The organism is Pseudomonas sp. B424 (assembly GCF_055408345.1).
Genome location: NZ_JBUZTL010000008.1, coordinates 54307 through 167179, shown reverse-complemented (window position 1 = coordinate 167179; position 112873 = coordinate 54307). Strand labels below are relative to the sequence as shown.

Sequence of the window (112873 nt, the reverse complement as noted above, 5' to 3'; positions counted from 1 at the left end):
CAGCCATGGTGCCGTGGTAGAACACCGTGGGTTTGCCATCGGCCCCGACGGTGCTTGATTGCCGCATCCACTGACTAAGCGCGTTGCTGTCACCTACTGTCGCGTTCTTTGTTGCTGGCGCTTGTCGTGCTTCCCAGAATGCTTTGGCGCTGGATGAGGTGTTGGCAAGCGAAGGCACCAGCTTCTTACCTGTAAGGCTCTCAATCGCGTTGTAGGCCGTACTTGCAACACCTTGGCGGCGGAAGTCAGGGTGAACCATTGCCGCTGTATTAAGGTGCTGACCAGCCCCTTCAGGTGCGGGGCCATATAGGAAGCTGCCTATGACCGAATCATCCAGTGCTACAGCGAAGATCTCGCCGTGATACGTCCTGGAAGCCGCATCAGTTTTAACCGCGAACAGATTCATCGCTTTGCCTGCGTGAAGCAGTTGCGCGTTATCGTTCAAACCAGTGCGCCAGCCTTGGGTTTTGATTGCCCATTCAAAAGCACTGTCAGCACGGCCATATGCTGTCGTTTCGGGTGTTATGGTCGAGTCAGCGAAGACGCGAAACTTGCGACTTACCCTGATTAGGGATGACTCAACATCGATTGTGTCCAACGGGAACGTTACCGCACGCTGCTCTTCGGTCATGCCGATACGATGCTGAGTGTTGCGCGCCTCGACTTCCCCCGCCTCATGAAAATAGAGTTCGAAGGGCGACATGACACTGCGGCGAAATGAGGCGACATTGCTGTCCCAGTTCCCTTGCTGGCGCCATGTACCAACACGCTCGATGATCTGCTGTGAGTATCCGGACAGCTCCGCAAACTTCTCAGGTGAACAACCAAGTGATTTGGATTGGTCATGGATTTCTATGTAGGCCAGCATGCTCGACTTCAGTTCATCACTGGTGGTCTGGTCACTTTCAAAATCGCTGACCATAGCGCCCGGTCCAAAGCCCTCTATGTGCTGGATGCAATGTTGGGTTTCGTGGGCAAGTACCTCTTCAAATGTCGGCCCATCGGACCTCAGGGTATAAGGCGCTGCCACATACAGAGTTGACTGGGCAAAGGATCGATGAAAACCAAACGATCCCAATGTCTCATCACCAGGTTTGCGCTCAACAGCGACCACATTAAGGTGTGCCAGCTGTGGGTACGCGGCATACAGCTCAGGGTGATCATAGAACTGGCCAAGAGGGACGCCACTGCGACGGTGGATAGACTCCTCTACCCAATCGACGAACCGATCTGGCTCAGTCGTGGTTACTTCTGCTTCGTCCTTCTCGTGGTCGTACCCACGAATTCGCGCTTTACTGTCATCGATCTCAAAACGCCAATCGCCGTCAGCACCGAACATCCATCCTGTGCTCTTCCATATGTCGTCTGCTGAGACATCTTGCTCAGCCAGTAGCTTTGCTTGTTTGAGGCGGGACAAGTCACTGGTTGCCGCGCTGGAGCCAGCGAATGCAAAGCGAATGTCTGGATTTGCTGAGTAAAGGCCAGTGTTGCCACTGGCAGACTTCACCTGTGCGGCGGAGAAAACCCCGAATGTAAGGTGGTCGTTCTCAGTCAACTTGATACTGTCGAACCCGCAATGAGTGAACAGCTGTTGAAGTGCAGCTGCCCCGGCGCCACCAAAGTGGCTTGTTCGGTTCATCCAGAAGTCATGTCGCCTGTAGTAAGGGCCGCTCTCCTCCACGCGGGCAGCTTTGGTGATCGTCTTCACCAAGCTCGCCACGAGCATTACGTCAATGTGCCGACCAGCTGCCTCCGTCTGGCGTACTAGTTCATCGCGCAGCTCTCCAACCTTCAAAGAACTAATGGATAGCTTGTCGCCATCAAACGGTGATTTGACGTTCAGGTAAACAGGCATCACTAGAGCACGGTCAGCCTCAAGCGCTGGCTGCGAATAGCGGGCCATGTCTTGCCGCAACTCGGCGTACTCATCCGCCAATGTTGAACCCTTGAGGGCTTTGTTGAGCCCCACATGCGTATCCGCGAGACTGATGTCTGCGGTGGCTCCAGCAATAACCGCCGAAGCTGATGCCGTATCGAACTGACCAAAGAATGTCGCCAACGCTTCGGCCTTAGACTGGGTCCCTTCATCACTAAGTGGTGCAAAGCTGGCGTCCAAAGCTGTGACTTGCCAAGCACCAGGTTGTTTCGCGGACTGAGTAATCGCGGTGAATCCGAAAGCGACGGGCAGTACCATCCCTATAAACTGCTCATTTCCCGCCAGTTGCTCGATCAACTGGTCAGTGATGCGTTCGCGTTTTTCATACTGATCAAACTGGTACTCATCGCTCTGGGTGTAGAAGTCAGCAAGAGCATCCATCTGCGTCCGGATGCCATTGTCACTGTAGGCAAAGCGCAGCTTGGCGCTGGGGGTGGGAAGTACTGGGGAGTCAGCGCTCTGCGCACGGATCAAACTCGCAAGGCGTACTTCATCCTCGTGCCAATCGTAGACAGACTGTTCAGGCGCGTCTTGGGTGTCTTGGGGGGATCTGGCCATACGCTCTGCAGCACTGAAATGCAGGCGAGCCTGCACATTGCGGGCCTCTACTTCACCCGCCAATAGACGATAGCTAAGCATGCGGCTGTCGGCGCCCTGCATTGGCCCCTCCAGCTTCACCAACCTATCGAATATGGAAAGCCTCTCTTCCTCCAGTGGTTCGATGAAGAAGTTGTAGGCGGATTCATTGGCGACTTTCTGGCCGTGGTCGTACTCGCCTCGGGCACCTTGGCGCATTCGCTCGCCAGGTGGGATCGCGGACAATACTTGCGCGATGTGCTCGGCATACTCAGCGCTCTGCTCCAGCGCCTGTTTACGTTCTCTGTATGTTTCATTGAGGGTTTTTAGTACTACTCGGCTTGTGGGCAATGCTTCGTCCGATGCCGAGCCTCCATGGGAAAACCGCTCAATCTCTTGGATGCCATGCTGCAGCTCATGCGCGAGCGCAGACAACTGCTGCATCGAAAGTGTCAGAAGCCCTTCTTCTGGCTCCGCGCCAAGTGAAATGCTGCTGTCGAGCGGAAAGAATACGGCTGTGTCAGGCGCGAGCCCAGGCTCTACTGTTACCTTTAAGTAGCGCAGTTGTGGGTAGGCATCGAATAGGGGCCAGTGATCGATTAGGTCATGGGCGCGGAAAGTCGTTGAGGTTTTATTCTGCCCCCAAAGATTCCAGCTCTCACGGGCTTTGAGCTGATTGTCATCCAGCTCGAAGCGCCACTTGCTATCGCTACCTTGGAACCAGCCAGTTTCGTGACGTACTTGCTCAGCATCGGCGCCAGCTTCGATTGCTACCTTGGCACTGGCCAGCAGCTGGCGCTCAGCGGTTTGGGCAGCAGCGCCAGCAAAGGCAAAGCGTACGTCTGGGCTATCTTTGTCAAATGTCCCTACATTGCCATAGGCTGATTTAATCTGCTCCGGGTCGAAGGCAATGTAGCTGTCAGTCTGCTCGCCACGTAGGTTCTCGACGGTGTTGAGGTACACAATACCGTCATAGCCGTGCTCTTTGATTTCGTCGACGATCTCCTCGAATGTCGTTGCGTCAGAGCCCCAAGGTAATTCCATCGCCACGGTGTCAGGTGTACCCCAGTCACCAACATCCGGAAGGCGCAGCGGGCGCTGCAGGGAGAGGTAGAACGAGTTGATGTGGCTCCCTTCGCCGTACTTGTGGGAGATAACGTTCGCCTCTTTGAAGCGGTCCTCAAGCTCCTTGAGTTGCGCCCGCTCTATTGGGTTAGGCTGGTAGGTGTAGTCGCCAATCACCTCCCATAACTCTTTGCCTTGCCGAGCAGCGTCCGCGATGATCATCTCTGTAGAAGGTTTTGCGGACTTCTCTTCCAGTGACTTTCTGAACGCTTGCATGTCCATCCAAAACTTGGTTGCACGTTCATGCAGGCGAATAAATTCAGCGTTGTCGAAGTGCTTTTCAGCTGTGTCATCCAGGCGCGTATTTGCCGCCTGCGCGTTACCAAAATGGAAACCAAAGTGAGCACTTTCTTGCTGCTCGAACACAGTGAAGTCTTTGTGGCTCCCGTGGTAAACGACCAGTGGAGCGCCAGCCGCGTCAACAACCATGGATCGTACGAACCAGTCCTTGAAGGTAGGCAGGCTGGTCAGCGGGGCTGAGTGCTGTAACTTGAACCGAATGTCATTGCTGGCGCGATCAAAGCTGCCAGCATTGCCAATAGCAGATTTAATCTGGTTTGGATTGAAGACGATGACGTTGAGCCCGTCGTATTCATCGCCACGCTCGCGTTTGATGATTACTGAGTCGTAGGGTTGGCCAGCGGCCCGCGCTTCTTCGAGCTGGGTAACGATCTCGGCGCGATTGATGTCTGCTTCGATTGAGGCCGACAGCTGATCAGTTTTGATGATCAGTGGGTTCTCTGCCCGGATGAATACGGGCATAACGTTCCCGCCCTCCATGGAAGGTTTCACATATGGCGAGTCAGGATTGAAGCCAGCTGCGGCATTGGTAATGCTGTCCGCGTAGGTACTGGCCTCATTGCGTTGATCAGTGAAGTGGAAGCCGAACGAGTACGGAAAACGACTTTGAACAGAGTTGGTGTTGAACACGCTGAAGTCCATGTTCGTCCCGTGGTACACCACCATAGGCTCGCCACTGGGCGCCACCAGCTTGGATTCGCCAAACCACTGTTGGAATTCAGGGGTAGAAGTCTGAACTGCATGCTTTTGCTTGAATCGGATGTCATTGCTGGCGTGATCAAAGCTGCCAACATTCCCGATGGCCGACTTGATTTGATTCGGATAGAACGTGACTATCTGCGGTAGATCGTTGCCCCACCCAGAGGCCCCTTTCATCATATTGCCAGGTGCTGACCAGAGCATCCCGTCGTACCCCAACCCCTTCAGTTCTTCATAGCGTTCAGGGTTAGAGCGGATGGATTCGATCTCATGCTGACTTTCCGGTCGGTATGGATTCTTGATGTTCAAATATACGGGCATGACTACATCGCAATTTCGGATGTAGCTGTAATCCGTCCGAGTCGTGAAGTAGTTGGGACCGGCTTTGAATGACGTAAAGTCAGCATCAGTGCCATGGTAGACAACCAGCGGTTGCCCCTGTTGGTCAGTGATCGAGGAGCCGTCGAACCAATTCTTGAATGCGACTGTTTCGGTCGGCGAGCCGTGCTGTGGCATGTCACGGAAGCGAATGTCTGGGTTCGATCGATCGTACATACCGTTGTTCTGACTGGCCGACTTCAGCTGCTCAGGCTGGAAGGCAACCACGTAGTCAAACCGACCTGTGGCATCAGTTGTTGCGACTCCGTCGTATCCCAGACCGATCAATCGTTCAGTGAACTTTTCGGAGGTCTCATTCGCATACTGCATGGCGCGGACTTCAGCGAATGTACCGATCAGCGGGTTAACCAGGTTGGCGTGCAGATCAACCAATCGATCTCCGTAGATTTGCGCGTCGCCAGCATTCGGTGTCGTGTATACCCCGGCACCGATTGCGCCGTAGAGGCTAACCTTGAATGCATTGAAGCTGGCCGAGGTGCCGTGATAAAGCGTGAGTGGCTTCCCGCCCTCATCCACTATCTTCGAGGCACCAAACCACTGGTCAAATGGTGTTTCCACCTTCTGTAATTCAACTATCGGCGCCGGTGCTGGCGCTGGGCGTTGCTCGGCAGGTGTTGGTGCGCTTGCCCAGAAAATACCGTTGGCCTTAGAAAAATTCTTAGCGGTACCGTGGTAGAGCACCATCGGGGTACCGTCGCTGTAACGCGTCACACTTCCTGCAAACCAGCGCTTGAACGCTTGGCTGTCGAGCTGACGGTGTTCAGCTGCGATTGCAGAGCCCCATCGAGCGATGACGCTGTCCAACTCTTTCGACTGAACGGGGAAATGGTGCTGGCCCAGGATTTGGACAGCGGCCTCTTTGGTGTCGAAATCTTCTAGCAGCGTCAGTCCAAGCCCATTTTGGTAATGCTCGGCGACCCACTTACCATTCGGCGCCGAGCGTATCAGCGTTAATACTGAAGCTGATGGCGTATCGGTACCGCTTATGGCTGCAAACAACCCTTGTGTGTCGAGATGACGACTGGCTCTGGACTGAGTGCTCAGTCGCAGAGTTAGAGCGCTCACTTCGCTTGCCAGCAGGCGTGTCACCTCGTCAGCGCTATTGCTGGCCTCGGCTACTGCGCCAGCCATGCGCACAAGTGTCTCGGCGCCATCAGTGGCCTGCATTGTTCCAAGGGCGTAGACGTACGCTATCTGTTGCTCAAGCGGCAGGTGCTGCAGCGCATCAACACGCTCGCTTACCGTCTGCTTGTGCAGGACAGAAACAAAATCGCTATCGAGCTTCGAGTCCCACTGATTTAGCTCCGTGGTGCTGTGTTGAATGTCCGCGACGTGGAAGTCGACCGCTTCACGCGCCAGGGTAGCGATGTCATGGGCATCGAGCTTGAAATCCTCCAGCTCGCCTTGGCGTTCCAGTTCGCGCATCAGTGGTGTGCGATACAACCAGGTGCGCAAATCCCTGATACAGCGTTGGCCCAAGTCGAAACCACCCTCACCCCCTTCTTTGGCCTCGATGTCAGCCGCTGCCAGTTGAATCAGGTGAGCAAGATGTTCGCTATCGAGATTGGAGGGAGCGGTGGAGTTCGGCACTTGCATAGAGGCCTGAACCGCGTAGGTATCACCCTCGCTAAGGAGATGATTGAAGCGTTGGACGATACGGCCATAATCGCGCCCGAGCATGGATCGCAGAGCGGCGTGCTCGCCGACCTCATGCAAGAAAACGCTGCACACCTCTTCAGGGGCAGTATTGGCACCAATGAGGTATACAGCCCCTTCAAAGGTGATTCCCGAGACTCTGTCACGCCCGCCAATTAGGTAAACCTCATCCTGCAGGCTGGAAGGCAGATCATCAACGGTGCTCACCAGGTGCAGCTTGTCCGCCAGTTCGAGTGTCGCTATTGGCGCTTCACCGTAGTAGCTGGAGAGCAGCCCACGCATTGCCTCAGGAGATGATTTTATAGCAGGTGGAGTCTCGCCCACCCTCAGCCTCACCGTTTCGTCGGCGGAAGCGCGCAGGACTGAGTTAAGAATCGGGTTGTAGGCGCTGCGCCAAATCGCTGCGAGTGCGGTGTCGCTCAATTCAGCAAAATCGGAGTCTGCGTCACGCATAGCCGGGACAATGTGCTCAAGCACCTCTGAATCAGTGAGGTGCTCGACCATGTAAAGATCGATCAGGCGGTTCATGCCGCCTGCACTCCTCAGGGAGATCCCAGTTTCAGCGCTGGCGCTATCAAGCCATTGCGATGACGGGGAGTGACGAAAGCGTCTACGTAGATCATCGGTAGCGGTACCGAGGTATGCGGCGGTGCCCTGCTGAATGGCCCACAGGTGCTGGCTGTGACAGGCAGCATCGGCGCGCAGCGCGTTCACCTGAGTTGCAAAGGTTTGCGCTGAACAAGGGATTGCGCGTAGCAACTGTTCGTAGGCACTCCACTGGGCTGCAGTCCACTCGACGTTGGGTGCAAACAGCTCATCCATCGTTGGCGCGGAGGACAACATAGTGCGCCCGCTGGAACTGGCGACAAGTAAGAGCTGGTAACCCGTAAGCTCACTACCAGTGATCCGGCCCAATGACTCAGGGCCTTGGATGTAGGTTGGCCGATCCTGTCTTGGCGCCAGCGGATGGCTCGATTGAATAGCGATGTCCGCGCAGGCCTCACGTGTCCACTTGGCCAGTTCAGTGTTGCCAGTGGACCGACTGCGCCCAAGGAGCCAGCGCGCCATACGGCCACGATGCTCAACTTGCTGCGCTTCGATTAGTTTGGCCACGCTGTCAGGCGCCAGCAGCCGATCTAGTTCATCAGGATGCTGGCTCAGCAGTTCAGGGAATGTTCGCTGCAGTGCCGGCAACACGTTAAAGCTAGGCTCCAGGCTGGGCTCAGCGACGCTCCAGCCGTAGACGGCCAGCGCCCGTATGGTCTCGTCATCGGTGGCGAGTGCAATACGGGCGTCTGTGAGGGGATGTGAGAAGACTGTTTCGCTGTCTGTGGTGTAGCCGTGAGTAGTCGTAACAAACTTTTCAAGCAGGGACTGAAGACCGGGCATGCCGCGTCACTCCGTGGAATCACCCCAAGCGAGGGCTTCGAAATAGGTCAGGACTGGGCTCAGGTTCAGGCTCCAACGTCACAGAGGAACCGGGTGTCGCGGTTTCCAATGGCTGAGACGCGTGCTGCTGTGCTTCCAGGTCCGATAATGGTTTGGTGTCCATGCCTAGGCTTTCGCGCAGGATGTTGTCTTGATGGCGGGCGTCGATCAGGGCGCTCTGCAGCTGCTTTAGAATGCTCGCTGCGCGATCTGGATTTATGGCGTCCACATCGAGCGTGTGCAGCTCGCTGGTCATCTGCTCCAGCACTTGGTGCGCATTCATGAGTTGAGGCTTGATGCTGCTGTGGAAGGCCGTCATGAAGTCAGCCGCCGCCAGCGTCTGATGAGATTCGTTGTGCGTGATGATGATGGGGTTCGAAATCTCACGGTGGGCGGCATGCTGGAAAGCCTCAAGCATATGAGCGCTGGCTTGGTACTCCTCACGAGTGCCGATCCATTCCAGGGTATCGCTGACCGGTCCCATGCTCGAATTACCGTTGATGACCACGCCCACACGAACCAAGTCCCAATTCACGGCGTCTACGCCTTGATCCTCGGCACTAGCGCGAGAAAGTGAGATAGCGTCCTTGTCGGCGTCCACGCGAATCGGTAGCAGCAGACTTTGATTAATGAAGCGCTTATCAACCGCAAAGGTCAGAAACTTCTCAATTTCTCTAGCGTCGCGGAAAAGGTAGGCCGGAGCGTCAGCGTCAATGTCCGGATCTGAAGACCAGCGCAGCTCGATTTTTTCAGAGGCGGGGCTGGCTACAACCGGAATTCCGAGACCTTGAACCTGCAGGACGATTGGCTGACGCATGGGGATGAGATCCTATAAATTTGCAGCATTGTCGTGCGCCTGACTCGGTGGAGCGGCGTTGTAGCGCACGAATGAACAGAGGTTGACCAGAAGTGTATCGACCGATTCCTGCAGACCGAAATTCGACTCACTTTTGAGGACAAGCAGGCGATTGAATGGGAACCGCTGCTCTTCCGAGTAAAAGGAATGAATCCCATCAAGGGGGTAGCTTTTGCCGCTCAGAAGCCGGAACTCCGCGAGCAGCTCTTTAAGCTCCCGCTCACCCACAAAGACGGGTTTGATCAGCTGCTGGAAATCAGCGCGCTCGCTGAATTTGGCACTGACTTCAACCAGGTAACTTTTCGGGATTGCGACAGCGCTCATGCTTCGAGCGCCATCATTGAGACCATCGAATCCGGGGCCACGCACGGCACAGTGGCTCGGGTACGTGCGGCAAGCTCGCTGGCCACATCGTCGGTGTATGCCAAGCGCGCCAGCTCCAGCAGAAAGAGTGGTGTGGCCATCTGGTCAATCCAACGAGTGGCGTTATCGAAACCATCCAGCGCCAGAGGCTGGATCAACAGGCCATCGAGCAGGTGCTCACAGGCTGTTTTTTCAGCCAGTTTGATGACGATTTGTAGAGCATGGCGATTGCGGGAGTTCCCGACATCGAGGCCCAGGCAGGACAAACCTTTGATGACCTGTCCAATGTCGTCGTTCATGACCGTGCTCAACACGTTTTTGATCGAGAGCATCGCGATCTTGATGAGCGGGGTTGATGGCGCCAGCGCTAGGATCGAAGCGCGGTGGGCCACAAGTTGGCCAAGCTGACGCTGGCTTACGGCATAGGCTGGGTGCCACGAGGCCTCCTCATTGTGAGCAACCCATGCGCAATAGCCATTGATGGCAGCTTGCGCGGCGAAGGATTTGCGGTCGAGGGTAATCCAACGAAGGCCGTGGTTATCGGTGGCCACAGCATGGAATGCCGTGAAAACCCCGCTCTCCTCGCGGTCTACGCATACTTGGCCCTGCAGCAATGGTTGGAATTCGTAATTTTTGAGATTTGTCACGACCGGCTCCTGAATTTAGACCATCCTCCTTAAGTGACCCTCCTCACTCAAGAACGCCCCGCCCCCTTCGGGGGCTGACTGGGCAACGCGTACTTTTGAGGTACGCCTATACCTTTCACACCGCTGCTTTACCCCTTCCCCGCCGCAGGCGGCCTTTGGACGCCCTGTATCTCTCGCTGGGATATATCTGGAAAACCGTCTGGTCCAGTCAGGGTTCAGCTGCTCGGCTTCATCGTTAACGCTTTGAAGCTTTTAAAGCGTTGACTTAAAAGCGTTTCATGCGGTGACGCTATGAAGCTCTAGAGTTAGCGCCGGATTGTGTTGCCACAGGTTAGCGTGACCTCATAAAACGACATCGTCTTATGATATTGTACATTGCAAATACATGCTAACCGGAAAGTTTATGGCCAGCGATATGGACAGCGTTAACGAAAAAGCTTCAAGCGCTCGCTTCACCAGCGATCATTTGCGCAATCTTGTGCTGGACCATGTCCTCGACAACCCGACGATCTTTCTTGGGGATGGCCCAGGTGCAGTTGAAAAGCTGACAGCGATGTTGGATTCGATGACGGCACTGGCTGAAAAAGTAGCGCTGCAGTCCATTGCAAACCGAATGCATTTGGATGCATTGCCAACGTTCGATAGCCAGATTCACTCAGATCCTCATCACGATCTGAACGACGACTTACTTTATGAAATGCGTTTTAGGATCGTTGAGCAGATTGGAAACGAGCATCCTTTTAAAGATGAAGTCATGACCAAAGAGGAAGCCACTGAAGAATACGGTGAAGACTTCATCGAGCAGTATTGGGGTGGCATGGGTGAGCGTTGTCCAAATAGTGCGACCACTGCTGATCGCACTCTGTGGTTCTCAGTCGTTCGATACCCCGTTACAGGTCAATCTCAACGCACTGTCTTTGGGTCGACCCTATGAGCGTTAGCGAATGCTTTTATGCCAACGCTTGTATTGTGCTCACCCTGTACCAGGTCAACGCACCAATGCGTGGGCCCCACTGCTTTGAGTTAACGCTTGTAGCTCTTCAGCGAGAACACAGTGAGGCTTCTAGCGTTGACGCTTAAAAGCCTCATAGCGGGAACTGCGAAGCATCACACACAGCCCTCTCCCACAATCCTCCATTCCAGCCCAAGGGTGCCCCCCTTTGGGGTTGCGCTTGGCAGCGCAATGCGCTTGAGCGGTCGGGCCCGCTGGGAAGATCAAAAGCAATCAAGCTCTGCAGATGTTGATGAATGTATGCAGATGGTTGGGCAGTCCAGGCAGCCCCCGGAGGGGGCGGTACTGGTTTTTGATCTGAGGCGTCTACTGGGGAGGATGGTCTATTTATGGGTGCCTACATTAGGTACTCCCCTAAAAGGCGCGGTCATGGGCAATGGGGAATGTCGCGGGGGATCTACTGAAGTCGCCGCAATCGGTCTTCCTCTCGGCAAAACGCACCCCTCTCTATCCAATGGATTCACTGTCCATTCGCAATGTGATGGCGCTGGCGCTCACCCAGGTACCGGGCTGCATTTGATGTGCACGCACGTACGTGAAATGTGGATGTCTCGCGTGGGTATACGGCGTTGGTTTTCTCGTATGCGGAGGGGGGATGTGTAACCCAATCTTCAGAATCTTCCTTAAAAGGAATATTTGTGTGTCCGAAATATACCATAAAAGGTATATTGGTTATCTGGCTCAGCACCCACGGTAGACCCGCATGCAGACCTTATACAAAGCCAAAGTCATCGAAACCTTTACTCGCACCATCGTGATTGAGGTACGTGCAAATAGTGAGGAAGAAGCGAACGCGTTAGCGATTCGTCAGGCTCGGGATACTCGGGAAGCAGACTGGAATCACACGTGGCAGCCCATCACTTCCACCAGTCAATTAACGCCCTCCAACTAACCCTGGACGTTCGGTATACCGAGCTTCTCTGCACTAAGGATGTATGAATGTCTTTTACTTGGGATCTAGCATTTCACTCTGGCATGTCTGCCAAATCTGATCTTCGCGCTGCTGTAGATGAGCGCGTCCCGGTCGGGGTCGTTGCAACCCTGCTGGATCTCTCAAAGACTTTCTTGGTGCTCCCCCGCCACCTCGACAACGGCGGTACCGCTTTCGTGGATTCGGGCGCATTTGCGGCCTTTCAGAAAGGTGAAACTGTCGCTTGGGAGCGAGTGTTCAATGTATACGAAAGCATTCTGATGATGACCTCTCGCCCCGAGGGATTGAGTATCGTCGCACCGGATGTCATTGGCGATCAGGCTGCGACACTCCTCCTGTGGACCAAGCATGCCGCCCGAGTTGCTACTTGGGTTGCTGCAGGTGCTCGGGTAATCGTGCCTCTCCAGTGCGGTGATTTGAACGCTGGTCAGCTGCTCGATGAAGCAAAGAAAATCTTCGGGACGGCACGCTTGTGCGCCGGTATCCCAGCCAATTTGGCAGCTATGGGCGTGGAAGATGCGGCATCCCTTAAGCACTCAGATTTCCACATTCTTGGCCGCGTGATTCTGACCGCTGAGCTGATGAAAAAGATCTCAGCACTTTTGGCAAACAATCCCGGCGCCACCTACACCGCCGACGCTAACTGGATGCGCTCGCGCATTCGTGTCATCGCTCAAGCCCGAACAGTAGCGTCACCGGACCCGATGGGTAGACCTCAGGATTCCGCCCGTACCCGCGCCGTCAGAGCTGTCCTACGCCAAGACGCATATCAATACAAAAACCGCGTATAGCAAGCACCGTTAGATAGCTCTTCAGGCCCCTTTTGGGGCCTTAGTCCGTAATGACGTCTGGCTAAGCTGGCGCATGAACAATTCTCCCATCCAGCAGCATGCCAGGGGGTTTCTCTGGTAAGGGGTATTCCTCTGTGGGCTCTGGGTTAACGATTCAAAATCACCAACTTTTTAACTGAACAGTGCTGAGGTGTTCTTCATGAATTCACAACTATCGGGCGCATCTGTCGAGGTCGATAGCTACGCATTGGCCATTGGGTTCGACGCTGATAAAAAGCCTGTATGTCTCATCCTCAGCCAAGACTCGCTTGCTGAAGGTGGAACGCTGGCCATGTCCGCCACTAAAGCCTCCTTGAGTGGGTACGACCTTCACCTAAGCAGTGCGCAAGGGTCACTGGTGCTGAAGAAATTGGCCATGTCGGCGCTTGAGGCAGTGCACAGCGGATTGCCATTTGTAGTGCTCAATCCGAGCACAGAGGCAGAGCATTTCATTCCAGCCATCGGCCAGTAGAAGAGGTTCCGCATGAGCGAATCTAATATCTCTTCTGCATCAGTTCCATGGAAATCAAAGCTACTTGATAGCCTTGGTGTCACTTCCGCTGTCGTTGTAGAACAAGGTCCTGCAGGTAAGCGCTGCGGTCTTGCTCTCACTACTGCACTTGCGATGGCTGTCGGTGCTTTAGGCTCTGTAAATGCTGTAGCAGATTCTGATATGACCCAGTACCAGGATGCTTCAGCCGTGACTCAGACTGAGCAGAGTGAACCTGAAGGAAACTCCATTTTCTACGATGCTGGGGATGTAAGCCGGAACCCCAGAAATTTCCGTCACCCTAGTTGGGTGGGCTCAACACTCGTGTCACCAGCTACCTTCTGGAGAATCGAGCTCGGCCATCCCTCCCTGGACGGGCATCGCTCGACGATGTTCAACGGCTCCCTCACGGGGCCGTCGTTTTGTGGGGGCTATTCCATCCACAAGTCGTCGAGGTTCTTGAAGTTCCAGAGCGTCGGGTCTTCGGGGCCAGTGATACTGTCCTTGCAACTCGTGGCCGCCAGGTCGATGGTCTGCATCGGGATCGGCTCTCTCGAGCGTAGCGAGAAGAACACGCGAACCTTGGGAGTCAGCAGTGATTCCATTCCCGGCTCAACGACAACGGCCAGACGCTGAGAGGACAGGCGAACCAAGGAGCCGACGGGGTAGATGCCCACGGCCTTGACGAAGGCGTGGAAGATGCGTTTGTCGAAATGGCCCTCCCACTTGGCCATCTGCCGCATCGCCGCGGACGGGTCCCACGGCTTTTTGTAGGCTCGCTCCGACGTCACGGCATCATAGACGTCGCAGATTGCGCCCATGCGGGCCAGGAGTGAAATGGCGTCACCGGCCAAGCGATCCGGGTAGCCGGTTCCGTCGATCTTCTCGTGATGGTGCAGGGCAATGTCCACCACCCCGGGCTCGGCCCCGCCTGCGCGCAGCATCTTTGCGCCCTCCACAGGGTGGCGCTTCATGATGGCGAACTCGGCATCGGTGAGCTTGCCTGGTTTGTTAAGCACTTCCAGCGGCATCGCGGCCTTGCCTAGGTCGTGCATCAGTCCGCCGATGCCAGCCAGGCGCGTTTGCTCCTCGTCTAGATCGAGATGCCGGGCCAGCGATAGCATCAGGGCGCAGACGGCAACCGAGTGCAGGTAGGTGTAATCGTCGTGCGTTTTGATGCGTGCGACGCTGATGAGGGCATGAGGTTGGCGCAGCACCGAGGCAGCGATTTCTCCGACCAGCGGCAACGTCGTGCTTGGGTCGACGGCCTTGCCAAGCCGGGCTTCCTGGAACATGTCCATGACTTGGGACTTGGCCGCAAGACAGAGTTTCCGTGCATAACACATTTCGCTCTCCATTGAGGTTGCGCCGTCACTTTTCTTGCTTAGTGGACTAGACGGCAGAGATTGCTCCTCCGACAATTCTCTGGGCTCTGGGCTCTGGGCTCTGGGCTCTGGGCTCTGGGCTCTCTGGGCTCTCTGGGCTCTCTGGGCTCTCTGGGCTCTCTGGGTCGACTTGGCTTTTGGCCAAGTCGACCCAGACCTCCCCGACGCCACATTCTCGAATGGCAGAGAGATCCTGAGGCTCGGTCAGCAGGAAGCTGCCGCGCCAGAATGGGTGTCGAACCCAAGAGCCGGCGAGCTTGTGGATGTACATGCCGAGACGAAGCTCGGATACGGGAATGCGTTTTACCAACTTATTTTCCTTTCTGAGTTGGGTGGTTAGGCGTGCGCCGAGGCTGGCACCCAGCGGTAGAGCGGAGGTAAGGTCACGCCAAGATTCTTGGATCAGCCGGAACCGCCGAAATTTCCGTCAGCCGATCAACATGGCTTTGTCTCGCGCTCGGTCGATGCGTTCCTGCATCGCCTGCATGACTTCTTCGTGGGTGTACGACTTGGCGTTGGGGTCGTCGGCCTCTCGGAGAGCTTCCTCGACCTCGCGGGTCATCCGCGCATATTCTTCCGGCCACAGCGCTTGCTCCATGCGCAGCGACGCCTGCCCAAGCAGGTGCAGCAGGCCGAACAGCCGCATGTCATTGGTGGCGACGACGTGCTCTCGAATCCGCTCCTGGATCACCTCGCAGGCCCGATGCGCCTCTGGCGTCGCCGTGCCCTCGTAGCCGGCTGAAAGTTCTGCTTCTTCAGCGATTCGCGCCCAAGCGATAGCCAGCGCCTCGATGGTGGACAGGTTCATTTGCTCATCCACTTGCGCAGCAGACGCTTTTTCAGGGAGGCGCGCTCTTGCGGATTGCGTCCCTTGTGGTTGGCAATGCGATCCGCCGTGGCGGCCTGGCGCTTGATGGGCCAGTAGGAGCGGCCATCCTTACCCATCGACCAGACGTTGCTGACCTGGTTTTCCAGTAGAGGCAGATGGGCGCATAGAGCTTCCGGCGACGCGCTGGCCAGCGCGGTGCGCTCGTGGGTTCGCCAGCGCTGATGCCAGAGTTTCTTGTCCTCGCGCTCGCTACGGCAGGTCGTGTGCCCAACGATGGGCGTTTTGCGGCGGCTGCGGCTCATGATGTGGTTGTCTCCAAGAACATTCAGGACAGGCTTTCTGGGTAGAGCGCCGTCAACCGGGACAGGGTTTCTTGCACTTGTTCCAGCGAGGTCATCAGATGATCAACCTGATCCTGAAGATCCACGGCGAGATCAAATAGCTCAGCCACTCGGCTGCGTGATCCCTCGTTGAACGCGGCCATTGCCAGTTGATGCAGCTTCAACAGGTCGGTGCGCAGTTGCGGAGGTGCGCCGTCTGCGCTGTCATTCAAATCGCCGCGCAGCACGTCCACGGCATCGACTGCACGCAGCAGTGCCGTGGTATCGAAATTCTCGGGAGTCAGTTCGTCCCATTCGTCGTCGGTGATGCGGGCTGCCATCAGGAGAGCTCCGATTAAGCGGTTGCGAGCGTTAGATGCCCGATCGGCTCGGCTGCTGGCCGTACCTTGATTTCGATGTCGTAGCCGAGGCGATTCAGACAATCCATCAGCTTGCGTTCGGATAGATTGGTGAAGTCGCCGCGCATCATGCCCGACACCTTCGGTTGCGGGATGCCCATGCGTTTGGCCGCCGCTTGTTGAGTCAGCCCAAGGGCGCGCATGGCCCTCCTGATCTCGACCACCAGGCCGGTCTTGATCTTGAGCTTTTCAGCGTCAGGCAGTCCAAGGTCGGCAAAGACGTTGCCCGAGCTGCGCTGAACCTCGACGCCTTCAATGATTCGTTTTTGCATTTCGTAGCTCCTGTGCCAATACCTCGGCCACCTTCAGCCGAGCGCGGATGATGTCCATGTCGGCCTTTGGCGTGGCGATTCCGCTCTTGCTCTTCTTCTGGAAGCAGTGCAGGACGAACACCGCTTCCGCAAACTTGACCGTGTATACCGCTCGATAGGTGCCGCCGGCATCGTCTTCGACGACCTCCAGCACGCCGGCACCACCGAACCCCTTGAGCACCTTTGCTGCGTCATCCTGATCGCCTATCTGCGCCAACGAGAGCGCGTAACCGAAACGGCGACGCACGTCGGACGGCAACGCCATCAAATCCTTGTGGCTGCTCGCGATCCATTCGAGCGGTTTTTCTTTGTTTGTCATGACGGAATTTTATACCTGTTCAGGTAATGATGTAAACGCGGCAACCTCAAGGAGGTGTCGTAAAACATTTGTTTTGCGACAGGCTGTCAGCCGCCGCTGTGCTACCTGTGCAACACCCCCTCAAAAATGTACGGAAAACTCTATCGCTATTCACTATTATGCGGAAACCTGTTTTTGATGGTTATCCGCCTATGTTGGTTGGCTACATGCGCGTGTCGTCGGACTCCGACCGCCAGAGCACGGACTTGCAGCGCGACGCGCTGCTCGCCGCCGGCGTCGATCCGCGTCACCTGTTTGAGGATCGTGCCTCTGGCGCGAAGGATGACCGTGCCGGCTTGGCGCGGGCGCTTGAGTTCGTTCGAGCCGGCGATGTGCTGGTGGTGTGGAAACTCGACCGGCTCGGTCGCTCGCTGTCGCACCTGCTCGCCATTGTGACTTCGCTCAAGGACAAGCGGGTGGCGTTCCGCTCGCTGACAGAGAACCTGGACACTACGACGCCCTCGGGCGAATTCCTGTTCCAGGTGTTCGGTGCGCTCGCGCAGTACGAGCGCGCCTTGATTCAGGAGCGCGTCGTCGCGGGCTTGGCCGCCGCACGCAAACGCGGCCGGATCGGCGGCCGGCCGCAGGCGATCACTGGTGAGAAGCTGGACGCCATCGTCGCCGCGCTCGATGGCGGCATGTCTAAGGCGGCGGTGTGCCGCAACTTCAATGTCAAGCGCACTACGTTGATCGAAACATTGACGCGAGCAGGTTGGCGTGGTGCGGGAAGGACGGTCGATGAGCAACAAGAATAAGCTACTCACCGTCTTTTCTGACGCAGAGCAGGAAGCCTTGTACGGCCTACCGGACTTCGACGATGCTCAGCGGCTGGAATACCTGGCGTTGGCCGAATCTGAACTGGCGTTCGCCAGCAGCCGGCCTAGCCTGCAGGCCCAAGTCTATTGCGTCTTGCAGATCGGCTACTTCAAGGCCAAGCATGCTTTCTTCCGCTTCGATTGGCATGAGGTCGAGGACGATTGCGCCTTCGTGCTGAGTCGCTATTTCCACGGCGAAGCGTTCGAACGCAAGGCGATCACCAAGCATGAGCACTACAGCCAGAGGGGTCAGATCGCCGAACTGTTCGGCTACCGGTCGTGGGCGGCTAGCTTCCTGCCGCAACTGGCACAGCAGGCTGAACAGATCGTGCGGCGCGACGTAATGCCAGGATTCGTGGCCGCCGAACTGATCGTTTGGCTCAGCGAGCACAAAATCATCCGGCCCGGCCACACCACCTTACAAGAGCTGGTCAGTGAAGCCCTGTCCACCGAACGCAGGCGCTTGGGCGGCTTGCTGGCAGAAGTGTTGGACGAATCGGCCAAAGCTGCGCTGGGCCAGCTCCTGGTGCGTGACGACACCCTGTCTCAACTGGCAGCGCTCAAGCAGGACGCTAAAGATTTCGGCTGGCGTCAGATGGCAGGGGAGCGCGAGAAGCGCGCCACGCTGAAGTCCTTGCACGGGATCGCCAAGGCGCTGCTGCCCAAGCTCGGCATCTCGCAGCAGAACCTGCTGTACTACGCGAGCCTGGCGAACTTCTATACCGTCCATGACCTGCGCCACCTGAAGGCGGAGCAGACCCGGCTCTACCTGCTGTGCTATGCCTGGGTACGTTACCGGCAGCTCACCGACAACCTGGTCGACGCGATGGCCTTCCACATGAAAAAACTTGAGGACGAGAGCCGCACGGGTGCGAAACAGTCCTTTGTCGCCGAACAGCTGCGACGCCATCAGGAAACGCCGCAGGTTGGCCGCTTGCTGTCGCTGTACGTGGACGACAGCGTGGCCGATCCGACGCCGTTCGGCGAGGTGCGCCAACGCGCCTACAAAATCATGTCCAGGGAATTGCTGCAAAACACGGCGCAGCGCATGAGCGTCAAGCCACTGAACAAACTGGCGCTGCACTGGCAGGCGGTGGACGGCCTGGCCGAACGCATTCGACGCCATCTACGGCCGCTGTACGTCGCGCTCGACTTCGCCGGCACGGCCCCCGATAACCCATGGCTCGCGGCGCTGACTTGGGCCAAGAGCGTGTTCGCCAAGCAGCAGCGCCTATCACAACGGCCACTCGACGAATGTCCGGCGGCAACGCTGCCGAAACGCTTGCGTCCGTACCTGCTGATGTTCGATGCCGAAGGCACGCCGACAGGCCTGCATGCCGATCGTTACGAATTCTGGCTTTACCGTCAGGTCAGGAAACGCTTCCAGGCGGGCGAGCTCTACATTGACGATAGCTTGCAGCACCGGCATTTGTCCGACGAGTTGGTTTCGATGGACGAGAAAGCCGCCGTGCTCGCGCAGATGGACATCCCCTTCCTGCGGCAGCCGGTCAGTGCCCAGCTCGATGCACTGGCGACCGAGTTGCGTGCGCAATGGGTGGCGTTCAATCGCGAGCTGAAACAGGGCAAGCTGACGCACCTGGAATACGACAAGGACACGCAGAGACTGACCTGGCGCAAGCCCAAGGGGGAGAACCAGAAGGCGCGCGAGCAAGCTCTCTACGAGCAACTGCCATACTGCGATGTCGCCGACGTGTTTCGCTTCGTCAACGGCCAGTGCCAGTTCCTGTCGGCGCTGACACCATTGCAGCCACGCTATGCGAAGAAGGTAGCCGACGCCGACAGTCTGATGGCGGTGATCATTGCCCAAGCCATGAACCACGGCAACCAGGTTATGGCACGTACCAGCGACATCCCGTACCACGTCCTGGAGAGTACCTACCAGCAGTACCTGCGCCAGGCGACGCTACATGTGGCCAACGATTGCATCAGCAACGCCATCGCCGCACTGCCGATCTTCCCGCATTACTCGTTCGACCTCGATTCGTTGTACGGTGCCGTTGATGGGCAGAAATTCGGCGTCGAGCGACCAACTGTGAAGGCGCGCTACTCGCGCAAATATTTCGGCCGCGGCAAGGGCGTCGTCGCCTACACGCTGCTGTGCAATCACGTGCCGTTGAACGGCTACCTGATAGGCGCACACGAGTACGAGGCTCACCACGTGTTCGACATCTGGTACCGCAACACGTCGGACATCGTGCCGAGCGCGATCACCGGCGACATGCACAGCATCAACAAGGCCAACTTCGCCATCCTGCACTGGTTCGGACTTCGTTTCGAGCCGCGCTTCACCGACCTCGACGACCAGTTGCAGGAGCTGTATTGCGCCGATGATCTGGCATTGTACGAGAAATGCCTGATCCGGCCGGCTGGCCAGATCGACCGGCAACTCATCGTCGGTGAGAAGGCGAACATCGACCGAATCGTCGCCACACTGGGCCTGAAGGAAATGACGCAGGGCACGCTGATCCGCAAGCTGTGCACCTATACGGCGCCGAACCCGACGCGGCGCGCAATCTTCGAGTTCGACAAGCTCATCCGCAGTATCTACACACTGCGCTACCTGCGCGACCCGCAACTGGAGCGTAATGTTCACCGCTCGCAGAACCGCATTGAGTCCTATCACCAGCTACGCTCGACCATCGCCCAAGTCGGTGGGAAGAAGGAATTGACCGGCCGCACCGACATCGAAATCGAGATCAGCAACCAGTGCGCCAGGCTGATCGGCAACGCGATCATCTTCTACAACTCGGCGATCCTGTCCCTGCTGCTGACGAAGTACGAGGCAGCTGGCAATGCCAAGGCGCTGGCGTTGATCACGCAGATGTCGCCAGCGGCCTGGCGGCACATCCTGCTGAACGGGCATTACACCTTCCAGACTGACGGCAAGTTCATCGACCTGGATGCGCTCGTGGCGGGACTGGAGCTGGGCTGACGGAAATTTCTGGGATTCCGGCGTACAACCCCGTAAAATAGAAGAGTGAGCACTTGATTTGCTGGTGCTTTCAAACAACGGTGTTGTTTTTTTAACAGCCGAACTGGAAAGGGAGGCTGAGCTGCTCAGTGATCACTTTATCCGTTGGCTGATTTACGCCGGCATGTTCGCTACAGGCACTGAACGACAACGCAGATGGTATGGTCTGTGCGTTCTGACTCGTCAAGGATCGGCCAATGGATCGTTTGTCTAATTTGCTCTCGCGGTTCGGCGTGCGGGCCAATCTGTTCTATGACGGCGACCTATGCGGCTCTGCATCTTACGATGGCGCCGAGCGGCGAGGTTATATCCATCTGCTTCAGGCCGGCAGCGTGACGTTGCTTGGTCCCGATCGCAAGGATTTGCAGCTCACTCGCCCTAGCTTGATTTTTATGCCACGCCCCGCCAAGCATCAATTGTTTGCGGGTGAGTCCGATGGCGCAAAGTTGTTGTGTGCTTCCATGGAGTTTGAGGGCGGAATTGATAATCCTTTGTCGGCTTCATTACCGGACTGTTTGGTGCTCGCACTCGATGATCTGCCCATGCTGGCAGACACGTTGGAGTGGATGTTTGCCGAGGCGGCAAATGTGCATTGTGGAAGGGAAGCCGCGCTTGAGCGCTTATTTGAGCTCCTAATCATTCTGTTGCTCCGTTACCTGCTCGATCATCACCAGTTGCGCACCGGAATGATGGCTGGACTGGCCGACATGCGGCTTGCCCGATCGCTTTTACAGATGCACAACTCCCCGGAACATGCCTGGTCAATAGCAGAGCTGGCCAGTGAGTCAAATATGTCACGCGCTGCGTATGCCGTGCATTTCAAGAGTGTCATCGGACAGACGCCTGCTGATTATTTGTTGAGTTGGCGAGTTAGCCTGGCTCAGAAGCTGATGCGAGAAGGGCGCTCGATTACGCTGATTGCAGCTCAAGTCGGCTACGAAAGTCCTTCGGCGCTGTCTCGCGCATTTAGACGCAAGACGGGGTTGAGCCCTCGTGACTGGTTGAAAGATCTGGCGGGGGAAAATGATGGCAAAAAGGCCTAAGGCATTACTGCCTTAAGCCATTGAAAAAATTATGCATTAATTTTACGTTTTTCCAGTTCAACCAGCGAATGGCCTGCCACAAATATCGAAACAGCAAGCAACCCTAAGTCTTTAAGCAGAAACTGACCTGGCGCAACGGAAATCGCCGGAAACCCTAAACTAGGCTCAATGACGCCCGGAGTGGAAAACATAAAGCTAAGGGTTGTGAAGAACAGGCCTGCAGACAGAGCGCCTCCTACCACGGATAGTTTGGGCGACAGCATGCGGCCTGCGATCAGAGTGCCGATCGAAATCTCTAGTATGCCGAGCAGGCTGGAGAACATGTCGACCGAAAAAATGCTATACACCCATCCCAAAAGCGGGCTGTTGCTCACCAGTGGAACCAGGCCCTCGGCCTCGTAGTGGGTAAATTTCATGCCGCCGAACCAGAAGTAAATAATAGCGAGAGCCAAGTACGCGCCATAGATACCTAGCCCCATAGTTTTGGTTCCAAGCGTTAAGTGGGCCTGTACGCTGGACTTCGAGTTTTCAATGCCTATGGTTTTCATGTCTGAGCTTCCAGTAGTGAGTGAGAGTGTGTTGGCTGCCGAACGCCGTATGCGTTGGCGATGAGATGATTATGGCTGGCATCTCTAATCAAGAGGCATCAGAAAGTATTGATTTCAGTGCAGATCGTCTTGGGCGGTGCAATTCGCGATGAAGGGATCGCCGTGGAGAGCGATGAGTGCACTATTTCGATAAAGGAGTCGTTTTACATAGGTCGATGAAGCGCGTTGCGGCATCGCCTACTGTCATTTCTCAAATCTGACTATGGGGCTTGGGGCGAAGGGCGGCACTGACTAGGCTTAGAACAGCTACCAACTAGCCGCGCGGCCGCGATGCACAAAGAATGGTAACTGAGCCGTGAGTGCGGTGGGCGCCCGCATTTATTTCCAAACCCTACAGATACATCGATCTTCGACTTCAACCGGGCAGATAGCTGTTGCAGCAAGCCTATCAATCGACTTTGACGTGTTAAAGAGGATAGGTTTTCCAGGGTTGGGGAACAGCATGCCCTGCAGAACGACACACGTCACTTTTGTTAAATTAATAAGCTAGCTACCTATTGGGCATAACCTTGCAATTTGCTTCAATTTACGCACATGCACTTGCGACCTCAAAATGCAACGTAAGCCCCGAATATCTCCATTATTGTCGCCGCCAGCCTTAGTTACAGCTGCTATGATGAATGAGATCGAAAACTGAAATCCCCCACTAGAATTGTTGACTGGAGTCAAAATGAATAAAAAGCGGCCGGTTAATCTTGATATTCGAACCATTCAGCTTCCTCTCACGGCGCTTACATCGATTCTGCACCGGATTTCAGGAATTATGCTCTTTATTTTTCTGGGACTGATACTGTATATGCTGAGCAAATCGTTGGAGTCAGAAAAGGGTTTTAATGAAGTCAAGGAGATTTTTTCTTCACCTTTCGGCAAAGTTAGTTTCTGGTTGGTATACTCTTCATTTATTTATCATCTCGTAGCCGGAATTCGACACCTAGTTATGGATGTGGGTGTTGGTCATACTTTGAAAGGCAGCAATCGCGCCTCTACTATTGTTTTAGTAGTGTCGGGTGTTTTAATGGTTGCTGGCGCCGTATGGATTTGGTAGCTGTGGAGTCGTAATGCGTATTTACAAGGACTAAAAGCGTCCTTTAAAGCTAACTTACGAAAGTATTTATAATCGACGGTTCACGCTTAAACGGTTGAATCCTTTCGGGCTTCCGAATAGCTGTTAGCTGAAAGCTATCATGAGCTAAGTTTTCTGTGCATCATCAAATGTGTTAATGGGAGCGCCATAGTACTAGGTACAAATATGGCTCTAGGACAATGTTAGATGTTTTGGATTTTGAGGCGGATCGCTCTTATCGAAGATCGTCTAATTCGCTCTGAAGCGCAGGTTTTTTGAAACTATCACCTGGTTGGCACACTGTGCGAATCAACATCAGATATGAGAAAGCCAATCAGGTGAACACTACCCTCGAGGGCTCATCTGTCCAGTTAAAGCCTCGAGTCTTTCTGGGTGCGCAAAAGACAAGAAGGTTATATGGGAAAATTATGAGGCCTGGATACCATGCGTCATGGGCGTGCCGATGCTGTGAGTGACAGAGCGAGAAGCAAGTGAAAGTCCCTGAAGTAGGGGCGGGATGCGCCCGAGTGGCATTTTTTGTCTTAAGGTAGATCGCGTAGCTGTTCTTCAGAATAATCTTCAGAGCGTTGACGACAGCCATCGCTGTGCATTCCTCAAGAATAGAATGTGTCGGAAGGGTGGCGTCATTGGTGTTAGTCATCGCTTAGGATTTCTCAATCTGGCTTACACGGGCGCCTGTACCGATATCCCCGCGGATGGCGACGTATCGATGTTGAATTCCTCGCCAGACGAAGTGCAATGAGCTGCGGCTATAGGCTTGCGCAGCCTTAGATAGCCGGCCGTCGCAGGCGCGCCGGTTGGCCGGGATCTTCTTCTGCCCGTCAGGTGTCCGGTCGGAACTCCAGCACGAACGCTACGACCTTTTCGGCGGACATTTCGCACGGCTTCAACAATGTCCTATCTGATGTAACGCGGAAGAGGTTGAAGCTGACAATGTCAGTCCCGTCCAACTCCCTGGCGAACAGACTGTTGCGACGTCCGTCCCCAGATCGCCGGACGATCAAGCTGAAACGCCGGCCTTCATAAGTCCCTTCTCTGTATCCCTCCGCAAGCTTCGCGAAAGCGGCATCGAACTCGGAATGCTCCATGTCATCCATCCTTATTGATAGAACAGAGGCGCGGCGGGTGCGAGACCGCCAGTGCCGGGTCGCGCTAAGGTGCCGGGCAGATTCCTGCAGCCGACGAGGCCCGGGGTGGGCAGGATAATTGAGATGTCGGCGCCCGCATGGCTATCAGCGAAGTCGTCCGTCCAGTCTGCTAGGCAACGTCCACGCCTTTCCAGAAAGCGATGTAATCCCGGATACCCTCGGCATCCGGAGTGGGGGCGGGATAGGTCCAAGCGGCGTTCACGTTGAGCGCGTCACCCGCGCGAACATGAAAGAAGCGCGCGGCGCCTTTGATCGGACAGACAGATGTGTGCGGGCTCATCTCAAGCAGGCTCAGGTCGACTCCTGACGGTGGGAAGTAGTGATTTCCCTCGACGATGACTGTTTCGTCGCTTGTGGCGATAGTAGTGTCTTTCCAGATGGCTGAGACCAACGGACTCTCCTTTTGTATTCATCAACCGGCGAAGGCTCGCGGGCTGGCTGCCCCAAGCCGCACCTCCTCAGGTGGCAGGCGGGTTGCGCCCGAGAAGTTTGTCGAGCTCGCCTCTGACATCGAGCGCGAATAGCTCATCGGAGCCACCGATAAGGGTGCCATTGATGAAGATCTGCGGCACGGAGCTTCGCCCCGACGCTTCCGCCATGGCCTGCCGGTGAGCCGGATCCGCCTCAATATCGAGCTCCTTCCATCGCACGCCCTTTTCCTTGAGGAGCGCCTTCGCTCGGCGGCAGAACGGGCACCAATTCGTGGTGTACAGCAATACATCAGTTGTCATATTGCATCTCCGGCAGTTGCACGCGGATCGCTGTCATGGCGTTGATCTCCAATTCGCGGCGTTCAAAGATGGCGACTGCACCTTGGCCGACATCGGAGCAGATGCTGACGATTGGCCGCTATCCAGGCGACATGGCCCAAAGTGCTTTCACCGCCAGGCAGAGGCCGCACGCGCCTCCTGTAGCGCCGAGCCGATGCTCTAAGGTAACCGAGCCTCGATTGGGACGGAAGCGGTCCCGCTCGAATCGCCCATCATGCTGGTCGAGCATATCAGGACGACGGATAGTGCAGGAACTTTCAAATTGAGCTTGATGTCGAGCCAGGTATCGCGAGCGAAGGCGTTCTAGAGGCCGGGGGGTACGAAGACTGTGTTCGGCAAAACGGTTCACGTTGATCGCCAAAGCTTCCCAGGGCGCACGTCTACGATCGGCGCGACGTGAGATAGCTCGCGCCGCTAGCCCCCGTAGCGCTCCGTCTTGATGATGGAGGCGTCCAAGCCCGCCAGCAGCGCGCTATCGGTTGCGATGTTGACGAATCCGTTAGACCCGCAGACGAACACTTGCGTCGGCTTTCCCTGAAGCCTGGTTAGAATTTCTTGGACCATCATGCCGTCGATCCGTCGCGCAAAGTCCGATGCGCGAACCGGTTTCTCGCGCGTAATCGCGAGCGCCAGGACGAACGCCGGATCGCTGATTTCGATGCAATGAAGTTCTTCTGAGAAGAGAACGTCCTCGGCGGTTCGTGCGGACAGGAGCAACGCTGTCGGAACGGCTTGGGCCAATGCGCGGCGCTGCCGGATCATTGCCATCAACGGCACGAGGCCGGAGCCTCCCCCGATCAACAGAACCGGATCTATGGCAGGCTCAGGCCAAAGGAAATGGCCACCGAGCGGACCGCGAACTTCGATTTCGTCACCAATCGCCGCGATGTCGTGAAAAAACGGCGAAACTTCGGCATCCGGCATGCGCTCGATAGCTATCTCGACGATCGGGGTCGAAACTGCCGATGACGCGATCGAGTAGCTGCGCATTGCACTGTAGCCGTCGGGCGCGGTCAGCCGGATATCGACGTGCTGACCTGCGGTGTGCGCGAACGGCTTGCTCAACCGAAGGAAGAAGCTCTTGATACTCGGTGTTTGCTGGATGATGTCGTCGATCACGCATGATTGCCACGAACGGACTTGCGCTTCGTTTTCAGTCATGGGTGTATCGTTGTTCGCGCCACGGATCGCCGTAGATGTGATAGCCGTGCAGCTCCCAAAAGCCGGCCTCGTCACGCGTCGTGAATTGCAGCGCATTCACCCATTTGGCGGATTTCCAGAAGTAAAGGTGCGGCACTAGAAGACGCGCCGGCCCCCCATGATCGCGGGAAAGTGGCTTGCCCGCATAACTGAGGGCGACCATCGCTTTCCCGGAAAGCAGATCCGTCAGAGGGACGTTTGTCGAATAATTATCGTAGCAGTGCGCCAAGACGAAATCGGTAGGCCGATCAAGCTCTGCATCTGCAAGGATGTCTTCAATGAGTACACCCTCCCAAACGGTATCCAGTTTGGACCAAGAGGTGACGCAGTGAATATCCTTTGTCACCTGGGTCTTTGGTAGAGTGTTGAATTCGCCCCAATTCCACGTTTTGACGGGCTTCGGACCAATTTTGACTGTGAATTTCCAGTCGGAGGGCTCTACCCTCGGCGTAGGGCCGGCCGACAGAACAGGGAAATCCTCCACCAGATGCTGACCTGGCGGAATCCGATCGGACTGGTCGCCTGAACCGCGACCGGTGAAACCTCTGGTGACCATAGTGACCCCTCTTGCTCGATACGGCAGACCGAAGCCGGCCTTCATTTCAGTACTCTGCGTAAAGCATTTGCCCGCACATCCGCCGAATAAGCCAATCGACTAAAAATCAGATACAGATGCTCTATCATCGTAAAAAATCGCGTATCGAACATAGCGTCAGGCCAGCATGATTCCCAATACCCAATGGCTATAGGGTAGATAACCCCAAGGCTGCGTACGCTGATCTGCGGTATGCGGAGCGGAAGTTGCAGGTTCGCTCTCAAACGGATGGGCAGCGTGCAAAGCTCAAGGCTCACCAGCGCATGGTTGCCCAGTTCGCGCTCGCCGGCAGCTTGAGTATATTAAGGACGAAATGTCGATCTGATCTATTCTGGCTTCAGGAAATAGGGAAAATAAGGTCGGACGTTCGCGCACCGTCGCGACGCGCGATCATCCACTAAGCTTCTGTATCGGGGTTGGAGGATCAGATGAACGAGATCGAACGACAAGCGCCTGAGCTGCGGGTGCAAAAATGGATTGGCAAAGATGGGGAAAGTATCGCGCCGTTCAAACTGTCAGATATCGGGCCCGGCCCGAAAATCTTGTTTGCCTTCCAGCATTGGTGCCAAGGTTGCCATTTGCATGGGTTTCCGACGCTACAAAAGTTGCATGCAGCGTTGAGCTCAAAAGACGTGGGGTTCGCAGTGATCCAGACCGTCTTCGAAGGAACGCATGAGAATACCTTCGAGAAGTTGCGCGTGAACCAGCTCAAGTATGAGCTTCCTATCGTTTTCGGTCACGACGAGCAACCGACCGGCTCGCCGTTTCCAACCTTCATGGAAGACTACCGCACACGAGGAACTCCGTGGTTTACGGTTATCGACGCTGGCGGTAGCATTGTTTTCTCGGACTTCCATCTCGACGCGGAGCGACTAGTGAAGCAACTTGAGCAAGGTTAATCGTTGGAAGGTGGGCAATCATCCTGATTGCCACCCATCCCCTGATGCCCACTACAGGCGTTGCGCGCTGTAACTCTGTTGATCAGCGTGCGAAAACCCGGATCCGGATAGGAGGAGCGTCAACGATTGAATCAATCCGTTGGGAGAGGGCGGCTCCGCTCCGTCAGCTCGGCAATAGATAACCCATTCTCGCCGAGCAACTCTCTGATCCGATCGACGATATGAGCCCCTAGCGCCGCTGTCTTGGTCCCCCCCACAGATTCCCAAGATGCGAGTTCACACGCCGATACCTCGTGGTCAGCGCCGAAGTGCTTCTGTCGGTATGTCACCGCCGCCCTTCAATGATAAAGGCGCGGTAACGGGAACCGGCAAAGCGTTGAGCAGCGATGGTTTGGTAGGCGGGACTGTCATACCAGTCGCGAGCGGCCTGCATCGTCGGGAAACGCAAGATTACGGCCCCTTCGATGGGCGGCCCCTCCAAATGCTGGATCGCGCCATAAGCGGCGAGAAAGGTAACGTCGTGACCATCGAACGATGGTCCGACGCCTGCAGAATAGGTTGCGAGTGCATGTGGGTCGCTGGTTTCTTCCCGCGTAAAGACGACGAACGCTTCCATCATTAGGCCTCTCAAAGGTTGGATCTGTTGGCCATTACCACCGGTGATGGCCTCACAGTCGTCAGGCTGGCAACTGGAACCCGATTTTCATGAGTGCCTCGACGCACGCATCCTGATCCTGCTGATAGTTGCCTCCGGAGATGCCTATGCCGCCGATCAACTTCCCATCCTCCAGAATCGGATAACCGCCGCCGACAGCGACCATCCGAGGGCGATAGGCTAGCGGCGCCACTTTTGGATCGTTGGTCACATAGTCGTTCCAGACATGGGTCGGGAACCCAAACGAGGCGGAACTCCAGGCCTTGTCGATGGCAACATCGACGGTAAGGAACGGCGCATCGTCGGTGCGCTCGAACGCGCGCAGGTTACCGGTGGCGTCGACGACGGCGACGGCAGCCGGGATGCCGATGGCACGGGCCGCAGCGAGCGCCGCGTCGATGAGGGCGACTGCGGTTTCGCGGTTGATCGAGGCGGTGGCAATAGATTTGGTCATGGGATTCTCATCGCTGGGGCATAACCCGTTCGGCTTTTTGAGGTTGGACAAGATGTTTGGCGATCGCGGTCGTTAGAAGCCTTCGAGGACGATCTTGCCTTTAGCCGCGCCACTTTCGATCAGTGCATGCACCGTCTTCAGATTGGCGGCATTGATCGGCGACAGTCGCCGGGTCAGCGTCGTGCGGATTTTGCCGTCGTCAACCAGCGCTGCCATCGCATCCAGAATCTCGCCCTGCTCATTCATGTCGGGCGTGCCGTAGATCGACCGCGTGAACATCAGCTCGTGGTGGATCGACACCGCCTTGCGCTTGAAAACCATGATATCGAATGCCTTGGGATCGTCGATCAGTCCGAACCGTCCTTGTGGGGCGATCAGTTCGGCGATGTCGGCGACATGTTGCTCGGTATGTGTGGTCGAAAAGACGAAAGCGGGAGCACCGATGCCGAGTTCGGCGATCTGTGGCGCGAGCGGACGAGAATGGTCGATGACGTGGTGAGCTCCAAGCCCTCTTACCCACTCTTGGGTTTCCGGTCGAGAGGCTGTGGCGATGACGGTGAGGTCCGTGCGCTGTCGCGCGATCTGGACGGCGATCGACCCAACCCCGCCCGCGCCACCGATGATGAGGATCGCCTCCGCCGCACCGGGTACGGGCTTCGCCACGTCCAGGCGGTCGAACATCGCCTCCCAGGCCGTCAACGTCGTCAGCGGCAGCGCCGCCGCTTCCGCCCAGGAGAGCGACGCAGGTTTGTGACCGACAATCCGGGCGTCGACGAGATGGAACTCCGCATTGGTACCGGGCCGTGTGATCGATCCGGCATAATAGACCTCGTCGCCTAACTCGAACTGCGTGACGTCGGGGCCGACCTCGCGCACAATCCCGGCGGCATCCCATCCCAGCACCTTCCAATCGCCATCTGCCGGCGGCGTGCTGTTGCGGACCTTGTAGTCGACCGGGTTGACCGAGACGGCCTTCACCTCAACCAGGATATCGTATCCTGCAGCGACAGGCCGAGGCAGATTGATGTCGACCAGCGCGGCATCCGCGGCGATGGGTCCCGGAACCTTGTAACCAATGGCTTTCATAAATGTCTCCAGCTTGCTTGATCGGATGACGCGAATGCTCGTTAGTCAACTTCTTCTACATTGAGGTCCCGACTCTTGAACTGGGTCGCGGTAGCAGATTTCATCGAACACGTCGATCAACAGGCCCTTATGCTCGGTCGCCGGATCGGTGATCGCGTAGAGGGTGGAGGCGTTATCGCCATCATCACCGCTTCCGAGGCGAAACGCCGCGTCGACGCAGATGCCGCACGGACCGATGGTTGATCCTGGCTCGAGATCGACGAGATTGCTGTCCTTGACGCGCTATTCGCGGTCTTAGCCCTTGGCGATGAAGGACTGAACTGCTTGTAGAGCGTCGGTCAGCTGCTATGTCATGGACGCACCTTCATCTTGAGTTGGATTGGACAAGCTTCCGTATAAGGCCCGCTGTAACCGTCAGATGACGGCGAAGAAAACGATGGGCAGTATTCACAGCCACTTAGCCTTCTTGAAGCGCACAAATAGGAAAACGCACGATATCGCTATCACTCCGAGCACGACAAAGTATCCGTAGGCCGTGTCCAGCTCCGGCATGTGCTTAAAGTTCATGCCGTATATTCCAGCGATCGCCGTCGGGACTGCCAGTATTGCCGCCCAAGCCGCCAGCTGGCGGGTGATCACCCCCGTCCTTTGCGCTTCAAGAAGGCTGCTGGCCTCAAAGACCGTGGACAGGACAAGCAGGAGGCCGTCGACCATGGACTGCACGCGGTGGACATGGTCCGCGACGTCGTGGAAATATGGTGTCATTTCGGCGCTGATGCAGGGAAAGTGGCCGCGAACGAGCTTTCGCACCAGCTCGGCCATAGCCCCGAGCGTGCGCTGGAACCGCGTGAGTTCGGACCTTAGTTCGAAGATTCGCGCCACCTCTTCTGGCCCGAGGAAATCGTGCAGCGACCGTCGCTCCATCGCCAGGACGTCGTCCTCGATCATTTCGAAGATGGGCAGATACTGGTCGACCACGCGATGCAAGATCGCGTGCAGCACATAGTCGACACCCTTGCCGAACTGCGTCGGCGATGCCTCGAGTTGCTCCCGAAGTTTGCCCAGCGCTCCGGCATTGCCGTGCCGCACGGTGATAAGGTGATTGTGACCGGTGAAGATCGCCATCTTGCCGTAGCTGATCCGGTCGCCGACCAGCTCGGCGGTCTGCGCGACGACGTACAACTCATCGTTGTAGACCTCGAGCTTGGGCGGGCACAGCGGGTGCATCGCGTTGTCGATCGCCAACGGATGAAGATTATATGTCCTTTGGATCGCGAGTAGTTCCTCGGGGGTGGGTTCGCTAAGCGCGATCCAGCAGAAGCCCGAGCGACTCTCGCCCAACTTGACGTGCTCATCGAGCGCGATTTCGCGAACTCGCTTGCCTTCGTTGTAATAATAGGCGGCGATGATGCTCATGCTGGCCTCGCGGGAATGTGGAGGCCACGCTGGACGGCCGGTCGAGCCAGCCCGCGTCCAAGCCATGCGCGGACGTTCGAAAAGCTGCTGAGGCCAAGGATGTCACCCGCAGCGTAGAATTCCACCAGCGCATTCACCCAGCCGAGCGTCGCGATGTCCGCGATCGAATAGTCGTCGACGATCCAGTCGCGGCCTTCCAGCCGGCGATCCAGAATCCCCAGCAGACGCGTGGATTCGTCGATAAAGCGCTGTTGCGGCCGCTTGTCCTCATAGTCCTTGCCGCCAAATCGCAGGAAGAAGCCGAGCTGACCGAACATCGGCCCGATGGCCGACATCTGAAAGAACACCCACGCTAGGGTCTCGTAACGCTGGCCTGGTTCGGTGGAGATGAACTGACCCGTCTTGTCGGCCAGATAGAGGAGGATCGCACCGGATTCCCATAAGGCGATGGGTCTACCGTCAGGGCCAGCCGGATCGATGATCGCCGGTATGCGTCCGTTCGGGTTCAGCGACACGAACGCCGGATCCTTCGACTCGTTGTTCGAGATGTCGATCAGGTGGGGCTCGTACGCCAGGCCAGTCTCCTCAAGCATGATCGAGACCTTGACGCCATTGGGCGTAGGGGCTGCGTAGAGTTGCAGGCGATCGGGATGAGATGCCGGCCAGCGCTGCGTGATCGGAAAGGACGAGAGGTCTGGCATAAATCTGCGATCCTGGTGTTGCGATGGCGACTGACTGGAACGAGCCGTCACTCTGAAGTAGGGTTCGATGACCGCGTCGCTGAACGACGCGGTCACGAAGATTGCGGACCGGATCGGCGCAGTGGCAACGGCAGTGAAGCCTATTCCGCCGCGGTCCCGGCCGCTGGCTGTACGTCGTCAACCTTTTGGCGCTTCGGAAGCACCCAGCCGGGACGGACGAAGTGGCAGGTGTAGCCGCCCGGGCGCTTCTCCAGATAATCCTGGTGATCGGGCTCGGCCTCCCAGAACTCGCCGACCGGCTGGACCTCGGTCACCACTTTGCCATCCCACAGCCCCGAGGCATCCACATCGGCGATCGTATCCTCGGCGACGCGCTTCTGCTCCTCGTCGACATAATAGATGCCCGACCGGTAGGAGAGCCCACGATCATTGCCCTGGCGGTTCAGCGTCGTCGGATCGTGGATCTGGAAGAAGAATTCCAGGATGTTCCGGTAGCTCGTCACTGTCGGGTCGAAGACAATCTCGATCCCCTCGGCATGCGTGCCGTGATTACGATACGTGGCGTTCGGAATATCGCCGCCCGTGTAACCCACACGGGTCGAGATGATGCCGGGCCGCTTGCGGATCAGATCCTGCATGCCCCAGAAACATCCTCCTGCGAGAACAGCGCGCTGATGCATGTTAAGCCTCCTCTACTTGATCGAGATATTCACCGTATCCCTCGGACTCCATCTCGTCGCGCGGGATGAAGCGAAGGGACGCTGAGTTGATGCAGTACCGCAGACCGCCGCGGTCGGAAGGACCATCGGGGAACACATGGCCGAGATGACTGTCTGCGTGTACTGACCTGACCTCCGTCCGGACCATGCCGTGTGCGCTGTCCCGCACCTCGTTCACGTTTGCCGAAACGATCGGCTTGGTGAAGCTGGGCCAGCCAGTACCCGAATCGAACTTGTCCGTCGAAGCGAACAGTGGCTCTCCCGACACTATGTCGACGTAGATGCCAGGCTCCTTGTTGTCGTTGTACTCGCCCGTGAAGGGCCTTTCGGTGCCCGCCTCCTGGGTAATTCGGTGTTGCTCGGGAGTCAGGTGGTCGATTGCTGTCTGTGACTTTTCAAACTTCATTACAGTCTCCAATACTTATCTAGAGGGCCAGGCACGCTACCGCTAATTTTTTATGTCTCCTGATTTGCTCCTACAATGGTAGTGGGATGGCAAACGAGGTTTTACTAAGTGTTGGAAAATTAGAGATTTAAATTTCGCGTCTATTAGTTCTAGCGCAACTGAGTGGTTAAGCAAGTACGTAATCAGTAAATATTAAAAAAATAACACAAAAGCACGATTATATAATACAGTGTCAGTGTTTTATGATAATCAACAACGCCTGTCAAGGCAATCGCATGAAGCTCACCTGAGACCTAATAGTTCAGCCCGATAATCATCAGAGGTTGCAGCAATCAGCCTTCGTGCCTTGATGCCACCCTTGCGCTTGACCGGATCCAACCGGATCAAATTCAATGTAAGTTGCTTGAGAACGACCATGTTGTGGGCAGCATGCCCGGTTCGGATCCGCATCTGATCGTCACCAAAAATGACATCCATGCACCAGTGGACGCGGTTCTCCACGCCCCAGTGCGCCCTGATGGCATGTGCGATGCGCTCTGCATCCGGAGCAAGACTGCTGATGTAGTAACGGCGCTCCAGGCTGGTCTGGTTGCCCACAGTCCGCTCGGACTCCAGCATCACGAAAGTGCGCAGTCCTGGCCAGCGTTCTGGCTGTGGCAGGCACTGGAGTTGGTCGAAAACATGGCAGCGACGAACCTCCAGCCGGCCATGGTCCTTCTCGACATGCTCGAAGTGCGCATGGGGTACCCGGGCAGGGTCGCCGTCCAAAAAGGTGTCAGCGAAGTCATCGATCGCTTCGGCCAGCTTCGGCTGGTTTCCCTTGATGGCCAGCAGATAGTGCGCCCCGCGATCGAGAATGGCCTGTGCAATGTCCGGCTGGGTACCCATGGCATCGATCGTCACGGTGCAGCCCTCAAGCGCCAGTGTGGCCAGCAGCTCAGGAATGGCGGTCTTCTCGTTGGACTTCTGGGAGGTCGCCCTCTGCCCGAGAATCAGCCCTGAATCAGCCGCAAAAGCGCTGACCAGGTGCAACGGGGCCGTGTTTTTCTTGCCGGAGCGGCGACTGGTCTTGCCGTCTAGGGCAACCACTTGCGGAGAAAGGGCCGGTAGGATCGCCGCAACCCAACAGCGGAAGGCCTGCTCGAACTCCTCTGGATCGATCAGGCTGAATAGCCGTCCAAAGGTGTCGTGTGAGGGAATGCCGTGGGGTAGTTTCAGAATACGGCGGAACCAGTCCAGCCGCTGCTCAGCCCAGAGTTCGATTTCGATGAAGGTGTCAGCGCCGGCAAGCACGCCGCAGATAGCCACGACCAGTGTTTCGACCAGGTCGTGACGAATCTTGCCCTGCTGACGGGGATCATTGATGGCGACCAGAACATCGGAGATTGGTATGTGATGCGACATTGCAGGGCATCCTGAGTAGAGAGGCGCTCAGGATGCCCGCTGGGAAAGGACTCATTCAAATCGGCAGGCGTTCATGCGATTGCCCTGCAACGCCTGTTTAGATGCTGGTAGATGCGAATTTTTTGGCGTACAGTCAAAATTTTCTGATGGTTGCTTAGTGTGTTGGCGCTGATGGAAAATTGACCCACCCTGCCGATTGAAATTTGACCCAGGGCGGATTGCTGATTTTGTTACCAGCAACTGTGGATAAGTCTACCAGCGCAGCTGCTGTTGCCCCCACTCCTTCGCTAGCCCAGTTCAGTTGTTTAAGACCTGCCACACGCAGCCATGTAGCAGGCCGTCGTCGCCATGAAATCAGAACGGCTCATCGTCCTCCGGTTCCTGGCCGCCCTTACGCTTTCGCTCCCGTGATTTGATCTTGGCCTGGGCCGCCAAGCTACTGTGTTGCAGGCGATAGGACTCGTTACCGGTTTCGACGATGTGGCAGTGGTGGGTCAGCCGATCCAGCAGGGCGGTGGTCATCTTGGCGTCGCCGAACACGCTCGACCATTCGGCGAAGCTCAGGTTGGTGGTGATCACCACGCTGGTGTGTTCGTACAGCTTGGATAGCAGGTGAAACAGCAACGCACCGCCGGCCTGGCTGAAGGGCAGATAACCCAGTTCGTCGAGGATGACCAGATCCATGCGCAGCAGAGCTTGGGCGATCCGCCCGGCTTTGCCGTCGTGCTTTTCGCGCTCCAGCAGATTGACCAGATCGACCGTGGAGTAGAAGCGCACGCGCTTGCCGTGCCGGGTGATGCCGGACACGGCCAGCGCAGTGGCCAGGTGGGTTTTACCGGTGCCAGGCCCACCGATCAGCACCACGTTCTGCGCGGTGTCGGTAAAGGCCAGACTGGCCAGTTCGCTGATCAAACGAGCGTCTGCGCTGGAGGCGCTGAAGTCGAAGCCGGCCAGGTCGCGGTGCATCGGCAGCTTGGCCATGTTCATCTGGTGGCTCACCGAGCGCATGGCGCGATCTGTGTGCTCTTGTTCCAGCAGGTGTTCGAGCAGCCACTTGGACGAGGCTGTGTTCGACTCACCCTGCGCAGTCAACTCCGCCCAGGCCGTGGCCATGCCGTGCAGGCGCAGCTCCTTGAGTTCCGCCATCAAATCACGCATGACCGATCTCCTCGGTCTGGCCACGCAGGCGGTCGTAGCGCGCCGTGTTAGCGACGGGGGCTTCCTTGAGCGACAAGTGGGTTTCGACGCTGGGTGGTGGTTCGGTCGCGGCCAGGCGCGCCACGACATTGAGGATGTGTTCGGCGCTCAGGCTGCCGCTTTCCAGTACCAGCTCAACAGCCACCAGCACCGCATCGAGCCCGGCGACCGGTACGGCAGCCAGAACTTGCGCCATGATCCGGTCACCGCCGGCATGACGCCCCAGACCGTGCTTAAGCTGACGCAGCGGCGCCGGCAGATCAGCAAAGGGCGCGCCGTTGCGCAGCGCACCGGGCTTGCGTTCGATCAGCGGGAGGTAGTGCTGCCAGTCATAGCTGACCTGGTCGCGATCCAGCAAGCGGACATGGCTGGCGATCAGCGCGTCGTCAGCCACCACCTCGATTCGCGTCGGATACAAACGGCTGCTGACCCACTTACCCGCATACTCACACGGCACCGAGTAGCGGTTGCGCCCGACGCTGACCAGGCAGGTGCTGGAGACCCGCGCAGGCCGCTCGACGTAACCGTCGAATGGCGCTGGCACAGGCATCAGTTCAGCGCGCTCCAACTCCAGCACTTCGGCCACACTCAGCCCGCTGTATTGAGGGTGCGTCAGCTCGTTCCAAAGCGCGCGGCAGCGCTGGCCCAGCCAGGCATTGAGTTCCTCGAAGGAGTGAAACTGGCAGTCCTGGGCGTCTAGCCAGATACGCCTGCGGCTGTCTTGCACGTTCTTTTCAACGATGCCCTTTTCCCAACCAGCGGCGACGTTGCAGAAGTCCGGATCGAACAGGTAATGCGCGCACATCACCGCAAAGCGCGCATTCACCGCCCGGCCTTTGCCCTTATTGACCTTGTCGACGGCGGTCTTCATGTTGTCGTAGATGCCCCGGCGCGGCACGCCGCCCAAGGAGCCGAACGAGCGTGTATGGGCGTCAAATAACATCTCATGGCCCTGGCTCGGATACGCCACAAGCCAGAACGCACGGCTGGCACACAGCTTCAGATGTGCCACCTGCATACGCCGGTAAATGCCGCCGACCAGCAAGCCTTCCTCGCTCCAGTCAAACTGAAACGCCTCGCCAAGAGCAAAGGTCAGCGGCACAAAGGCCTGCGACGCCTTGCCCTGTCCCCCTCGCCAGGCACGGATAAACGCGGTGAGCTGGCTGTAGCCACCGTCATAACCTTCGGCTTTGATTTGCGCCAACAGCGCCTTGGCACTGCGCCGCTGTTGCTTGGGCCGCAGCGAATCGGCTTTTAGCGCCTGCTCCAGCGTGGCGTGAAAAGGGCTGAGTTTGTTGAAGATCGCGCGGCGTTGGTAGACCGGCGGCTTGGCCTCAGGTGCTCTGACCCACTTGCGAATCGTGTTGCGCGCCAACCCGGTGCGCTTGGCTATCTCATGCAGCGACAGCTTGTCGCGGAAATACATCCGGCGAATTTTGCCCATCATTTCCATACTGATCACCCTGTGTTCTCCTGCTCAAAAATTGAGCAGAAGCAGTTGAACACCTGGGTCAGTTTTCAGTCGGCAGAACAGCCTCTACTGGGTCAGTTTTCGGTCAGCGGCAACAATCAGGGGCGCGCATCACACATGCAGGCGGTGATAGGGCGTTTTACCGGCCATCAACCGACAGCATCACCATGCCCGAGCGCGGCCAGTTTCCCTCGGCCGACAACTACTACGCGACCGCACTGCATGAGCTGGGGCATTGGACTGGCCACCCTTCGCGGCTTGACCGTGACTTGTCCAACCCATTCGGGTCGGAGGGGTACGCCAAGGAAGAGTTGCGGGCAGAGATTTCCAGCATGATCCTGGGCAACGAGCTGGGTATTGGCCACGATCCTGGTCAGCACGTTGCGTATGTCGGGTCATGGATCAAGGTGCTGCAAGAAGATCCACTTGAGATCTTCCGGGCAGCCGCGGATGCCGAGAAAATCCAGGCTTTCGTCCTGGCGTTTGAACAGCAGCAAGTTCAAGACCACCAGGTGGACACCGCGCAGCTAGGCCAAGAGCAGGCCGAGGTATTGGCCCATATCCAGGAAGCCCACAAGAACGCCAATCCTGGATACAGCGCCCTGGAGTCGTGGCAGACCCTGGAGCGCACTGCCGAAGCTAACGGCCTCAAGGCAATGCTTCGCTGGTCGAATGCTGGCGAGTACGAGGCGGATATTCGCGTCGAGTACCAGGATACAGACGGAAAATTGATCCCAGTACATAGCGAGCTGCACAGCGGCGACGGTAAAGCTGTGAGCTGCATCGAGGGGCAGCGAGTTCCAGGCACTGGCATGACTTCGGATGATGAGTGGCAGACGAACGCCCTCAACTCTGCAATCGCCACAGCCCGGCATCGGCAGGAACAGCAGGAGGCCAAAATGGAGCAGGGACAGCAGTTGCCCCAACAGGAAATCACACAGCAGCAACTGACCGCCGAGCAATGGGTGCTGGACAAGCTGAGTAGCGACCTTCGCCCTGCCATTGGCCGGATGAACGAGCGGCAGCTAGACACTGTGCAGAGTGTTCTGGATTCGATGCACCCAATGGGCAACAACAACCCGTTCTGGCAGCGCCATGAGCCAGCCGCCGAAGCCATGTACCAGGATGTTGACCAGGTAGAGAAGCAGATATTCGATGCTACTGATGCGGTCAGCGACCGGCGCGAAGTGCTCCAGGGCCAGGGGCTGGTTCAGGCTGATGATATGCAGCAAGCAGTCGAGCAAGCACGACTGCGAGAAGCGCAGGTGCGACAAAACCCGAACAGCACTGACGAGGACATTTCTGCGGCCAAAGAAGAGCGAAAAAATGCCGAGGTGGCGCTTGCTCTAAATGATCCTGAAATGCAGCGGCGAATAGCCGAACTCGAAAAGAGCGAGGCCCGTAGCGAGCAGAGCAGTACCAGCGTGGCCAAGGAAAAGACCTGGTTGGCTGTTCCATACGAGCAGCGCGACGAGGCCAAACAGGTCGCTGGCAAGCTACAGAGCGGCCGTCCCGCCATCGGTTTCGATAAGCAGACTAAATGCTGGTACGCGCAGCCTGGCGCAGACCTGGAGAAGCTACAAAAGTGGCTGCCAGAGAACCAAGTTCGCCAGGCCCCCGCGATGGAGCCGCGAGAAGAGTTCGCCCAGGTCATGAAGGAAGCCGGCCTAGTGGTTGATGGAGAGCACCCCATCATGGACGGCAAATGGCACCGAGTCCCGGTCGAGGGGGGAAGCAAGGGCAACACCTCGGGAGCTTATCGGGGGTTCGAGCTGGAACCCGGCGAGAAAGGCGTTCCTGCAGGTACGATTCAGAACCACCGCACAGGCTTCCAATCAAACTGGAAAGCCAAGGGCTACGCGCTCAGCGAGGGCGACAAAGCATCTTTCAATGCCGAAGCTGCGCAGCGGCAAGCCCAGCGAGAGCAAGAGCGGCTGGTGAATCAAGCCCGCGCAGTTAAGGCGATCGGCGAACTGCTGGCGATCGCACCACAAGCAACAGCGGATCACACCTATCTCCAGAACAAGGAGGCCAGGCCCGGCGACCTCAAGGTTGTACCTGCGGACACAGCGGGCTTGCCTGCCGATTCGATCATCCTCATTGGGAAAAATGCTAGGGAGTCGAAGGCGCTGCGCGAGGCCAACCCGGATAATCTGGTCTTCACAGCCGGCGACTTGCTGCTGACCGCACAGGACAGCAATGGCAACCTCAAGGCTGCGCAGTCAATTCGCGCCAACGGCACGAAGATGTTTGCCAAGGGCACCGAGAAACACCAGAACTTCCATGTCGTCGGCGGCGCTGGCCTGGAGGCTCTGCAAGCAGCTCCTGCCATCGTGATCGGCGAAGGCTATGCCACGGCCGATACGCTGTCCCAAAGCCTTGGCTACGCAACCGTTGCGGCGTTTGACTCGGGCAACCTTCCCCATGTCGCCGCGCAGATGCGCGAGCAGTTCCCCGACAAGCCAATTCTGATTGCCGGGGACAACGATCTTCACCAGGAGCTGATTGACGGCAAGAACCCAGGCCGAACTAAGGCCCAGGAAGCGGCGAAGTCGGTAGAAGGCAAGGCCATCTTTCCGATCTTCGCACCAGGCGAGCAAGCCTATCCGGCTGGAGTGGAACCCATCGACCCGGAGAAGGCCCGCGCCAATAAGCTGACCCCTGAGCAACAAGAAGCTATCAACCAGATGAAGCGTTTCACGGACTTCAACGACCTGGCCACCAAAAGCAGCCTCGGCCGTGAGGCCCTGGATCGCCAGGTGCGGTCGGAGGTTGGCTTAGCCATCGAGAAGCACCAGGAGCGCATCGAGCAGAAACGCCTCGAGCAAGTTCAGACGCAGGCAGAGAAGCAACAACCGCGACGGGCAATGTCGCGCTAACAAGGAGAAGTTGAAGTGGTAATGAAAATTGCAAACCGCAATAACGGCGATGCCGGCGTTCTCATGAAGCCCGAAGGCAGCGTGAAAATCGTAGTGCTGAATGGCAGCCGTCAGATCGACCAGGTTGTACCTGGTGCGGGGAAAGATGGAGAACCGGGCTGGGTCACCATGAAGGTACAGCCAGAGGCAGGATTGCCTAAAGGCATCCACCAACTGAGCGACGCCACTAATCCAGCCAAGAACGTCCACCCGCAAACCTACGGTGGACAGGTGCTGCACGTTGACCAGAAGCATGTCTATCAGTTCGGCCCCAAGGGAATCGTCCAGCATGATCGCAAGCTGTTCGAGAAGGAGCCGGTAGTGGGCAAGTGCTACGAGGTGTCCTATAGCCGAGGTGTTGGCAAGGTCAAAGCAGAGCTGAGCCAGGAGGAAGGGGCCAAGCTGCAAGCGAAAAAGGCGCATACCCTGTGAAAGAGGCTGTCGGCCGGCGCTTAGCCCTGGAAGCGTCTCGACTCAACCTGACTGGCACCGAGACTGCTGCCAGGATTGGCTGTTCCCGGCGCACCTGGTGCTACTACGAAGCAGGGAAGAGCTGCCCGGATGCGGTGGCCTTGGCCAGTCTCGACCAGCTGGGTTTTGACGTGTTGTACGTCATTACCGGGCGCAGGGGTAAAGCGCTGTAGTAGAATCGCCGCCGCTGTACCTTTGGTCAGCGGCAGGCTGGAGTCGCAAGACTCGCCCAGGTGCTCACCCCCTCACGTCTACTTCTGTGGCACCGCGCTCGCTGATCGTCCTATTACAAAGCCCTCGCCTTGAGGGCTTTTTTTCGTCTTCGCGTCAGCAGGCGAAGGCCAGCGCCTCGATCCGTGGGAGTTGTTCATCACGTCCAGGAGCGCGCCAGTTTGTCGGTAGCCACCTCGATCCGTGCGCCCCCCTGACAAATTGTCACCCCTCTACACACGCGGTTTCAGGGGCGCATCACCTGATCCGTGGGAGTTGTTCATCACGTCCAGGAGCGCGCCAGTTTGTCGGTGGCCACCTCGATCCGTGCGTCCCCCCTGACAAATTGTCACCCCCTCTACACACGCGGTTTCAGGGGCGCATTACCTGACCCGTGGGAGTTGTTCATCACGTCCAGGTTCACGCCAGGTCGGCCGGAGGCCTATTCCCGATCCCGCGCCGGCAGGTGTCGATAGAGAGTTGGCAACGATACCCCGATGGACATGGCCACCTCCTTGGCGTCCATCCCGTTGCTCAGCAACGTTTGTGCTGCCTCGGTTTTTGCTGGGGTCATTACCGGACGCCGGCCACCGACCTTTCCGCTACGCCTAGCGGCTTCCAGGCCGGCCCTGGTTCGCTCCAGGATCAATTCCCGCTCCATTTCCGCCATAGCGGCAAGGACGTGGAAGAAAAAGCGTCCAGCGGTTCCTTTGGTGTCGATACCGTCAGTGAGCGAACGAAGATCGACCTTCCGCGCATCAAGTTCGGCAGCAAGGTCAACCAGCCCTTTCATTGAACGACCAAGGCGATCCAGCTTCCACACGACGAGCGTGTCACCCTCGCGGGCGAAAGCCAGTGCATCTATCAGGCCGGCGCGGTCTAGTTTCTTCCCGCTGGCCTTATCGGTGAAAACCTTGTCGCATCCAGCCGCTTGTAGTGCGTCGAGCTGGAGGCGTAAGTCTTGATCGACAGTTGAGACGCGAGCGTAGCCAATCAACATCAGGTGACCACCTGATTAGCGGTCTGGGTTCTGTGGGTCATGGCCTTCTTCTCAAATTTCGTTCTCCCGAGGGTATTTGAGAAAGTTTTTTTGAGAAAGCGTTTTGAGACAAAAAAAGCCCCGCGTTGCGGGGCCTTGGTGTCACTTTCAGAAGGCGACAGCACGAAATATCAAAAGTCGACCGCACGGTCTTTTCTGACGTTGGAGTCGCCTCAGAAAACGGAAAATAAAGCACGCTAAGGCGTAGTTCCCTCGGGCTACACCGCGTCCGCACTGCGCGGTTCTTTCTTCCCTTGCAGTGACGCAATCAGCGGGCAGGAAACGTTCCCCTTCCGCGCATGGCAGGCGCACACCAAATCAGACAGCACGGCCTCCATGCGCGCCAGGTCAGCCATCCTCTCGCGCACGTCCTTGAGCTTGTGCTCGGCCAGGCTGCTGGCTTCCTCGCAATGGGTGCCATCCTCCAGCCGCAGCAGCTCGGCGATCTCATCCAGGCTGAAGCCCAACCGCTGGGCTGATTTCACGAAGCGCACCCGCGTTACATCCGTCTCGCCATAGCGGCGAATGCTGCCGTAAGGCTTGTCCGGTTCCGGGAGCAAGCCCTTGCGCTGATAGAACCGGATGGTCTCCACATTGACCCCGGCCGTCCTGGCGAAAACGCCAATGGTCAGGTTCTCCAAATTGTTTTCCATATCGCTTGACTCCGTACATAACTACGGAAGTAAGCTTAAGCTATCCAATTCAGATTCGAAAGGACAAACGTATGTCTGAACCTCAAAACGGGCGCGGCGCGCTCTTCACTGGCGGGCTGGCCGCCATCCTCGCCTCGGCTTGCTGCCTCGGGCCGCTGGTTCTGATCGCCTTGGGGTTCAGCGGCGCTTGGATCGGCAACTTGACGGTGTTGGAACCCTATCGCCCCATCTTTATCGGCGTGGCGCTGGTGGCGTTGTTCTTCGCCTGGCGGCGCATCTACCGGCCGTCAGCCGCCTGCAAACCGGGTGAGGTTTGCGCGATTCCCCAAGTGCGAGCTACTTACAAGCTCATTTTCTGGGGCGTGGCCGTGCTGGTTTTGGTCGCGCTCGGATTTCCCTACGTCGTGCCATTTTTCTATTGATCACAGGAGTTCACCATGAAAAAGCTGCTTTCCGCCCTTGCCCTCGCTGCCGTTGTTGCCCCCGTGTGGGCCGCCACCCAGACCGTTACGCTGTCCGTACCGGGCATGACCTGCTCGGCCTGTCCGATCACTGTCAAGAAGGCGATTTCCAAGGTCGATGGCGTCAGTAAAGTTGACGTGACCTTCGAGACGCGCGAAGCGGTGGTCACCTTCGATGATGCCAAGACCAGCGTGCAGAAACTGACCAAGGCTACCGAGGATGCGGGCTACCCATCATCAGTCAAGAACTGATCATGAAAGACCCGAAGACACTGCTGCGGGTCAGCATCATTGGCACAACCCTCGTGGCGCTGTGTTGCTTCACCCCTGTTCTGGTCATTTTGCTCGGTGTGGTCGGCTTGTCCGCGCTGACCGGCTATCTGGACTATGTGCTGCTGCCTGCGCTGGCGATTTTCATCGGCTTGACCATCTACGCCATCCAACGAAAACGCCAAGCCGATGCCTGCTGCACCCCGAAATTCAATGGAGTAAAAAAATGACCGAAATCACCGTGAATGGCATGACCTGCACATCCTGCGCCACCCATGTCAAAGATGCTTTGGAAAAGATTCCCGGCGTGAATGCCGCTGTGGTGTCCTATCCAGAAAGCCGCGCGCAAGTCATGGCAGACACCGCCGTGAGCCACAACCAACTGCTGGCCGCCATCGCCGCATTGGGTTATCAAGGCTCGATCCGGGTTGGTGATTTCAAAGATGAACCAAAAATCCGTGATGCACTTGAGGGCGCCGGTTTGCATATCGCCATCATTGGCAGCGGCGGGGCCGCGATGGCGGCGGCGCTGAAGGCCGTCGAGCAAGGCGCGACGGTCACGCTGATCGAACGCGGCACCATCGGCGGCACCTGCGTCAATATCGGCTGTGTGCCGTCCAAGATCATGATCCGCGCTGCCCATATTGCCCATCTGCGCCGGGAAAGTCCGTTCGACGGCGGTATTGCGGCAACTGTGCCTGCGATTGACCGCAGCAAACTGCTGGCCCAGCAGCAGGCCCGTGTCGATGAACTGCGGCACGCCAAATACGAAGGCATCCTGGACGGCAATCCAGCCATCACCGTTTTGCACGGTGAAGCGCGTTTCAAGGACGACCAGAGCCTGGTCGTCCGTTTGAACGAGGGTGGCGAGCGCGAGGTAACGTTCGACCGCTGCCTGGTCGCCACCGGTGCCAGTCCGGCCGTGCCGCCGATTCCGGGCCTGAAAGAGTCACCCTACTGGACTTCCACCGAAGCGCTTGTCAGCGACACCATTCCCGCACGCCTGGCCGTGATCGGTTCGTCGGTGGTGGCGTTGGAACTGGCGCAAGCCTTTGCCCGGCTCGGCAGCCAGGTCACGATCCTGGCACGCAGCACCTTGTTCTTCCGGGAAGACCCGGCCATCGGCGAGGCCGTGACAGCCGCTTTCCGCGCCGAGGGCATCGAGGTGCTGGAGCACACGCAAGCCAGCCAGGTCGCCCATGTGAACGGCGAATTCGTGCTGACCACCGGACACGGTGAATTGCGCGCTGACAAGTTGCTGGTTGCCACCGGTCGGGCACCGAATACGCGCAGCCTCGCGCTGGACGCGGCGGGGGTCACTGTCAATGCGCAAGGGGCCATCGTTATCGACCAAGGCATGCGCACGAGCAACCCGAACATCTACGCGGCCGGCGACTGCACCGACCAGCCGCAGTTCGTCTACGTGGCAGCGGCCGCCGGCACCCGTGCCGCGATCAACATGACCGGCGGCGACGCAGCCCTCAATCTGACCGCGATGCCGGCAGTGGTGTTCACCGACCCGCAAGTCGCCACCGTGGGCTACAGCGAGGCGGAAGCGCACCACGATGGCATCGAGACCGACAGTCGCACGCTGACACTCGACAACGTTCCGCGAGCGCTTGCCAACTTCGACACACGCGGCTTCATCAAGCTGGTCATCGAGGAAGGTAGCGGACGGCTCATCGGCGTGCAGGCGGTGGCCCCGGAAGCGGGCGAACTGATCCAGACGGCGGTGCTCGCCATCCGCAACCGCATGACGGTGCAGGAACTGGCCGACCAGTTGTTCCCCTACCTGACAATGGTCGAGGGGTTGAAGCTTGCGGCGCAGACCTTCAACAAGGACGTGAAGCAGCTTTCCTGCTGCGCTGGATAAAAAAAGGAGGTTTTCAATGAGCGCCTACACCGTGTCCCGGCTGGCCCTTGATGCCGGGGTGAGCGTGCATATCGTGCGCGACTACCTGCTGCGCGGATTTCTGCGTCCGGTGGCGTGCACCCCGGGCGGCTATGGCCTGTTCGATGATGCCGCCTTGCAACGGCTGTGCTTCGTGCGGGCGGCCTTCGAGGCGGGCATCGGCCTGGACGCGCTGGCGCGGCTGTGCCGGGCGCTGGATGCTGCGGACGGCGATGAAGCGGCCGCGCAGCTTGCCGTTCTGCGCCAGTTCGTCGAGCGTCGGCGCGAAGCGTTGGCCGATCTGGAGGTGCAGTTGGCCACCATGCCGACCGAGCCGGCACAGCACGCGGAGAGTCTGCCATGAACAGCCCCGAGCGCTTGCCGTCCGAGACGCACAAACCGATCACCGGCTACCTGTGGGGCGCGCTGGCCGTGCTCACCTGTCCCTGCCATTTGCCGATTCTCGCCATTGTGCTGGCCGGCACGACGGCCGGCGCGTTCATCGGAGAGTACTGGGGTATCGCAGCCCTCACGCTGACCGGTTTGTTCGTCCTGTCTGTGACACGACTGCTGCGGGCCTTCAAAGATCGATCATGAGCGCTTCCCATTGAGACAAACCACGCTGTCGCTACGTTGCCTCATGCCGGCATCAAATTCGGCTGAGTAGCTTCTCGCCATCTGGACGTAGCTCACCCTTGGGTGAAACATGCCGATACAGGGTCTGCCGCGTGACGCCAAGTTCCTGGCACAGGTCGCCGACCTTGGTCTCTGGCTGACCCATTGCCGCCATCGCCAGCCGCAGCTTGGCGGCGGTCATCTTGAACGGCCGGCCGCCTTTCCGCCCGCGCGCGCGGGCCGAGGCTAGGCCGGCAATCGTGCGCTCCGCGATCAACTCGCGCTCGAACTCGGCCAGGGCGGCGAAGATGCCAAAGACCAGCTTGCCGGCGGCGGTCGTGGTGTCGATGGCCGCGCCGTGCCCGGTTAATACCTTCAAGCCGATGCCGCGCCCAGTCAGGTCGTGCACGGTGTTGATGAGATGTCGCAGGTCGCGTCCGAGCCGATCCAGTTTCCACACGACCAGTGTGTCGCCAGTTCGCAACGCCTTCAGGCAGCTCGTCAAGCCGGGCCGATCCTCGCGCATGCCGGATGCCTGGTCCTCGTAAAGATGTACTGGATCGACCCCGGCGGCAATCAGCGCGTCGCGCTGCAAATCGGTAGCCTGGGAGCCGTCCGCCTTCGATACCCGCATGTAGCCTATCAGCATGTCGTACCTGTCACATATACGTTCGTTTTGTCGAACCATTGCATCGCCCTTTGTGATTGGCGTATAAACACACAAACACCTATTAGCGGAGAACGCTATGAATACCATTCGCTGGAATGTCGCCGTCTCGGCCGACACCGACCAGTCGCTTCGGATGTTTCTGGCCAGCCAGGGCGGCGGCCGTAAGGGCGACCTGTCGCGCTTCATCGAAGAAGCGGTACGGGCACACATCCTGGAGCTGAGCGCTGAGCAGGCCAAGGCCGCTAACGCCCATCTGAGTGAGGCAGAATTGACCAACGCGGTTGACGAAGCGCTCGACTGGGCACGTAAGCGCTGATGCGGGTCGTGTTGGATACCAACATCCTGTTCAGCGCCCTGATCTCGCCACATGGCGCGCCCGATGCGATCTACCGTGCCTGGCGGGCGGCGCGTTTCGAGGTGGTGACCTCGCGGATGCAACTCGATGAAATTCGTCGAGCCAGCCGCTATCCCAAGCTTCAGGCCATCCTACAGCCCGCCAAGGTGGGCGCCATGATCAATAACCTGCAACGGGCTGTGGTACTGGAGCGCCTGACCATCGAGGTCGAAGCCGATGATCCGGATGACTCGTTTTTGCTGGCCATGGCCTTGGCGGGCGATGCGGACTACCTGATAACCGGTGATCGCCGCGCCGGCCTGCTGCAACGCGGGCACATCGAACGCACGCGGATCGTCACGCCCGCCGTGTTCTGCGTCGAGGTGCTGTGATCAATGCCGGTCGGTTTTCTGACTCAAGAGCAACGCGACGGTTTTGGCCGCTATGTTGATTCGCCCAGCCGTGAAGAGCTGGAACGTTACTTCCACCTGAGCGATGAAGACCGTGAAGCCATCCAGGTGCTGCGGGGTAACCATAACCGTCTGGGTTATGCCGTTCTGCTGACCACCGTCCGCTTCGTTGGCGTTCTGCCGGACAAGCCCGCCGCCGTGCCGGTGGAAGTCCTGCAGGTGCTTTGCCGACAACTGGCGATTCCAGACCCCGACTGCCTCCAGCGCTATAGCGATCATCGCCGCTGGATACATGCCACCGATATTCAGAACCGCTTTGGCTATCGTCATTTCACCGATCCGGGCATCGGCTTTCGCTTGAGCCGCTGGCTGTATGCCCTCTGCTGGACGGGCACCGACCGGCCGGGAGTGCTGTTTGAGCGAGCCACCTCGTGGCTGTTCACACAGAAAGTCCTCCTGCCTGGTGTGTCTCAACTAGAGCGCTTTATCGCCCAGTTGCGCAGTCGGGTCGAAGAACGCCTCTGGTTTACGCTGGGCCGCAGCGTGACTGAGGAACAGCGATTGCAACTGCAAGACTTGCTGACGGTGGCCGAAGGCAACCGCAGCTCCCGGCTGGATCAATTGCGCTCCGGCCCGGTCATGGTCAGTGGCCCCGCGTTGATTCGGGCACTGCGCCGGCTCGATGACGTGCGCGGCATCGGCATCACCTTGCCGGCGGCGGCGCACATCCCTCCCAGCCGTATCGCCGCCCTGGCCCGCTTCGCCAACACGGCCAAGGTCACCGCGATTAATCGGCTGCCGGCGTCGCGGCGGATGGCGACACTGGTGGCCTTCGCACTCTGCCTGGAGGCGACTGCGCACGACGACGCACTGGAAGTCCTGGAGGCCTTGCTGCGCGACCTGTTCAGCAACGCGGAGAAGGCCGACAAGAAAGCCCGCATGCGCAGCCTGAAAGACCTGGATCGGTCGGCCGCGACGCTCGCCGCCGCGTGCAAGGTCGTGCTGGACAGCTCGATCAGCGATGACAACGTGCGCGCCCGGCTGTTCAACGACCTGCCGAGGACCACCCTGGAAAAGGCCCTGGAAGAGGTCAACGCGCTGATCCGCCCGGTAGATGACGTCTATTTTCTTGCATTGGAAGCGCGCTACCGCAGCGTGCGCCGCTTCCTGCCCGACCTGCTCAAGCACATCCGCTTCGGCTTCAGCCCGGCCGGCAAGGGCGTGGCGGCTAGTCTGGAGTGGCTGCAACTGAACCTGCCGCGCCGGAAGCCAGAGGATGACGCGCCGCAGGAGATCGTGGCCAAGGCTTGGCAGAAGCACATCACCCGCGAAGATGGCTCCCTCGACATGGGTGCCTATGTGTTCTGCACGCTCGATGCGCTGCGCACGGCCCTGCGCCGCCGCGATGTCTTCGTCTCGCCCAGTTGGCGCTATGCCGACCCGCGCCTTGGCCTGCTCGACGGTGCCGAATGGCTGGCGGCGCGACCGATCATCTGCCGGTCACTGGGCCTGACCATCGACGCCAAAACCACCCTGGACGCCTTGTCCGTCGAGCTGGATGCAACCTGGCTGGCAGTAGCCGCGCGCCTGCCCGACAACCCGGCGATTCAACTGAGCGAGAACACCGAGGGCAAGACCGAACTGTCGCTCGGGGCGCTGGACAAGCTGGACGAGCCCTGCTCGTTGCTGCAACTGCGGGCGGCCGTGTCTGACCTGATGCCGCGTGTCGATCTGCCGGAAATCCTCTTGGAAATCGCCGCCCGCACTGGCTTTTCCGAGGCCTTCACCCATGTCTCCGAACGCAATGCACGCGCCGACAACCTGGTCACCAGCCTCTGCGCGGTGCTGTTGGGCGGGGCCTGCAACACCGGCCTGGAGCCCTTGATCCGCACCGACAACCCGGCGCTGCGCCGTGACCGGCTGTCCTGGGTCAGCCAGAATTATATCCGCGACGACACCCTGTCAGCGGCTAACGCCATCCTGGTCGGAGCGCAAAGCCAACTGGAACTGGCCCAAGTCTGGGGTGGCGGCGAGGTCGCCTCCGCCGATGGCATGCGCTTCGTCGTACCGGTGCGCACCGTGCATGCCGGCCCCAATCCGAAGTATTTCGGCACCGGCCGGGGTGTCACCTGGTACAACCTGATTTCCGACCAATTCTCCGGCCTCAACGCCATCACCGTGCCCGGCACGCTGCGCGACAGCCTGGTGTTGCTGGCGGTCGTGCTGGAACAGCAGACCGAGTTGCAGCCGACGCAAATCATGACCGACACCGGGGCCTACAGCGATGTGGTGTTCGGGCTCTTCCGCCTACTTGGCTACCACTTCAGTCCGCGGCTGGCCGATGTCGGCGGTACCCGCTTCTGGCGCACGCGCCCGGACGCGGACTACGGCAAGCTCAACGGGCTGGCCCGCCAGTCGGTCAAACTCGACCTGATCGCCGAGCACTGGGACGACCTGCTGCGCCTGGCCGGCTCGCTCAAACTCGGCCGGGTGCCGGCGACTGGCATCATGCGCACGCTGCAAACGGGAGATAGACCCACCCGGCTGGCCCAGGCGCTGGCCGAATTCGGGCGGATCGAAAAGACTCTGCACACGTTGACCTATATCGACGACGAGTCCAAGCGCCGCGCCACCCTGACCCAGTTGAACCGAGGCGAAGGCCGGCACAGCCTGGCCCGCGCCGTGTTCCACGGCAAACGCGGCGAGCTCCGCCAGCGCTACCGCGAAGGCCAGGAAGACCAGCTCGGTGCTCTGGGCCTGGTGGTGAACATCATCGTGCTGTGGAACACCCTCTACATGACGGCGGCCGTGGAACGGCTCAAGCAGCACGGCTATCCAGTGCTGGAAGAGGATTTGGCCCGGCTATCGCCGCTGATCTACGAGCACATCAACATGCTCGGGCGGTATTCCTTTGCGGTACCGGAAGAAGTTGCGCGCGGCGAGCTGCGGCCACTGCGTAATCCAGACGACGACCTGTGATCCCCCTAAACGCTATGAGCAACACCCAAGCTGCTGCTGGATCGGCGGGCACTTCACCGAGCCGAACGAACAGAAAACGCAGCAATCCCCTGGGTTGGGGCGCAGCAGCGCCTTGCAGTTGCTGCACTCGTAATAGAACTGGCAGGCGTCCGTGGGCATGGTTTCCGGCTTGGCGAAGCCGCAGCGCGGGCAAGTCAGCACGGACTCAAGGACAATGGCGCTCATCGTGACCTCACTTCTGCACTGTGGAGGGGTATCCCGCGTTCGCGGTCGCCTCAGTCAGTGCCTCGGGCTGGGCCTTATCGGGATCGTAGGTGACGGTCGCCGTCTTCTGGTCGAAATTGACCTGGACGTCACTCACGCCGGACACCTTCTCCAGCGACTTCTTGACCGTGATCGGACAGAGTCCGCACGTCATGTTCTGCACGTCGAGCGTGACGGTTTTCGGGGGAGCCGCCAGCGCCACAAAGGGCAAGGCGAAAAGCACGGCGATCAGCAGTTTGCGCATGGTTAATCTCCTTCAGTAGAACAGCGGGGCGAGCCACGGCACGGCCAATAGGCCGAGCAGCAGCACGCTGACGATCCAGAACACGAGTCGCTGTCGCACGAGCGTGCGCGGATCGGCGCAGGGTGTACCTGGCGTACAAACCTGTGGCACCAGGTAGAGCTTGCGGAATGCCAATCCCAGGAACAGTAGAGTCAACCCGATGAAGAGGGGGCGTAGTGGCTCCATCATGGTCAGAGCGCCCACCCACGTACCGCCGACACCGAGTGCCAACAGCACCAGTGGCCCGACACAGCACACCGACGCACCGATGGCGGTCAGCGAACTCGCGACCAGCGAGCCTTTCCCGGTGAGTTGCATCCCCATTCCCATCTCCTGAGCCTGATTGCCTAGGTGCTATTCTAAACTCCGTACCAAAGTACGGAATCAAGGAGAAAGTGATGGCCACAGAGCTGACCATTGGCAAGCTGGCAGACGCCGCCGGGGTGAACGTCGAGACGATCCGCTACTACCAGCGACGCGGGCTGCTGGATGAACCAGCCAAACCCTTGGGTGGCCATCGGCGCTATCCGGTGGACATGGTGAAGCGACTGCGTTTCATCAAGCGGGCTCAGGCGCTGGGTTTCACGCTCTCGGAAGTCGGTGGACTGCTGACGCTGGATGAGTCGTGCGCCTGTGCCGAAACGCGAGCACGGGCTGCACGCAAGCTCGCGTTGATCGAGCAGAAGATGGCCGACTTGGTCGTCATGCAGCAACTGTTAGGCGAACTGGTGCAGCAATGTGATGCGGGAGACGGCGGAACGATCTGCCCGATCATCGAGGCACTGATCAGAGAGTAATGCCTGGCGGGTGAGCTGGAGATCGGAAAGCCCCTTTACGGTGGGATTCAGAGCTTACGTTGGTTTTTGGTTCCATTGCTCCCCAAACCCCGTCAATGCGATTGCACCGGGTGAGATCGAGACGTCGATCCTGTCTGCCGGGACCGAACTGATCGTCGATCAGCAGATCCCCATGCACCGCTTGGGCAAGCCGGAAGAAGTCGCATCCCTGGTGCATTTCCTCTGCACCCGAGGCGCGTCGTACATCAACGGTTCGGAGATTCATGTCAACGGTGGTCAGCACGTCTGAAATAATCTGGAAATCCCGGCCGGAAACTTCCATCATTCGGGCCGGGCATCCGCCGCAGATGAGCGATCAATGAGCAACCCCTACCCTATTCAAACCCTCAATCACTCTTACCTGGGCAGTGGCATCTACGAGTTGCTGCGCGAGGCACTGATCACCGGGCGTTTCCAGCCCGATGACCGCCTGCGCATCCGCGACCTGGCCGAACAACTGGGCACCAGCGTCACACCGGTGCGCGACGCGATCCTGCAACTGGCCAAGGAACAGGCGCTGATCCTCAAGACCCCGCGTGACATCCGCGTACCCATCCTCACCGCCGCGCAATACGGCGAGATCCGCAGCATCCGCCTGGCGCTTGAAGGCCTGGCTGCGGAGACGGCCGCCGCGCTGGTGACCGACAGCGAACTCGCAGACCTGCAAGCCTGCATCGAAAACAACATCGCCGCGATCAACGCCCAGGACTTGCAAGCCGCTCTCAAGTGCAATCAGCAATTTCACTACGCGCTGACCACCATCGCGCGCATGCCGGTGCTGGCGGGTTTGCTCGATAGCCTGTGGATGCGCACCGGCCCACTGATCGCCCGTGCCTATGGCAACTTCAACGAGCGCATGGCCATCGACCATCACTGGGAAGTGCTCGACGCACTCAAGCGCCGCGATGGCGCGGCGGCACGGGCGGCCATCTGCCGTGACATTCTCGATGGCAACGAGAAGATGCTCGAGTACATCGAGATGGCGCAGGCGGACTGATTGGCAGTCAATTCGACTGTTGACGAAACATAGATGACCAGTTAGTTTATTAAAACTTTCTCATCACTGGATGTCTCTGTCATGGCTCGCCCGGTCAACCTCGAAGTCAGATCCCGTTTGCTGTCGATTGGCCGCCAGGTGGTTCACAACCGTGGCTTCAACGGCTGCGGCGTCCAGGACATCACCGCCGCTGCCGAGATTCCCAAGGGCTCTTTCTACAACTACTTCGCCAGCAAGGAAGACTTCGCGGCAGAGATCCTCGAGGAATACTGGACCTCGATCGAAACCCGCCACGGGCCGATCTTCTACGACGCCCGGGTCAAGCCGCTGGAGCGCATCGGCCAGTTCTTCCAGGCCCTGGTGCTCGAGCACGGCGAGCATGAATACAGCCTGGGTTGCCTGATTGGCAACCTGTCCCTGGAAATGTCCAATGGCAGCGAACAAACCCGCAAGCGTCTGGCCGATGTGCTGGCGCGCTGGGAAGGTTTGCTCGCGAGCTGCCTGCGTGAAGCGCAGCAGCGCCGCGAACTCTCTGAAACTCACGACGCCGAAGCGCTGGCCAGTGTCATCGTCGAAGGCTGGGAAGGTGCGGTCATGCGCGGCAAGGTCCTGCGCGACGGTGCACCTCTGCAGCGTTTCGTATCGATGGTCTTGCCTCGGCTATTGGAGTGAGTTTTTTTTCCTCATTAATAAGACGACTGGTCATTTATATAAAGCAACATTCACGTCTCATCCACGCAAGCACCCAAGAGGTAAATCGTCATGAGCCATCTGTACGCCGACCCCGCCGAACCCGCACTGCCTGCCACTGGTTTCAAGCTCGACCTGAGCAAAGCCGCCCTGGTGGTCATCGACCCACAGAACGACTTCCTCAGCCCTGCCGGCGCCAGTTGGGCGGTGTTCGGTGAGAGCATCGTCGAGAACAACACCGTCGAAAACCTGGAAAAACTGTTCAAGGCCTTCAAGGCTCACGACCTGCCCGTGGCCGTGTCGCCACACTATTACTACCCGCACGACCACGACTGGCATTTTGGCGGTCCGCTGGAAAAGGTCATGCACAGCATCTGCATGTTCGATCGCAAGGGACCGAACACCCTGGAAAACTTCGAAGGCTCCGGCGCCGATTTCCTCGAGATCTACAAGCCGTACATTCTCGACGGCGAGACCATCATCGCCTCGCCGCACAAGGTCTACGGCCCGGAAACCAACGACCTGGCGCTGCAATTGCGCAAGAAAGGCGTGTCGCAGATCATCCTCGCCGGCATGGCGGCCAACCTTTGCGTGGAATCACACCTGCGCGAACTGCTCGAACAGGGCTTTGAAATAGTCGTGGTACGCGACGCCACCGCCGGCCCGCGCCTGCCGGATGGCGACGGCTACCTGGCGGCCATCATCAATTACCGCTTCCTCGCCCACGGGCTGTGGACCACCGAAGAGACTATCGCGCAACTGCAACCGGCTTGATCGTGCCCGAGCGGCCGGGCATCGCGCCCCCCCGCTCTTTCTCGAGAACCCCCGATGAAAATCCCCGCCCGTTATGAGCATTTCGTTTTCGGCGTCGTTCAATCCGGCCTGACCTGCGCGGTCGCGGCCGCCATCGCCACCACACCCCATGCGCTCGACCTGGCCTTTGCCGGCCGCTGGTTGAACGCGTGGGCGCTGTCGTGGGTATCGATGTTGCCGGTGGTGGTGCTGGCGGCGCCGATGATTCGGCGCGTGGTGAGGCGGATGACGGTGGGCTGAATGACTTGGCTATGACTCACCCAACACACCGCCATCGCGAGCATGCTCGCTCCTACCGGGGGCTTCGGGGCTGCTCGCGACAGGCGCGCAAGCCCGCACCCGACGCACGAAATACTGTGCCCGTTCGCATTTTCGCAATAAACCACTTTTCATCCGCGCATTTGTAGCCGCTTCGTTCACGGACAAGCCGGTACATTAGACCTCCATGGTCCCGCAGAGCGACCGACAACAAAACCTACAGCTCGCCCAAGAAAATCTGCCAACCATTCGGAGTCTTTCCATGAGCACATTGCGCACTACAGCTTTCCAACTCGCGAGTCTGGCCCTGTTCATCGGTAGCGCCACCCAGGCCATGGCCGAGGACATCACGTTCGTATCCCAGGGCGGTGCTTATCAGGAAGCCCAGAGCAAGGCGATCCTGGAGCCTGCGGCGAAAAAGCTCGGTCTGACGCTCAAACAGGACAGCTCGCCCAAGGCCTACCCGATCATCAAGACCCAGGTCGAGAGCGGCAAGGTCACCTGGGACGTGGTGGACCTGCCCACTGGCGACTGCATCCGTGGCGAAGCCGAAGGGCTGTTCGAGAAGCTCGACCTTGCGCTGATTCCCAATGCCGCGCAAATACCCGACAGCCTCAAGGACGAATACAGCGTCGGCTACATCAGCTACTCCACGGTGCTGGCGTATCGCACGGACGCGTTCAAAGGCGCGGACGTACCCAAGACCTGGGCCGACTTCTGGGACACCAAAAAATACCCGGGCCAGCGCTCCCTACGTAACCTGCCACGTCCAACCCTGGAAATCGCGCTGCTGGCCGATGGCGTGCCGATGGACAAGCTCTATCCGCTGGACGTCGATCGCGCCTTCCGCAAGCTTGAGCAGATCAAGCCCGACATCGCCACCTGGTGGACGTCCGGCGGGCAGTCGGCGCAGCTGATCAGCGACGGCGAAGTGGACATGATCCAGGCCTGGAACGGCCGTATCACCGCCGTACAGGCCGCCGGCGCACCCGTGGCATTCGACTACAACCAGGGTGTGCTGGAAACCAACTCGTTGTGCGTCCTCAAAGGCTCGCCGCACAAGGTGGCCGCCATGAAATTCGTCAACGAGGCCATCGATGCCAAACTGCAAGCGGCGTTGCCGATGATCATCGACTACGGCCCGCTCAACCCCGAAGCCTTCAAGACCGGGGTAATCCCGGCCGAGCGCGAGGCCAAGCTGCCTTCCGCACCCGGCAACATCTCGCGCCAGGCCCTGCTCTCGGCGCAATGGTGGGCCTCCGAAGCCGGGGTCAAGGCCGAAGAACGCTGGTTGTCCTTCGTCCAGAAAAAATAGCCATCGGCCGTTGCTGCGCCGCAGGCCAGAGGCCTCGGCGCAGGACATGCCGTCTGCCCCCGCGATTTCGACATAAAGCGCTTGCGCACCGGTCAATTGCGTCCACTTCATTCGTTGGCATCCCGGTACATTAGGCCTGAGGGTCCCGCAGAGTGACCTGTGCAGACAACTCGCGCTCGCCTCAAGTACCTGCCCACCATTGGGAGTTCTTCACATGACATTACCCGAGCACCGCACCCTGCTGTCCGCCAGGACGACTGCCACCGCCAGCGCTACCCGTCAGTGCTGGATACCCTCCAGCACTGCGCAGTGACGAGAGGTCATCATGTCCAACGCCTATCTCGCCAAATCCATGCCCGACTCCAGCGACCAGCAGCACCAGCCGCCCATGACCAGCGAAGACGCCCTGGCCCGTGAAGAACGCAAGGAGCACACCTCCATGCTGTTGCTGCTCACCCCGGCGCTGGTCATGGTCGTGGTGCTGTTGATCATGCCGCTGTGCTGGCTGGCCTTTCAGTCGGTCCAGACCGAGGAAGGGTTTTCCCTGGCCAACTACATCCGGATTTTCCAGGAAAGCATTTACTGGGACACCTTCGCCCTGACCTTCAAGATCAGTTTCCTGGTGACGATCCTGTCGATCGTCATGGGCTTCCCCATTGCCTACGCCGCTTCGCGCCTGCAGGGTTTCTGGGCCAACCTGATTCTGATCTGCGTGATCCTGCCGTTCTGGACCAGCGTGCTGGTGCGGGCCTATGCCTGGCTGGTGCTCCTGCAACGCCGCGGACTGGTCAATCAGACGCTGATGGACCTTGGCATCATCGACCAACCCCTGACGCTGATGCACAACACCACTGGCACGGTAATCGGCACCCTGCACGTCATGCTGCCCTTTATGGTCCTGCCGCTGTATTCGGTGATGAAAAAAATCCCCCAGGACCTCATGCAAGCGTCCGAGAGCCTTGGCGCCAAACCCTTCTACACCTTCCGCCGGGTCTTCCTGCCGATGGCAGCGCCGGGGGTCATGGCCGGTTCCATCCTGGTGTTCGTCATCTGCCTAGGCTTCTTCATCACCCCGGAACTGCTCGGCGGTGGCCGCACGATCCTGGTGTCGATGCTGGTGCAACGCAACGTCGAGCTCTATCACGCCTGGGGCGCAGCCAGCGCAGTCGGCCTGGTGCTGCTGTTTGTGGTGTTCCTGATCTTCTGGGGCATCAATCGCTTCATCCCCATCGAACGCATCCTGGGAGCGCGCTAAATGAACCTGCTTGCCAACCTGCGTCACCTTCGCCTGTCCCACGTGCTGTTCACGGTGCTGGTCGCGGCGATCCTGCTGTACCTGATCATCCCGGTGCTGATCGTGGTACCCATGTCGTTCTCCGAGGCGCGCTTCCTGCAATTCCCTCCCAAGCAATGGTCCTTCCACTGGTACGAGGCGTTCTTCAACAGCGTGGAGTGGATGTCGGCGGCGCGGGTCAGTCTGATCACGGCATTTTTCACCATGGCCATCAGCCTGCCGATTGGTATGGCGGCCGCCTACGCCATCAACAACTCCAGCCTGAAGGTGGTGCGTACGCTGCAGATCATCCTGCTGCTGCCGATGATGGTGCCCATCATCCTGATCGCCGCCGGCGTGTTCTTCGTTTACGCCCGGGTCGGCCTGATCAGCACGCTGACCGGCCTGGTGCTGGCGCACATCATGCTCGCCTTGCCCTACGTGATCATCGCGCTGCTGGCCGGTCTGCGTAACTTCGACATGTCCCAGGAAATGGTGGCGCGCAGCCTGGGCATGAACCGCTTTCGCGCCTTCATGGCCGTGACCCTGCCGCAGATCAAGCCCAGTGTGGTCTCGGCGACACTGTTCGCCTTCATCACCTCGCTGGATGAAACTGTGGTGGCGCTGTTCATCTCCGGCGGCGACAACCAGACTCTGACCAAGCGCATGTTCACGGCGCTGCGCGACGAGATCGATCCGACCATTGCCGCTATCAGTTCGATCCTGATCCTGGCGTCGCTGATCCTGGTGGTGATTGCCGGTCGCAACAAACAATAACCAACAACGCACTCCCCCTCTGCAAACACACTTGCCCGCCATTGCGGGCAAGTGTGTTTTTGCGTCCTGACCACGCACGCCCATGCCGACGTGCAGCCCAGCACAGCCTGCCGTCACACGGCTTAATTCAGCATCTATCACCCGTGTCCAGGCCCATCTCGGGGGAACCGCAGAATTCGGAAAAAATCGTACGCTAAGCTAACGGTGTTCTCGTGACAGCTCTTTGACTAGGCTTTCTAAGGCCATTCTGATAGCCCTGACTTCCTGAAAAGCCATGGCTAAAATTTGTGCGGCTAAAAGGGATAACCGATGGTAAAGTAAGTTATCCCTGTCGAGATACTGAAAAGCGTTATCCTCGTTTTTCCCAAAACTGTTTTGCCAGTTCGCTCAGAGCGCTAGTTAACTGAGCGACAGATTTCGCACTTTGCAAATTATTCTGCCCGGTCTGTACATTGGTATCAGCAGCATCGCGTATATTGATAATACTGCGGTTTATGTCTTCACTTACTGCTCCCTGCTGCTCGACCGCAGTCGCTATTTGCGCGTTCATGTCGGTAATTTCGTTAACGCGTTGGCCAATTCCATCAAGAGCTGTAGCTGCTTCCTCTGCGTGAGCTACACTCGTGTGCGCTTGCCGACTACTTTGCTCCATGACTGTAACAGCGGATTGCGCTCGCTCTTGTAGAGCGCTGATCATGCTTTGAATATCCGTTGTCGATTGCTGTGTGCGAGCAGCAAGACTGCGAACCTCATCGGCGACAACAGCAAAACCACGCCCCTGCTCACCAGCACGCGCGGCCTCAATTGCTGCGTTGAGTGCCAACAAATTCGTTTGCTCGGCGATCCCTCGTATAACGTCAAGAACTTTTGATATCTCGTTACTTTGACCTTCAAGCTCATGAATAACCTGAGCGGCTTGCCTAATTTCACCTTCAAGGGCAGTGATTGACTGGCTTGTGTGGGCTACCAGACGCTGGCCAGATGCCGTCTCAGTGTCTGCTCTTCCGGCCGCATCTGCAGCATGCTGTGCATTGCTCGCAACCTCTTGAATGCTTGCCGCCATTTGGTTTACTGCCGTTGCTATTTGATCTGTCTCTGCCTGCTGCTCAACTGTAAGTACATTGCTTGACTCAATATCCTTTAGTAGGCCTCGGGTGTGTTCGCTAAGCCGATTTGATGCATCACCTATGCGACCTACTATGGCGCCTGTTTCAGCTTGCATCATTCGTAAAGCAAACTCTATTTGGCCAAACTCATCGGTGCGCCCAGTGTAGAGGGATTGACTTAATGGGTTATTGGAAATATTCCTGGCTCTTTCAACCAGTCTTCCAAGAGGAGAGAGAATAGCCAAAACACTAACAGAGCTTAAGCTTCCTGACATTAAAGTGGGCGGTTACAGGAGCTGAGTGCAACACGGTTATTGAATTGAAGCTGGAGCATCATGCCGCATAGCCATAGCTTCCTGCATCACCTCGTCCATAACCTCGATCGGACACTTGAAGTCGAAGCGCTTACGGGGGCGCATGTTCAGTTGCAGTGCGATGGCATCCAGTTCCTCCTGGCTATGCACCGACAAGTCCGTGCCCTTGGGCAGGTACTGGCGGATCAGGCCATTGATGTTTTCGTTACTGCCGCGCTGCCAAGGGCTGTGCGGGTCGCAGAAGTAAATCGCCACCCCGGTCTGCTGGGTGATTTCAGCATGCCGCGCCATTTCTCGGCCCTGGTCGTAGGTCATGCTCTTGCGCATCGCCAGCGGCATGCCATTGAGCGCTGCACTGAAGCCTTCCATCGCCGAGGTCGCCGTCGCGTCGTTCATCTTCACCAGCATCAGGTAGCCACTGGTGCGCTCCACCAGCGTACCTACAGACGAGGCGTTGGCCTTGCCCTTGATCAGGTCGCCTTCCCAATGCCCTGGCATCAGTCGGTCTTCGATCTCCGGCGGACGTACATGAATACTGACCATCTCAGGGATCTGACCGCGCCGATCCACGCCGCCAGAGCGCGGCCTGCGCATCGTCTTGCTTTGGCGCAGGCAGATGATCAGCTCTTTACGCAGCTCGCCGACTGGCAAGGCATAGATCGCGTTATAGATCGTCTCGCGACAGACGTAGGCATCTCTGAGGCTGGGAATATTCATGCTGCGCAGCTTGCCGGCAATCTGCTCGGGAGACAAACGCTCACGCAGCATATGCGCCACCAATTCGAAGCGCTCGCTACCCGGCAACAGCTTTTGCTTCGGTCGACACACCTGACGGCGGGCCTGCATCTGCTGCTGGGCCACGCGGGCCGAGTAGCCGCCACAGGCATCTCGATTGCGGCGCAGCTCCCGGCTGATGGTCGAAGGGGATCGGTTGATCAAGCAGGCAATCCCGCGCAGGCTGAAACCTTGGGCATGACCGATTTGAATGGTGGCGCGCTCTTCAACGCTGAGTTCGGAATAAGACATAGGGACAGCACCGTACCGGAAAGGTCAGGGGTTGCACTCAGTTTTCGCCGCCGCCCCCTTATTATCACTGCGAGGTGAATAGCTTTTCTGCCAATTGATTATGCCAATGCGATTCTCTTCGCCGAAGATTTCGTCCATGAGCATGCCAAGTCTAAATAGTTCCCTATGATCAATACAGATAGCCATAACCCCGCCTGGGGTTAGCATCTCACGCATCATCCAGATTCTGGGTGTCATGAAGCGCAACCATTTGCTGTGCTTGGACCCATCATCTTTAGGAACTACATCGCCGAGATCTGGATCGTTTGGATCCTTGTCCCACTTGTCGTTATAGCGGAAGTCCTCGCCGGTGTTGTACGGCGGGTCTGTTACTACAAGATCAACTTGACCACGATATTTATAGAGCGTGACCATCGCAGAAAGGTTTTCACCGTCCCAGATCTCATTCTCTGACTGGGCGGTTTCCTCTCCAAAGGATACTTTCTTGATAATACGATGCAGCTTCGGCTTGACCTGGCGGATGATCTGCCAGGGAGCAGCCCGCCCGGTGTAACTCATAACGATGCCATTCTTGCCAGCATCGGCAAGCGCCGCATCATGCTCCTGCAGCATACGGACCAAGGCGGCCCTCGGCAGTTGTTCGTAATCCATGCTTGCCCCTTGAATTCGTGCGGCGGCACCGAAAAGCTGAAAATTCTAGTACCGCTCGTGGATGCTTCACCATCCCTAGGGTGGCGAGTGTACTTGTGAACGTATTGATTTGGCTGTTAAACCGTTGAAAAAGACGGATCAACTGAGTTCCAAACGGGCTGCGTACTGGCTGGCAGATGCGAATCCGGCGCACGCCGCTCCCTTCTGGGCTCAAGCCCGCGAAGCGGGCATAAAGAACCCGGCCGAGGCCGGGATCCTTATGGGCTTATGGGCCGGCGTATTGGTCTGCCCAGTCCAAAGCCGGTGCCACGGGAGCTTGCACCTCCTGAGGCCAGGTTTTGGAGCCCACTGCAAATCGCCCGTAACCCATTAAAAGATAGCTGGGCATCCGACGAAAAGAGCACCAAGGCACCATTACCCTTGAGCTACAGCGCCGCTACGGGGCACCAGTTTGATTTCAACGCGGCGATTTTGGGCGCGACCCTCGGCGGTGTCGTTGGGGGCAATGGGCGAGCTGGAGCCTGCACCAAAGGTTTGCAGGCGCGAAGGATCGACGCCATTGCTGCGCAAAGAGAAAAAGGGGACTGATTTATGTGCGCCAGGCAAAGCTTGGTCGCCTGGGAATGACGGCGCAAGCCGTCACGAAATGGCGTAAGAAACCCAGCGGGTATGACCCCCGCCCGGTAAAGGTTAGCCACCGACCGGAAGCGAGTCTTGCGTGGTGACCGGGTAACCGGCGCTGCGAAGCGTAGACAGCAGAAAAGGGGATTTATTTTCCCTACTCTAAAACGGCCGCTGTTGGCCGATTGCTGCCTGTCGTGGACGACCGTTTAACTTCAAAGCCTGACTGGATTGCAAACTGCTGACACGCGTAGATTCTGTTTTCGACTCGTTTAATGCCGTCGATGCCAGGCCATAAACAGAGAGGAAACAACCGCTCGAAAATTCGAGCCATAGACTCTAGAGCCAGTGGGTAGTCGGAGTCATGTTCCTGCAACCATCAAATCCAGATTCTGCACCGCCGCTCCAGCGGCTCCCTTCCCAAGATTGTCAAACACCGCAGCCAACAAAACCTGCCCCGTCTCATCATTTTCACACACCACCAATCGCAAACTATCAGTCCCGTTAAGCGCCTGAGGATCAAGGCACGTCAACCCTTTGGCCTCCTGCATCGACATCACCTGTACATGGTCCGCATCGACGTAGTGCTGCATAAGACACGCATGCAACCGCACCGCATCCACGCCCGGCGCCAACAAGCGAAGTTGCAACGGTATGGTCAGCACGATCCCCTGCCGAAAAGCCCCATAAGCCGGCACAAACATCGGCCGCTCCATCAGACCGCTTTGCTGCTGAATCTCCGGAATATGTTTGTGTGCCAGCCCCAGACCATAAACCTGAAACGCGGGCGCCTGTGATGCGCCCTCTCCCTCATGCTCTTGCACGCCAACGCGCCCTTTTCCGGAATAGCCCGACACAGCATGAATGTTCGTCGGATAGTCCCTGGGCAGCAACCCGGCCTCCAGCAATGGGCGCAGCAGCCCTATCGCCCCCGTGGGATAGCAACCGGGATTGCTGACCCGCCGTGCCGTGGCGATGCGTTGGGCCTGCTGCGAGTTCATCTCCGCGAAACCATAGGTCCAGTCTGGATGGGTGCGGTGCGCCGAACTCGCATCGATCACCCGAACGGCGGGGTTTTCGATGCTCGCTACAGCGTCGCGTGCGGCTTGGTCGGGCAAGCAGAGAATCGCGATGTCGCAGGCGTTGATGATTTCGGCGCGACGTTGCGGATCCTTGCGATGTTCGGGGCTGAGCGTGATAAGCCGCAGATCGGTCCGGTCGCGTAGACGTTGATGGATTTGCAACCCGGTGGTGCCTTGGTCGCCGTCGATGAATATAAGAGGACTTGCCATGGAATGCTCTCGGACATAGGAAATCAGGAGTTCCAATCTTCAGTGAGGGGCTAAGATAGGAAAAGTTGAATTTCTAAACGATGAAATTCAGCTTTTCTGAACAAGGAGTGACTCATGCGCGAAATCAGCCTGGACCGTCTGCGCACGTTGGTGGCCATTGCCGACCTGGGTTCGTTTGCCGAGGCGGCCCGTGTGCTGCACCTCGCGCCACCCACGGTCAGTTTGCATATTGCCGACCTGGAGTCGCGGGTTGGCGGAAAGCTGTTGTCGCGCACACGTGGGCGCATTCAGCCTTCGGCGATTGGAGAAACGCTGGTGGAGCGCGCGCGGCGCCTGTTGGCGGATGCGGAGCAGGCGCTTGAGGACGTGGAGCGTCAGGTGCAGAGCTTGGCCGGGCGTGTGCGGCTGGGTGCCTCCACAGGGGCCATCGCACAGTTGATGCCGCAAGCTTTGGAGACGTTGGGCCAACGCCATCCCGCTATCGATGTGCAGGTCGCGGTGCTCACGTCGCAGGAAACTTTGAAGAAGCTTGCCGAGGGCTCTTTGGAGATCGGTCTGGTCGCGCTGCCACAGACCCCGGTGAAGGAATTGCGGATCGAGCCATGGCGGCGGGACCCGGTCATGGCCTTCTTGCCGGCTCGCTGGGAATGCCCGGATGTTGTGACCCCCGGTTGGCTGGCCGCCCAGCCATTAATTCTGAATGACAAAACTACTCGGCTTTCGCGCTTGACCTCGGAGTGGTTCGCCAGTGATGGACGGCAGCCCACGCCGCGTATTCAACTGAACTACAACGATGCGATCAAAAGCCTAGTGGCGGCCGGTTATGGTGCGACGTTGTTGCCGCATGAAGCCTCCACGCCATTGCCCGATACCAGGATCGTCATGCGGCCATTACAGCCCTTATTGTGGCGTCAACTTGGTATTGCCCACCGTGGTGGGGACGTCGAGCGGCCTACGCAACATGTGCTGGATGTGTTGTGGGGGTTGAGTGCGGGCTAGGGCGATGTTGTCAGAGAAAGGACCGCTTTCGACCCGGTCATACGGTGATTGAGGTCCCAGGCGTCAGCTACCGCACCTGAAGCCGTCGTTCATCGCTCCAAAGCCGGTGCCTGTCTCCGTTCGCCCAGGCCAGGGTGTCGTAGTACTTGTGCAGCAGCTCGGTAATGGCGGCGGTGTCGTCGGTCATGGGGTTTCCTTGGGGTTGGCGGTGAGGACTGCCTGGACGCGTGCTTGCAGCGCGGGCAGCACGTCTTGTTGGAACCAGGGGTTGCGCACCAGCCAGCGATTGTTGCGCGGGCTAGGGTGAGGCAGGGGGAACGCTTGCGGCCAGTGCTCGCGCCAGGCTTCGACCACCCGGGTGAGCGGCGTCTTGCCAGTACCGAGGTGGTAGTCCATGGCGTAGCTGCCCAGCACGATGACCAGCGACAGGCGCTCGAAACGCTGCATGAAGGCTTCGCGCCAGGCGGGGGGCGCACTCCGGGCGTAGCGGCAGGTCACCGCTTTTGCCGGTGCCCGGATAACAGAAGCCCATGGGCAGAATGGCGATGCGGGTAGGGTCGTAGAAGGTGTCGCGGTCCACGCCCAGCCAGGCGCGCAGACGCGCGCCGCTGGCGTCGTCGAAGGGCACGCCTGAGGCATGGACCCGGGCCCCCGGTGCTTGGCCGGCGATGAGGATGGGCGCACTCGGGTGAAACTGGAAGACCGGCTGCACGCCGTGTGGCAGATGCGGTGCGCAGCGCGTGCAGGCGCGGACGTCGGTCAGAAAGGCGTCGAGTGTCGGCATGGCGCGCTTCCGGAAAGGGTGGCTCGCGCAGGACGGAGGTGCCATCCTGCGCGAAGCGTAACCCGGCAGCAAGTCAGTGCTGGGTCAGTGTCGGATAGCCCTGGATGAATACGCGGTCGGTCTTGGCCGCCGGCACATGGCAGCCCATGCAGTCGGCTTCGTAGCTGACGGCGACATTCTTGGCGGGGGCGTCGGCCTTGAACAGCGCCCAGCCCCAGCCGTCGCCCCACAAGGGGTTGCTGGCGAAACGGCCTTTGGCGTCCTTGACCATCACGAACCACACGGCCGCATCGGAACCCCAGACCACAGGGTTGCCAGTGGTCATGGCGCTGGTTTCGAGCTTGCGGATCTCTTTCACCAGCGTGGCGCCGTCCAAGAACTTGCCGGTCTTGCGGTAGTGCTCGGCCGAGGCCTTTTCGGTGTACACATCGTGCAAGCCGCGAGAGGCGGATTTTTCGTCCAACACCGCATATGAGCCCAGGTGGACGAAGTTTGTGCGGAAGTCTGTGGGGCGGCTGATGCCGCCCTGGCTGTCCACATAGGGCGAAAAGTCGCCGGCCGTGACGGCCAGTGGCAGGACGAGGGCGCTGGCGAGCAGAGCGCCGGTGAGTGCGATTTTCATCGTGTTCTCCTTATATGCCTATGGAGATCAGACGGCGACCACGGGGAAATCCACCGTGGTGTCGGCGATGTGGTTGGTGTAGTTGGTGAGCGTGTTCAGCGCGACGTTGGCGATCACTTCCAGTATCAGGCCGTCGTCGAGCCCCGCGCGGCGGTAGTTGGCCATGGCGTCGGCCGACACCACGCCGCGTTGCTCGACCAGCGCGCGGGCAAAGCCGGCGATTGCATCGTCAAGTGCGTTGGCCGCCTGGCCGGTGCGGGCCGCGGCGATGGCCTCTGCCGACAGTCCGGCACCTTTGCCGATCAGGGTGTGTGCGCTCAGGCAATACTGGCAGCGATTGGCTTGACCGGCAGCGAGCGCAACGATCTCGCGCTGGGAGGCATTCAGGCGGCCGGTGCCCAGCGTTTCGGACAAGCCGAGGTAGCCATTGAGCGCCGCCGGCGCGTGGGCCAGCGTGGCGAACAGGTTCGGCACCATGCCAAGCTTGGCTTTGACGGCCTTGAGTGTGGCAGCGGTAGCGGCGTCAGCGGTGTCGATGGTCAGGGGGGCGATTTGGGTCATGTCTATCTCCGTAGTGGGTGAGGTGCAAGAGCACGTGGGCATGATCGCCCTTTGTTTGGTACGATATGGCACGTAAAGTATCAAATACGTAACCTATCGTCTTATATGGAGAGTGGAATGGCGGATCGACTGGCCGGCTTGCTCCGGCACTACTCGCTTTCGGCGCGCGTTTTTCACAGCGGCGCCTTCTGTGGGCAGCATCATTACGCGGCGCCGCATGGCTATATCCATCTGGTGCGGCGCGGCCCGATTACGGCGCGTTCGCCCGTGCATGAAGATCTGCTGGTTACCGAGCCGAGCCTGCTGTTTTATCCGCGCGTGGCGTCGCATCGTTTTGTCGCCGCCCCCGGCGATACCGCTGAGCGGTTGTGTGCGGAGGTCGACCTGGGCGCTTCGACGGGCAATCCGTTGGCCATGGCCTTGCCGTCGATGCTGCTGATTCCGTTGGCGGACTTGCCCGGCCTCGGGCCGACGCTAGAGTTGCTGTTTGCCGAAGCCGAGCGCGACCAGTGCGGTCGGCAGGCCGCCATCGACCGCTTGTGCGAGTTGCTACTGATCCAGTTGCTGCGTTATCTGATGGATGGGCGGCTTGGCGCCACCGGACTGCTGGCGGGCCTGGCCGACCCGAAACTCGCGCGCGCCATAACCGCCATGCACGATGCGCCGCAGACCGCGTGGTCGCTCGAGGCGCTGGCGGCGAAGGCGGGCATGTCACGCGCGCGCTTCGCCGCCGCGTTCAAGGACGCGGTGGGCGTCACGCCGGGCGACTATCTGGCCGACTGGCGGATGAACGTCAGTTGCACCCTGCTCAAGCAGGGGCGGCCGGTGGCGGTGGTGGCCGACCGCGTCGGCTACGGCAGCCCGAACGCTCTGGCGCGCGCCTTCCGCGTGCGCATGGGCTGCGCCCCGCGCGACTGGCTGGCGCAGCAGCGCGGTGACGCGGCGCTCAGCGGTTCGTGAGTTTGAGTTCGATTCGCCGGTTCTTGGCGTAGGCGGCGCCGGTGTTGCGCTCGTCGAGCGGGTGAAATTCGCATCACGCCGGAACAACTGGCGGAACTCCAGGTGGCGATCCGTCAACGGCTGGTCAGTCTGTTCGTGCGGCGCGGCCGGCTGGACAAGGCTGAGTCAGTGGCGCAGGTAGCTGGATGACGCTGTCCCGCCCTGAGCCGACGCTCACAGGCGGGGATTTCCAGTGTCGTCATTGTCGGCTATTGGCCGGCAGCAGCCCGTCGTTGCCTGATGGATCCAACCCCTCCGCTGCTATAGTGCAGTCGGCTTCTGACGTTCAGTGCAGCCGTCTTCTGAAAACGACAGGTTGAACGCCAAAGAGGGGGCGGGAGCGCTGCAACCGGAGCAGCGTCAGAGCCTCCAGAATCGCCCACACAACGCGGAAGCTGTCAGTCAGGGGGCAAGCCTACCTTGGCACCAGAAACGCGCCCAGGAGGCCGCAGGGGGCGATTTTGGCCGCTGCAACTGTCCAACCTTGGCCGGGCCTCGCCGGGCCGAGTGGGGCGGCCTTCGACCAGGGCGGGCCGGCGACCGTCCGTCGGGCATGGAGGGGACGATAGAGAAAACGGACAAAATCGTACGCTAAGCGTGCGGCCTGTCAGGTTGAGGCCCTAGAGGTTGCAGGCGAGTCGTCAGAAAATGCTGGAATCGGCCCTATTCTGACACTGCCCAAGGTTCCGGCCTGACGCCCAGTTAGGGCATAGCTCAATATGACACATGGCTGCAAATCGCTAATTTACCAACTATAAAGAGCTATGCTCTCAAGAAGCGGTTGCGCTAACCGATACAGTATAAATTAGGCCCCAAGTATTATTTTATTTGCACAAAGGTAATGATTATGTTTTTCAATAAAAACAAACAACTGCTGGACACAGAAAATAAGCTCTCAGAACTACAGTGGCAGCTTGATTCAATAAATCGAAATGTCGCGGAAATCAGATTCAGGCCAGACGGGAGCGTAATCTATGCGAGCAATATCTTTCTAGAGATGCTTGGTTACAAACTCGAAGAAATAGCAGGGCAGCACCACAGAATTTTCTGCGAAAAGAATTATGCTAACACAGCTGATTATTCGCGCTTCTGGCAGAAATTGGCTGACGGCCATCTTCAATCAGGTTTATTTAGGCGGCTGCGCAAAGACGGTAACTTAGTATTGATTGAGGCTACTTATATTCCAGTTCAAAATCAAGATGGAAAAGTTATTGAAATCATTAAGATTGGCTCAGATGTCACTCAGAGAGAAAACGAGTTACTCTCACTAAGAGCCGTCCATGCAGCCATCTCCCGCTCGATGGCGGAGATCGAGTTCACACCTAACGGTGACATCCTGCATGCAAATGAGAATTTCCTCCGTGCTATGGGTTATCGCCTCAGCGATATCAAGGGTCGACACCACCGAATGTTCTGTTTCGATAATTTTTATCAAGAAAATCCAAATTTTTGGCAGAGTTTAAAGGGAGGAACTTTTTTAAGCGGGCAATTTGAGCGCAAGACCGCATCGGGAGAGACCATCTATCTTGAGGCCACCTACAACCCCGTCATTGATGAAGCCGGCCAGGTTGTGAAAGTGTTAAAATTTGCCACCGACGTCAGCTCGCAGAAGCATAAGGCTGATGAAATCCGTCAGGCCGCAGAGCTTTCCTTCACCACCGCCGAGGAGACATCTCAAATTTCCGTGCGGGGCATGGAGTCCCTTGCTAGTTCAATTGAACTATCTCAGGGTACATTTAATTTAATAAACGGTGCGGTTATTTCGATTACACAGCTAAATGCTCAGGCTAAAGATATCGAGAAAATTGTTACCATCATCCAAGGCGTGGCAGAACAAACTAACTTACTAGCACTTAACGCCGCAATTGAAGCTGCCCGAGCGGGTGAAATGGGCCGAGGCTTTGCTGTAGTAGCCGACGAGGTTCGTCAGTTGGCAGCTCGAACTAGCAGTGCCACCGTGGAAATCCAGAATGTGGTAACTGCTAACGGAAAGCTTACTCAGCAACTGAATATAGATATGAACAGCATCGCTAGAAGCGCCGAAGAAAACAACGATCAGATCGCAACTGTAACAACTATTATGCGTGAAATCAGTGACGGTGCAGACCATGTTGCCCGTACCGTATCGACGTTGTTCAAAGACAATAGCTAGTGTCCAGTTTTAGGCAAAATCAGGATCGGAACTTCGAGCCGCAGCGCTACAGAGCCAGAAGCCCAAACTTGGTGACGGCCATCGTGCTATGGAACACGATGTATCTGGAGTGCATCACTTGGGGCTGGTCGAGGCTGGCAAGTCGGTGGGCGGCGAGCTGCTGCAATACCTATTGCCGCTGGGCTGGGAGCACATCAACCTGACTGGCGATTACGTCTGGCGGCAGAGCCGCAGGCTGGAGATCGGGAAGTTCAGGCCGCTACGATTGCCCGGAAAACCTTAGCGTACGATTTTTTCCGAATTCTGCGGGCTCCCCTATCACCAGCTACGCTCGACCATCGCCCAAGTCGGTGGGAAGAAGGAATTGACCGGCCGCACCGACATCGAAATCGAGATCAGCAACCAGTGCGCCAGGCTGATCGGCAACGCGATCATCTTCTACAACTCGGCGATCCTGTCCCTGCTGCTGACGAAGTACGAGGCAGCTGGCAATGCCAAGGCGCTGGCGTTGATCACGCAGATGTCGCCAGCGGCCTGGCGGCACATCCTGCTGAACGGGCATTACACCTTCCAGACTGACGGCAAGTTCATCGACCTGGATGCGCTCGTGGCGGGACTGGAGCTGGGCTGACGGAAATTTCTGGGATTCCGGCGTACAACCCCATGCTGCAAGGCTCTCAAGCACCCTGCTTGTCGGACGCTTACTGTACGCCGATGACGAACCGGAAACGGTAGTTCAACGCGCAGTTGGCATTACAGGTAGTGCTCTCCGCTTATCTTCAGCTGCACCGGTTGTTGGCGCATACATGGTTCTTGACGAGGCCTACGGAACATACCGTTTCGTCCAAGAGCGGGAGCAGCGATTGCTCGACGAGAAACTGGAGCAGGTTTCAGAGCGTGTTGCTCGTGTCCAGCGCGAGGAGGTTGTGCGTATTCGCATGGAGGAGCGCTCCACACGTGGAGCACTTCCTGAGTTGCTGCGGGATGCCGATGAGAAACGCATGATTGCGTTGGTGCTCGATGCTCAGGCCACTGGAGAGATCCTGCCTCAGCTGCAAGTACGCCTTGAGGTCGAAGAGGCTGTTGAGAAGGCGGGCAAACCCACTGAGGGCTGGTACGCGGTGTATAAAGCGCAGCAAACTCAAGACATGGTTGCTGCGAGCGAGCCCAGTTCTCGGGCTAAGTTTTTGGGTGGCATGAGTCGTATGAATACAGCTTTGGACAGCCAAAGTCTCGCATCACAATCAGCACCCGATGCTCGCCCCCCAGGATTACGCTAGCAAGTCACTTTGTGCAGACCCACCACTGATTTGGAGCGCCCCGCCAAACATTGCGGTGAACCAAATCAGTGGAATGTCCCCCACCTGCTCGTTCGCGCCATACACGGAGTTGGTATGAAACCGTTAAAAGCAGACATCGCCGCATTACGCGTTGATTTTGATGTGGATGTTTTCAAGTCAAATACGGGCGTGTACGTATTGGCCCAGGACCGTCCTCACCAAGGTGAATTTCTAAATTTCGTAAGTCCCGCGCATTCGACAAAAGGGGCTTTGCTGGGCTACTGCCAAACCAATTTTGATGACGTTCTGCAGTTCCTCTATCCAGATCGCCCGGTTGAATGGAGCGTGCAACTGCAGCGTCTATCAAGGCTAGAACTTGGCAAATGTCCCCTACACGGTGAGGCCATGGCTCATGTCGATTACGTCGATGCGGAAAAGACAGTGTATCTCGCTGAGTGCGTTGACCCTGGATGCCATGTAAAGGCCAGCACAGTGTGTGGTGCTGGTACACACCTGACGCTCACCGCACCTTTCCGGGACCTTCTTGAGCCCTAACATTCTGAGCCAATGTGGGGCATATCTGGGGTTTAGGCTCGTGGCACTTTGATTTGCTTGTATACCCCTACAGGTATACACTCGCATAATTGAACATTCATAAGGATCTGGCCATGGAAGCAAGCAACCGCAACAAAACGTTTCTTACTCTGATCGATAGCGAAACCAAAACAGTGATTCTCAAATCCATTTCCGCTCATATCGGTATCACGCCTGAGGATGTATATACCGAGGTAACTGCCGCTGAATCTGAGCATCTACTTGATTACATGGTTGAACCTTGCCGCACGGCCACATCGCTCTTGATGCAACGCCACAACATGCGCGGATGGTAAGCACCTCCTCTGCAGTCATTCAAGCCCCGGCCTCAAAAACCGGGGCAAAGTCAGTAAAGGGATACCGTTCTGGTGTCCACGTGAACAGGGGAATCATGTGATGCTCACTCACAGCACAACACTCACTGCATATCGTTCGCTTCTCAAGGGCAGGCTTGACGAAGCGCTGGTCATCATTCCAGGCCACGCCGCTGTGCTCGTTAGCGATGAGCTTTTCTGTTGCCCGATTCGTCACGGTCAAGCAGATATCGCAGAGCTTGAGTCGTTTGCTAGTGAAAGCTTTGACGCGGGCGGCTGGCACGGTGATAGGGAAGCGACCGAGCAGGGTATCGATTTGCCAGTTTTCATCGTGGCAAGCAGCACTAGCAGATCTGGCCTGATGGGACGTCGGTAACCATCCACTGCAAATCTCAACCAGGGCGGCTAATTTTCTACCCTGACCAGTACAGCGACGATGATTAGGAAAACAGATGGCCACACCGAAGCGGCAACCCTACCCCGCCAGTCGAATAAAAGTCGGTGCCGTGCTCTACCGCGCATTTTCACTGGTCGATGATGGGAAGGTAGAAACCGGGTTTGAGGAATGGGTTGTTCGGAATATTCGGGCGCGGCGGAACTCAAAAACCATTCGCGGTATCAGCCTTGCGGCGCGTGATATCGAAGTGGCGAAAGTGGTCAATCTTGCAATGAAAACTCATGGGACTTGGGGCAAGCTTTCAACCAAGACAGGTGACTTTGGTTGGTTGCCGAACATTTGGCGCGGATTTCGTCGGCAATTCCAAGTCGGTACAGACTTGCCGATAGGGATATACACCACAAAGCGCGCAGCACTCGCTTTTGAGCTTGCTAGCCAAATGGAAGATGCGGAGTGGTTAATCAGCGTAATAGCTGACGAAACTGATACGGTTCAACTGGCTTCACTCCAGGTCGAACAAACAGACGTAAAAGCTCAGATCGCCGCCTTGCAACGGCGCACTAAAGCACTCGCTAAGGTTTAGGGAAAATCAGACCAGTCCTACGGGGCTGCATTGGCAAAGCGTTCATAGGCCCAATCAAGCTGGCAGGGGACAGTCCTGTGAACGCTTTGCCAATGCAGCAACGACACGAAGAAAAAGTCCGCTGCACCCTCAAGGAGCAGGGCCACTTTCGGCCCTCATGATCGAGCAGGAACAAACATGAGTCGCGCAAAGCCAGATTATCAAGAGGTGTTCTCCAGCGTACTTCAATGGGCTGACTGGGAAGAGCGGGCCACAACAATCAAGGCATTTTCGGGTCTGATGTTTACCTGCTGCGGCACTGCAACGGTGAACTGGTACAGCACGCAAATAACATGTACCTGCCGTTGACCTCCGAAGAAATTGAGGCGGTGCTACCGTGCTTTGGCAATGTGACGCCCAGCGTCGAAGGTGAGAATCCGGTCTACGGTCTTGGCGACCCAAGCACCCGAACAGCCGGGTTTGTGATCGACCCGCCCGAAGGTTTTTAAATTGCGCGGTGGCGAGGGGGCACGGATGCGGATGACCACCATCGGCACCAATGGGAGCAGGACCCTCACTGACACCGTTTTTTTGTAGAAAAAGAACCATGAAAGGATCGAGAGTCTATGTCTCTGCCCAGGAACTGGAAGCGCTGCACGATGCTGCCAGTTACCTAAGCGCGATCCTTGAGGCTTCATCCGGTGACGCTGAAAATCTGATTGCGGCCAAAGCGGGCCTGCACAGCATCATCGAGAAGGCTCAAAAATCCAGCCGGTCTACTACCCGGAGCACCACCTTGAAGGCGGCATTACGAGCTGCTGAAAACAATTAGGGAAACGTACATGGATTTATTGAATATCGCCCGTTCCTTCCGCGAGGCGCTTGATGCGCAAAAGCGCGATGGCACGCTACCGCCTCATATGCAAAAGTTTCCTGCGTGGTGCTGTGGCGTTACTTCAGAGCTGCTAGGTCATTACTTAAACGCCTCAGGGGTTCGGGCTGAATACGTCTGTGGGACTGGTCATGCTTGGCTAGAGTGCGAAGGCGTTGTGATCGATATCACTAGCGATCAGTTCGAAGGCAGGCCAGCGGTATTCGTTGGTGCCAAAGATGATTGGTATCGGTCACTAGGTGAGTCATCGCGACGCATCGGAACTCGCTTAGATAATTATCATTTCGGCGCCGAAAGTGATGTCCTTCGTGAGGTGTTGCGCAGGGCCCAGCTACAGAATTCAGGCACATAGGAAAACGTAAAGGGGAATGCTCATGGCGACAATTTTTTTGGTGATGGCGACAGCCAGCGGTTTTAGAAGCGACGAAAGGAAGCCATTGCCATTAAGGGCTTTTGAGGACCACGCTCAAGCCGAGGAGTGGCAGAACGTTCTGATCGACTACCACTCTTATGCTGACAAAATATGTAAACAAACCTAGTTAGAAGCCGGGAAATAAGGCCCTTAAAGAGTCAAGATTCAAAAAAGCGGAAATAAATACTCGAAACTCGCCGAGTTGTTTACAAAACTCAAAAGCAATGGGATGGACTCCTCCTCAACTCCGGAATTTTGAGTGCCACACTGAAGGCGCACACCTATCTACGAGGCGATATGGTTCGCCTTTCGCTATGGGCCAAAATACTTACGTACATCCAGCCGTTGCGACACTACTACTCATGTCGGTTACTGAATTACGCCAGGAATAATGGCGGCATTAATATTGTCAAAGCAGATAGAAATTCGTGACTATTTAGATGATCATCGCACCACAACCTAGGGAGGTAGATGATTCATATGGCCGATGATCAAGAGCACCCATTGTCCAAGCTAATAGCCATTGCGACAAAAGCAGGTATTGGGTTGTTGCCTGGCGGAGGCTTACTCACGGCAGGATTTGAAGGAATTCAGCTATTGAGTGAAGAGGTGGCCAAACAGATGGAACGGCGCACTCAAGCGCGATTTGAGGAGTTCATCAAAAGCGTTTTCAATGGGAACGTCTGCCCTGAGGTAACAGAGCATCTTACTGCGGATGATTACAGTGCGCTACTATCAGGCTGTATGGACGATGTGGAAAATGAGAAGACCCAATACTATGGACGCTTGGCAGCAGCAATAGGCCGCGGCGACGTCACAGGCAGCAGTCGACGGTTCATGATCCTTACGCTTCGTGAGCTTTCCGCAGCACAGTTACAGATGCTTCGAAGATCTTTTATAGCCGTACAGTTCCAAATCCGACCAAGCCAGGGCGCAGGAAATTTGGATGTTAAGGGAATACTGCAAATCTCCGATACGATTGATGACTATCACTATAGAGATCTGGTCGCTCGGTCGTTCTACATCGACGACAAGCTTGCCAAAGTAGCTGGGGACCTTGTTCACGCTTGCTTTTCCTCAGAAGAACTGACGCCTGAGTCGATTGGGCATGTTGCGTGGCACCCTAGATATTTAGACATTCTATTCGATACAAATCAGACTGGACTTATCATCACACTAATTAACAAGTGCTGGAACAATGCCATCAAAAGTACTAATCGTTCTGTGACTGTTTTGGATCGAGGGCTACTCGTTCCGACAATCTCACCTCGAGTCATGATCATGGGAACAGATGCGGCACCTGATTACCTCCCAAATCTGAAGAAAAGGATAAGTGGAAGCGACGTACTTTTCGTCACCTATCACGATCATTCCCAGTTAATCCAAAAACATTTCCCAGGAAGTGTAACCATTGATGCAAGAGGATTGTGCGACTCGGAGATTGCTGAGCAAGTGATGATAAAAATTAATGTCGCGATAAGTGCATCACCCACATAATCGGACCCCTATTTCGAGCAGCGACTTGGAGTATCGATCGCTTACTATTATGGAAGGATCAATTAGCCGATTTAACTTTTACCACTCGCAGCTATGGGTGGTCAGCAACCTACCGTGAAGCACCTACCGATGCATAACTGTCAGTCTACAGAATCACTGGCAACTCAGAGAATGGCGTCATCGATAGCAATCTCACATCCGTATTAAAAATTAACGCACATACGCGACCGAGAGCGAGCGCAAAATTGCGCTCGGCTCCATGACAATTCTCACATTTACACCAGCTCACTGTGCTAAGCACTCTCAATTTATGCTAGTGCATTAAAGACCTTTTAGCCCATGATAGACAAAAGTCATAAATCGACCCGCTGTCTCTCTTTGGTCTTCAATATTATTTCCGGTCCAAAGGTGATGAGCTGGGTTTAAATCTTCTCGCCAAGCATGAAGCTCTTCCTTCACACCAGATGAAATACATCCATTGTCAAACAAACCGTCGATGCGCTCCCCCAGCGCCAGCGCACCAAGTTTGTATTGCGCCATCTGTTTAGCAAACCGGTGATCGATTTCATACTCCAAGAACACCCTCAGATCTCCTGAAGCACATCCTGGTGTAACTGCCTCAATGAATCCGAAAATCTCGTCACGCTTCTTCTGATGATCACTTTTAATAAAATCATCCATATCCCCCATACATATAGACGACACACTCCCAACATTATCAATCATACAAAAACTGAGCGGCTTATTTTTCTTGTGCTTAACTAATAAGTCCGCCACCCCCTGCTCATAGTGGCTCAAAATGATGACCTGCCGAACCTCTGCCGCCAAGTTAATAATCCCACGATGAACCGCCCCTACTCTATTGGAGTCAAATGAGGTAACAGGGTCATCGAACACTACGATAGACCCAGCGAGCTCAGCTTCTGTTTGACCGATTAAAGAAGCCCAAAAAACCGAAAGTGCGAGAGCCCTACGATCTGACTCACTAAAAACTCGATCAATGTTAGACTCAGCAATCACATTATCTTTAAACAAAACCTTGAGAAAATAGATAGGTGTATTACCCCTATCATCTATACCTTTCACCAACTTAAAGTCTTTACTACCAAAATCAACAAAGCATCTATTTACCCGATCAAAGAAAGAATCAATAAATTCGCTTTGTTCTTTCCTTAGTTGCTCAAGGAGTTTAGGGATTTCATCTGCCAAATCATTATTCTGCTTATCAAGCAGCAACCACTCTTCACATTGCACTACCCTTTCCAATCTTTTTATTTTCAAGTTAATGTCATCACCTGACGCTTTTAGCTTCGCCAGCTTCTCCGACAACAACTCATGACTTAAGCCCTCTTTAAACTGGCGAACAATCTCATGAACCAGCCTCACTGATGAATTGTATTTTTCAACAGCCGAGTCTAAAGATTCAAGAATCTCTTTCCACGCACCAAAATCAACCATTTCAAACGCTAACTGAGGAGCGGCCTTCTTTTGCTCAACAAGCCTACTAACCACTGAAAAAGTTTCTGCATAATCTTCCACCCAGCGCTCTACTATAGCACTTAAAGCTTCTTCCTCTTGAGCAACCGTTTTTGAATACTGTTGAAATAATGGCTGCTCAGCCAACTCCGGATACAACAGTATCACTTTGGCATTTTGCTCAAGTAGCAGCCTTACACCAGAAAGCTCAAACCTTGCAATTTTTTCGCCACTACTATCAAGTGCGCGCGAGACAGACTCTTGGTGTTGCTTGAACCCAGCATCAAAACTAAGCCTATAAAAATCCATTAAATCATTAGCAGAACTACCGAACGCCTGCCCACAGAACAAACAATCATTACCTTTCGCCCGACCTAAGCCCTCCCTTATCCAAGCCTCTGCCCCTCGCTCCTCTTTGAAGCATTTTTCGATGTGATTAGATACAGCTTTTTTTGCCTCCTCATGAATTCCCTCATGAGTTTTAACAAGCGCACTATTCAGCGCATCAAAACTAGCAACCAACGTATTATCATAACGCAGCGGCTTTAACATTTCCCTACCGAGAATCTGCTCCATCTGTTTCTTTTGTCTTGATATAGCAGACCACTCGTCCCGCAGTTGATCTCTGCTACTCTCGAGTTGCTCTTTATCGTCATCAACCTCTAGAGCAATAAACTTCGAAACATCCGAAACATCACCAAAAGCATCTTTTCCTAGTTTATTTCTAGTTCTAAGCGCTTCAGCTTTTGCTTTATTTTTTTCAGCTATCAGGTGCGCTTTCTCAACGCCCTCTGCACCGAGAACAAAGGAACTGAATTGCTCCTTGGTCTGACGTGTAAACTCCCTTGCCGCAAACAAATTTTGATGATAGAAGCCGTCATCAAAGACATGCATCCTTAAAGACGCCGGAAGCTCAGTTTGCCAGTTACCATTTTTGTATAAAACGGTAACCTCTTTCTGCCCCTCTTCTTGAAAGCTAAGCGCAACCTCTTGATCAGCCTGATCCAAAGGAATCGACAACCGTTTCTTTATTGATTCTGAGCGCCTAGCTTTCAAACTAGAAAATATATCGCTTAAAGTAGATTTACCGTAAGTATTCAGACCAAAAATTATTGCAATTTTATTAAACTCTATTCGACCGGGAGTGCAGTTGCGAAAGCGACCTACATTCTGAATTTTTGATACTCGTTTTAGCACGTCCCTGCTCCGAAAAATTCGACAACATTATTAGAATGCTCGTCCTCACGAACGCCAGAATACGACTGTTTTCTGGCATCCCCAAAATTTCCTTGCTTCCCTGTCAGGAAAACAGCCTTGGCTTTCTGACAGGCCGTCCCATTTTCGACACCGTATTCCTACAGGAGAAAATAGCAAATGGTCACTTTTGCATACGGACGCGTATCAACCGCCCTTCAAGACACAGAGAATCAGCGCCTGGAACTCGCCAGCGCCGGATGGGCCATTGGCTTGCTTAATTGCATGGACTTGACCACCCATTTGCATTCGACTTGACCAGTCGTTTGCATCGGATTTGACCAGCACGCTGGGTGGCCTTGACCGGCAAAAAACGGCCAAAAGCGGACTGTTCCGTAGTGTCTTAGCAGGCCTCCGTTGAGGCTTGGAGGTGTCTACGAAATCTGGGGCGATTCAAAGGGTGCTGTTCTGCTCTTAGCCCGACAGTACCCAAATGTACTTATTGGTGAACACGGCCTTGAGCATGCCGCTCACGCTGTGAGGGTGTTTCTGCGTAGTGCTTTCGCGTCCCGCCCGATCATTGGTCAACTGTCCGCTCAGTCAATCCTGCTCCTGTTAAGTCAGCCATTTGGCTTCGCTCGGCCGATTAGGCAACACCTTCAAAGCCAGCAATCCCAAAATGATCGCCGGGATTGCTTCAAGCATCAGCAGCCACTGCCAACCGGAAAAGTTTGCCACACCGTCCATGTTCAACAGCAGTGCCGACAAAGGCGAGCCGATGAAATTAGACAGTGGAATAGCCACCATGAATATCGCAATGATTCGAGCCATGTACGCTTTGGTCGAAAAATGGCGTTGGGGTTGGCCGAGTAACCGAGTCATAGGTATCGAGAATCACACCATCCGTCATGCAATCTCCACGACAGGCTTGGAACTTCGGGAACGCGCAACGCGTAGTAGTACCAGGCTATTACCCTCCCGCTGCGCGATACCGCCATGATCTGGAACATGGATCATCACCCTACCTGCAATCGCCCTTCAATCTCTCTGGAACCGGCTAATTGCCGTGTTTACACCTGAGCCGCCAAACGCCCGGTGTTCCAAGCAAAACGAGCGAAGATCGATACAACAATCACAAAAATGCAGGCCTGCTGACCAATGGACTTGTTTCCATTGAGATGAGTCATTGCCCTGCCCCACTTCGCCGGAGGATCTGTGAGCCTGCCTGTCAGATTTCGTGAAGCTGTAAATACAATAATTCCGCGTGCGCGGCGATTCGATGACGAGCTGTCCATCCTGGCTTTCGGCACGGATGCCAGCTTCTACCGACTCATCCCAAAACTGGTAATTCGAGTAGAGTCCGAAGATGAAGTCATTCAGCTCCTGAAATTGGCTGAAGCTGACGGTGTTGCTGTGACATTCAGGGCTGCTGGCACCAGCTTGTCCGGTCAGGCCATCAGCGATTCAGTGCTTATAGTGCTTGGGGATAACTGGAACGGGCGCGAGATCCGTGGCCAAGGCACGCAAATCCGCCTGCAATCGGGGGTAATCGGCGCACAAGCCAACGCCTGGCTGGCACCATTTGGGCGCAAGATCGGCCCGGACCCTGCGTCTATCAATGCGTGCAAGATCGGCGGCATTGTCGCCAACAACTCCAGCGGCATGTGTTGTGGCACCGCTCAGAATACTTACAACACACTTGCTGGAATTCGATTTGTTCTGGCTGACGGGACGCTTGTAGACACAGAAAATGCACTGAGTCGTACTGCATTTCATGAGAGCCATCGCGAACTGCTGGAGCGCCTGGCTCTTCTTGGGCAACAGACGCGTAACAACTCAGCCTTGGCCGCGAAAATTCGTCACAAGTACCGTCTGAAAAACACCACCGGCCTGTCACTCAACGCCCTGGTGGACTTCGATGATCCAGTGGACATTCTCAGTCATCTGCTCGTAGGTTCAGAGGGCACTCTCGGCTTCATAAGTTCAGTGACCTACGACACGGTGATCGATCACCCGAACAAGGCCTCGGCGCTGATCGTCTTCGCGGATGTGGAAACCTGCTGCAACGCCGTCACCGTGCTGAAAAGCCAACCGGTGTCAGCGGTAGAGTTGCTGGACCGGCGCAGCCTGCGCTCGGTACAGGACAAGCCCGGCATGCCCGTTTTCGTACAACAGCTGTCGAACAATGCCTGCGCCCTGCTGATCGAATCCCGCGCGGCGTCCTCCTCGTTGTTGCAGGAACAACTGGCGCGGATCATGGGGTCACTGTCCTCGTTCCCGGTAGAGAAACAAGTCGATTTCACCGAAAACCCGCTGGAAAACGCCCGACTCTGGGCGATCCGCAAGGACACCTTCCCCGCTGTCGGCGCGGTGCGTAAAACCGGGACCACGGTCATCATCGAAGACGTGACCTTCCCGGTGGAACAACTGGCCATCGGCGTGAACCGGCTGATCGAGTTGTTCGACAAACATCACTACGACGAAGCGATCCTTTTCGGACATGCACTGGAAGGCAATCTGCACTTCGTCTTCACCCAAGGCTTCAACAACCCGGAAGAAGTCGCCCGCTACCAGGCGTTCATGGACGACGTGGCGCAACTGGTGGCGGTCGAGTTCGGCGGTTCGCTCAAGGCCGAGCATGGCACCGGGCGCAATATGGCACCCTTCGTCGAACTGGAATGGGGCAGCGATGCCTACCAGTTGATGTGGCAACTCAAGCGGCTGCTCGATCCCAACGGCATCCTCAACCCCGACGTGGTGCTCAGCGAAGATCCACAGATCCACCTCAAGCACCTCAAGCCCTTGCCGGCCGCCGACGAGATTGTGGACAAGTGCATCGAATGCGGCTTCTGCGAGCCGGTCTGCCCGTCGAAAGGCCTGACCCTGAGTCCACGCCAACGCATCGTGATCTGGCGCGACATTCAGGCGAGAAAACGCGCCGGCATCGACACCACCGAACTCGAAGCCGCCTATGAATACCAGGGCATCGACACCTGCGCCGCCACCGGCCTTTGCGCGCAACGTTGCCCGGTCGGCATCAACACTGGCGATCTGGTGAAAAAACTGCGCAGCCGCAAGGCAACGCATGCGAAAACCGCCAACTGGCTTGAAGGCAATTTCGCCACGGCGCTGCAAGGGGCGCGTTTTACCCTGCATGTGGCCAATGGCGCACGGATGTTGCTGGGCGCGCCACGCCTGGCAAAACTCTCGGCGACGCTGACGAAGCTGTCCAAAGGTCAGGTCCCGCAGTGGACCAACGCCATGCCGCAACCGGAAAAAGCCATTCGCTTCAGCCCCTCGGTGAACGACGAACGCCCGCGCGTGGTGTACCTGGCCGCGTGCGTCTCACGCGCGATGGGGCCGGCCGCGGGCGACAAGGAACAAATATCGCTGTACGACAAGACCCGCGGCCTGCTGGAAAAAGCCGGTTATCAAGTGGTCTTCCCGGACAACCTGGACAACCTCTGCTGCGGCCAGCCGTTCGCCTCCAAGGGTTATGCCGAACAGGCCGAACACAAACGCCAGGAACTGATCGGCGCCCTGCTCCACGCCAGCCGTGGCGGACTCGACCCCATCTACTGCGACACCAGCCCCTGCACCTTGCGCCTGACCCAGGACCTGGGCGATGTACGCCTGGACCTGTACGACCCGGTGCGCTTCATTCGTACGCACTTGATGGATCGACTGCAGTTCACGCCGCAGGAAGCGCCCATCGCGGTGCATGTCACCTGCAGCACCCAGCACCTTGGCGAAAGCCAGGCGCTGATCGATCTGGCGCGCAAATGCAGCAACAACGTGGTCATCCCCGAAGGCATTCACTGCTGCGGGTTTGCCGGCGACAAGGGCTTCACCACACCCGAGCTGAACGCACATTCGCTGCGCACGTTGAAAGACGCCGTGCAGTATTGCAGCGAAGGGATTTCCACCAGCCGCACCTGTGAAATCGGCCTGAGCCAGCATGGCGGGATCGATTACCACAGTCTGGTGTATCTGGTGGATCGAGTGACCCGAAAAAAGACCGGAACAGCAGAGCAACCGGTCTCATCAACCCAACTGTGCGCGCAGGAATGACCCTTGAGTGATCTTCTGTTTCGTCGACAAAGGCTGCTGGCGCAACCGGCCCATTGCGACCTGTTGAGTCAATGCCTGAGAGGGATTGAGCGCGAATGTTTGCGCGTGAATTGCGAGGGACTCCTTGCATTGACACCGCACCCTGCCGCACTGGGTTCGGCACTTACCCATCCGCAGATAACCACCGACTACTCCGAATCCTTGCTGGAATTCATCACTCCAGCCATGCCGGGGGTAGTGGAATCCTTGACCTGCCTGGAGCAAATCCACCGATTCGCATGCAGCAAGCTTGAAGGGGAATATTTATGGAGCCTATCCATGCCATGCCCCCTCCCGGAAGAAGAAAATATACCGATCGCCTATTACGGCACGTCACATACAGGGCAGTTGAAATATCTTTACCGCAAAGGATTGGCCTTACGCTATGGCAAAAAAATGCACTGCATTGCCGGCATTCATTACAACTTCTCGATGCCCGAAGCGCTCTTCGCGCTTCTGCAACGGGAGGAAGGTGATACACAGGACCTGCAGGATTATCAGTCAGCTTGCTATATGGCCCTGATTCGTAATTTCAAACGCTACAGCTGGTTGCTGATGTATCTGTTCGGCGCCTCCCCAGCGGTGGAGTCCAGCTTTCTCAAGGGAAGCGCGCACGCACTCGAACATTTTGATGAGCACACCCTCTACCTGCCCTTTGCCACCAGCTTGCGCATGAGCGATCTGGGTTATCAAAGCCGAGCCCAATCCGACCTCAATCCGAGTTATGACACCCTTGGCAATTACATAGAAATGTTACGCCGCGCGGTCTCCACTCCCCATCCAGGCTATGAGGAAATGGGGACTCACCAAGCGGGCGAACGGGTGCAGCTGAGCACTCACACACTGCAAATTGAAAACGAGTTCTACGCCAGTATTCGCCCCAAACGTGTGACAGATATCGGCGAAAGACCGCTTCAGGCGTTGTTGTCACGGGGCATTCAATACGTGGAAGTGCGCTGCCTGGATATCAATCCATTTATGCCAGCGGGAATAGATCTTGTCCAAATGCGCTTTCTCGATGCGTTTCTGTTGTTTTGCGCGCTGCAGGACAGCCCGCGCCTGGGCAGTGATGAGCAACTGCATGCCGATCAAAATTTCCTCAAGGTCGCCAAAGAAGGTCGTCGACCCGGGCTGCAACTGCTGAGGGAAGGACAGAACATCGAATTGAAAACCTGGGCTTTCGATTTGTTCGAGAGCATTCAGCCTCTCGCCGCATTGCTGGATCGAAGCCAGGCTGTCGACCTCCATACCGAGGCCGTAAAATCACAAAGAGACAAGGTTGAAAACTGCACCCTGACACCTTCGGCACAGGTGCTGGAAGCGCTGCGAAAACGTAAATTGAGCCTGGCGCGGTTCGGCCTGCTTCAGAGCAAACAGCACGCCGAATACTTCAAGGGCCTGGCCGGCCACGAACAGTCGAATCTGGAGGCGCTGAGCGTCACCTCAAGGTTGCATCAGCAAGCGCTTGAGCGAGCCTCCATAGGCGAGCTCGACGCCTATGTCCAATCTTACATCAGCCGTATTTCCCAGCTCCACTCGTGATCATTTTCAATGGGCGCAGAATTCCGTACCCCTGTAAAAACGTAGTAACCCTCTATTACCCACCCGAGCCATGTTCGCCTCATCATGAAGTCAAATGTGCTTGACACAAAATCCAAGAATCACGAAAAAATGCAGGTAGATGGAATGGCAAAATTTATTCACACCATGATTCGCGTGGGCAACCTCGACCAATCCATGAAGTTCTATCAGGAAGTGTTTGGGCTCAAAGAAACTCATCGCCTGGAGTTCGACGATTTTTCCCTGGTCTACCTGCGAGATGTCGAGAGCGGCGCAGAAATCGAACTGACCTGGAACAAGGGACAAAGCGAATACACCCATGGCAGCGGCTACGGTCATGCCGCCTTTGTCGTCGAGGATCTGGACCAGCAATTCAATCGGCTGCTGGATCTGAATTTGTCACCGGCCCCTATCAAGGAATTTAAAAGAGACGGCGTTCTGCTCGCACGATTCTTTTTTATTCAGGATCCCGATGGTTACAAAATCGAAGTATTGCAACGGGGTGGTCACTACCAATAAAGAAGTGCGAGCACCGAAATCGATGGCCTGGGCACCTGCCAGCTCAGAACCCTCAAGATGGTTTTATTTTTTAATGCGAATCATTTCTGAAAGCAAACGCCCGATTGGATTGGTCTTATGTAGTAACACGTTCCTACCTCTCCCGTTAGACCTCACTCCATGATTCGACCGTGACGCCGTCACTCCTTATAAAAATAAAAAGGAGACATTTCATGCAAGACGTACAGATCAATCGTCGCCGTTTTCTGCAAGGAAGCGGTGGGTTGTTGTTGGGCACGCTTATATTCGGCTCCGGCCCCATCGCCCTGCTGGCTCCCAGCCGCTCATGGGCCATGGAGATGAATACCCTGAGCAGCGATGTTGCGGCGAAGGTACTGCTGGTGATCCGCCGTATCTACCCCCATGACCGTATGGAAGATGCTGTCTACGCCTTTGCCGTAAAGGCGCTCGACGAGCGAGCATCCACCGATCCCTCCGTGCTCCCCCTGCTTGATAAAGGTCTGTCCGACCTGGATCGACTGGCGGGTGGTCATTGGTCAAGTATCGATGAAAACAGACAAGTCGCCCTGCTTGAAGACATTCAACATTCCGACTTTTTCGTTTTGATCAGAAGCACCTCGGTCAATTCGCTATACAGCAACGAGCTGGCTTACCACCATTTCGGTTACGAAGGCGCCTCCTTTCCTAAAGGCGGATATCTGATGCGTGGCTTCAATGATCTGAAGTGGCTGCCTGCCGCTCCAGCAGAAGCCAGTCCCAGCGCTTTTTCTTGAGGAGTAACGAGCATGACAACCTACAGTTTTGACGACGATTCGGTGGTAGTAATCATAGGTTCCGGTGCGGGTGGCGGGACCCTCGCTAACGAGTTGTGCCAAAAGGGCGTACCGGTCGTTCTTCTCGAAGCGGGTGAGCGTCAATCCTCGGCGACCTTCATCAATGATGAATGGCCTTCGTTTCAACAGTTGTCCTGGGGCGATACCCGCACCACGTCGGGCTCTTGGCAGATTGCCAAGGACTTTCCCAATCTACCCGCGTGGATCTGCAAGACGGTGGGTGGCACCACTACTCACTGGGCCGGAGCCAGCATCCGCTTACAAGAGCACGAATTTAGGGCACGAGAGACTTACGGCGAAGTAAAAGGCGCCAACCTGCTGGATTGGCCACTGACCTTAGCTGAGCTGGAGCCCTATTACGCACGTGCTGAGGACAAGATGGGCGTCACCCGCACCAATGACATTCCTGGATTGCCCGGCAACAATAACTTCCAAGTGATGTACAACGGTGCAATGAAGCTCGGTTATAAACATTGCTCGACTGGACGCATGGCCATCAACAGCCGCGCCCGTGCAGGGCGCGCGCAATGCATGCAGCTCGGGTTCTGCTTTCAGGGCTGCAAAATGGGGGCGAAATGGTCAACGCTCTACACCGAGATTCCCGCCGCCGAAGCGACTGGTAAGCTTGAACTGCGAACGCAAGCCCATGCGGTTCGTATCGAACATGATGCAAAGGGACGTGCCAGCGCCGTTGTGTACGCCGATGCAAAGGGTCAACTGCACCGGCAGAAAGGCCGCATCATCGCGATAGCGGGCAACGCAATCGAAACGCCCAGATTGCTCTTGAACTCCTCCAGCACATTGTTTCCGCACGGACTGGCCAACGGATCAGGCATGGTCGGCAAACATTACATGCGGCACACCACCGGCTCTGTTTTCGCCGAATTCAGCGATCCTGTGCACTTCTACCGAGGCACGATCATGGCGGGCCTGATCAGTGACGAGGTGCATTTCAATCCTGACCGCGGCTTTGTCGGCGGCTACGAAATGGAAACCATCTCTCTTGGGCCATCTTTCATGGCGGCATTTTTCAAGCCTGGTGCCTGGGGCAAGGATTTCGCCCGAGTCATGGACAATTACACTCACCTTGCCGGCATGTGGCTGGTGGGCGAAGACATGCCTCGTGAGAGCAATCGCATCACATTGAGCGATAACACCAAGGATCGTTTCGGGATACCAGTGGCCAACGTTCACTACGATGACCATCCCAATGACATTGCCATGCGTGAACACGCCTTCAAACAAGGCAGCGCGGTGTACGAAGCAGTTGGCGCGCTCAAGACACACCGGGTTCCGCCTTACCCTTCCACCCATAACATGGGCACGTGTCGCATGAGTCTCAAAGAGGCGGATGGTGTCTGCAATAAACACGGACAGTGCCACGAGGTGCCAAACCTGTTCATCTCAGACGGGAGCCAGTTCACTACCAGTGGCGCGGAGAACCCGACGCTGACAATCGTGAGCCTGGCCATTCGCCAAGCCGACTATATTGCCGAAGCTCTCAAGGCCAAGGCAGCATGACGGCGCAAAAAACAGGCGGCATGGAAGTCCTCGAGTTGAGGGCTTTCACCGACAATTACATTTGGCTGCTGCTCAATCCGGATGAGAACCACTGCGCAGCCGTTGATCCTGGGGATGCTCAACCTGTCATCGACTGGTTGAACGAGCATCCGCAGTGGACGCTTAGCGACGTGTTAATCACCCATCATCATCATGACCATGTCGGCGGTATTGATGAGCTCAAGCAACAGTACAACGTCAGAGTGATAGGGCCGGCACAGGCGTCGATTCCAGGTCTGGACCTGGTCGTGGGCGACAGTGATGAGATCAAGGTGCTCGGACGTACTGTGCAGGTCATTGCCGTACCAGGACACACCTTGGATCATGTCGCCTTTTACCTGCCGGGTGACCAAATCCTCTTCAGTGGCGACACACTATTCGCTGCAGGATGCGGTCGACTGTTCGAGGGCACCGCCGGGCAGATGCTCGACTCCCTGGAGCGTCTGGCGGCATTGCCCGACGCCACGCGCGTCTATTGCGCGCATGAATATACCTTGGGGAACCTGCACTTCGCTCAGGCTGTAGAACCCGACAACAAGCAGATAGCCGATCGCTTGCTGGAGGTGGAGTCAACACTGGCTCGGGGGGCATGCACCCTGCCCTCGACGATTGGCCTGGAAAAGGCCACCAATCCGTTTCTACGAACGTCTGTCCCCGCAGTTCAGGCGGCATCGCAAAACCATGCGCCGGCGAGCATTACAACGCCAGCCGCCTGTTTGCAATCGTTGCGCGAATGGAAAAACGGCTTTTAGACCGTCGACAAGTATGCCTCTGCGGGCTCGTGACTACCCTGCGCACTCATGATTACGAATGGGTAGTGATGGTCCGAGAGGGTGTTTAGAAAATAAAAACAATTGATGAGATCAACGATGAAAAAGATTCTGGCAGCTGCCTTTTTACTCGTGATATCGAGTGCCCATGCGGCTCAAGAGCCGGAGGTAGTCTTCAATCGGTCATGTGCCATGTGTCACAACGGACAATTGCCTATTGCGCCCAAAAAGGGTGATCAAGCCGCCTGGAAACCTCGCCTGGACAAGGGCCCGGACGTACTGCTCAAGAACGTCACCGAGGGGCTAAACGTCATGCCGCCTAGGGGGCTGTGCATGGACTGCAGCCCGGAAGACCTGGCAGCGGTCATTGCCTGGATTTCGAAATGAGTCTGTTGGGCAGAGGCAACGGTGCAACCCTGACTGGTACGCCAAGTGTAGTATTGGCCTATTACCTCTCGTTGCCTGAAGAGGGAAATAATCCAGCTTTTACCGGGTAGGGCCTCAAAATGTGCGAGCTGTATATCAAAGCCGATCCAATACTGTACGAATCTCGGTCACGCTCGTTGCGTATACACGGCGTGATCACGACTCTGCGACTGGAAAACCAGTTTTGGGACATCCTCACAGAGATGGCCGCTGGGGAGAGCCTGACCACCAACCAGTTGATCACCAATCTCTATGAGGAGATCACCAAAGCTCGCGATGAGGTGGTGAACTTCTCCTCATTTCTACGGGTTTGTTGCACTCGATACCTGGCTCAACAGCGCAGTGCCGCACCTCTTAAGCTGGTAAACCGCAGCGCCTGATTTTGGGGTTTGGGGCGCAATGGAACCGAAAACCAACGTAAGCACGAATTAGAGTTCGCTTTTCCCATCAGAGGTTGTTGATTAGCGAACTTTGATTAGCAAAACGAGTTTATCGCACCACTTTTCGGGGTGTTATTGGCTTCCTTGGTACTCGCCGTAACGGTTTCATAAAACGGTGGTTTTATCGAACTTCCCAGACAAAACGCGGGCCTGCAGGCAGGCACTGGGCTTAAGTACACTTTCTGTTCCGTTGCTCCCCGAACCCCGAAAACCGTGGTTGGCGGTCTGTGTGGGGAACTCGGCGTCACTCGACAGACGTTGTACCGGCACGTCTCGCCAAAGGGCGAGTTGCGTCCAGATGGCCTGAAGTTGCTTTCACGGGGTTGATCTTGACCTGGAGGCGAATGGCTCACTACGGCCAAGAGCGGTCGTTGGTGACGGGGGCTACGAGCTCGGCTGCCGGTGCCGGGCATAGAGTATTGAACCACCCACTCCCGACGTTCCTCTAGTTTGCAGTTCAAACGTATCCGGATACCCCTTGATCAACTCACTGAGCTTTTTATAACCATGGGTGCGAGGGTCGAACTCAGGTCTCAATTTGCTGATATTGGTGCCCAGCGCACCCAAGTGAGCCCAGCCGTCCTCATCGGCAATGTCATCCAAGATCTTTGCGATGAAACTTACTGGTGCCTTGGGTAGCTTTTTTACTTCGGGCGTACTGGCGACTTTGACGGCCTCGATTTCAGCAGGTGGCTCAGGTTCGGGTCGACCATGTCCATTGCTTGCAGCAACAAGCACTTCACCGCGCAGCAATTCGGTATAGATGAACTTGTCACAGGCCGACACGAACGGTCTCGGGGTTTTTTCTTCACCAAACCCGTAGACCGTCAAACCTTCTTCTCGTAACCGCGAAGCGAGGCGGGTGAAGTCACTGTCGCTCGAAACCAGGCAGAAACCGTCGAAGCGTCGGGTGTACAGCAAGTCCATTGCGTCGATGATCAAGGCACTGTCTGTTGCGTTCTTACCTTTGGTGTACGCGAACTGTTGGATAGGCTGAATCGAATGGTCGAGTAGCACCTTTTTCCATCCACCCAACTGAGGGCCAGTCCAGTCGCCATAGATCCGCTTGACGTTGGCGACGCCGTACTTGGCGATTTCTTCGAATAAACCTTCGACAATTGCTGCGGGAGCATTGTCGGCGTCGATTAACACTGCCAAGTGTTTTTGCGTGGGGGTGGGTGCGTGGATGGCCATGGGTCGTCCTTGAGTTGAGGACTTCAACATACCGTTAAATCACGGATGAACAAAGGGATCACCGCTTCGCGCTAAAGAGTGTGTTTTGCCAACGGCTACGGGTTTGCGGTGATGTACAAAGCGGAACCGATTAGCCAATGACTTTTAATCGACCGATAGCAGCCGATGGTCAGAGGCTGCTTAGGGTCGGATAGCGACGGTCTGTCGTGGACCGTCGCAGTGGATAGTCAGACTTCCGTCTGCTCTGCCATTTCCAGGGCATCATCGACCTCGATGCCCAAGTACCTGACGGTGCTTTCAAGCTTCGTATGTCCCAGCAAGAGTTGAACTGCTCTCAGATTCTTTGTCCTGCGATAAATCAACGATGCCTTGGTTCGCCGTAGCGTGTGAGTGCCGTACATGGTTGGGTCAAGGCCAATGGCGGTCACCCACGCTTTGACTATTCGAGCGTACTGTCTGGTGGAGAGATGGTCTGAGTCGTGCAAACGGCTCGGGAACAAGAAATCCTCGCTGTGCAGGTGAGCTTGATGCATCCAAGCCTCCAGAACCGTTCGGGTTTGCTCAGTGATTTCAAATTGCACTGGGTGGTGGGTTTTCTGCTGCATCACGATGGCCCGTGACGACACATGTTCCCCATGGGCTATGTCTCGGACTCGCAGTTTGGTTAAGTCACAGGCACGCAGTTTGCTGTCGATAGCCAAGTTGAAGAGCGCCAGATCCCGTGTCTTCTCAGCAAGCTGAAGTCTTACGCGGATGGCCCAGATATCTCTGACTCGGAGCGGCGCCTTTTGCCCGACGAGCTTTCCCTTGTTCCAAGGCTGATGTTTGCATTTAGCAATAACGTTCATGGCTTGTCCTCCAGGTTGAGGGAGGACAAGGGTGGAACAGTCACGGTGCGTTGTGGTCGCTATTCGACCCGAAGCTGACAGTCGAAAAGGGCGAATTCCATCTGAACCGAACTTCAATTGCGGGGCGCACTCGATAAACCGCTGATTCGCCGAAGGCAAGTATCCATTGACGCGTCAGCTTTCACGCCATCGGCGCCACAGTACGCATCGAGCAGATGACGTTGCAGAAAGGTCTTATCAAACAACAGCATGTCCTCGTCCCGTAACTGGTGCGCTTCGAGCAAGGGTTGGCCGACCAGCGGATGCTGTCCGTTCATGCACGGCACCATTGCATCGGTGCCAAACAGTACTGAGTCCCAGGTGGTTTTGACGCGGCGGGTTTCAAGCAAGGCCACGTCGATTTCGCGATTTTGCAGACGCTGGCTGATGTCGTTAGCACTGCCTTCGAGCACTGTCATGACGATGCCCGGATACGGTCCTGACCGGCCACATTATTGAACGTGTTATTCCCTCCTGCCTGCTTCATGCGCGCGACACCTGCCGCGCCTGGTGCGACACCTGTCGCAGGCACAGGTGCTCCATTTGCCCCCCAATAAAACTATACAGGCCCCATGAATGCTGGTGTCTGGCCGATTTTGAGGCGCTGGCATGGCGGTTGCTCTATCCCTGATACCGGAGCGCGCTGACGCCGGTACCTAATAAGAATCGGGAGACCCCCATGACACAGATTGGCCTGACTTCGCACGTCGCCTCTCGGCTCACCCCCGCAGGCGTGCCGCTGAAACCCCTTTTGACCGCCCTGTTGCTCGGTGTGTTGGTAACCCCTGCCTGGGCTGCCGACGTGCCCGCCAATGTCGATGGCAAGCGCATCATCGCTGCCGACGACGAACCGGGTAACTGGATGAGCCACGGGCGCACTTACGACGAACAACGCTACAGCCCGTTGGAAAAGATCAACGACGGCAACGTCGGCCAGTTGGGCCTGGCCTGGAGCTACAAGCTCGACCTCGACCGCGGCGTGGAGGCCACGCCCATCGTTGTCGACGGCGTGATGTACACCACCGGGCCGTTTTCGGTGGTCTATGCGCTGGATGCACGCAATGGCAAACAGATCTGGAAGTACGACCCGCAGTCGGACCGCTCGCGGGCCGGCGAGGCCTGCTGTGACGCGGTCAACCGCGGCGTCGCGGTGTGGAACGGCAAGGTCTACGTCGGCGTGCTTGACGGCCGCCTGGAAGCCATCGACGCCAAAACCGGCAAGAAGGTCTGGTCGGTCGATACGCGCAACGACCACAAGCGCAGCTACACCATCACCGGCGCACCGCGCGTGGTAAACGGCAAGGTGATTATCGGCAACGGCGGCGCCGAGTTCGGCGTGCGTGGCTACGTCACCGCCTACGACGCTGAGAGCGGCAAACAGGCCTGGCGCTTCTTCACCGTACCCGGCGACCCCAAGCTGCCGCCAGAAGGCAAGGGCATGGAAATCGCCGCCAAGACCTGGTACGGCGACGCCTTCGTTGAGCAGGGCGGTGGCGGCACCGCCTGGGACTCTTTTGCCTTCGACCCGGAGCTGAACCTGCTCTACATCGGTGTCGGCAACGGTTCGCTGTGGGACCCGAAATGGCGCAGCCAGGCCAAGGGCGACAACCTGTTCCTTTCGTCCATCGTCGCAGTCAACGCCGACACCGGTGAATACGTCTGGCACTACCAGACCACGCCGGGCGATGCCTGGGACTTCACTGCCACCCAGCACATGATCCTCGCCGAACTGGAGATCAAGGGTAAGCAGCGCAAGGTGCTGATGCAGGCGCCGAAAAACGGCTTCTTCTACGTCATCGACCGCGCCACCGGCGAGCTGCTCTCGGCCAAGGGCATCGTCCCGCAGAACTGGACCAAGGGCATGGACATGAAGACCGGCCGGCCCATAGTCGACGAGGAAAACGCCGCTTACTGGAAGAACGGCAAGCGCAACCTGGTGACCCCGGCATTCTGGGGCGCTCACGACTGGCACCCGATGTCGTATAACCCGAAGACCGGCCTGGTTTACATCCCCGCGCACATCATGTCCGCTTACTACGAGCACATCCCGGATGCGCCCAAGCGCAACCCATTCAAGAGCGTGTACCAGCTCGGCCTGAAGACCGGGATGATGCCCGAAGGTCCGGACGGCCTGCTGGAAATGGCCAAGAGCTGGTCTGGCAAGCTGATTGCCTGGGACCCAGTGAAGCAGAAGCCGGCCTGGGAAGTGCCGTACGTGACCATCTTCAACGGAGGCACCCTGAGCACTGCTGGCAACCTGGTATTCGAGGGCAGTTCCGACGGTCGGGTGATCGCCTACGCGGCCGACACCGGCAAGAAACTCTGGGAGCAGCCGGCCGCCAGCGGTGTGATGGCCGCACCGATAACCTACTCGGTGGACGGTGAGCAATACGTGACCTTCATGGCCGGCTGGGGCGGCGCCTTCTCCACCTTCGCCGGGGCTCTGTCCCTGCGCGCCGGCGTGCAGCCGTTTTCTCAGGTACTGACCTACAAGCTCGGTGGCATCGCCAAGCTACAGGAACCGGCACCACCGGCGAACACCCCGGAACCGCCACCGCTGGTTGCCGATGCGGCCACTGTGGAAGCCGGCGCCAAGCTATACGACGGCCACTGCTCGCAATGCCACGGCATCCACGCGGTCAGCGGCGGCGTGCTGCCGGATCTGCGCAAGCTCACCACCGACAAGCACCAGATGTTCCTGGGCATCGTGTATGGCGGTCGCGTACCGGACGGCATGCCGTCGTTCGCCGAAGCCTTCGATGCCAAGGAGGTCGACCAGATCCATCAGTACCTGATCAAGCGTGCCCACGACCTTAAGACCGAAGGTGGCGCCTGGGACAAGTTCACCGCGCAGTAACTGTCAGTCGGGCGCGCCGCGGGGTGCGCTCGTCTGACCTGAATTTCCCCGAATTTCAGCAATAGCGAGACCGGATCATGAGCGAGATTACCTACCAGAATTATATCGACAACACCTTCGTCGGCAGCGATAGCCTGATCGAGGTGTACAACCCGGCCGATGCCGCGCTGCTGGCCCGGGTGCCGGACGCCAGCGGTGAGCAAGTCGGGCGGGCCATCGCCGCTGCGCGCAAGGCGCAACGCGGCTGGGCTGCCAAGCCGGCCATCGAGCGTGCCGGCTACCTGCGCCAGATCGCCAGAAAAGTGCGAGACAACGCAGAGCGCCTGGCGCGCATCATCACCCGCGAGCAGGGCAAAGTGCCGGCGCTGGCGCTGGTGGAAGTCAACTTCACCGCCGATTACCTCGACTACATGGCTGAGTGGGCGCGCCGTCTCGAAGGTGAAGTGCTGACCAGCGACCGGGTCAACGAACACATCTTCCTGCTGCGCAAGCCGCTGGGCGTGGTTGCTGGCATCTTGCCGTGGAACTTCCCGTTCTTCCTCATCGCCCGCAAGATGGCGCCGGCGCTGATCACCGGCAACACCATCGTCATCAAGCCAAGCGAAGAAACTCCGATCAACTGCTTCGAGTTCGCCAAACTGGTGGCCGAAACCGATCTGCCGCCGGGTGTATTCAACGTCGTCAGCGGCACCGGTGCGGGTGCCGGCAGTGTGCTGACCAGCCACGCCGGCATCGACCTGATCAGCTTCACCGGCAGTGTCGGCACAGGCTCGCGGATCATGGCCGCTGCCGCGCCGAACATCACCAAGCTGAATCTGGAGCTGGGTGGCAAGGCACCGGCCATCGTCCTCGCAGATGCCGACCTAGAGCTGGCCGTGACCGCCATCACCGCGTCGCGGGTGATCAACACCGGGCAGGTGTGCAACTGCGCCGAGCGTGTCTACGTCGAGCGCAAGGTCGCTGACCAGTTCATCGACAAGATCGCCTCGGCCATGGCCGCCACGCGCTACGGCGACCCGTCGGTGGACAATGACCTGGACATGGGCCCGCTGATCAACCAGGCCGGCCTGGACAAGGTCGCGCAGATGGTCAAGACCGCCATCGGCCACGGTGCCCAGGTCATCACCGGAGGCAGTGTTGCGGACAAGGGCAAGGGCTTCCACTACCAGCCGACAGTGCTCGCTGGCTGCAGCGCGGACATGGAGATCATGCGCAAGGAAATTTTCGGTCCGGTGCTGCCGATTCAGATTGTCGAAGATCTCGATGAGGCCATCGCCCTGGCCAACGACAGCGATTACGGCCTGACCTCGTCGATCTACACCCGCAGCCTGGGTGCGGCGCTCAAGGCCAGTCGCGAGCTCGACTTCGGCGAAACCTACGTCAACCGCGAAAACTTCGAGGCCATGCAGGGCTTCCACGCCGGCACGCGCAAATCTGGCATCGGCGGCGCGGATGGCAAGCACGGGTTGTACGAGTTTACTCATACTCATGTGGTGTACATGCAGGCGTGAAGGGAAGGGCCGTGCCTGCGCCGGCCCTAAGTGGAGGTGGGGCAGGAAGCCGAGATGCACGGATACATCGCGGTCTGCCGCGGGGACTCACTCATGATCCATGTGGCGTACGGGCAGGAACCAAAGGGCATGTGAATTGAGTGGAGAAAGGCTTCGGCCGGACTCCGCTCCTTTTGCCTGACGTTGCGTGCGACGTCAGGCAAAAGGAGCGGTTCGAATCGTAGGCTTGTGCCGCGCGCGCCGAGGGGCTGCGCGGATTTTCCGGTGCGGCCTGCCCGGTGTGCAAGGCGCACCCTGCGAATCAGCAAAGGAGGGCCGGCTAGAACAGCTCGTTGGGCTGGACGATGCCGTGCTTCTTCATCTTGCGGTACAGGGTCGAGCGCGAAATGCCGAACGAGTCGGCGGCCGCGCTAATGTTCCAGCGGTGCTGACGCAGCGCCGCGTACAGATGGCGCGCTTCGGCGTCGCCCAAGTGATCAGCTAGGCTGGCGACGCTGTCAGCAGTTGGACTCAGATCGGTGAGGTCAAGGTTATGCAGTTCGGCAGGCAGGCAATCGATATCGATACGACCGTCCTCGGCCAGTGCCACGGCGTAGCGCAGGGCATTGAGCAACTGGCGGATGTTGCCCGGCCAGGAGTAGGTATGCAGGCGCTGACGAGCTTGGGCATCCAGACGCAGGTTGCTGGTGCCCGGCTGGGCGGCGAGCAGGGCATCGATCAGCTCGCTGCGATCGCTGCGTTCGCGCAAAGCCGGCAGGGCCAGGGTCATGCCGCTGAGACGGTAGAACAGGTCTTCGCGGAACTGCTTGGCGTGGATCATCTGGCCGAGGTCCTGGTGCGTTGCCGATACCACCTGCACATCCAGCTCCACCGGCGCTTCGGCGCCAAGTGGGGAAATCTCGCGCTCGGCCAGCACGCGCAGCAGACGGGTCTGCAGATGCGCCGGCATATCGCCGATCTCATCAAGGAACAGGGTGCCGCCGTTGGCCAGTTCCAGCTTGCCCTTCATGCCCTTTTTGTTGGCGCCGGTGAAGCTACCGCTGCGGTATCCGAACAATTCGCTCTCGATCAGGGTTTCCGGGATCGCCGCGCAGTTCAGCGCCACGAACGGCCCGGCGCGACGACTGCTGGCCTGGTGGATGGCGCGTGCGAAAGCTTCCTTGCCAGTGCCGGTCTCGCCGGTGATGAGGATCGGGATGCCCTTGTCTATCACCTTGCGAATGCGCCGTACGCCCTGCTGCAGTTGCGCGTCGCTGCCTCCGAGCTGGTTGAGGTCCGGGTGGTTACCGACCGAAAGATGCTTGCGGCTTGCTGCCGGCGGAGCGGGGGGCAGGCGACCGGCCGGGATTCGAAGCCCGACATCCACCAGCGCCTGCTCGTCCAGCGTTCGCAGCAGTACGCCACGGGCGCCGCCACTGGTGAGGCTGAGGAGTTCATCCACGCCGACCGGCAGCAGGCTGTCAATGCGCCGGCCGAGCAGACTATGCCCTGTGTGATCATGGGCGACGAAGGCGGCGCGGTTGGCACCGATTACCCGGCCCTGGTCGTCGAGGGCCAGCAACTGTTCGTTGACCAGATCAGTGATGTCGTCGCGCGGCTTGATCGCCAGGGTCAGGCCGTCGCGGTAGCTCTGGCGAAAGTGCGCGTTTTCGATCAGCCGCGCGTACATGATCACCAGTTGCAGAGTCAGGTACTGCGCTTCCTTCGGACCGTCGCTGTTCAGGCAGGTAGCGTTGAGGCAACCGCGCAGTTGGCCTTGGGCGTCGAAGATCGGCGACACCGAGCAGCTCAGGCGGAAGTTCGAAGTGAGGAAGTGTTCCTCGCGGTGGATAGTCATCGCCTGAGCTGCGGCCAAGGTGGTACCGATGCCGTTGGTACCGGCCACCGATTCGTCCCAGCGCGCGCCGACGATCAGCCCGGACTCGGTGTACGGGTCACGTTTGCTGGGCAGGCGCGCATCGAGGGTAATGCCATGTTCGTCGCTGAGCAGCACGGCGAAACCGGCCTGTACCACACGTTTGGCCAGGCCGGTGACGCCCTGGCTGGCGACCTTCAGGTACTCCTCGTGCTGGGCCTGGTGCAGGCGAATTTCCTCGGCGGAGAGGATGTTCTTGATGCAGCGCCCGCGCGGGTTGAGGTTGTGCTGGGTAACGCTGCGGTACCACGACTGGGCGATCAGCCCCTCCGGGCGGATGCTGCGTTCGGGGAAGTGATCGCTGACGAAGGCAGCGAGTTCGCTGGGGCTGGTTTCCACGGCATGCAGGGGCATGGGCGCTCCATGTGGCCGGCGTGGCGAGTCGCGCACCGGCATCTTGTTGTTGTGGTCGGCCTTGGCCGCAGGCCTGGCGAATGTTGCAACCATAGCCTTGTACGACGGTGCGTGCAGTCATCCTTCCGTCGAACACTAGCCACCCAGCATAGTACATGCCGGCGTCGGGCCACACCGCTGCAGGGCCCGCGCTTGAGCGCCGCGCCCTTGATGAGCGGACTCGGCGGTGGTTTTCGTAGTCGTCGCAGAAATGCGACAGCTGTAGCGGGAGGGCGAGCAACTGTCGCGCGCCCGCTTCAAAATAAGGGCCGCAACTCCTCCGAAAGTATCATTCGGGGAGGGCGGGCCTGGTGATTAACTCGACCTGTCGGCATGTGCCGGCGCCAATAAAAAGAGGATCTACCCATGTGGACTAAACCCAACTTCACCGATATGCGCCTTGGTTTCGAAGTCACCCTGTATTTCGCCAACCGCTGATCATCCGAGCCCCGGTACGCCGGGTTTTCCAGTCCCAAAGCAGACCTCATGAATGAGCATGGCCTACGAACTGGAGCGCCCGCCGTATCACACGGTGACGGCCGAACGTGTTTGGCACCGTGGGATAGCCCAGTGAGCCGCGCGGATGAAGGACGCATTGGGTCACCGTGCGCACCCTACGCATCGAATAACTCAAATGGTGCAACGTTGTACGGCGCACCCGATGACGGAATTTTCAGTTTGAACCAATCCACCCAGTCTTGCGTGCCGCGCTTTCGCCGTGGCTTCCGCCTGCAGTATGAACCGATGCAGAACTGCCATGTGCTGCTCTACCCGGAAGGGATGATCAAACTCAACGACAGCGCCGGCGAGATTCTCAAGTGTGTTGACGGCGCCCGCGACGTGGCGAACATCATCGCCTCTCTGGCCGAACAATTCCCCGGCGTGCCGGATATCGATGAAGACATCCTGGCGTTTATTGAGGTGGCCCATGCCCAGTTCTGGATCGAATTCGCCTAACCCCACGCGGTCCCAGATCGGCCCGCCGCTGTGGTTGCTGGCCGAGCTGACATACCGCTGTCCGCTGCAGTGCCCATACTGCTCCAACCCGCTGGATTTCGCGAAGCAGGGCACCGAGCTGAGTACTGCACAGTGGATCGACGTATTCCGCCAGGCCCGTGCACTGGGCGCAGCGCAGTTGGGCTTTTCCGGTGGCGAGCCGTTGGTGCGCCAGGATCTCGCTGAGCTGATCAAGGCTGCCCGTGACCTGGGCTTCTACACCAACCTGATCACCTCAGGCATCGGACTTACCGAGCAACGAATCGCTGAGTTCAGCGCGGCTGGCCTGGATCATATCCAAGTCAGCTTCCAGGCTGCCGACGAGGAGGTGAACAACCTGCTGGCAGGCTCCAGCAAGGCCTTCGCCCACAAACTGGCAATGGCCCGCGCGGTCAAGGCGCACGGCTACCCGATGGTGCTCAACTTCGTCACCCATCGGCATAACATCGACCGCATCGACCGCATCATCGAGCTGTGCATCGAGCTGGAGGCCGATTACGTCGAGCTGGCCACCTGTCAGTTCTACGGTTGGGCCGAGCTGAACCGCGTCGGTTTACTGCCGACCCGCGAGCAGCTGCAGCGCGCCGAGCGCATCACTAACGAGTGGCGGACCAAGCTGACGGCGCAGAAGCACCCATGCAAGCTGATCTTCGTCACCCCGGACTATTACGAGGAGCGGCCGAAGGCGTGCATGAGCGGCTGGGGCAAGCTGTTTCTCGACATCACCCCGGACGGCACCGCGCTGCCGTGTCATAGCGCCCGGCAGTTGCCGGTGAAGTTCCCCAACGTGCGTGAGCACAGCCTGGAGCACATCTGGTTCGAGTCGTTCGGATTCAACCGCTACCGCGGCGACGCCTGGATGCCCGAGCCGTGCCGCTCCTGTGACGAGAAGGACCGTGACTTCGGTGGCTGTCGCTGCCAGGCCTTCATGCTCACCGGCGATGCCGACAACGCCGACCCGGTGTGCAGCAAGTCGTCGCACCATGGCCTCATCCTCGCCGCCCGCGAGGACGCCGAATACGCGCCGCAGGGCTTGGAGCATTTGACCTACCGCAATGAAAAAGCCTCCAGGCTTATCTGCAAAGCCTGAAACGACTGGCTCCATCGGGTGCCCTTGAGCATCATTGACCGCACAGTGGCCCACCCTACGACGTGCAGTCGGCTAATTAGAAACGTGTTTTGAAGAACCTAGGCAGAATTCCTGACCATGTATAGGAATCGGGATGACCGCTTCTGGCCGTTCTCTGCCTGTCGCGACCGGCTGCAATGGGTCGACTTCTGCCAGTCAGGGCCACCCAGTGTGCTGGTCAAATCCGATGCAAACAACTGGTCAAGTCGAATGCAAATGAGTGGGCAAGTGCAATGCAAATGGGTGGTCAGGTGGAGTGTAATTACCCAATTGGCTATTGGTTCGCAGACACCATCAGCGGTAAATCAGCATCGAGTCAGCGCCCTGCATTCATGGAGCTTATGACGAAGATTCGGGATGGGAGCTTCACAGTGCCGTTAAAGCTGCATTCGAGGAATGGGAATTGCTGATATCAACCGCACAGCCATCGCTCGCGCCCTGGTGATGAAGCCTCGCGTGCTGTTGTTTGACGAACCGACGTCCGCCCTCGATCCCGAACTGGTCGGCGAAGTACTCAAGGTCATGCGCGATCTCGCTGCCGAAGGCCGAACGATGCTGATTGTGACCCACGAAATGGCATTCGCCCGTGATGTGTCCAACCGAATTCTTTTCCTACGTATTTACGTCGTCGCGTGGATGCGACAGGAACGCCAGGATCTGCGCAGATTGATCGGGCATCGCTGACACTCGCTAGCCCTGATCACTAAACGCAGTTTGCGCCCGAGCTTCAATTATCTCGATCAGTTCAGAGTGCTTAGGGAATTCATTCTTTAACCAAACACTTGGCACAAAATGGTGGTCCAGATAAACCGCAGTGCCCTGACCATCGGAGCATGCGCAAAGCATTACCGATTTTCCTGCGATTAAAAGCAACGTTTTAGCTGAGAGGTGATGATTCAGGCTTATCGTCCCTGCAGCTTCAGGCGATCTGCTGTTTTCTTGTCCACATGCACCGCCTCAACGAGGCCATGATCTACAGTAGGGCTAATCATGAGCGCGTTTCTCTTCGCTTGCTCCCGACCTTTCTGTAATTGCTCCGGTGTACAAATAAATACTGGCAGCTCCCCCGACCAGTTACCTGCTCCTTCAAGCTCCGCATCCACATGAATGGACAGATATTGCTCGGTAAGCTCAAAGATAGGAGTGCAAACGCTATTAACGCGATTGACCCAGGCAAGCGGTGCCACTTGCTTGTCAGCAGCTCTGGATTTCCGGGGGACAAAGGACAGGCGGATGATCTCCATCATAATTAACCTGCTAAGCCACGCGGAGTCTGAATACCTTTCGTGATAATCAGAGATAAAGCTGCCGCTCTGGAGGTCTGCAAACCAGGTGCCGTGAGCCAGGCTCAGTACGTTGCTAAATAGCGACTTCATTGCTTCCATGCCATCAAGCATCCTACCGGTCTGCCTGCACATGGTTTTGGTTGTCATTGCATCGCGACGGTCTATGGCCGCTTGGATTTGTACGGTGACCTCGTGCCCGAGCCCAGTTCGCTCGATCAAAGGTGGCTGGGTAAGCAGACCGCCATAGCCCAGTTCGTTTGAAAGTACATACCTGTCCTCATCTGGCCATTTACCGAAATCTACACTCAGTGCCCACAGCTCCCGGATGTTACCTTCTAGGAAGTGAGAAATTCGGAATCGGCATCCGTCCGGACCGAATCGTAGTACCGCACCTAGCGCTATCAGACTGGGGCCGATAGCGATGATGTCCTCGCGATTCACATCACCTTGTCCCTGAAGGCGCCTTGATGCCTCATGGCTGAGCTTCAGCTCATGTAGGTATTGAGCTGAGAATCGGGCTTCGTCCCTGTCGATGAGAACGCTACAGTTGGCGCATAGCCAAATCCCATTATCGATTGATCCACGTTGCTCAGGAGTCATCGAATAGTCGTAACGGCGCGCGCCAGGGCCAGGCGCAGCTGCTGCAATGTGAGCGGCAACGCCGATCATCGTCACCGCATTTGAGGTTTCGTCGCTGGGCCCTACTGTCGACTCCTTGCACAAGGAGCATTGATAGCTTGCCCGTAGGGCGAGGTCGCTCTTGGTCCGTTTTGAAAAATCGTCACGGGTGGTATTCATCTGTGGAGTTAACCCTGGTAGGGCCCATCGGTAGCAGAGTAGCTGCTCAGAGGGCATTAGTTGTGAGGCAGGGCGAGCACTGCTACTTGTTGCGCACCAGGCTCAGCAGCAATGTTGTAGGTCAATGCGTCCATTCATGGCCTTCACCAACAATCTGGTGCGATTCGCTGATGACAATGAGCGACTTACCGCGATGCACTAGGCAGAAACTAGATACGAGGTCAGCGTCGACTCCGACGGCGGACGTTATGTCGCCAAGCGTGCCGATCCAGACATATCGCTGGGTTTCAAGGCAAGCCAAGTAGTAGCCGATAGGCATAGCATTGCTCCATGAATAAAATTACGATTCCCAAGCTCCCTGCTATAGAGGGCAGTCGCAGTAGCAGGGCTGATCTACACCAATATGAGCGTTTGGCATTCACTAGGGTGTTTGCTGTCGATTGATCGCGGGTAGAGGGCGGGATAGGAACTGTTCATCCAAGCCCCGGCTGTAAGCGTTGTAGGCCCACCGCACAAATTGTTCGAGCAGTCGATCATTCTCCATTTGCAGGCGTTGATTCTCACCTTCCAAACGTGCGATTCGGTCGTTTGTCGCTTGAGACTCTGGACTTATGGCCTTCTTCTTCCCAACCGAAATGGATAGTGTTTTTTTACGAAGAGTGAAGGCATGCCTAATCCGTTCATGTTTATGAAGCGCCTGACGCGTATAGGTCCCTCGCAAACGGCGAGCGACGCTTTGGATCAGCAGATCCCAAGTCAATTTTCCAGACCAGCCATCAATGATCGACACGATCTGCTCTATAGCACCAGGGGTAAGGTTTCTCGAACGAGACATTACAGGTCCTTAGACTCTATGCGTGGCACATTTGGATCTTCAATGGCCGGGCCTTGAAGTTCACGCGCTTTCACAATTTGATGATGGGCCAGTAACTGTTCCAATCTTGACGCGGGTACAACCCCACGTGGCTGGATAATCGCGTTCGCGGAAACTGAAGAGTCCTCAAAAATGGCACACAGTTCATCCAATCGTTTTAGGGTCAGTGTCTGGTGTTCGACCCAACGGTTGGCACCAAACGCCTCCTCGCCCAGCGCTTCTAAGGCTTTCGCGAGGAGGACCTGGGTTTCCTGACGATGCTGACGTATAGCCTGCTCTCGGACCACATCACCTTTAATGCACACATGCTCATCACAATTAAGGCAATCTCGATAGAGCTGACAAGGCAGCATGGAAAAATCGTGCAGGCAATATCCCAGGTCCGTTGTATGAGCGGTCACGATCTTCAGTGCTGCAAACTGATCTCGTGCAATCAAACTACTGGGTGGAATACTCGCGATATGCCCGGCCGACTTTTCCGGATCACCTAAAGCGGATCTGGCTAGCGCCAATACATCCCTGTCGGACTGGTGGTCATAGCACCTATTTTGCCCTACCTTGGCGCGACCACTCCATTTGGCGATGTCGAGTTGCGATAATCCGCCCATCTGCGCCACGGTATTTAAAAAATGGCGAAATTGATGCGTCGTGATTTTCATTGGGCTGCCATCTGATTCACGATATCCGAAGCGATCAAAAATATTGAGGGCCCTTCGCGCACTGGACAATTGCTTCTGAATATAACCGGTGTCTGGCAAGACGATTACCCCACGGTACGTTCCCCACGACTCGGTTAGCTCATTCAGTCGTGTCAAGCAAAGCGCTTCACTGTACTTCAGGTTGTTCTTGTGATCCGCCAGCGGGAAGTTGGGGGGCAGCATCGAAAGGATTACTCGCTCAACGTCCGCGAACAAAAACCTCGGGGCATTTTTATGCTGCGGGTCATAAGGAATGTGTTCCACAATCCCGTGTTTCCTACACCATCCAGCCCCCCGATCGGCTTGACTGCAATTGGGGGGGAGAGTGAGAAAAACTATCGCACTCACCTGTTCTGAACTAATTAACATCCTCCCCCGGAGCACCTCCAACTCCATGGGTAAATACATCGCATCAGTATACTGCTCGTACCACCGTGCCACTTCTCGCGCCGGTGTTGAAATAGTCCTGAGCTTACTCACTGCCTCGCGAGCAACACTGGCCATGGATTGCACCACCCATTTAACTTGTGCCTTCCCACCCTTTGAAGGCCGCCAACGCAATCCATACAGTTGTTGATTTGTTTTTGGATCAAACTCCTCGACTTCGCACTGGTTTGAAATGGACATCACCTCATTAATGCGGCTCGGCGCCGACGCCAGCAACGCACACACACTGGATGTGAAGACATCGCCTGGCTTCTCGGCGGTTCCGAAAATTTCGGCAATCGCTTCTAACGAAGCTGACGAGGGCAGACGGGCCCGGCGTGACGCATCAAACTCCGGGCCAACACTGCGCACAAAATTATCTGGTGCCCGAAGTGGACATTGCCATTGAAGAGGCAGCGCACAGAGTTGATGCTCCACCAAGAACTGCGAAATACGTTTGAGTTCCGCCCCAGCAAAAAATGCGGCAGAGGCTTGGTAGCGTTCGTTAAGTATCGCGCACGCACGATTAAAGTGCCCCAGACTTGCTTTAATCGGCGTGACACAACTCTCCGTTTCTTCCAGAGCTACAGCGAGGGAGCGCAGCGCGGCCAATCGTGAACTGACAGTGGTATACGCGCACAACGAATAATCATAACGGCAGTAGGCTTTGGCAAAGTCTTTGTAAGGCTGAGGCAAGCAACAAGAGTCCTTTTGCCCTCGTCCACTGGGGAATCCATGAAATCGGATGCTTGAACAAGAGTTACGACGTTTCAATTGAACAAAATTGGTGACATCCCAACTGTCCGCATCAAAGACCAACTCACGACCAAAAGCCGTCAGAGACTCTCTGGCAAGGGTAACGAAGTCCCTTAGATTGTCTTCAGCAGCCTGCGCTGCTCGGGGCTTAAACAGGATTACCCTATCGTCCACGAGCCCGCTCCTTTCTGCTGCGGCATAATTGGACTACTTCTGCCACTGCGAGCAGCGTTCGATCATTGATCGTCGCAATACGAGCGTCCGAATAGCGATTAGCATCCTCTAGCAAGAAATCCAGGACCGCCTCATGCGGTCCGTCCAACCAAGGTTGAAAACATTGACAGGTGTAACAAGCCACAGGGGCATTCAATCCGCAGAAACTAAAGCTTCCACATGACCCCATTGGCCGTGCGCTTTGATCAATACGCAGGTCAATAATTCGGCTGGAGCGGTCTGTTCCACGAACAGCAATGCCCTCATGAGCTATCAGCTGACCTTTAAAGGCTTGAGCCAGCGGCGCCATGTACAGCGCAGTCGCCTTTTCAATCCGCATCGCAAGCTCTGGTGTCGCGGCGACATAGACCCCCGCCGAGTCGGTTCGCGAATGATCAAGCAAGTCCGCAATGACCAACACCCCATGACCTTCACGCGCAAGATTCGTCCCTAACGTACGCCGAAAGCGCAAGGCACAGATGTTAACTACGCCCCCTGTGCGCTCAGAGCGGACGGACAGCTTGTCCAACGCAGTCACCAACAATCTCCGTAAATTCTCGCTGGTACGGTGATATCTGCCCCATCCTGGCCCTTCCGCCAAATACTGAAACTGCCGAGGTAAAGGAAACAGGGGCGCCTGCTGGGTGTCTGGAAACTCTCCAACAAAGCGTTCACTGACGCGTTGAGCATAATCAAACAGCGGTCGGCCAATTTGATTCACCAGCGCTCGGGGCTTGAGCTCTTGACGGAGCGATGTGTTTTGTTGCTTCGCCCGCGGAATAAGCAAAAGAAAAGACTCTGTTCCATCCGCAGCCACAGAGCGAACCACATCACAAACCTTCAAGGCTGCCAGTTGAACAGGGCGGGAACCCAATGCAATAAACAACCATGCCAGCAGGTATATTTCCTCACTCAAACGCCCAGCGCCGTAAGCTTCATTCAAGGCATCTTGAATACCCACTTGCTCAATTGGCGTGAAAGGACCCAACTCTGGATCCCACGTCAAAACGGCAACGCCCGTTTCTCGTTTCCGGAGTTTTTTCCTGTCCAGGACGTACACCACGTCTTCCTGAATACCCGGCAAGCTCATTGCGTGCCATCGGCGCAAAAACGCAAAGAGATTGCGTGTTTGAAAGTCATTGGCATCGCAATGTATCAATACGTCATTTCCACCGATAATGTCCAACGGTTCAACGCGCCCCTCTTGCAATCGCAAGGCAAATGCTTTCAAAGCCGTAAAGCGTCCCATCAAGGTGCTTGGCGCCCTATTTTCAGCAAACCAAATCAACGTCAGACGCACCGAAGCCAGGAGCACGGCGGAAAAATGCAACTCAGAAAAATCCATGTAAACCGAATGCACACCGTCCCGGTACGACCAGTCAGACCGGTTAGGATCAAATACAATCCCGCTTTTGCTCCGAACTATCGATGGAAGTGAAGGACAGACATCACTTCCAGCGATTACGAAGTCTTTTTCGGGTTTTTTACTCATCGGAATGAGCCCCCACACGCAATTGTTTTTGCATTTGCAAGGACACAGCGGTGGCTTTTTTCTTGATGTGGCGCTGGTTATACACAGTCGCCATTCCGGATGATTCGGACCACCCCATCAGCCGCGACCGCAGTTTTTGCTCCACGGTCGGCGACACGTTGTTTCTATCAACCGCTTCAGAAAAAAGATCGTTCCAGGTATGGCGAAGAAGATGGGGGCAGAGGTTTTCCGGCAATTCCGGACAGTGCTGCCGTAACGTGACGAACACTTTATTCAGCCCCGCAAGACTCAGTGGTTTTCCGGAGCCTTCGGCCACCCAAAGATATTCATGCTTACGCGCGCCTTTAACATTACGACGATTGGCCATTACATACGCTCGTGTGAGCTCTGCCAACTCTGCGTCGAGCGCTAATAATCGACCGCTCGTTTTGGTATTTGGTTGTCTCAACCGAGGATCCGCAGGATCATCTGCCCTCCTGGCAATTAAAACTTCACTGGTCTGAAAGTTAATATCCGAAATTTTCACACCAAGCAATTCACCTCGCCGTACTCCCAAGGACAATAGCCAGCGAATCATTAAGTAATTTCGCTGCCGGACATATTCATGAGACCACGGATTTTGCTCAAACTCTGGAGCAACGACCTGTTGCAACACAGATAACATTTGTTTAGTTAGTCCCTCGCGAGGCGTAACATTGGAAAAGGGTTGCACTGAAGGAATACGAGCCTTTATGGATTTAGACACGAGTTCCCGGAGTTTTTCCAGCCCAGTGAAATTTGAGTTTCCGGCCCCTATTTTTAGTAAGTGGTCGGTCGCAATCCAGTCAAGGTATCGGGCAATGTATAAAAGCCGTATGGCAATAGTGGCGGGATGAATTTTTTTCGAATTAGAGCCACTGGTAGAACTTGACGATACAAATATCCTATCCCTAGATAGTTTTCTATCGTCCGCTGCAATTGGCAATTTACACCCCACAACGATAGCCTCTATGTCTCCTACCGTTAAAAACAGGCCGCCGCGCAAACGGGCACACAAATCTATCTTTAGTTCATCAAGAACGATGAACAGCACCATAAGCGACCGAAGCGCCTGATAAAGTGTGCTCGTTGACAAATTTGCCGTACGTAACTCTGTCAGTACCCAAAGAGTGGCGCTGTGCACGGGCATACCGTCTTGCCGACAGCAGAGCAGGGGGAAACGCTCACCACTGTCGAACCGCACGAGCTTGATTCTGTAAGGGTTCATTGTTTACACACTCACAAGGTAAACGATAATAAACCCTAGACTACAATCCCCCATTACGCAAAAAACAATACTAACCGTTTGCTTATATTATATTTTTATGAAAAATATTTACGTTTATGGAGAAGTCGGCCTAATCACCTAAGCCCGCCTGAAATGCCTTTAGAGGAAGGCCGCGAAATCTGGAGCGACTACAAGGCACGGGTGAAAGAATGGGAGTGTCGTCATCCTGCAGGAGCTAAAGCCTCCCAATACCAACATTTCGGGGTCTACGAAGTCCCCGTAGGGCTATAGGAAAACGTGGCGGCACTACATCTGGTGTCGCTGACCATCTGATCGAACACAACATGTAGTGGTATAGGAAAGATATGCAGATCACAGACAAGATTAAATCTTTGCTTGGATTAGAAGCCAAGGCTCAGCGCAAGCCCGTGGGCCTGCGCGAGTGCGTCAATTGAGCTGCGCTGCTTGAGCCGTCTTTGGACGCTGGTATCAAGGGGGAGCACCACAGCGATTGTGGGTCCATGTACAAAGTGATTTCAGCATGTGCGGATGCATCATGATTTCGTACGTCAGCACTCAACCCACTTCCGTGCCAGAGTTCACCACGTCAGGTAAACTCTAACTTTTTAATTGATGGGTGTTCTCATGGTAGAAGATGCAGTTGGACTCACGCCAGGCACGGTTGCCCAGAGGCACTTCGATTTGCTTATGGAAGGCACCAGCATTCGTGGCGAGAAGATTACCAACGCTCTGCGTGATTACTTTGTCAAAGGCACAACCGCCACTGATGCATGGAAAAATAACGGCCTCAATGCCGGTCAGTTCTACAAGCGATTGAAGGTCATTCAAGCCGAAAGCAACCGCGCTTTTGAGCTGAGTATTTATTACGCAAAGCAATCGCCAGATACGGATTACGCAGCTTGGGCCGTGCAGCAAGTGGTGTCAGCGCCAGCCCCAGAACCAAAGTAAACGTCCATTCCAAGCCTGCTCAGTGAGCTGAGGTCTGCAGGGCCTACCTCTTAGTGCTATGAGTCCACAGGAAACGGGGTTTCATAATCGCAATCAACTTGGATTGCGGCCTCAGATCTACCTCGCTTACAAGCCAATTTCTGAGCAGCTAGAAGTCTAACCATCACCCCTGCTGGCTTGAGAGACTTAAACAACTCGACGGCCTCATGCTGACCTTTCGCCCAAGCATCCCTCAAAGGGGCTACGCCATGAATCAGGCATGGAACGTCTGATCCGGGATATGCAAGCGCGCCCATGTTGTAGGCCCTTTCCAAAAGTGATTCTTCAGTGGTCCCATCTGCTGGCGCAAACGCAAGACACTCGTAATCCGCTCGAAGATCAATCATCGCACTCACCGCTGGCCTTTCGGGAGCTGTAAGCATGGGAAGTGATTCACAGCCCCATGCCTTTCCACTGAAATATCGCTTTTTGTATTCGGCCATCAGCCACGCGAACGGAGGCCCATTGCTCAACGCAACCTGACGCAGTGACTCGTAGCTAACTTCGCCTGCCCAGTACACCTCCAGATCAGAAGACCAACTCGAATACCAATCATGTTGAACCAGGGCATGGTAGTACTCAGTAATGTTCATCTTGTTCTCATAGCCGGTCTGCCCCAGGTTCAAGGCATGGCCTGCAGCATCAAAGCGTTGGCATCTATGACCCTAAGCACCCATGTCTCACAGCAGTGCAATGTGGCAGCGTATTGTCGAACCAGGTCGTCGCACATCATTAATTTTTCAACCCTCGCAATTAATTCCTGAGCAGTAACCCGTGGGGGGCGGCAGATCCCGCCAAGCTACTTGCACCGTATAATGATACGTAATATCACGCAACTTGAGCCATTCAAACCGTCCAACAAGGGGCCACTACTTCAGATAATCACCGGCCTTCTAAACCTTATCCTTGTCCGGTTTTTAGATCAAAGCCATGGCTTTGGGGCTTGCGAGCAAGCTGGGCTGGGCCGCTCTACTTTCTTCGCCCTGCCCCTTCCCACTTCAAACCCACGACCCTTTCTCTTGCCCTTGGCCATTACCTTTGAGCGCTTCAGGTTGCACGTTAAAAATATGCACCATAGAATATTATGAAACATTGTAGAATCGCGCTTTCTGCAGCATCAGCTGATCACCCTCATTCATGATGATCAGGAAGCTTTTGTGCTCACCAGGAGCGCAGCGCGAAATGCTCTTTAACTGCTGCCATGGTGACCAATGATCTATTCGTCCAAACAATTCAAGAAAACGCTGCCCAAGACCATCAGGGCGCGGCTGGCGCGGTTCTGTGCATGTCTCTTTCTAACCCCCTTTGTTCTCGCAATTGCGTACGTGCTTGTCACTTGCTTTATCGCGGGCTTTTGGATGCTTGTGGGACTTATTGGTGATCCTGCACTGCTGACTCCATACGCATTTTGCGCTTTCACCTTCCTCGCACTCTGGATCAACTGGGAAGTTCGCCTCAATCGCAAACTTTATAAAAAGTACATGCGCGAGCAATCAGTTGAAGCATTGGAGTCCGTGGTGCTATCGCCCGTGGGGAGCTTCACAAAGTCAGATCGAAAAATAGCAGCAGATGTAATCCATGCAGCACCGGCAGACATGCCTTTCACGCAGGCCTGACAATCCACTGGTCAGCTACTGGTTTGAAGGGTCTGTGACGCTACTTTCACCTGATGCTCAAACCAATCATTACCGCCATGAGAACCCGAGTGAAGATTTCAATCATCACCAAAATTGAACCTTGTGAGCCAAGCGTACCCGGACACCTCGACCCCGGCCTTGGTAATGACATCTGTGAATTCAGGGTCACTTTGCCGCCCTATCCGTCTGACGACTTAATGAGCCACCTCTTGAGCGAGGAGTGCGATGAGTGGGTGCTTACTCACTACGACGCTTCTACTGGTTTTGGAACGTTTATTTCAATCGATTTTGACGGGCCCAGCGCAGGCACAGACGTTGATCTTTCAAGTTTGACCCTCCCACCAGCTCCTTGCGAAATCAGGTGCCTCAGGGAGCCAGGTCATGACATCTGATTGCTGGACTTCAATCGCAAAACTTGAATGCAAAGGACCTTTGAAAATCTCAGGTCGCATTTGGCCTCAGACGAAGATTGGCCCACAAATAAAAATATTCCTTTTAAGGTATTTATTAATTTTCATTTATACCATTTAGGGTATATTCAAGACCTCTTAAGCAACAGGTCAAACAGAGCCCTCTCACAACCCCGTCTCTTTCGGGGCTTTGCAATACCAGGGAGCGGTGTTCGCGCCCACAGCCATCACCTCAAAAAAAGGATTTAACATGCAGGTTCCACAAGGTTTGACTCTTAGCGAAAAAGATTCGTTAGCGGAGCAGCAATTTGATGGATTTAACTCGGAGCAACAGGAAGGAGCTTTGCATGCATCCAACCATCCGGCTAAAGCATCAAGCGTTTTCATCATCGCTGTTTGGCTTGTAGGTCTTGTATTCTGCGCATTGGTATTCAGCGGGCTCGGTTTTCTCTTGGTAGCGTTTGATGCCACCTTCATAGGCGGTGCGTATCAACTGCCTGAGTCGAGCATCCTCCGCGCAGTTGTTTTCTCGGTTATAGGTCTTGGCCATGCGTTGCCGTGCGGCGCTGCTGTTTGGATGGGCTATTTGATGTCCTGCGGTTTTATCGAACCTCACAAGCGCAGCGCTGAATTTTGATCTGTGCGGATTGCGGGCGGCGCGATGAATTGCTGTCTAATCGGCAAGCCAATCAATGCAGTCTGTTTCTGTAGACACAGCACCTTTAGATCCATGCTCGATGACGGCCTCTCCGTCTCTTACACGCCATCGAGCATTGAAGGCCAGCAAATACCCCTCCTGCTTGTTTTGGTGCTCGCCACCAGTCATAGGCCAAGCTATGAGTACAATATTATTCATTGCCAAGAATGGTTTTGATGAGTTGCGTATCGAGGTCTCGCATCGCCTCGACATGCCCTTCTCGCTTGAATGTAACCTTGATCGTCGAGGTAGCTCGGTATATCTGGAACTGCCCAGGCGATACCAAACAGTTCGTGGCGCGAAGTCAGCGGCTGCAAGAATTGTCGGCAGCGGGCTTGAATGGAAAACCCCTGATCCACTGGCCCCCCCTCACCTGTAAATACTGATCTGGAAATGGCAGCGCAGCGTGATGCCATCTGATTGAGTTACAAACTACGAGTAACAACCTTACGAACAGCTATCGCACACCTCCATAGACGTGCATCGTCGCGGCACTTGACAGGACAGGTGCCGCGCGATCATCGAGGCCACAATCGATCGGCAACACTTTCACGACGAGAGCCCTCGATTAAGTCGAAAATACGGGAGGGGATTGACAAGCGGTAAAAAAAACCTGAAATTGAGGTTCTCACGCCAGCAATTCAGTTTTAAATCGGCGCGATCAAAGCCCCTTGGTTTTGGTCGCGTTGTTACATTTCACACATCCCGCTTTTCATAGTCTCTCCTTTTATTTATTTTATAGCTAATACGATTTAGCCTCGTCTCGTTTATGTCGTTGTGATATACCCCACAAATATTAGCTACCTCCGAATCAACCCCTCAGCTTTAACCAATCTCAGTAACCTTCTGATTTCGGTACTTAAGCGGGCATTTTTAATGCTTGGATAACTAACCGTGGCAGTTAGTAGAACCATTTATTTGTGAAAATTCCCAACTATTCTGTGAATCTACAGGTTTTATTTAGAAAATTAAAACTGTTGATATAGGCCAAGGGTGCTGGGGCAGCAGCCGCGCTGAGAGGAAATCCAAATCTGTCGCAACACTTCAAGCCGCCGCTGGCGTTCTATGTTCTAGAGAATTAAAACTGTCGCGACCTACATCGCTCTTCAGTTCCGTCCAAGGCCCACGCACCCAACGCTCATGCGCTGCGAAAACAACTCACCATTTGTAAGAGGGATATTCAGACAAGCTTTCGAGCGAATCAAAAACCATCGATTTGAGAGGGTTGTCGAATGCAGCGTTTGTGAGAAGCGTATCCAAAATTGCGCCCAATTCGCTTTTCCTTTTGGCTGGTGTCAGCGTCAGAAAGTAACTTGTCCTGCTATGGATTTTTTCGTTGGTGCTTTCTCCACCTTCTTGGGCAACCATGAGCGCAGTTTTGTATAAATTTTCGCTCGCCCCAGGCAGCAGGGCCTCAAGGCCATCCAACAAGGCATGCTCCAACTGGTACATAATCGCTTGGTCATTTCTCGTCACGGTAGGCATGAAGGCCAAACCTGCTCTCAATAAGCCCATCTGGATCAGCGTGTTTGGCCAAATACAGTCAAACCCATAAATCGGGGTCGGGTCGTCCCCGAACCAATTCTTCGTACCTTTGTGCCTCATGCCATCGCTGGCGTGACGCACCTCTTCGGCTAGCCCTAATAGTAGTGGGTCTTCTATTTTCAGCAGGGCACTTTCTTCAATGACGCGGTGGATGAAAGTCCAGAGCGCTTTGAGTTCGTAAATATCCCCCCAGAGCACAAGCCCGGCGTTACTTTTTCGTGTGGCGCACTGCATAGAGATCACCCTGTCATGAATGGCAATGCTACATAATAGACGCACTGGGACATCCGGGGCGACTGCCTATAATCGCCTGCGACAGTTTTAATTCTCTAATACTACCGTCGTTCATTTAAAGTGGCTCTGTTGCTTGAATGCATACCTGTAGGGGTATACACTATTTTCATTGAAGCGAACCACTGTGGATGGGGGCTGGTTAGACACTAAAGGCTAAGTAGCCTTAACGTTGCGCTCGATAGAGGGCTATCCGCAACTTAATTCTCGCACGATTCACGCACGTCACTTGTCACTTAGCCCCGGAATTCCGGGACCTGTCGAGAGACAATTCGAAGAGTCGACTGCTAACAGTCACTTATGCAATGGGGAAGCATCATGCGCTGCAAAGATCAGGAGTTCACAATCGGCAAGGGTCAGGAAATCGTGGACGGAAAGTCCCATTACCCGGATCTCGTTCGGTTGGTTATCCCAAAGGATCAAGCCCTTGCACTGGCCCAAAATATCCTGCGAGAGCTTGAACACGTGCGGCCCGATCAAACGCACTTGAACGAAATACCTCTCTTCGGCCAGCTTGAAGATGTCGACGACGACCAATAAGGAAAATTGTCCATGAAGCTCATCACGGTGGTGCGATTCCCGAATGGCTCTTGGTCTATGGGGGGGCCGGTGTCCGATCCAGACTATATGCAGTGCGAGGTTTATGTCGTTCCCTTCGATAGCGATAAGGAAGCCAAGAAGCTCGCCCAAG

The 112873-nt window shown here is 56.7% G+C and carries 113 protein-coding genes and 8 pseudogenes (2 of these 121 running past the window's edge); 64 read left to right on the top strand and 57 right to left on the bottom strand.

Annotated features, from left to right (window positions below; translation table 11 throughout):
- The 4 genes in view from ACZRMS_RS12435 to ACZRMS_RS12420 are tightly spaced (at most 19 nt apart) and all read right to left on the bottom strand, a layout consistent with a single transcriptional unit that may run on beyond the window.
- Window positions 1-8080: the 5' portion of an ADP-ribosyltransferase-containing protein gene (locus ACZRMS_RS12435; RefSeq protein WP_463995505.1), read on the bottom strand. Its footprint begins 2612 nt before the window's first position; only the first 8080 of its 10692 coding nucleotides appear in the window; its start codon is at window positions 8078-8080; its stop codon lies beyond the left edge, outside the window.
- Window positions 8081-8099: 19 nt separating this feature from the next.
- A complete protein-coding gene (locus tag ACZRMS_RS12430) occupies window positions 8100-8936 on the bottom strand; it encodes a hypothetical protein (RefSeq protein ID WP_169872917.1) in 837 nt (278 codons plus the stop codon).
- 12 nt (window positions 8937-8948) lie between these two features.
- Window positions 8949-9299 carry a hypothetical protein gene (locus tag ACZRMS_RS12425; RefSeq protein WP_169872918.1) on the bottom strand — a complete coding sequence of 117 codons (351 nt, stop codon included), beginning with the start codon at window positions 9297-9299 and terminating at the stop codon, window positions 8949-8951.
- Complete coding sequence (locus ACZRMS_RS12420) at window positions 9296-9985, bottom strand: hypothetical protein (RefSeq protein ID WP_463995504.1); 690 nt, start codon at window positions 9983-9985, stop codon at window positions 9296-9298. Before ACZRMS_RS12420 ends, ACZRMS_RS12425 begins: the two co-directional genes overlap by 4 nt.
- Window positions 9986-10388: 403 nt before the next feature.
- Between ACZRMS_RS12420 and ACZRMS_RS12415 the strand changes: the two genes are divergently transcribed.
- The 3 genes from ACZRMS_RS12415 to ACZRMS_RS12405 all read left to right on the top strand — a co-directional run bounded on the left by ACZRMS_RS12415 (window position 10389) and on the right by ACZRMS_RS12405 (window position 13230).
- A complete protein-coding gene (locus ACZRMS_RS12415; protein ID WP_463995503.1) occupies window positions 10389-10919 on the top strand; it encodes a hypothetical protein in 531 nt (176 codons plus the stop codon).
- Between the two features lie 1017 nt (window positions 10920-11936).
- Window positions 11937-12719, top strand: a complete 783-nt coding sequence (locus ACZRMS_RS12410) for a hypothetical protein (RefSeq protein ID WP_463995502.1) — start codon at window positions 11937-11939, stop codon at window positions 12717-12719.
- Window positions 12720-12918: 199 nt separating this feature from the next.
- Complete coding sequence (locus ACZRMS_RS12405) at window positions 12919-13230, top strand: hypothetical protein (RefSeq protein WP_463995501.1); 312 nt, start codon at window positions 12919-12921, stop codon at window positions 13228-13230.
- Between the two features lie 449 nt (window positions 13231-13679).
- Here the strand turns inward: ACZRMS_RS12405 and ACZRMS_RS12400 are convergent, their stop codons facing one another.
- From ACZRMS_RS12400 to ACZRMS_RS12370, 7 genes are all read right to left on the bottom strand, one after another.
- Window positions 13680-14549 (bottom strand): HD-GYP domain-containing protein, encoded by an 870-nt coding sequence (locus tag ACZRMS_RS12400; RefSeq protein ID WP_223198360.1) that lies wholly within the window; start codon window positions 14547-14549, stop codon window positions 13680-13682.
- 91 nt (window positions 14550-14640) lie between these two features.
- Window positions 14641-14904 carry a DUF3391 domain-containing protein gene (locus ACZRMS_RS12395; RefSeq protein WP_272949743.1) on the bottom strand — a complete coding sequence of 88 codons (264 nt, stop codon included), beginning with the start codon at window positions 14902-14904 and terminating at the stop codon, window positions 14641-14643.
- 156 nt (window positions 14905-15060) lie between these two features.
- Complete coding sequence (locus ACZRMS_RS12390; RefSeq protein WP_463993159.1) at window positions 15061-15441, bottom strand: hypothetical protein; 381 nt, start codon at window positions 15439-15441, stop codon at window positions 15061-15063.
- Window positions 15438-15764, bottom strand: a complete 327-nt coding sequence (locus tag ACZRMS_RS12385; RefSeq protein ID WP_000091614.1) for a hypothetical protein — start codon at window positions 15762-15764, stop codon at window positions 15438-15440. The genes ACZRMS_RS12390 and ACZRMS_RS12385 overlap by 4 nt, the downstream gene beginning before the upstream one ends.
- 23 nt (window positions 15765-15787) lie before the next feature.
- Window positions 15788-16123, bottom strand: coding sequence for a hypothetical protein (locus tag ACZRMS_RS12380; protein WP_000741275.1), 336 nt, complete (start codon window positions 16121-16123; stop codon window positions 15788-15790).
- A gap of 14 nt (window positions 16124-16137) precedes the next feature.
- A complete protein-coding gene (locus ACZRMS_RS12375; protein WP_001172026.1) occupies window positions 16138-16473 on the bottom strand; it encodes a helix-turn-helix domain-containing protein in 336 nt (111 codons plus the stop codon).
- The gene (locus tag ACZRMS_RS12370) at window positions 16454-16831 is read right to left on the bottom strand and encodes a type II toxin-antitoxin system RelE/ParE family toxin (RefSeq protein ID WP_003151133.1); all 378 of its coding nucleotides are present in this window, start codon (window positions 16829-16831) and stop codon (window positions 16454-16456) included. Before ACZRMS_RS12370 ends, ACZRMS_RS12375 begins: the two co-directional genes overlap by 20 nt.
- Before the next feature lie 191 nt (window positions 16832-17022).
- Between ACZRMS_RS12370 and ACZRMS_RS12365 the strand changes: the two genes are divergently transcribed.
- The 3 genes from ACZRMS_RS12365 to ACZRMS_RS12355 all read left to right on the top strand — a co-directional run bounded on the left by ACZRMS_RS12365 (window position 17023) and on the right by ACZRMS_RS12355 (window position 21720).
- Complete coding sequence (locus tag ACZRMS_RS12365; RefSeq protein ID WP_010465829.1) at window positions 17023-17625, top strand: recombinase family protein; 603 nt, start codon at window positions 17023-17025, stop codon at window positions 17623-17625.
- Complete coding sequence (locus tag ACZRMS_RS12360) at window positions 17609-20638, top strand: Tn3 family transposase (RefSeq protein ID WP_024015041.1); 3030 nt, start codon at window positions 17609-17611, stop codon at window positions 20636-20638. The genes ACZRMS_RS12365 and ACZRMS_RS12360 overlap by 17 nt, the downstream gene beginning before the upstream one ends.
- A 236-nt stretch (window positions 20639-20874) precedes the next feature.
- Complete coding sequence (locus ACZRMS_RS12355) at window positions 20875-21720, top strand: AraC family transcriptional regulator (protein WP_003464995.1); 846 nt, start codon at window positions 20875-20877, stop codon at window positions 21718-21720.
- A 29-nt stretch (window positions 21721-21749) separates the two neighbouring features.
- Here ACZRMS_RS12355 and ACZRMS_RS12350 read toward each other — a convergent pair whose 3' ends face one another.
- Entirely contained in the window at window positions 21750-22268 is a 519-nt protein-coding gene (locus tag ACZRMS_RS12350; RefSeq protein WP_003464991.1) for a YkgB family protein, read from the bottom strand.
- Between the two features lie 730 nt (window positions 22269-22998).
- Here ACZRMS_RS12350 and sdhC point away from each other — a divergent pair.
- Window positions 22999-23373 (top strand): succinate dehydrogenase, cytochrome b556 subunit, encoded by a 375-nt coding sequence (gene sdhC, locus ACZRMS_RS12345; RefSeq protein WP_005005993.1) that lies wholly within the window; start codon window positions 22999-23001, stop codon window positions 23371-23373.
- Between the two features lie 860 nt (window positions 23374-24233).
- On the opposite strand, the gene ACZRMS_RS12340 is transcribed toward sdhC, so the two are convergent.
- From ACZRMS_RS12340 to ACZRMS_RS12320, 5 genes are all read right to left on the bottom strand, one after another.
- Entirely contained in the window at window positions 24234-24500 is a 267-nt protein-coding gene (locus tag ACZRMS_RS12340) for a hypothetical protein (protein ID WP_003464988.1), read from the bottom strand.
- 169 nt (window positions 24501-24669) lie between these two features.
- Window positions 24670-24951 (bottom strand): DUF427 domain-containing protein, encoded by a 282-nt coding sequence (locus ACZRMS_RS12335; RefSeq protein ID WP_003464986.1) that lies wholly within the window; start codon window positions 24949-24951, stop codon window positions 24670-24672.
- A gap of 67 nt (window positions 24952-25018) precedes the next feature.
- Window positions 25019-25291 (bottom strand): glutaredoxin 3, encoded by a 273-nt coding sequence (grxC, locus tag ACZRMS_RS12330; RefSeq protein ID WP_005005995.1) that lies wholly within the window; start codon window positions 25289-25291, stop codon window positions 25019-25021.
- Between the two features lie 453 nt (window positions 25292-25744).
- Entirely contained in the window at window positions 25745-26491 is a 747-nt protein-coding gene (locus ACZRMS_RS12325) for a ferredoxin reductase (protein ID WP_002118292.1), read from the bottom strand.
- Window positions 26484-27131 (bottom strand): sulfite oxidase-like oxidoreductase, encoded by a 648-nt coding sequence (locus ACZRMS_RS12320; protein WP_002118288.1) that lies wholly within the window; start codon window positions 27129-27131, stop codon window positions 26484-26486. Before ACZRMS_RS12320 ends, ACZRMS_RS12325 begins: the two co-directional genes overlap by 8 nt.
- Window positions 27132-27553: 422 nt before the next feature.
- On the opposite strand from ACZRMS_RS12320, the gene ACZRMS_RS12315 reads away from it, so the two are divergent.
- Window positions 27554-28024, top strand: coding sequence for a TlpA family protein disulfide reductase (locus tag ACZRMS_RS12315; protein WP_003464979.1), 471 nt, complete (start codon window positions 27554-27556; stop codon window positions 28022-28024).
- 325 nt (window positions 28025-28349) lie between these two features.
- Here the strand turns inward: ACZRMS_RS12315 and ACZRMS_RS12310 are convergent, their stop codons facing one another.
- The 3 genes from ACZRMS_RS12310 to ACZRMS_RS12300 form a co-directional block, all read right to left on the bottom strand.
- The gene (locus tag ACZRMS_RS12310) at window positions 28350-28643 is read right to left on the bottom strand and encodes a DUF1330 domain-containing protein (protein ID WP_010591688.1); all 294 of its coding nucleotides are present in this window, start codon (window positions 28641-28643) and stop codon (window positions 28350-28352) included.
- Window positions 28644-28701: 58 nt separating this feature from the next.
- Entirely contained in the window at window positions 28702-29133 is a 432-nt protein-coding gene (locus ACZRMS_RS12305) for a GlcG/HbpS family heme-binding protein (RefSeq protein ID WP_005006001.1), read from the bottom strand.
- Window positions 29134-29205: 72 nt separating this feature from the next.
- Window positions 29206-30219 carry a zinc-binding alcohol dehydrogenase family protein gene (locus tag ACZRMS_RS12300; RefSeq protein ID WP_002118279.1) on the bottom strand — a complete coding sequence of 338 codons (1014 nt, stop codon included), beginning with the start codon at window positions 30217-30219 and terminating at the stop codon, window positions 29206-29208.
- Window positions 30220-30294: 75 nt separating this feature from the next.
- Between ACZRMS_RS12300 and ACZRMS_RS12295 the strand changes: the two genes are divergently transcribed.
- Window positions 30295-30462: a hypothetical protein gene (locus tag ACZRMS_RS12295; protein WP_016487060.1), complete on the top strand. Its 168-nt coding sequence runs from the start codon at window positions 30295-30297 to the stop codon at window positions 30460-30462.
- Between the two features lie 204 nt (window positions 30463-30666).
- Here the strand turns inward: ACZRMS_RS12295 and ACZRMS_RS12290 are convergent, their stop codons facing one another.
- The 7 genes from ACZRMS_RS12290 to istA form a co-directional block, all read right to left on the bottom strand.
- Window positions 30667-31635, bottom strand: coding sequence for a magnesium and cobalt transport protein CorA (locus ACZRMS_RS12290; RefSeq protein ID WP_003464971.1), 969 nt, complete (start codon window positions 31633-31635; stop codon window positions 30667-30669).
- Window positions 31632-32336, bottom strand: coding sequence for a glutathione S-transferase N-terminal domain-containing protein (locus ACZRMS_RS12285; RefSeq protein WP_003464969.1), 705 nt, complete (start codon window positions 32334-32336; stop codon window positions 31632-31634). Before ACZRMS_RS12285 ends, ACZRMS_RS12290 begins: the two co-directional genes overlap by 4 nt.
- A gap of 140 nt (window positions 32337-32476) precedes the next feature.
- Window positions 32477-33016: a peptide-methionine (S)-S-oxide reductase MsrA gene (msrA, locus tag ACZRMS_RS12280; protein WP_003464967.1), complete on the bottom strand. Its 540-nt coding sequence runs from the start codon at window positions 33014-33016 to the stop codon at window positions 32477-32479.
- Between the two features lies 1 nt (window position 33017).
- Window positions 33018-33461 (bottom strand): peptide-methionine (R)-S-oxide reductase MsrB, encoded by a 444-nt coding sequence (msrB, locus tag ACZRMS_RS12275; protein ID WP_003464965.1) that lies wholly within the window; start codon window positions 33459-33461, stop codon window positions 33018-33020.
- A gap of 282 nt (window positions 33462-33743) precedes the next feature.
- Entirely contained in the window at window positions 33744-34865 is a 1122-nt protein-coding gene (locus ACZRMS_RS12270) for an ISAs1-like element ISPa60 family transposase (RefSeq protein ID WP_128683790.1), read from the bottom strand.
- A gap of 354 nt (window positions 34866-35219) precedes the next feature.
- A complete protein-coding gene (gene istB / locus ACZRMS_RS12265; RefSeq protein WP_010454871.1) occupies window positions 35220-36023 on the bottom strand; it encodes an IS21-like element ISPst3 family helper ATPase IstB in 804 nt (267 codons plus the stop codon).
- Entirely contained in the window at window positions 36016-37515 is a 1500-nt protein-coding gene (gene istA / locus ACZRMS_RS12260) for an IS21-like element ISPst3 family transposase (protein WP_024012635.1), read from the bottom strand. Before istA ends, istB begins: the two co-directional genes overlap by 8 nt.
- A gap of 53 nt (window positions 37516-37568) precedes the next feature.
- Between istA and ACZRMS_RS12255 the strand changes: the two genes are divergently transcribed.
- From ACZRMS_RS12255 to ACZRMS_RS12245, 3 genes are read left to right on the top strand one after another with little or no spacing between them, the layout of a single operon-like run.
- On the top strand, window positions 37569-40412 hold the full coding sequence (locus ACZRMS_RS12255; RefSeq protein WP_435829613.1) for a zincin-like metallopeptidase domain-containing protein: 2844 nt from the start codon (window positions 37569-37571) through the stop codon (window positions 40410-40412).
- 21 nt (window positions 40413-40433) lie between these two features.
- Window positions 40434-40883, top strand: a complete 450-nt coding sequence (locus ACZRMS_RS12250) for a KfrB domain-containing protein (protein ID WP_010466474.1) — start codon at window positions 40434-40436, stop codon at window positions 40881-40883.
- Window positions 40880-41095 (top strand): helix-turn-helix domain-containing protein, encoded by a 216-nt coding sequence (locus tag ACZRMS_RS12245; RefSeq protein WP_010466472.1) that lies wholly within the window; start codon window positions 40880-40882, stop codon window positions 41093-41095. The genes ACZRMS_RS12250 and ACZRMS_RS12245 overlap by 4 nt, the downstream gene beginning before the upstream one ends.
- Before the next feature lie 479 nt (window positions 41096-41574).
- Here the strand turns inward: ACZRMS_RS12245 and ACZRMS_RS12240 are convergent, their stop codons facing one another.
- Both ACZRMS_RS12240 and merR (ACZRMS_RS12235) read right to left on the bottom strand, forming a co-directional pair.
- A complete protein-coding gene (locus ACZRMS_RS12240; RefSeq protein ID WP_010466470.1) occupies window positions 41575-42132 on the bottom strand; it encodes a recombinase family protein in 558 nt (185 codons plus the stop codon).
- A 257-nt stretch (window positions 42133-42389) separates the two neighbouring features.
- Complete coding sequence (merR, locus tag ACZRMS_RS12235; RefSeq protein WP_000429838.1) at window positions 42390-42824, bottom strand: Hg(II)-responsive transcriptional regulator; 435 nt, start codon at window positions 42822-42824, stop codon at window positions 42390-42392.
- 71 nt (window positions 42825-42895) lie between these two features.
- Between merR (ACZRMS_RS12235) and merT the strand changes: the two genes are divergently transcribed.
- Genes merT through merE form a run of 6 tightly spaced genes read left to right on the top strand, consistent with a single transcriptional unit; the run spans window position 42896 to window position 46043 of the window.
- Entirely contained in the window at window positions 42896-43246 is a 351-nt protein-coding gene (gene merT, locus ACZRMS_RS12230; RefSeq protein ID WP_001294667.1) for a mercuric ion transporter MerT, read from the top strand.
- Between the two features lie 15 nt (window positions 43247-43261).
- Window positions 43262-43537: a mercury resistance system periplasmic binding protein MerP gene (merP, locus tag ACZRMS_RS12225; RefSeq protein ID WP_000735441.1), complete on the top strand. Its 276-nt coding sequence runs from the start codon at window positions 43262-43264 to the stop codon at window positions 43535-43537.
- Between the two features lie 2 nt (window positions 43538-43539).
- Complete coding sequence (gene merF / locus ACZRMS_RS12220) at window positions 43540-43785, top strand: mercury resistance system transport protein MerF (protein ID WP_000654684.1); 246 nt, start codon at window positions 43540-43542, stop codon at window positions 43783-43785.
- On the top strand, window positions 43782-45428 hold the full coding sequence (gene merA, locus ACZRMS_RS12215; RefSeq protein WP_000136268.1) for a mercury(II) reductase: 1647 nt from the start codon (window positions 43782-43784) through the stop codon (window positions 45426-45428). Before merF ends, merA begins: the two co-directional genes overlap by 4 nt.
- 16 nt (window positions 45429-45444) lie before the next feature.
- Window positions 45445-45810, top strand: a complete 366-nt coding sequence (gene merD / locus ACZRMS_RS12210; protein WP_010466447.1) for a mercury resistance co-regulator MerD — start codon at window positions 45445-45447, stop codon at window positions 45808-45810.
- Window positions 45807-46043 carry a broad-spectrum mercury transporter MerE gene (merE, locus tag ACZRMS_RS12205; RefSeq protein WP_001087809.1) on the top strand — a complete coding sequence of 79 codons (237 nt, stop codon included), beginning with the start codon at window positions 45807-45809 and terminating at the stop codon, window positions 46041-46043. Before merD ends, merE begins: the two co-directional genes overlap by 4 nt.
- Window positions 46044-46095: 52 nt before the next feature.
- Here merE and ACZRMS_RS12200 read toward each other — a convergent pair whose 3' ends face one another.
- Entirely contained in the window at window positions 46096-46710 is a 615-nt protein-coding gene (locus tag ACZRMS_RS12200; RefSeq protein ID WP_000904941.1) for a recombinase family protein, read from the bottom strand.
- A gap of 97 nt (window positions 46711-46807) precedes the next feature.
- Between ACZRMS_RS12200 and ACZRMS_RS12195 the strand changes: the two genes are divergently transcribed.
- From ACZRMS_RS12195 to ACZRMS_RS12185, 3 genes are read left to right on the top strand one after another with little or no spacing between them, the layout of a single operon-like run.
- The gene (locus ACZRMS_RS12195; RefSeq protein ID WP_003089107.1) at window positions 46808-47047 is read left to right on the top strand and encodes a ribbon-helix-helix domain-containing protein; all 240 of its coding nucleotides are present in this window, start codon (window positions 46808-46810) and stop codon (window positions 47045-47047) included.
- A complete protein-coding gene (locus ACZRMS_RS12190; protein ID WP_003463562.1) occupies window positions 47047-47457 on the top strand; it encodes a putative toxin-antitoxin system toxin component, PIN family in 411 nt (136 codons plus the stop codon). The genes ACZRMS_RS12195 and ACZRMS_RS12190 overlap by 1 nt, the downstream gene beginning before the upstream one ends.
- Window positions 47458-47460: 3 nt before the next feature.
- Window positions 47461-50454, top strand: a complete 2994-nt coding sequence (locus tag ACZRMS_RS12185; RefSeq protein ID WP_003299771.1) for a Tn3 family transposase — start codon at window positions 47461-47463, stop codon at window positions 50452-50454.
- Window positions 50455-50466: 12 nt separating this feature from the next.
- Here ACZRMS_RS12185 and ACZRMS_RS12180 read toward each other — a convergent pair whose 3' ends face one another.
- From ACZRMS_RS12180 to ACZRMS_RS12170, 3 genes are read right to left on the bottom strand one after another with little or no spacing between them, the layout of a single operon-like run.
- A complete protein-coding gene (locus tag ACZRMS_RS12180) occupies window positions 50467-50679 on the bottom strand; it encodes a GDCCVxC domain-containing (seleno)protein (protein ID WP_003089113.1) in 213 nt (70 codons plus the stop codon).
- A gap of 7 nt (window positions 50680-50686) precedes the next feature.
- Entirely contained in the window at window positions 50687-50962 is a 276-nt protein-coding gene (gene merP, locus ACZRMS_RS12175) for a mercury resistance system periplasmic binding protein MerP (RefSeq protein ID WP_003150552.1), read from the bottom strand.
- Window positions 50963-50974: 12 nt separating this feature from the next.
- Complete coding sequence (locus ACZRMS_RS12170; RefSeq protein WP_003089115.1) at window positions 50975-51325, bottom strand: mercuric transporter MerT family protein; 351 nt, start codon at window positions 51323-51325, stop codon at window positions 50975-50977.
- Between the two features lie 74 nt (window positions 51326-51399).
- On the opposite strand from ACZRMS_RS12170, the gene merR (ACZRMS_RS12165) reads away from it, so the two are divergent.
- From merR (ACZRMS_RS12165) to ACZRMS_RS12125, 9 genes and pseudogenes are all read left to right on the top strand, one after another.
- Window positions 51400-51798: an Hg(II)-responsive transcriptional regulator gene (merR, locus tag ACZRMS_RS12165; RefSeq protein ID WP_003089120.1), complete on the top strand. Its 399-nt coding sequence runs from the start codon at window positions 51400-51402 to the stop codon at window positions 51796-51798.
- 91 nt (window positions 51799-51889) lie between these two features.
- Window positions 51890-52087 (top strand): annotated as a pseudogene (locus ACZRMS_RS12160) (SDR family oxidoreductase); the annotation flags it as partial.
- Window positions 52088-52156: 69 nt separating this feature from the next.
- Entirely contained in the window at window positions 52157-52834 is a 678-nt protein-coding gene (locus ACZRMS_RS12155; RefSeq protein ID WP_016487046.1) for a GntR family transcriptional regulator, read from the top strand.
- 81 nt (window positions 52835-52915) lie between these two features.
- Complete coding sequence (locus tag ACZRMS_RS12150) at window positions 52916-53506, top strand: TetR/AcrR family transcriptional regulator (RefSeq protein WP_003465041.1); 591 nt, start codon at window positions 52916-52918, stop codon at window positions 53504-53506.
- 90 nt (window positions 53507-53596) lie between these two features.
- Window positions 53597-54298 carry a cysteine hydrolase family protein gene (locus ACZRMS_RS12145; protein ID WP_003465039.1) on the top strand — a complete coding sequence of 234 codons (702 nt, stop codon included), beginning with the start codon at window positions 53597-53599 and terminating at the stop codon, window positions 54296-54298.
- A gap of 54 nt (window positions 54299-54352) precedes the next feature.
- Window positions 54353-54577, top strand: a complete 225-nt coding sequence (locus ACZRMS_RS12140; RefSeq protein ID WP_003465037.1) for a DUF2798 domain-containing protein — start codon at window positions 54353-54355, stop codon at window positions 54575-54577.
- 280 nt (window positions 54578-54857) lie between these two features.
- Window positions 54858-55910 carry an ABC transporter substrate-binding protein gene (locus ACZRMS_RS12135; protein WP_003465034.1) on the top strand — a complete coding sequence of 351 codons (1053 nt, stop codon included), beginning with the start codon at window positions 54858-54860 and terminating at the stop codon, window positions 55908-55910.
- A 325-nt stretch (window positions 55911-56235) separates the two neighbouring features.
- Entirely contained in the window at window positions 56236-57165 is a 930-nt protein-coding gene (locus ACZRMS_RS12130; RefSeq protein WP_003465031.1) for an ABC transporter permease, read from the top strand.
- A complete protein-coding gene (locus ACZRMS_RS12125) occupies window positions 57166-57960 on the top strand; it encodes an ABC transporter permease (protein ID WP_003465028.1) in 795 nt (264 codons plus the stop codon).
- 349 nt (window positions 57961-58309) lie between these two features.
- On the opposite strand, the gene ACZRMS_RS12120 is transcribed toward ACZRMS_RS12125, so the two are convergent.
- The 5 genes and pseudogenes from ACZRMS_RS12120 to argC all read right to left on the bottom strand — a co-directional run bounded on the left by ACZRMS_RS12120 (window position 58310) and on the right by argC (window position 62970).
- Complete coding sequence (locus tag ACZRMS_RS12120; protein WP_073454648.1) at window positions 58310-59341, bottom strand: methyl-accepting chemotaxis protein; 1032 nt, start codon at window positions 59339-59341, stop codon at window positions 58310-58312.
- Window positions 59342-59377: 36 nt separating this feature from the next.
- On the bottom strand, window positions 59378-60406 hold the full coding sequence (locus ACZRMS_RS12115) for an IS30 family transposase (RefSeq protein ID WP_017846207.1): 1029 nt from the start codon (window positions 60404-60406) through the stop codon (window positions 59378-59380).
- 24 nt (window positions 60407-60430) lie between these two features.
- A complete protein-coding gene (locus ACZRMS_RS12110) occupies window positions 60431-61057 on the bottom strand; it encodes a DNA methyltransferase (RefSeq protein WP_232897129.1) in 627 nt (208 codons plus the stop codon).
- 414 nt (window positions 61058-61471) lie between these two features.
- Window positions 61472-61627 (bottom strand): annotated as a pseudogene (locus ACZRMS_RS12105) (OmpA family protein); the annotation flags it as partial.
- Between the two features lie 413 nt (window positions 61628-62040).
- Entirely contained in the window at window positions 62041-62970 is a 930-nt protein-coding gene (gene argC / locus ACZRMS_RS12100) for an N-acetyl-gamma-glutamyl-phosphate reductase (RefSeq protein WP_003465021.1), read from the bottom strand.
- Window positions 62971-63084: 114 nt separating this feature from the next.
- On the opposite strand from argC, the gene ACZRMS_RS12095 reads away from it, so the two are divergent.
- On the top strand, window positions 63085-63969 hold the full coding sequence (locus tag ACZRMS_RS12095) for a LysR family transcriptional regulator (RefSeq protein ID WP_232897130.1): 885 nt from the start codon (window positions 63085-63087) through the stop codon (window positions 63967-63969).
- Window positions 63970-64152: 183 nt separating this feature from the next.
- On the opposite strand, the gene ACZRMS_RS12090 is transcribed toward ACZRMS_RS12095, so the two are convergent.
- The 4 genes and pseudogenes from ACZRMS_RS12090 to ACZRMS_RS12075 all read right to left on the bottom strand — a co-directional run bounded on the left by ACZRMS_RS12090 (window position 64153) and on the right by ACZRMS_RS12075 (window position 65978).
- Window positions 64153-64416, bottom strand: a complete 264-nt coding sequence (locus tag ACZRMS_RS12090) for a uracil-DNA glycosylase family protein (protein ID WP_003830781.1) — start codon at window positions 64414-64416, stop codon at window positions 64153-64155.
- A gap of 61 nt (window positions 64417-64477) precedes the next feature.
- Window positions 64478-64753 (bottom strand): annotated as a pseudogene (locus ACZRMS_RS12085) (uracil-DNA glycosylase family protein); the annotation flags it as partial.
- Between the two features lie 73 nt (window positions 64754-64826).
- Window positions 64827-65375 (bottom strand): cytochrome P460 family protein, encoded by a 549-nt coding sequence (locus ACZRMS_RS12080; protein WP_003465000.1) that lies wholly within the window; start codon window positions 65373-65375, stop codon window positions 64827-64829.
- Window positions 65376-65402: 27 nt separating this feature from the next.
- Window positions 65403-65978 (bottom strand): carboxymuconolactone decarboxylase family protein, encoded by a 576-nt coding sequence (locus ACZRMS_RS12075; RefSeq protein ID WP_003464997.1) that lies wholly within the window; start codon window positions 65976-65978, stop codon window positions 65403-65405.
- A gap of 75 nt (window positions 65979-66053) precedes the next feature.
- Between ACZRMS_RS12075 and ACZRMS_RS12070 the strand changes: the two genes are divergently transcribed.
- The 14 genes and pseudogenes from ACZRMS_RS12070 (at window position 66054) to ACZRMS_RS12005 (ending at window position 75035) form a co-directional block, all read left to right on the top strand.
- Window positions 66054-66896 (top strand): helix-turn-helix transcriptional regulator, encoded by an 843-nt coding sequence (locus ACZRMS_RS12070; RefSeq protein WP_003464996.1) that lies wholly within the window; start codon window positions 66054-66056, stop codon window positions 66894-66896.
- Window positions 66897-67776: 880 nt separating this feature from the next.
- A pseudogene (locus ACZRMS_RS12065) lies at window positions 67777-68541 on the top strand (PAS domain-containing protein); the annotation flags it as partial.
- A gap of 87 nt (window positions 68542-68628) precedes the next feature.
- Window positions 68629-69087 carry a methyl-accepting chemotaxis protein gene (locus tag ACZRMS_RS12060; RefSeq protein ID WP_275941885.1) on the top strand — a complete coding sequence of 153 codons (459 nt, stop codon included), beginning with the start codon at window positions 68629-68631 and terminating at the stop codon, window positions 69085-69087.
- A gap of 20 nt (window positions 69088-69107) precedes the next feature.
- Window positions 69108-69370: pseudogene (locus ACZRMS_RS12055) on the top strand (Tn3 family transposase); the annotation flags it as partial.
- A 33-nt stretch (window positions 69371-69403) separates the two neighbouring features.
- A pseudogene (locus tag ACZRMS_RS12050) lies at window positions 69404-69718 on the top strand (Tn3 family transposase); the annotation flags it as partial.
- 175 nt (window positions 69719-69893) lie between these two features.
- Window positions 69894-70367 (top strand): hypothetical protein, encoded by a 474-nt coding sequence (locus ACZRMS_RS12045; RefSeq protein ID WP_463995500.1) that lies wholly within the window; start codon window positions 69894-69896, stop codon window positions 70365-70367.
- A 114-nt stretch (window positions 70368-70481) separates the two neighbouring features.
- Window positions 70482-70922 (top strand): hypothetical protein, encoded by a 441-nt coding sequence (locus ACZRMS_RS12040; RefSeq protein WP_463995499.1) that lies wholly within the window; start codon window positions 70482-70484, stop codon window positions 70920-70922.
- A gap of 113 nt (window positions 70923-71035) precedes the next feature.
- Entirely contained in the window at window positions 71036-71257 is a 222-nt protein-coding gene (locus tag ACZRMS_RS12035) for a hypothetical protein (protein WP_463995498.1), read from the top strand.
- 100 nt (window positions 71258-71357) lie between these two features.
- Window positions 71358-71651 carry a hypothetical protein gene (locus ACZRMS_RS12030; protein ID WP_463995497.1) on the top strand — a complete coding sequence of 98 codons (294 nt, stop codon included), beginning with the start codon at window positions 71358-71360 and terminating at the stop codon, window positions 71649-71651.
- A gap of 76 nt (window positions 71652-71727) precedes the next feature.
- Window positions 71728-72255: a hypothetical protein gene (locus ACZRMS_RS12025; RefSeq protein WP_463995496.1), complete on the top strand. Its 528-nt coding sequence runs from the start codon at window positions 71728-71730 to the stop codon at window positions 72253-72255.
- 332 nt (window positions 72256-72587) lie between these two features.
- Entirely contained in the window at window positions 72588-72743 is a 156-nt protein-coding gene (locus ACZRMS_RS12020) for a hypothetical protein (RefSeq protein WP_463995495.1), read from the top strand.
- Window positions 72744-72841: 98 nt separating this feature from the next.
- Complete coding sequence (locus ACZRMS_RS12015; RefSeq protein ID WP_463995494.1) at window positions 72842-73066, top strand: hypothetical protein; 225 nt, start codon at window positions 72842-72844, stop codon at window positions 73064-73066.
- Between the two features lie 10 nt (window positions 73067-73076).
- Window positions 73077-73478, top strand: a complete 402-nt coding sequence (locus tag ACZRMS_RS12010) for a hypothetical protein (protein WP_463995493.1) — start codon at window positions 73077-73079, stop codon at window positions 73476-73478.
- Between the two features lie 531 nt (window positions 73479-74009).
- Complete coding sequence (locus tag ACZRMS_RS12005; RefSeq protein ID WP_181127627.1) at window positions 74010-75035, top strand: hypothetical protein; 1026 nt, start codon at window positions 74010-74012, stop codon at window positions 75033-75035.
- A 321-nt stretch (window positions 75036-75356) separates the two neighbouring features.
- Here the strand turns inward: ACZRMS_RS12005 and ACZRMS_RS12000 are convergent, their stop codons facing one another.
- Both ACZRMS_RS12000 and ACZRMS_RS11995 read right to left on the bottom strand, forming a co-directional pair.
- On the bottom strand, window positions 75357-77708 hold the full coding sequence (locus tag ACZRMS_RS12000) for an AAA family ATPase (protein WP_181127628.1): 2352 nt from the start codon (window positions 77706-77708) through the stop codon (window positions 75357-75359).
- A gap of 612 nt (window positions 77709-78320) precedes the next feature.
- Window positions 78321-78536, bottom strand: a complete 216-nt coding sequence (locus ACZRMS_RS11995) for a hypothetical protein (protein WP_258198160.1) — start codon at window positions 78534-78536, stop codon at window positions 78321-78323.
- A 384-nt stretch (window positions 78537-78920) separates the two neighbouring features.
- Here ACZRMS_RS11995 and ACZRMS_RS11990 point away from each other — a divergent pair, with 384 nt between their 5' ends.
- The 8 genes from ACZRMS_RS11990 (at window position 78921) to ACZRMS_RS11955 (ending at window position 87863) form a co-directional block, all read left to right on the top strand.
- Window positions 78921-81776, top strand: a complete 2856-nt coding sequence (locus ACZRMS_RS11990) for an FAD-binding and (Fe-S)-binding domain-containing protein (protein WP_181127629.1) — start codon at window positions 78921-78923, stop codon at window positions 81774-81776.
- 3 nt (window positions 81777-81779) lie between these two features.
- Window positions 81780-83357, top strand: a complete 1578-nt coding sequence (gshA, locus tag ACZRMS_RS11985; protein ID WP_181127630.1) for a glutamate--cysteine ligase — start codon at window positions 81780-81782, stop codon at window positions 83355-83357.
- Between the two features lie 144 nt (window positions 83358-83501).
- Window positions 83502-83894 (top strand): VOC family protein, encoded by a 393-nt coding sequence (locus tag ACZRMS_RS11980; RefSeq protein WP_181127631.1) that lies wholly within the window; start codon window positions 83502-83504, stop codon window positions 83892-83894.
- 212 nt (window positions 83895-84106) lie between these two features.
- Window positions 84107-84667, top strand: a complete 561-nt coding sequence (locus tag ACZRMS_RS11975; protein WP_181127632.1) for a tat (twin-arginine translocation) pathway signal sequence — start codon at window positions 84107-84109, stop codon at window positions 84665-84667.
- 12 nt (window positions 84668-84679) lie between these two features.
- Complete coding sequence (locus tag ACZRMS_RS11970) at window positions 84680-86248, top strand: GMC family oxidoreductase (RefSeq protein ID WP_181127633.1); 1569 nt, start codon at window positions 84680-84682, stop codon at window positions 86246-86248.
- On the top strand, window positions 86245-87039 hold the full coding sequence (gloB, locus tag ACZRMS_RS11965; RefSeq protein WP_181127634.1) for a hydroxyacylglutathione hydrolase: 795 nt from the start codon (window positions 86245-86247) through the stop codon (window positions 87037-87039). Before ACZRMS_RS11970 ends, gloB begins: the two co-directional genes overlap by 4 nt.
- A gap of 117 nt (window positions 87040-87156) precedes the next feature.
- Window positions 87157-87444, top strand: a complete 288-nt coding sequence (locus ACZRMS_RS11960; RefSeq protein ID WP_181127635.1) for a c-type cytochrome — start codon at window positions 87157-87159, stop codon at window positions 87442-87444.
- A gap of 119 nt (window positions 87445-87563) precedes the next feature.
- Complete coding sequence (locus ACZRMS_RS11955) at window positions 87564-87863, top strand: ribbon-helix-helix domain-containing protein (protein ID WP_181127636.1); 300 nt, start codon at window positions 87564-87566, stop codon at window positions 87861-87863.
- A gap of 444 nt (window positions 87864-88307) precedes the next feature.
- Here ACZRMS_RS11955 and ACZRMS_RS11950 read toward each other — a convergent pair whose 3' ends face one another.
- The 3 genes from ACZRMS_RS11950 to ACZRMS_RS11940 all read right to left on the bottom strand — a co-directional run bounded on the left by ACZRMS_RS11950 (window position 88308) and on the right by ACZRMS_RS11940 (window position 90429).
- Window positions 88308-89117, bottom strand: coding sequence for an NYN domain-containing protein (locus ACZRMS_RS11950; protein WP_095060553.1), 810 nt, complete (start codon window positions 89115-89117; stop codon window positions 88308-88310).
- A gap of 227 nt (window positions 89118-89344) precedes the next feature.
- Entirely contained in the window at window positions 89345-89965 is a 621-nt protein-coding gene (locus tag ACZRMS_RS11945) for a tyrosine-type recombinase/integrase (RefSeq protein ID WP_033040641.1), read from the bottom strand.
- Between the two features lie 113 nt (window positions 89966-90078).
- On the bottom strand, window positions 90079-90429 hold the full coding sequence (locus ACZRMS_RS11940; protein ID WP_308852247.1) for a LysR family transcriptional regulator substrate-binding protein: 351 nt from the start codon (window positions 90427-90429) through the stop codon (window positions 90079-90081).
- A 254-nt stretch (window positions 90430-90683) separates the two neighbouring features.
- Here ACZRMS_RS11940 and ACZRMS_RS11935 point away from each other — a divergent pair, with 254 nt between their 5' ends.
- Complete coding sequence (locus ACZRMS_RS11935; protein ID WP_095060555.1) at window positions 90684-92861, top strand: PQQ-dependent dehydrogenase, methanol/ethanol family; 2178 nt, start codon at window positions 90684-90686, stop codon at window positions 92859-92861.
- 77 nt (window positions 92862-92938) lie between these two features.
- Window positions 92939-94372 carry an aldehyde dehydrogenase gene (gene aldA, locus ACZRMS_RS11930; protein ID WP_181127638.1) on the top strand — a complete coding sequence of 478 codons (1434 nt, stop codon included), beginning with the start codon at window positions 92939-92941 and terminating at the stop codon, window positions 94370-94372.
- A gap of 319 nt (window positions 94373-94691) precedes the next feature.
- On the opposite strand, the gene ACZRMS_RS11925 is transcribed toward aldA, so the two are convergent.
- The gene (locus tag ACZRMS_RS11925; protein WP_095060559.1) at window positions 94692-96641 is read right to left on the bottom strand and encodes a sigma-54-dependent Fis family transcriptional regulator; all 1950 of its coding nucleotides are present in this window, start codon (window positions 96639-96641) and stop codon (window positions 94692-94694) included.
- A gap of 405 nt (window positions 96642-97046) precedes the next feature.
- Between ACZRMS_RS11925 and pqqA the strand changes: the two genes are divergently transcribed.
- The 5 genes and pseudogenes from pqqA to ACZRMS_RS11900 all read left to right on the top strand — a co-directional run.
- Complete coding sequence (pqqA, locus tag ACZRMS_RS11920; protein ID WP_080725296.1) at window positions 97047-97118, top strand: pyrroloquinoline quinone precursor peptide PqqA; 72 nt, start codon at window positions 97047-97049, stop codon at window positions 97116-97118.
- Window positions 97119-97170: 52 nt separating this feature from the next.
- A pseudogene (locus ACZRMS_RS11915) lies at window positions 97171-97254 on the top strand (pyrroloquinoline-quinone synthase PqqC); the annotation flags it as partial.
- Between the two features lie 104 nt (window positions 97255-97358).
- On the top strand, window positions 97359-97637 hold the full coding sequence (pqqD, locus tag ACZRMS_RS11910) for a pyrroloquinoline quinone biosynthesis peptide chaperone PqqD (protein ID WP_033040650.1): 279 nt from the start codon (window positions 97359-97361) through the stop codon (window positions 97635-97637).
- Window positions 97609-98766 carry a pyrroloquinoline quinone biosynthesis protein PqqE gene (pqqE, locus tag ACZRMS_RS11905; RefSeq protein WP_095060561.1) on the top strand — a complete coding sequence of 386 codons (1158 nt, stop codon included), beginning with the start codon at window positions 97609-97611 and terminating at the stop codon, window positions 98764-98766. The genes pqqD and pqqE overlap by 29 nt, the downstream gene beginning before the upstream one ends.
- A 456-nt stretch (window positions 98767-99222) precedes the next feature.
- Window positions 99223-99489 (top strand): annotated as a pseudogene (locus tag ACZRMS_RS11900) (AAA family ATPase); the annotation flags it as partial.
- Between the two features lie 218 nt (window positions 99490-99707).
- Here ACZRMS_RS11900 and ACZRMS_RS11895 read toward each other — a convergent pair.
- The 6 genes from ACZRMS_RS11895 to ACZRMS_RS11870 all read right to left on the bottom strand — a co-directional run bounded on the left by ACZRMS_RS11895 (window position 99708) and on the right by ACZRMS_RS11870 (window position 106510).
- A complete protein-coding gene (locus tag ACZRMS_RS11895; RefSeq protein WP_181127640.1) occupies window positions 99708-100889 on the bottom strand; it encodes a hypothetical protein in 1182 nt (393 codons plus the stop codon).
- Window positions 100890-101010: 121 nt separating this feature from the next.
- Window positions 101011-101208, bottom strand: coding sequence for a hypothetical protein (locus tag ACZRMS_RS11890; protein WP_033901851.1), 198 nt, complete (start codon window positions 101206-101208; stop codon window positions 101011-101013).
- A 102-nt stretch (window positions 101209-101310) separates the two neighbouring features.
- Window positions 101311-101724, bottom strand: a complete 414-nt coding sequence (locus ACZRMS_RS11885; RefSeq protein WP_181127641.1) for a hypothetical protein — start codon at window positions 101722-101724, stop codon at window positions 101311-101313.
- Window positions 101724-103817 (bottom strand): integrase, encoded by a 2094-nt coding sequence (locus ACZRMS_RS11880; protein WP_181127642.1) that lies wholly within the window; start codon window positions 103815-103817, stop codon window positions 101724-101726. The genes ACZRMS_RS11885 and ACZRMS_RS11880 overlap by 1 nt, the downstream gene beginning before the upstream one ends.
- Window positions 103807-105348, bottom strand: coding sequence for a site-specific integrase (locus ACZRMS_RS11875; RefSeq protein ID WP_181127643.1), 1542 nt, complete (start codon window positions 105346-105348; stop codon window positions 103807-103809). Before ACZRMS_RS11875 ends, ACZRMS_RS11880 begins: the two co-directional genes overlap by 11 nt.
- A complete protein-coding gene (locus ACZRMS_RS11870) occupies window positions 105341-106510 on the bottom strand; it encodes a tyrosine-type recombinase/integrase (RefSeq protein WP_440461999.1) in 1170 nt (389 codons plus the stop codon). Before ACZRMS_RS11870 ends, ACZRMS_RS11875 begins: the two co-directional genes overlap by 8 nt.
- Before the next feature lie 729 nt (window positions 106511-107239).
- On the opposite strand from ACZRMS_RS11870, the gene ACZRMS_RS11865 reads away from it, so the two are divergent.
- The gene (locus ACZRMS_RS11865; protein WP_463995492.1) at window positions 107240-107563 is read left to right on the top strand and encodes a PapB/FocB family fimbrial expression transcriptional regulator; all 324 of its coding nucleotides are present in this window, start codon (window positions 107240-107242) and stop codon (window positions 107561-107563) included.
- A 56-nt stretch (window positions 107564-107619) separates the two neighbouring features.
- Here the strand turns inward: ACZRMS_RS11865 and ACZRMS_RS11860 are convergent, their stop codons facing one another.
- Window positions 107620-108195, bottom strand: coding sequence for a hypothetical protein (locus ACZRMS_RS11860; protein ID WP_463995491.1), 576 nt, complete (start codon window positions 108193-108195; stop codon window positions 107620-107622).
- A 618-nt stretch (window positions 108196-108813) separates the two neighbouring features.
- Between ACZRMS_RS11860 and ACZRMS_RS11855 the strand changes: the two genes are divergently transcribed.
- Window positions 108814-109218: a hypothetical protein gene (locus ACZRMS_RS11855; protein WP_463995490.1), complete on the top strand. Its 405-nt coding sequence runs from the start codon at window positions 108814-108816 to the stop codon at window positions 109216-109218.
- A gap of 681 nt (window positions 109219-109899) precedes the next feature.
- Window positions 109900-110286: a hypothetical protein gene (locus ACZRMS_RS11850; protein ID WP_463995489.1), complete on the top strand. Its 387-nt coding sequence runs from the start codon at window positions 109900-109902 to the stop codon at window positions 110284-110286.
- 1218 nt (window positions 110287-111504) lie between these two features.
- On the opposite strand, the gene ACZRMS_RS11845 is transcribed toward ACZRMS_RS11850, so the two are convergent.
- Window positions 111505-112125 carry a DUF6904 family protein gene (locus ACZRMS_RS11845; RefSeq protein WP_463995488.1) on the bottom strand — a complete coding sequence of 207 codons (621 nt, stop codon included), beginning with the start codon at window positions 112123-112125 and terminating at the stop codon, window positions 111505-111507.
- A gap of 351 nt (window positions 112126-112476) precedes the next feature.
- Window positions 112477-112719, bottom strand: coding sequence for a hypothetical protein (locus ACZRMS_RS11840; protein ID WP_463995487.1), 243 nt, complete (start codon window positions 112717-112719; stop codon window positions 112477-112479).
- A gap of 15 nt (window positions 112720-112734) precedes the next feature.
- Between ACZRMS_RS11840 and ACZRMS_RS11835 the strand changes: the two genes are divergently transcribed.
- Window positions 112735-112873 carry the 5' portion of a hypothetical protein gene (locus tag ACZRMS_RS11835; protein WP_326427921.1) on the top strand. It continues 83 nt past the right edge of the window, so only the first 139 of its 222 coding nucleotides appear in the window; the start codon lies at window positions 112735-112737; its stop codon lies off the right edge, out of view.

Excerpts from the sequence above, each read along its gene's own strand:
- ACZRMS_RS12395 (WP_272949743.1), bottom strand. The coding sequence starts at position 14,904 with ATGTACATCCACAAGCTCGCCGGCTCTTGGGTTCGACACCCATTCTGG.
- ACZRMS_RS12130 (WP_003465031.1), top strand. The coding sequence starts at position 56,236 with ATGTCCAACGCCTATCTCGCCAAATCCATGCCCGACTCCAGCGACCAG.
- ACZRMS_RS12300 (WP_002118279.1), bottom strand. The coding sequence starts at position 30,219 with ATGAAAGCCATTGGTTACAAGGTTCCGGGACCCATCGCCGCGGATGCC.
- ACZRMS_RS12320 (WP_002118288.1), bottom strand. The coding sequence starts at position 27,131 with ATGAAGGCCGGCTTCGGTCTGCCGTATCGAGCAAGAGGGGTCACTATG.
- ACZRMS_RS12090 (WP_003830781.1), bottom strand. The coding sequence starts at position 64,416 with ATGCAGCGTTTCGAGCGCCTGTCGCTGGTCATCGTGCTGGGCAGCTAC.
- sdhC (WP_005005993.1), top strand. The coding sequence starts at position 22,999 with ATGAATAAAAAGCGGCCGGTTAATCTTGATATTCGAACCATTCAGCTT.
- ACZRMS_RS12425 (WP_169872918.1), bottom strand. The coding sequence starts at position 9,299 with ATGAGCGCTGTCGCAATCCCGAAAAGTTACCTGGTTGAAGTCAGTGCC.
- ACZRMS_RS12285 (WP_003464969.1), bottom strand. The coding sequence starts at position 32,336 with ATGCCAGACCTCTCGTCCTTTCCGATCACGCAGCGCTGGCCGGCATCT.
- ACZRMS_RS11895 (WP_181127640.1), bottom strand. The coding sequence starts at position 100,889 with ATGAATACCACCCGTGACGATTTTTCAAAACGGACCAAGAGCGACCTC.
- ACZRMS_RS12355 (WP_003464995.1), top strand. The coding sequence starts at position 20,875 with ATGGATCGTTTGTCTAATTTGCTCTCGCGGTTCGGCGTGCGGGCCAAT.
- ACZRMS_RS12095 (WP_232897130.1), top strand. The coding sequence starts at position 63,085 with ATGCGCGAAATCAGCCTGGACCGTCTGCGCACGTTGGTGGCCATTGCC.
- msrA (WP_003464967.1), bottom strand. The coding sequence starts at position 33,016 with ATGCATCAGCGCGCTGTTCTCGCAGGAGGATGTTTCTGGGGCATGCAG.
- ACZRMS_RS11980 (WP_181127631.1), top strand. The coding sequence starts at position 83,502 with ATGGCAAAATTTATTCACACCATGATTCGCGTGGGCAACCTCGACCAA.
- ACZRMS_RS11955 (WP_181127636.1), top strand. The coding sequence starts at position 87,564 with ATGTGCGAGCTGTATATCAAAGCCGATCCAATACTGTACGAATCTCGG.
- ACZRMS_RS12155 (WP_016487046.1), top strand. The coding sequence starts at position 52,157 with ATGAGCAACCCCTACCCTATTCAAACCCTCAATCACTCTTACCTGGGC.
- ACZRMS_RS12110 (WP_232897129.1), bottom strand. The coding sequence starts at position 61,057 with ATGGATTACGAACAACTGCCGAGGGCCGCCTTGGTCCGTATGCTGCAG.
- ACZRMS_RS12430 (WP_169872917.1), bottom strand. The coding sequence starts at position 8,936 with ATGCGTCAGCCAATCGTCCTGCAGGTTCAAGGTCTCGGAATTCCGGTT.
- ACZRMS_RS12370 (WP_003151133.1), bottom strand. The coding sequence starts at position 16,831 with ATGACAAACAAAGAAAAACCGCTCGAATGGATCGCGAGCAGCCACAAG.
- ACZRMS_RS12200 (WP_000904941.1), bottom strand. The coding sequence starts at position 46,710 with ATGCTGATAGGCTACATGCGGGTATCGAAGGCGGACGGCTCCCAGGCT.
- ACZRMS_RS11945 (WP_033040641.1), bottom strand. The coding sequence starts at position 89,965 with ATGAACGTTATTGCTAAATGCAAACATCAGCCTTGGAACAAGGGAAAG.
- merT (WP_001294667.1), top strand. The coding sequence starts at position 42,896 with ATGTCTGAACCTCAAAACGGGCGCGGCGCGCTCTTCACTGGCGGGCTG.
- argC (WP_003465021.1), bottom strand. The coding sequence starts at position 62,970 with ATGGCAAGTCCTCTTATATTCATCGACGGCGACCAAGGCACCACCGGG.
- msrB (WP_003464965.1), bottom strand. The coding sequence starts at position 33,461 with ATGAAGTTTGAAAAGTCACAGACAGCAATCGACCACCTGACTCCCGAG.
- ACZRMS_RS12310 (WP_010591688.1), bottom strand. The coding sequence starts at position 28,643 with ATGATGGAAGCGTTCGTCGTCTTTACGCGGGAAGAAACCAGCGACCCA.
- ACZRMS_RS12080 (WP_003465000.1), bottom strand. The coding sequence starts at position 65,375 with ATGAAAATCGCACTCACCGGCGCTCTGCTCGCCAGCGCCCTCGTCCTG.
- aldA (WP_181127638.1), top strand. The coding sequence starts at position 92,939 with ATGAGCGAGATTACCTACCAGAATTATATCGACAACACCTTCGTCGGC.
- ACZRMS_RS12025 (WP_463995496.1), top strand. The coding sequence starts at position 71,728 with ATGGCCACACCGAAGCGGCAACCCTACCCCGCCAGTCGAATAAAAGTC.
- ACZRMS_RS11925 (WP_095060559.1), bottom strand. The coding sequence starts at position 96,641 with ATGCCCCTGCATGCCGTGGAAACCAGCCCCAGCGAACTCGCTGCCTTC.
- ACZRMS_RS11855 (WP_463995490.1), top strand. The coding sequence starts at position 108,814 with ATGATCTATTCGTCCAAACAATTCAAGAAAACGCTGCCCAAGACCATC.
- ACZRMS_RS12035 (WP_463995498.1), top strand. The coding sequence starts at position 71,036 with ATGGAAGCAAGCAACCGCAACAAAACGTTTCTTACTCTGATCGATAGC.
- ACZRMS_RS11890 (WP_033901851.1), bottom strand. The coding sequence starts at position 101,208 with ATGCCTATCGGCTACTACTTGGCTTGCCTTGAAACCCAGCGATATGTC.
- ACZRMS_RS11865 (WP_463995492.1), top strand. The coding sequence starts at position 107,240 with ATGGTAGAAGATGCAGTTGGACTCACGCCAGGCACGGTTGCCCAGAGG.
- ACZRMS_RS12150 (WP_003465041.1), top strand. The coding sequence starts at position 52,916 with ATGGCTCGCCCGGTCAACCTCGAAGTCAGATCCCGTTTGCTGTCGATT.
- ACZRMS_RS12145 (WP_003465039.1), top strand. The coding sequence starts at position 53,597 with ATGAGCCATCTGTACGCCGACCCCGCCGAACCCGCACTGCCTGCCACT.
- ACZRMS_RS12410 (WP_463995502.1), top strand. The coding sequence starts at position 11,937 with ATGTCTTTTACTTGGGATCTAGCATTTCACTCTGGCATGTCTGCCAAA.
- istB (WP_010454871.1), bottom strand. The coding sequence starts at position 36,023 with ATGCGTGATTTGATGGCGGAACTCAAGGAGCTGCGCCTGCACGGCATG.
- ACZRMS_RS12045 (WP_463995500.1), top strand. The coding sequence starts at position 69,894 with ATGGTTCTTGACGAGGCCTACGGAACATACCGTTTCGTCCAAGAGCGG.
- ACZRMS_RS12325 (WP_002118292.1), bottom strand. The coding sequence starts at position 26,491 with ATGACTGAAAACGAAGCGCAAGTCCGTTCGTGGCAATCATGCGTGATC.
- ACZRMS_RS12270 (WP_128683790.1), bottom strand. The coding sequence starts at position 34,865 with ATGTCGCATCACATACCAATCTCCGATGTTCTGGTCGCCATCAATGAT.
- ACZRMS_RS12360 (WP_024015041.1), top strand. The coding sequence starts at position 17,609 with ATGAGCAACAAGAATAAGCTACTCACCGTCTTTTCTGACGCAGAGCAG.
- ACZRMS_RS12135 (WP_003465034.1), top strand. The coding sequence starts at position 54,858 with ATGAGCACATTGCGCACTACAGCTTTCCAACTCGCGAGTCTGGCCCTG.
- ACZRMS_RS11975 (WP_181127632.1), top strand. The coding sequence starts at position 84,107 with ATGCAAGACGTACAGATCAATCGTCGCCGTTTTCTGCAAGGAAGCGGT.
- ACZRMS_RS11995 (WP_258198160.1), bottom strand. The coding sequence starts at position 78,536 with ATGGCTCGAATCATTGCGATATTCATGGTGGCTATTCCACTGTCTAAT.
- ACZRMS_RS12365 (WP_010465829.1), top strand. The coding sequence starts at position 17,023 with ATGTTGGTTGGCTACATGCGCGTGTCGTCGGACTCCGACCGCCAGAGC.
- ACZRMS_RS11950 (WP_095060553.1), bottom strand. The coding sequence starts at position 89,117 with ATGGCCATCCACGCACCCACCCCCACGCAAAAACACTTGGCAGTGTTA.
- ACZRMS_RS12350 (WP_003464991.1), bottom strand. The coding sequence starts at position 22,268 with ATGAAAACCATAGGCATTGAAAACTCGAAGTCCAGCGTACAGGCCCAC.
- ACZRMS_RS12195 (WP_003089107.1), top strand. The coding sequence starts at position 46,808 with ATGAATACCATTCGCTGGAATGTCGCCGTCTCGGCCGACACCGACCAG.
- ACZRMS_RS12020 (WP_463995495.1), top strand. The coding sequence starts at position 72,588 with ATGTACCTGCCGTTGACCTCCGAAGAAATTGAGGCGGTGCTACCGTGC.
- ACZRMS_RS12385 (WP_000091614.1), bottom strand. The coding sequence starts at position 15,764 with ATGAGCCGCAGCCGCCGCAAAACGCCCATCGTTGGGCACACGACCTGC.
- ACZRMS_RS12120 (WP_073454648.1), bottom strand. The coding sequence starts at position 59,341 with ATGTCAGGAAGCTTAAGCTCTGTTAGTGTTTTGGCTATTCTCTCTCCT.
- ACZRMS_RS12030 (WP_463995497.1), top strand. The coding sequence starts at position 71,358 with ATGCTCACTCACAGCACAACACTCACTGCATATCGTTCGCTTCTCAAG.
- ACZRMS_RS11875 (WP_181127643.1), bottom strand. The coding sequence starts at position 105,348 with ATGAGTAAAAAACCCGAAAAAGACTTCGTAATCGCTGGAAGTGATGTC.
- ACZRMS_RS12010 (WP_463995493.1), top strand. The coding sequence starts at position 73,077 with ATGGATTTATTGAATATCGCCCGTTCCTTCCGCGAGGCGCTTGATGCG.
- merR (WP_000429838.1), bottom strand. The coding sequence starts at position 42,824 with ATGGAAAACAATTTGGAGAACCTGACCATTGGCGTTTTCGCCAGGACG.
- ACZRMS_RS11845 (WP_463995488.1), bottom strand. The coding sequence starts at position 112,125 with ATGCAGTGCGCCACACGAAAAAGTAACGCCGGGCTTGTGCTCTGGGGG.
- ACZRMS_RS12380 (WP_000741275.1), bottom strand. The coding sequence starts at position 16,123 with ATGGCAGCCCGCATCACCGACGACGAATGGGACGAACTGACTCCCGAG.
- merR (WP_003089120.1), top strand. The coding sequence starts at position 51,400 with ATGGCCACAGAGCTGACCATTGGCAAGCTGGCAGACGCCGCCGGGGTG.
- ACZRMS_RS12005 (WP_181127627.1), top strand. The coding sequence starts at position 74,010 with ATGATTCATATGGCCGATGATCAAGAGCACCCATTGTCCAAGCTAATA.
- ACZRMS_RS12305 (WP_005006001.1), bottom strand. The coding sequence starts at position 29,133 with ATGACCAAATCTATTGCCACCGCCTCGATCAACCGCGAAACCGCAGTC.
- ACZRMS_RS11970 (WP_181127633.1), top strand. The coding sequence starts at position 84,680 with ATGACAACCTACAGTTTTGACGACGATTCGGTGGTAGTAATCATAGGT.
- ACZRMS_RS12190 (WP_003463562.1), top strand. The coding sequence starts at position 47,047 with ATGCGGGTCGTGTTGGATACCAACATCCTGTTCAGCGCCCTGATCTCG.
- ACZRMS_RS11860 (WP_463995491.1), bottom strand. The coding sequence starts at position 108,195 with ATGAACATTACTGAGTACTACCATGCCCTGGTTCAACATGATTGGTAT.
- ACZRMS_RS11935 (WP_095060555.1), top strand. The coding sequence starts at position 90,684 with ATGACACAGATTGGCCTGACTTCGCACGTCGCCTCTCGGCTCACCCCC.
- ACZRMS_RS12070 (WP_003464996.1), top strand. The coding sequence starts at position 66,054 with ATGGCGGATCGACTGGCCGGCTTGCTCCGGCACTACTCGCTTTCGGCG.
- merP (WP_000735441.1), top strand. The coding sequence starts at position 43,262 with ATGAAAAAGCTGCTTTCCGCCCTTGCCCTCGCTGCCGTTGTTGCCCCC.
- ACZRMS_RS12405 (WP_463995501.1), top strand. The coding sequence starts at position 12,919 with ATGAATTCACAACTATCGGGCGCATCTGTCGAGGTCGATAGCTACGCA.
- ACZRMS_RS12185 (WP_003299771.1), top strand. The coding sequence starts at position 47,461 with ATGCCGGTCGGTTTTCTGACTCAAGAGCAACGCGACGGTTTTGGCCGC.
- ACZRMS_RS12040 (WP_463995499.1), top strand. The coding sequence starts at position 70,482 with ATGAAACCGTTAAAAGCAGACATCGCCGCATTACGCGTTGATTTTGAT.
- merA (WP_000136268.1), top strand. The coding sequence starts at position 43,782 with ATGACCGAAATCACCGTGAATGGCATGACCTGCACATCCTGCGCCACC.
- ACZRMS_RS12400 (WP_223198360.1), bottom strand. The coding sequence starts at position 14,549 with ATGGACATGTTCCAGGAAGCCCGGCTTGGCAAGGCCGTCGACCCAAGC.
- ACZRMS_RS12340 (WP_003464988.1), bottom strand. The coding sequence starts at position 24,500 with ATGGAGCATTCCGAGTTCGATGCCGCTTTCGCGAAGCTTGCGGAGGGA.
- ACZRMS_RS12180 (WP_003089113.1), bottom strand. The coding sequence starts at position 50,679 with ATGAGCGCCATTGTCCTTGAGTCCGTGCTGACTTGCCCGCGCTGCGGC.
- merP (WP_003150552.1), bottom strand. The coding sequence starts at position 50,962 with ATGCGCAAACTGCTGATCGCCGTGCTTTTCGCCTTGCCCTTTGTGGCG.
- ACZRMS_RS11885 (WP_181127641.1), bottom strand. The coding sequence starts at position 101,724 with ATGTCTCGTTCGAGAAACCTTACCCCTGGTGCTATAGAGCAGATCGTG.
- ACZRMS_RS12240 (WP_010466470.1), bottom strand. The coding sequence starts at position 42,132 with ATGTTGATTGGCTACGCTCGCGTCTCAACTGTCGATCAAGACTTACGC.
- ACZRMS_RS12075 (WP_003464997.1), bottom strand. The coding sequence starts at position 65,978 with ATGCCCACGTGCTCTTGCACCTCACCCACTACGGAGATAGACATGACC.
- ACZRMS_RS12115 (WP_017846207.1), bottom strand. The coding sequence starts at position 60,406 with ATGTCTTATTCCGAACTCAGCGTTGAAGAGCGCGCCACCATTCAAATC.
- ACZRMS_RS11960 (WP_181127635.1), top strand. The coding sequence starts at position 87,157 with ATGAAAAAGATTCTGGCAGCTGCCTTTTTACTCGTGATATCGAGTGCC.
- merE (WP_001087809.1), top strand. The coding sequence starts at position 45,807 with ATGAACAGCCCCGAGCGCTTGCCGTCCGAGACGCACAAACCGATCACC.
- pqqE (WP_095060561.1), top strand. The coding sequence starts at position 97,609 with ATGCCCAGTTCTGGATCGAATTCGCCTAACCCCACGCGGTCCCAGATC.
- ACZRMS_RS12375 (WP_001172026.1), bottom strand. The coding sequence starts at position 16,473 with ATGCAAAAACGAATCATTGAAGGCGTCGAGGTTCAGCGCAGCTCGGGC.
- ACZRMS_RS12390 (WP_463993159.1), bottom strand. The coding sequence starts at position 15,441 with ATGAACCTGTCCACCATCGAGGCGCTGGCTATCGCTTGGGCGCGAATC.
- ACZRMS_RS12125 (WP_003465028.1), top strand. The coding sequence starts at position 57,166 with ATGAACCTGCTTGCCAACCTGCGTCACCTTCGCCTGTCCCACGTGCTG.
- ACZRMS_RS12060 (WP_275941885.1), top strand. The coding sequence starts at position 68,629 with ATGGAGTCCCTTGCTAGTTCAATTGAACTATCTCAGGGTACATTTAAT.
- merF (WP_000654684.1), top strand. The coding sequence starts at position 43,540 with ATGAAAGACCCGAAGACACTGCTGCGGGTCAGCATCATTGGCACAACC.
- grxC (WP_005005995.1), bottom strand. The coding sequence starts at position 25,291 with ATGACAACTGATGTATTGCTGTACACCACGAATTGGTGCCCGTTCTGC.
- ACZRMS_RS12015 (WP_463995494.1), top strand. The coding sequence starts at position 72,842 with ATGAAAGGATCGAGAGTCTATGTCTCTGCCCAGGAACTGGAAGCGCTG.
- ACZRMS_RS12170 (WP_003089115.1), bottom strand. The coding sequence starts at position 51,325 with ATGGGGATGCAACTCACCGGGAAAGGCTCGCTGGTCGCGAGTTCGCTG.
- istA (WP_024012635.1), bottom strand. The coding sequence starts at position 37,515 with ATGGAAATGATGGGCAAAATTCGCCGGATGTATTTCCGCGACAAGCTG.
- merD (WP_010466447.1), top strand. The coding sequence starts at position 45,445 with ATGAGCGCCTACACCGTGTCCCGGCTGGCCCTTGATGCCGGGGTGAGC.
- ACZRMS_RS12140 (WP_003465037.1), top strand. The coding sequence starts at position 54,353 with ATGAAAATCCCCGCCCGTTATGAGCATTTCGTTTTCGGCGTCGTTCAA.
- gloB (WP_181127634.1), top strand. The coding sequence starts at position 86,245 with ATGACGGCGCAAAAAACAGGCGGCATGGAAGTCCTCGAGTTGAGGGCT.
- ACZRMS_RS11850 (WP_463995489.1), top strand. The coding sequence starts at position 109,900 with ATGCAGGTTCCACAAGGTTTGACTCTTAGCGAAAAAGATTCGTTAGCG.
- ACZRMS_RS12290 (WP_003464971.1), bottom strand. The coding sequence starts at position 31,635 with ATGAGCATCATCGCCGCCTATTATTACAACGAAGGCAAGCGAGTTCGC.
- ACZRMS_RS12415 (WP_463995503.1), top strand. The coding sequence starts at position 10,389 with ATGGCCAGCGATATGGACAGCGTTAACGAAAAAGCTTCAAGCGCTCGC.
- ACZRMS_RS12315 (WP_003464979.1), top strand. The coding sequence starts at position 27,554 with ATGAACGAGATCGAACGACAAGCGCCTGAGCTGCGGGTGCAAAAATGG.
- ACZRMS_RS12250 (WP_010466474.1), top strand. The coding sequence starts at position 40,434 with ATGAAAATTGCAAACCGCAATAACGGCGATGCCGGCGTTCTCATGAAG.